This is a genomic window from Frateuria sp. YIM B11624 (assembly GCF_049727805.1).
Lineage (GTDB): Bacteria > Pseudomonadota > Gammaproteobacteria > Xanthomonadales > Rhodanobacteraceae > Frateuria_A.
The window spans coordinates 115,344-221,628 of the sequence record NZ_JBCNYA010000001.1; the positions used below are offsets into that span (position 1 = coordinate 115,344).

Below are 106,285 nucleotides of genomic sequence, written 5' to 3' on the forward strand. Positions count from 1 at the left end.
CGGTCATCGCCTCCCGCATGGAACGGGGCAACCAGCATCTGCCCGAACAGCTCAGCGCCGATACGCCCGCAGTGCAGGCCCTGCTCGCGCAGGCCGGCAAGGCTCTGCAGGCGGGCAAGCTGGTCGGCAGCGACGACAGCGCGGCGGTGCTGTACGCCAAGGCGTTGCACGACAAGCCGGACAGCCGCGCCGCCGCTCAGGGACTCAACCAGGTACGCGCGCAACTGGTGGCGCAGATCAGCCAAGACATCGCGGTGGGGGACGCCGACTCGGCGCAGGACCTACTCGGCAGCTTGCGTGAGCTGCCCGACAGCGCCGGTGACGCGGCGCAACTGGAGCAGGATTTGAAGACGCTGGCTTCGGTCCGCCCGATGCTGGCCCAGGCGGCTTCGCTGTTGCAGCAGGGTAAGGCCGACCAGCCGCAGGGCGGCAGCGCGCTGGACCTGTATCGCCAGGTGCAGGCGCTCGATCCACAGAACGCGATGGCCGAGCAGGGCATCTTCCAGGTGCAGCGGGCGGTGCTGGACCGCGCGCTGGCTGCGGTCGCGCAGAACGACTTCGTCGCGGCCGACAAGGCGCTGGCCGAGGCCGACACGATCCGACCGGGCTCGCGGCAACTGGTGGACGCACGCAACCGCGTCGACGGCATCCGCCAGCAACGCGCCGGCGGCCTGCTGGCGCAGGCACGCTCGGCGCTGGATGCAGGCAACCTCGACCTGGCGCAGCGGCTGGCCGGGCAGGCGCAGGCGCTGCAGCCCGGTCTGAAGGGCATCGACGAATTCGAGCAGCAACTGACCAACGCCCGCTTGTACGCCAGCTACAAGCCGGGGCAGGTCTTCAGCGACCGCTTCGTCGACCTGCCGGGCCAAACCCCGGCGATGGTGGTGATCCCCACCGGCAGCTTCCAGATGGGCGCCCCGGACGGGGAAGACGACCGCACGGAAGCGGAGACCCCGCGCCACGGGGTCACCATCGCCAAGGGCTTCGCCATGGCGCGCAGCGCCGTGACCGTGGGTCAGTTCCGCGAGTTCGTGCGTGCCGCGGGCTACCAGCCCGACTCGGTCGGGCTTGGCGGCGCGAGCGTCTACGACGAGCGCAGCGGTGCGCTTCGCGACGATCCCCGCGCCACCTGGCAGGACGACTACGCCGGCCGTCCGGCGCAGGACGACCTGCCGGTGGTCAACGTCTCCTGGCGCGATGCCAGGGCCTATGCGGACTGGCTCGGCCAACGCACCGGCAAGCGCTACCGGCTGCCGAGCGAGGCCGAGTTCGAGTATGCGCTGCGCGGCGGCACCCAGACCCGCTACTGGTGGGGCCAGCGCGCGCCCACCAGCAAGGTGGAAAACCTCACCGGCAGCGGCGATCGCTCGCCCAGCGGGCGGCGCTGGAGCAATGCCTTCCCCAGCTACCGTGACGGCTACTGGGGGCCGGCGCCGGTGATGAGCTTCGCGGCCAACCCGTTCGGGCTCTACGACATCGACGGCAACGTTTCCGAGTGGACCGCCGACTGCTGGCACGACAACTACGTGCGCGCGCCGGTCGACGGCAGCGCCTGGCTCAACCCCGGCTGCAGCGTGCACGTGGTGCGTGGCGGTTCGTGGGGCAGTTCACCGGAGCAGGTGCGCTCGGCCTACCGGCAGGGGGCCGACGGCAGCGTGCGCAGCGCACGCGTGGGCTTCCGCGTCGTTCGCGAACTGTAGACGTCAGCTTGACCAGCATTTGGCAGGAAGCCGGAACGAGGGCCAACAAGGCCTTGCCGCGGCCTATCCAAGCCCTGCGACATCTGCAAGACTGCCATTCCGGCCAGCGGAACACGCGGCCTGCCGTCAGCCCGGCAGGCTCAGCCATCCGAGGGAGGGACGCAATGAACCCGGAAACCGTACGCCTGTTCGTGCCCTTCAGCGCCGAGGCTCCCTGGATCGTGCGCGGCGAGGCTTCCAGGGTGGGTACCTATTCCACCCGCGATGAAGCGATTTCGGCAGCCGTACGGGTACGCGCCAAGCTGGCACGTGCCTGGGGGCTCCAGCACCCGCCGGTACGCGTGCAGGAGAGTGATGGCAGCTGGCGCGAACTGTCCGACCCGGATGCCACGACCCTGCAATAGGTAGCCTCATGGAAAAGACATCCGGCCCCTGGCGGATCCTGCTGGTCGAAGACGAGATGCTGGTGGCGATGTTGCTCGAAGACATGCTCGCCGAAGCGGGACACACCATCGTCGGACCCATGGCCCGCATCGACCAGGCCGTGGAAGCGGCGCGCAGCGAAGCGATCGACCTGGCGATCCTCGACGTCAACGTCGGCGGCGAGGAGGTCTACCCGGTGGCCGAGGCGCTGGCTGCGCGCGAAATCCCGTTCGCCTTCGCCACCGGCTATGGCGCCCATGGCCTGCGCGAGCCGTGGCAGGACCGGCCGACGCTGCAAAAACCCTTCCATCGCAACGACTTGTTCCGGATGGTGGCGGAACTGGCCTCCTCCTGTTCCTGCTGAGGCGCACCGCTTCACCCTCGGTGCTCATCGTTCGTCGCCGCCCGTCAGGGGCAGAAATGCGACGTGGGGCACGGCTCCTGCCGGGATGGCACGCGACGTCGGCCCAACTGCGCTAACATCCGGCCCAGGCCGTTGGTTTCATAGGCCTTTCACGCTTTGGTTTGTTGAGTATCGGGCCGACCTGCCGATACAGCGGCAAGCGGGCGACTCGGGATCAGCCAGGGGAAGGGAAGATGCCAAAAGGAACAAGGATAAATACGTGGCTGCGGCATGTCGCCGTAGCCCTCGGCTATGCGTTCGCGTTTTACCTCGTGCGGGAGGTGTCCTTTTCGCACTGGGTACTGCTGGCCGGATTCCGCTTCAGCGTCCTGTTGTTCGCGCCGTACAGGTACTGGCCTTCGCTGCTGATAGGCGAGGCAGGATCGTTGGCATACGCAGGCATTGCGTGTGCGGGCGACTACGGTTGGCTGTGGGCGACGTTTTTCTCGGTACCCCCGATGCTCTTCTCCATGCCGGTGATCCGCTGGTGCCGCGAGCAGGGCCGGCTTTTCCAGCCGAAGAACAAGACCCACGTCGGCGTTCTCCTGCTCGGAACCTTGATTGTTTCGCTGCTCTGGGCCGCGGTGAACACGGCGACCCTCGCAATGATGCGCATGGCCCCGGGCGAGACCATCGATTTCCAGGCCGCCGCGGCGCGGTACTTCATCGGTAACTACCTGGGCATCCTCACGCTGGTTCCGCTGGTTCTGCTGGTTCGCGAGGACTTGCTCGACCACGGTCTAAGGCGGCTCTGGATCCGGTTGCCGCAAAGTGCGCTGGCGAAGGACGTGGCGTTCGTGTTGCTGCCGTCACTGGTGCTTCTGGCCTGGCTGGCCTCGGGCGTGGCTGGCGCCGCCACCGAGGAATGTCGCATGGCGATGTTCCTGCCGGTTGCGTGGCTGTCGCTGCGCCATGGCTGGCGCGGTACTGCCGTCGGCGGCGCTGCCGCGAGCGTTGCCCTGGTGATTGCAATGCCGTATCACCGTGACAGCGCGACCCTTGATGCGCAGGTATTCGTGGCCTTCACGATTACAACCATGCTGATGCTTTCCGCACGTATCGCCATCCTTCACGAACGGGAGGAGCACGAGAGGGCGGGGGCGCGGCTGGCGCTGGCCATGGCGCAGCGCAACGTGTACCTGGGAGAACTGCAACTGCGGCAGACTTCCCATGCGCTGGAGGAGGTCAGTGGTGCCATCCAGGCCTCCTATACCCAACTGCTGGGTCGCCTGCGCTCGGTGCTGCCGGGGGTCGACGAGCGCAGTTACTACCGGCAGGCAGCTGTGACACAGCATCAGATGTACCGCCTGGCCGATTCGCTGTGTCCGCTGGTCTGGGGCGAGCGCGGCTTGCCGGCGGCCCTGCGCGAGGGCGCCGTACCCCGTGCACTGGATGAGGCTGGCATTGCCTACTGGTGTGATGTCCGCGGGCCAAAGGGCAGTGAGCTTTCGATTCACCTCCAGATGGCCATTTATCGCCTGATGGTCGAAGCGGTGGTCCTGGCCTGCGCCAAGCGCAACATCACACGCGTCCAAGTGCAGCTTCGGGAAGGCGAGTTCGCGGGGCGTCGTTGGGCAGTGCTGCGCATTGACAGTGGCGTTGATTACGGGCAACTGAGCCGGATCCGCTGGGATGATCTGTCCCTGGCACTGGGTGGCAGCGGACTGGGCCTCGGGGCGATCAAGGATCGAGCCATGGTGTTCGGGGGCAAGGTCCGCTTGCGGGCCCGGGGAGATGGGCAACGACTCAGTCTTATCCTGTGGGAGCCGGAAGTCGCCTGACAATAAAAAAAGCCGCCTTTCGGCGGCTTTTTCTTTTCGGCGGTTTTTTACTGCTGGTGCGTGTTGCAGTCTTCCTTGTTCGGATCGCAGGCCGGCGCGGCCAGCGTCGTGCTCAGGTGGGTGTTGCAGTCTTCCTTGTTCGGATCGCAGGCCGGCGCGGCCAGCGTCGTGCTCAGGTGCGTGTTGCAGTCTTCCTTGTTCGGATCACAGGCCGGCGCTGCCAGCGTCGTGCTCAGGTGTGTGTTGCAGTCTTCCTTGTTCGGATCGCAGGCCGGTGCCGCCAGCGTCGTGCTCAGGTGGGTGTTGCAGTCCTCCTTGTTCGGATCGCAGGCCGGTGCCGCCAGCGTCGTGCTCAGATGAGTGTTGCAGTCCTCCTTGTTCGGATCGCAGGCCGGCGCCGCCAGCGTCGCGCCTCGATGAGTATTGCAGTCTTCCTTGTTCGGATCGCAGGCCGGTGCGGCCAGCGTGTTGAGATGCGTATTGCAGTCTTCCTTGTTGGGATCGCAGGCAGGCGCAGCCTGCGCCGAAGCCGTGCCGCGCACGACCTGGAAAAGCGTAGTGCCATCACTCATCGGCACTGCCTGCAAGGTAATACCGCCGCCGCGATAGACCGTTTCCGTGTAGGAGCTCAGCGCCACCGCGGTGTCCGAAATCACCGCCGACTGCTGCGGGGTCGAGATATTGCTCGCATTGCGACCCATCGGCAGTACCAGGAACTGGCCGTTGGCAGCGGCAAAGGCCACGCGCACGTTGCCGTTGAGATCGTTTACCTGGATATAGCGGATTCCATTGTTTTTGAACGCGTAGACGTGCCAGTGCGGACTCGAGCTCACGTCCTGTGCATTCGGCCAGCTCTGGCCAAGGCCGTTGTCCATCGGCTGGGCCGCCATTGCGGTACCCGAAAGGCCCATGACAACCAGAACGGCGCAGAACGCGCGGTGCGAAAAAAATTTGATCATAACCGTGTCCCCATGTTTGGACCGCTCACTAATTGAGCAATGGCACTCTAGCAGCACGAAAAGTGACTATTTTGAGAAACATACGGAAGAACGGATATTCGTCGGTTTTTGCACCCGTCCGCCCATTTGCCTAGACAACCGCTGCAGGAAAACAACAAAAAGCCCGCTCGGAGGCGGGCTTCTCAGGGTGGGCGGGAACGACCGCCCGTCTTGTGGTACCGGTGATAGGACTCGAACCTACACTCTGTCGCCAGAAGCGGATTTTGAGTCCGCCGCGTCTACCATTCCGCCACACCGGCACAAGAGGGCGAATTATGCCCGGGTCAGTGCACCGGGTCGAGCCCCAGCTGGCGCTCGCAGCGTTCGTAGCCGTGGTCCTCGGGTAGCGGCTGGAACACGGCGCAGCGCGTCATGTTGCCCGAATAGATGTGCAGGCTGACCGCGATCGCATCGTCGCTGGGGTTGCGGATGGTGTGGTACTCGTGCGGCGGGATCAGGCTGCCGGCCGAGCCGGGGCCGGCCTGGATCGAGCCCACCGCCTGGAAGCGGCAGTGACCGTTCTCGTCGGCCAGGCGCTCGTACTGCACCACTTCGAGCGCGCCGCTCCAGACGCCCTCGACGCACCACATGCCGCAATGGTCGTGGATCGGCGTGCCCTGGCCTGGGCCCCAGGTCATCGCCACCACGCAGTAGCCGTGCTGCTCGCTGCGATACAGCTCGCGGCGGGCGTATCGGCCTTCGGCCGTCTCGAACACGCAATCGGGCAGTTTTACCGCGCCGTTGCGCATCAGCTTGCACAGGCTGTTGCGCAGGGTATCGGTGACGGCAAACGTGGTGTCCATGCCGACGGCGTGGTCGATCGCATCGATCAGCGCGCGGCAGCCGGGGAATTCCGTGGTGAGCATGGGGGTTCTCGCAGTACAGCTTCACGTCAAGTCTAACGCACCGGTGTTAGCCGGCCGAGACGGGCCCGTCAGGAATTCACAGGCCGGCCAGGAAACCGCCGATGGCGCGGCTGTAGTTGGGAATGTCGACCAGGAAGGCATCGTGGCCCTGCGGCGAGTCCAGCGCCACGAAATCGACGCGTGCGCCGGCGGCGGACAGTCCCGTGGCGATCTGTTCCTGCTGCTCCAACGGGAACAGGATATCGGTGCTCACGCCGATCACCAGGGCGCGCTCGACGCGGATGCGCTTGAGCCCCTGCATGATGTCGCCGCCGCCGTATTCGCCGATGTCGAACCAGTCGCTGGCGCGCGAGAGATAGAGGTAGCAATTCGGGTCGAAGCTGCGCACGAAGCGTTGCGCGTGGCCCTGCAGGTAGGACTCGACCTGGAACTCGAAGCCGAAGGGCTCGTCCTCGCGTTTCTCCGGATCCAGCCGGATACGCGCAAAGCGCCCGTTCCATTCCATCGCCGAGCGATAGGTGATCACGCCGAGCTTGCGCGCGATGCTCATGCCCATTTCGGGATAACGCACGCCATCGCCGTCATGGATGTCGTAGTCCCCGCCGTTCCATTGCGGGTCGAGCCGGATCGCCTCGCGCTGCAGCGAGCGGATGGCGATGGCGAACGGTTGCGCCTGCGGTGCGGTGTCCACGCTGATGTGCGCGCGCACGCTGTCCGGATGCAACACCATGTAGGCCAGCGCGCCCATGCCGCCCATCGAGCAGCCGATCAGGCAGGCCAGGCGTTCGATCCCGAGGCCGTGGCGAACCAGCTCGAAGGCGGCATTGGCCACGTCTTCCAGCGCCAGTTCCGGGAAGCCGAGGCGGTAGGGCCGGCCGGTGGCCGGGTCGATCGAGGCGGGGCAGGTCGAGCCCTTGTCGCTGCCCAGCGAGTTCACGCAGATCACAAACCAGCGGTCGGTGTCGATCGCCTTGCCGGGGCCGAGCATGCCCTCCCACCAGCCGGCGGTCGGGTCTTCGGAGTTCGAGGCCGCGTGCGCGCTGGGCGAGAGGCCGGTGAGGATCAGTACGGCGTTGTCGCGGGCCGGGTTGAGCTTCCCCCAGGTTTCGTAGGCCACCCACGCCCCGTGCAACTCGCCGCCGCGCTTCATTGCGAAGGGCGAGGGCAGGGCGTGGTAGCGGCGGGCGTCCGGGGCGTCCGTGCTCATGGATGAACCTTGTCGATGACGATCCGTATCGGGCCGGCATGATTCACCTCGACCACGCCGGCATCACCTTCCAAGTCGCCGGGTTGCGCGATCGCCTGGCCGCTGGCGCTGATGCGCGCACCGACGAAGACCTTGGCGGCGGAAGATAGCTTGAACTGCGGCGCCATCGCCATGGCGTCGGTGAGCGTGACCGTAGCCGGCAGCTGCGAGGCTTCCAGGCGCGCCACCGCCAGCGGCATCGGCGGCCCCTGTTCGGCACGCGCGTAGACGAACAGGGCGGCCCCGGGCTTGAGCTTGTCGCGCAGCGAGGGAGCGAGTTCGACCTGCACCGTCAGGCGCGGGCCCTGGGCATCGGCGGCCGCCGATGGGCTTGGCTTGCCGCCGGCCCGTGCCTCGGCGACGGCGATCTGCTCGGTCACTGCCTTGGCCACGTTGGAGCCAGGATCCAGCAGCGGCTGCAGGCGGCGCCATGTGGCCGCCGCGGCCGCGTAGTCGTCGTGCTGGAACCGGCTGATGCCGAGCAGCCACAGGCCGCGCTGGTTGGCCGGATCGGCCTGCACGGCCTGTTCGAGCAACTCTACCGCGCGGCCTTCGATGCGATGGTCGTCGCGCGCCATCGAGTCGGCTTCGGCCCAACCGACCATCGCCGTGCCGTTGCGGGGATCCAGCCGCAGCGCCTGGCCGTAGGCATCGCGCGCCTGCGCGTCCTGGTGCATCGCCGCCTCGGTCTGCGCGAGCAGCAGCCAGCCCTGCAGGTCGTCCGGCTGCTGTTTGAGATGATCGCGCAGCTCGGCCACGGCCTGGTCGATGTCCATGCTCGGCTGCGCCGTCACGCCATTGAGCGCCACCGGCGTGCCGACCAGCAGGTAGATCCCGCCGGCGGCCAGCGGAAGCACGAAGGCGACGACGAGGGCCAGCGCGAAGATGCCGGCGGAACGCCCCTCGCGACGGCCATGGCGTACCAGTGGCCAGAGCAGCAGGGCGAGCGCCGCCGCGATCATCGCGGCAGCGACCAGGTAGAACGCGAGCTTCACCAATCGTCCCCTTGTTCGATCGTGGCGTTGTCGACCAGCCGGCTGTCGATGCGCGTGGCGCGGCCGCGCCTGCGGATGGTGACCAGTACCACCGCGGCGCCCATCAGCAGGAACAGGCCCGGGCCGAACCACAGCAGCCAGGTGGCGGGCTTTACCGGCGGGTCGTACAGCACGAAATCCGAATAGCGATCGACCAGGTACTGCTTGATCTCGTCGTCGCTCTTGCCCTGCTGCATCAGTCCGAACACCTCGTGGCGCAGGTCGCGCGCCAGGTCGGCGTTGGAATCGGCGAGATTCTCGTTCTGGCAGACCAGGCAGCGCAGTTGCCGCGTGAGGTTCTGGAAGCGGACTTCCTGGGCGTGGTCCTTGAACGGCAGCGGGTCGATCGCCTGGGCGGCGACCGCGCCCGAAAGCACGACGAACACGGCCAGGAGCACTCGCAGGAGCGTCCGGTTCATGGCGCCTCCTGCTTCAGTTGCGCGATCAGCGGCCTGAGCTCGCGCTCGATGACCTCGGGCGTGAACGGACCGATGTGCTTGTAGCGGATCACGCCCTTGGCATCGATCAGGAAGCTTTCCGGGGCGCCGTACACGCCGAAGTCGATCGCGGTGCGGCCGGGCTGGTCGGCGATCACCATGTCGTACGGGTTGCCGTGGCGCGCGAGCCACGCCTTGGCGTCCTCGGGCGCATCCTTGTAGTCGTAGCCGACCAGCGGCACGCCCAGCGTGCGGCCTTCGGCCATCAGCACCGGATGCTCTTCACCGCAGGCGATGCACCAGCTGGCGAACACGTTGACCAGGTAGGGCTTGCCCAGCATGGAAGCCTTGCTGACCGTCCTGGCGGGATCGTCCAGCAGCGGCAGCACGAATTCAGGCGCCGGCTTGCCGATCAACGGCGAGGGGACCTCGCGCGGGTCGTGCCGGGTGTTCCACCAGATGCCGAAGCCAAACAGGCCGACCAGCAGCAGGAAGCCGATCAACGGCAGCGAACGGGTCATGCGCGGGATTCCTTCACCGGCAGTACCGGCTCGACCGCTTCCCTGGCGGGCGCACGCCTGGCGCGGAAGCGCCGGTCGGCCGCGGCCACGAAGCCGCCCAGCATCATGAACAGGCCGCCGCCCCAGATCCAGCGCACGAACGGCTTGGCGTAGAGACGCAGCGCCCAGGCGCCTTCGAGCCTGTTCGGGTCCATCGGCTCGCCGAGGGCCACGTAGAGGTCGCGGGTGACGCCGGGGTCGATCGCCGACTCGGTCTGCACCTGGCCGCGCGGATAAGTGCGTTTCTGCGGGTGCATCACATCGATGGTCTTGCCGTCCTTGAGCACGGTGACGGTGCCCTGTTCGGCATGCCAGTTGGGACCGCGCGTGGCTTTCACGCCGTCGAAGCGGAAGGTGTAGGCACCCACGGTCTGCGTGTCGCCGGGCGCCATGCGCACGTCGCGGGTGACGCTCAGCGATTCGGACAGCAGCACGCCGACCAGGAACACGCCCAGGCCGAAGTGCGCCAGCAGCATGCCGGCCATCTCGGCGGGGTAGCGCCGCCCGCGCGGCATTTCCCGCCAGCGCTTGTAGACGTAAAGCAGCGTGCCGATGCCGCACCACACCGCGGCGGCCACGCCGGCGATCGCCCGGGCCTGGCTCTGCACGAAGAACGCGGCCACGATCGCGCAGGCCACTGCGGCGATGGTCACGCGAACGAGGACACTCTTCAGCGGCGCCGGCTCGCTCTTGCCCCAGCGCAGGAACGGTCCGAACGGCAGCAGCAACACCACCGGCAGCATCAGCAGCGGGAACAGGAAGCCGAAGTAGGGCGGCCCAACGGAAATCTTGCCCAGATGCAGCGCATCGCCGATCAGCGGGAACAGCGTGCCCAGCAGCACCATCGCCGCGGCCACGGTGAACATCAGGTTGGCGACGAGGATCACCGTCTCGCGCGAGAGCAGACCGAATGCCTTGCCGCCGGCGACCTTCGGCGCGCGCACCGCGTACAGCAGCAGCGAGCCGCCGATCACGATCGCCAGGAACGCCAGAATGTAGAGACCGCGGCGCGGATCGGAGGCGAAGGCATGCACCGAGGTCAGCACGCCCGAGCGCACCAGGAAAGTACCCAGCAGCGAGAGCGAGAAGGCGAAGATCGACAAGAGGATGGTCCAGGCGCGCAGCGAGCCGCGTTTCTCCGTCACCGCCTGCGCGTGGATCAGCGCCACGCCCACCAGCCAGGGCATGAAGCTGGCGTTCTCCACCGGATCCCAGAACCACCAGCCGCCCCAGCCCAACTCCGCGTACGCCCACCAGCTGCCAGCGACGATGCCGCAGGTGAGGAAGGCCCAGGCCGCGTTGGTCCACGGCCGCGCCCAGCGCACCCAGCCCTGTTCCAGCGAGCCGCCCAGCAGCGCGGCGATGGAGAAGGCGAAGGCCACCGAGAAGCCCACGTAACCCATGTACAGCACGGGCGGGTGGAAGGTCATGCCCGGGTCCTGCAGCACCGGGTTGAGATCGCCGCCGTCGGGCGGCATCGGCAGCAGACGCATGAAGGGGTTCGAGGTGAAGATGATGAAGGCCAGGAAGCCCACCGCGACGATGCCCAGCACGCCCAGCACGCGGGCCAGGAAATCCTCCGGCAACTGCCGGCTGAAGGCGGCCAGCGCCACCGTCCAGACGTTGAGGATCAGCACCCACAAGAGCATCGAGCCCTCGTGCGCGCCCCACACCGCCGCGATGCGGTAGTACCAGGGCAGGGCCAGGTTCGAGTTGTCGGCCACGTATTGCACCGAGAAGTCGAAGCGCAGGAACGCCCACACGAGCAGGCCGAACGCCATCGCCACGAACACCGCCTGGCCTGCCGCCGCGGGGCGGGCGATGGCCATCAGCGCGCGGTTGCCGCGCCAGGCGCCGATGAGCGGCAGCACGCCCTGCGCCAGGGCGAGCAACATGGCGAGGATCAGTGCGAGCTGGCCCAGTTCCGGCGTCATTGCGGCGTCCCGCTGGCGGCCACGGCCTTGTTGCCGTGGTGCGCCTTCTCCATGGCGTCCTTCAGTTCCTTCGGCATGTAGGTTTCGTCGTGCTTGGCCAGCACCTCGGTGGCGACGAAGTGGTCGCCGGCCATGTGCCCGGTCGCGATCACCGACTGGTTGTCGCGGAACAGGTCCGGCAGGATGCCGGTGTACTCCACCGGCATCGCGCCATCGGCGTCGACCACGGTGAAGCCGACCTTGAGCGAATCGCCCGAGCGCTGGATCGAGCCGGCCTTGACCATGCCGCCGAGGCGGAAGGTCTTGTAGGCCTCGGCCTGGCCCGAACGCACCTGGCTGGGAGTGAACAGGTAGTTCATGTTCTGCTGCAGGGCGAACACGGTCAGGCCCACCGCCACCAGGGCGGCAGCGAGCACGAGCAGGACGATGATCAGGCGGCGTTTGCGGGTCGGGTTCATGGGTTCACGGCAGGCGGAGCGGCGCGGTGCTGGCGCGCGGTTTGTCGCGCCAGGCGGGCGCGAAGTTCATTCAGGTTGCGGCGGCGGCGCAGCAGCGGGGAAATGAAATCGGCGAGCAGCACGATGAAGAACACCGCATAAGCCGGCCACACGTACGCGGCATAGCCTCCCATGGCGAAGAACTGGGTCATGCCTGCTCTCCCGGAACCTGTTCCCCTGGAACACCGTTCCCGGCGGCGATGCGACGTACCCAGTCCTTGCCGCCTTCGAGCTCCAGCAGGTCGGCGCGCACGCGGCCGAACAGGCTGGCGACGTAGTAGAGCTTGGTGGCCACCATCATGGTCAGCAGGGGCCAGAGCATGCTGGCGCTGATCTTCGACGGGCCCAGGATGCGCACGGTCGAGCCCTGGTGCAGGGTGTTCCACCAGTTCACCGAGAAATGGACGATCGGCACGTTGATGATGCCGATGATGGCGAGGAACGCGGCGGCGCGCGCACCCTGGCGGCGATCCTCGAAGGCGTGGTACAGGCCGATCACGCCCAGGTACAGGAACAGCAGCACCAGTTCGGAGGTCAGCCGCGCGTCCCAGGTCCACCAGGTGCCCCACATCGGCTTGCCCCACAGCGAACCGGTGACCAGGGTGATGAAGGTGAAGGCCGCGCCGATCGGCGCCGACTCCATCGCCACCGCCTCGGCCAGCTTGATCCGCCAGACCAGCGCGATGAACGAGGCGACGGCCATCACGCCGTAGATGAACAGTCCCATCCAGGCGCTCGGCACGTGGATGAAGATGATGCGGTAGGCATCACCCTGCTGGTAATCGGCGGGCGCCAGCACCAGGCCGCCGTACAGGGCGACGGCGCCGGAGACCAGCGCCAGCGCCAGGAACCATGGCCGCAGCGTGCCGGCGAACCGATAGAAGATCGGCGGCGAGCCGAGCTTGTGCAGCCAGAGGGGAATCCACTTGGACATGATCTTAGGCGTCCAACGCAATACGAAGGGCGGCCGCGCAGGCGAGTGGCGCCAGCACCAGGGCCAGGGCGAGCGCCGCGCCGAGCCAGGCGATCGGGGACACCCACGGTAACCCCTGTTGGGCGGCCGCGACCGCGCCTGCGGCAAAGATGACCACCGGCACGCACAGCGGCAGCAACATCAGGGCGAGAAGCATACCAGAGCGCCGCGTCCCGGCCGTCAGCGCGACCAGCACGGCGCCCAGCAGGCTGAGCATCGGCGTGGCCAGCAGCAGCGCCAGCAGCAGCACGCCCATCACCGGCACGGGCAGGTGCAGCATGCCGGCCAGCAACGGCGCGATCACGATCAGCGGCAGCGCGGTGGTGAGCCAGTGCGCGAGGATCTTCATCGCCAGCATCAGCGCCAGCGGTTGCGGCGCGAGCACGAGTTGTTCCAGCGAACCGTCCTCGATGTCGCTGCGGAACATCGCATCGAGCGCCAGCAGCATGGCCAGCAGCACGGTGACCAGCACCACGCCGCCGGCGATCCGCTGCAACAGGGCATCTTCCGGGCCCAGCGCAAAGGGGAACAGCGTCGCCACGATCAGCGCATAGAGCACCGGCATGGCGATATCGCCGCGACGCCGCCAGGCCAGCGTGAGATCGCGCCGCAGCACCGCCACGCAGGCAGCCGGAAGGGGCGTCGGGCTCATGACGGCCGCTCCGGAGCCAGTATTGGGCGAAGGATCTCAGGCATGCATGCGGATCCGCTTCGGCTCGCCGCCGTGGAAGCTCACCGCTCCATGGCTGGTCACCAGCGCCGCGCCACCCTCGGCCACGTGCGCCTCCAACAGGCGGTTGACCAGCGCGATGCCCGCGCGGTCCAGGTTCGCGTACGGCTCGTCCAGCAGCCACAGCACCGCCGGCAGCAGCAGCAACCGCGCCAGCGCGGCGCGCTTCTTCTGGCCCGCGGACAGCCGGCGCACGGGTTCGTCCTCGTAGCCGGGCAGACCGACCTCGGCCAGCACGGACGCGGCGCTGCGTCCCTCGCGCGCGCCGTGCAGCCCGGCGGCGATGCGCAGGTTCTCGCGTGGGCTCATGTCCATCTTCAGGCCCAGTTGATGGCCCAGGAACAACACCTCGCCTGCGCAGGCGTCGCGCTGCCAGGGCTGGCCTCGCCATAGCAGCTCGCCCTCGCCGACGTGTAGCAGGCCGGCCAACTGGCGCAGCAGGGTGGTCTTGCCGCTGCCGTTGTCGCCCTCGACCAGGGCCAGCTCGCCCGCGTGCAGGGCGAAATCCAGCGGTCCGAACACCGGCTCGTCGGCGCGCAGGAAGGACAGGCCCCGCGCCTGCAGCAGCGGGATGGCATGGACGGAAGTCATCCGGGGGATTGTCCGCAATGCGCAAGCGGCTTGTCCATGCGGTGCGGCGGCGCACCTGCGGCAGGCCTCGCGCCAGGGCTGCCCTCAGCGCAACCGCAACTCCGCCGGTCCAGCCCCATGTCCGGACAGCCAGGCGTTCTGCCCGTACCGGTCGCCCAGCCGCTCCAGCGCATCTGCGTCGATACCCACGATCCAGAAGCTGGGCTCGCGCCAGCCATCCGTACCCTTGCCCAGCGCCGGGTGGATGCCGAGCGAGCCATCGCCCCGCAGATCGGCGAGCAGGCGCCGCTGGACCTCGCGGTTGGCCGAAGGCGGCTGCGGCCTGGAGCGTGGATTCCAGGCGGTGAAGAAACCCCAGTCGCGATCGCCGGCCAGCGGCCGCAACGCGACCGGCAACGGTTCACCGATGCGGATCGTGGCGGCACCGCCGGAACGCAGGCGCACGCGGTAGGCGCTGCGGCAATAAGCCTTCAGCAGTTCGTCATCCATGGCGCAGCGGCGGCAACGGCGGCAGCGTGGCCCTGAGCGTGGCCATCGCCGCGTCCAGGTCGACCGAAGCGGGGTCGTTCGAATCGCGCAGCAGTTGTTCCAGCAGCACGTCCTGCGCCCGCCCGCGTTCGAGCGCGTAGGCGTAGGGAAGGTGGCTGAAGGTGACCATGCGGTAGCGCGCCATGAAGTGCTCCGGCGCACGCGCTGCCAGGCGCGCACCGAGTTCCCGCTTGGCCAGGTAACGCGGGTCGGCGACCGAGTCGCGCATCTCGACGTAGTTTTCGATCGCCATGGCGGCGATCGCGTCGGCGTTGGGCTGGCGGATGCGCTGGAACTCGGCGAAGGCCTCGGCCGGGTCGCTGCCGTCCAGCAAGTCGGCCAACGCCACCGTGTCCTCGAATCCGCAGTTCATGCCCTGGCCGTGGAAAGGCACGATGGCGTGGGCGGCGTCGCCCACCAGCAATGCGCGGCCGTCGAGGTGCCAGCGTTCCAGATACAAAGTGGCCAGCGTACCGACCGGATGGGCGTCGTAGTCCTGGGCGAAGCTGGGCAGCAAGGGCAGCAGGTCGGCGAAGTCATCCTTGAAGAAAGCTTCGGCGGCGCGTGCGTCCGGCAGCGTGGCGAAGCTCGGATGCGGCCCCTGCGCGGGCAGGAACAGGGTGACGGTGAAGCTGCCCTCGGTGTTGGGCAGGGCGATGCACATATAGCCGCCGCGCGGCCAGATATGCAGTGCGTTGGGTTCGATCGCGAACTGGTCGTGACCGCCGCTGTCCCGCAGCAGCGCGGGCGGCAGCCGCGACGCCGGCGGAATCTCCAGCTCCTTGTAGCCGTGCCCCAGCCATTCGGTGCGCTCGCCCAGTGGACGATGGGCATTCATCGCGGCGCGCAGGGCCGAGCCTGCGCCGTCGGCGCCAACCAGGACCGGGGCGTCGAGTTCGTGTTCGATGCCCTCGGAATCGGCCACGCGCATGCGCCCGGCGTCGAAGTCGGCCGAGACCAGGCCCTGGCCGAAATGGAAGCGCACGCCGGCCGCTTCGGCTGCATCCAGCAACAGCATGTTGAGTCCGCCGCGCGAGACCGACCAGATCACCTCGCTGTCGTCCACGCCGTAGCGTTGCAGGCCGCTGCGGCCGTCGGCGGTGTGCACCATGCGTCCGCGCATCATCACGGCACGCCGCAGCACCTCGTCTGCAAGGCCCGCGCTGCGCAAGGCCTGCAGGCCACGCTCGGCCAACGCCAGGTTGATCGAGCGGCCACCGGCGAAGCCGGCCACGCGCGGATCGCGACGTTTCTCGAACACGTCCACGGCGAAGCCGCGTCGCGCCAGTTGCTGCGCCAGCAGTGCGCCGACCAGGCCGCCGCCGATCAGGGTAAGGGAGGGTTTGCTCATGGGCGATCCGTTGCGTCGTATCGCCGAACTGTTCCGCAAGCGGGCTGCGTGTGCAACGGGCACTCGCTGCAACGTGGGGTGAGCTTCAGCCCACCAGCTCCATCTGGTGCGCAAAGGCGAGGTGGGCTGAAGCCCACCCTACGGTCCTGCGTCGGAAATCAGCCCTTGCGGTTCTTGTTCGGCGGCGTCTGCGCCGCAGCGTCGAGGAAGCCACGCTGCATGGTCTTCCAGGCGTCCAGGTTGCGCTCGGTCAGCTCGTTGAGCATCGACCAGGGCGTCTGGCCCATCAGGCTGTTGAGCTGCGCGCGGAACTGCTGCTGCTGGTCGAGGAACACCTGCAGGCTGCGCTCCAGGTAAGGGCCCATGAAGCCCTGCAGCGAGTCGCCGTAGAAGCGGATGATCTGGCTCAGCAACTGGGGCGAGAGCATCGGCTGCCCCTTCTCCTCGTGTTCGGAGATGATCTGCAGCAGCACGGAGCGGGTGAGGTCCTCGCCGCTCTTGGCATCGCGGACCTCGAAGGTTTCGCCGTCCAGTACCAGCTGACGGACTTCTTCCAGCGTGATGTAGCTGGAGATCTCCGTGTCGTAGAGCCGGCGGTTCGGATACTTCTTGATGATGCGCAGTTTTTGTGCCATGCGGCACACGCTAGCAGAACGTATTGCGCTGCACCAGACATCCATGCTGCACCCCCGGGTGCAGCAATCCGCTCCGTGCCGCCCTGCGTCAATGCCCCATCGCGCCGCCTGCGCTGCCGAACGGCGGCCGGGCGAACCAGAGGATGGGAATCAACGCCAGGAACAGCACCGCACAGCCGAAGAACACGTCGTTCACCGCCAAAGTGAGCGCTTCGCGGCTGAGCAGACGGTCGACCAGCCCCAGCGACTGCGTGTGCGACAACCCCATGTGCGATACCTGGCCGATGAACTGCGTGGCCGCCGGGTGCGCCGGACTGACGTACTCGGTCAGCGTGGCGTGGTGGTACTCGCCGCGGTGCTGCCACAGGGTCACCGTCACCGCGGTGGAAATGCTCGAGCCCATCGTGCGGCAGAAGTTGGACAGGCCGGTGGCGCTGGCGATCTGCTCCGGCGGCAGGCCGGAGAGGTAGATCTGGTTGAGCGGAATGAAGAAGCAGGGGATGGCGATGCCCATCACGAAGCGTGGCAGCACCAGCGTGGAGAACGAGGCCGACGCGTCGAAGGTGGAGAACCACCAGGAGGTGATCGCGAACACGATGAAGGAGAACGTCACCACTCCACGCAGGTCCAGCTTGTCCATGTTGCGCCCGAGGATCGGCGACATCAGGAACGCCAGGATGCCGACCGGCGCGGTGGCCAGGCCGGCCCAGGTGGCGGTGTAGTCCAGCGTCACCTGCAGCCACAGCGGGAACACCACGTTGATGCCGAAGAAGGCGAACATGCCCAGCGTCAGCGCGATCACGCCCACGCTGAAGTTGCGCTGCTTGAACAGCGACAGGTCCACTACGGGGTGCTTGGCGTGCATCTCCCATACGACCAGGAAGGTCAGGCACACCAGCGCGATGATGCCTAGCGCCAGGATCAGCGGCGAGGCGAACCAGTCGCGGTCGTTGCCGTTGTCCAGCATGAACTGCAACGCGCCCACGCCGACCACCAGCAGCGTGAGGCCGACCGCGTCGATCGGGGTCTTGGCGGTCTTGGTCTCGCGCTTGTGCAGCAGGCCCCAGGTGATCACCGCCGCGGCCAGGCCCACCGGCAGGTTGATGTAGAAGATCCACGGCCAGGAGAAGTTGTCGGTCAGCCAGCCGCCCAGGATCGGGCCGAAGATCGGCGCTACCACCACGGTCATCGCCCACAACGCCAACGCGATGCCCTGCTTGGCCTTCGGGTAGCTCGACAGCAGCAGCGTGAGCGACAGCGCCACCATCGGGCCGGAGCCGGCGCCCTGCATCAGGCGCGCGATCACCAGCATCGGCATCGAGGTGGCCAGGCCGCACAACATCGAGAAGGTGACGAACAGCAGCACCGAGACGACGAAGCTGCGCACCTCGCCGAAGCGCCGCGCGATCCAGCCGGTGAGCGGCTGCATGATGGCGCTGGCCAGCGCGTAGGAGCTGATCGTCCAGGTGCCCTCGCTCGGGCTCACGCCCAGGCTGCCGGCGATGTGCGGCACGGCCACGTTGACGATGGTCATGTCCAGCACTTCCATGAAGGTGCTGAACGCGACGGCGATGGTGAGCAGCACCAGCGCACCGCCGTGCAACGGCGGCAGTGGCTTGGTGTCGTTGGGGGAGGCGGCCATGGGGAAGGGCCTTCGGTTACTTGGCCGCGCGCGGCAGGTTGGCCAGGATGATGCGCTGGGCCTCGTCGTCGGCCTTGCCCATCATGCGGTCGTAGACGCTCGTTTCGGCGACCGGCTGCTGCGCCGGCGCCTGGGCGAGCACGGGGCCGCGGTCATCGGTGATGTCGACGGTGACCGTGGTCGACAGGCCCACGCGCAGCGGATGCTTGTCCAGCTCCTTGTTGTCCAGCGCGACGCGAACAGGCACGCGCTGCACCACCTTGATCCAGTTGCCGGTGGCGTTCTGCGCCGGCAGCAGCGAGAACGCACTGCCGGTGCCGGCGCCGAGGCCGACCACCTTGCCGTGGTACTCGACGTCGCCGCCGTAGATGTCGGCTTCGACGGTGGCCGGCTGGCCGATGCGGATGTGCTGCAGCTGGCCTTCCTTGAAGTTGGCGTCGATCCACAGGTCATGCAGCGGCACCACGGTCATCAGTTGCTGGCCGGGCTGCACGCTGTTGCCCAACTGCACGCTGCGCTGCGCCACGTAACCGGACACCGGCGCGAGGATGGCGTTGCGCTGCGCGGCGATCCAGGCGGCACGGAAGTTGGCACGGGCCTGCAGCACGGACGGGTTCTCGGCCACGTCCGTGCCTTCGATCGCGGCGTGCGCGGCGGCAGCCTGTGCCTTCGCCGCCTCCAGCCCGGCGCGCGCCTGCGCCACGCCATCGCGCAGGTGCTGCACGATCTCGGGCGATTCGGCATGCGCCGCGAGCAGCGGCAGATGGCGCTTGAGGTCGGCCTCGAGCTTGTCCAGTTCCAGCTTGCGCGCCGTGACCTGGGCGTCGGCGCTGCTGGCCGAGCTGGTCTGCTGGCGCACGCCGCGCACCGCCTGCGCCAGCGCGCTGCGCGCCTGCGCCAGGCGCACCTGGGCATCGGTCGGATCGAGCCGGACCAGAACCTGGCCAGCCTCCACGCGCTGGGTGTCGTCGGCCATGATCGCGACCACCGTACCCGGCACCTGCGCCGAGATCGTCACCTGGTTGCCGCCGACGTAGGCGTTGTCGGTCTTCTCCCGGTGCGAGAACACGAACAGCCACAGCAGCACCCAGACCACTGCGATGAGGATGAACACCCCGGCCACGATGAACAGCGCGCGACGGCGCTTGCCCGGGTTCTTCGCGGCCAGGCCGCTGTCGTTGTCGGCGGGCTTGTCGGCTTCAGTGGCGCTCATGGGTAGCGGCTCCGGCAGGGGAAGGGGAGGAGGAGGCAACGGCGGGCGCGGGTTGGCTGCGGTAGCCACCGCCCAACGCCTTGATCAGGGCCAGGTCGGTGGCCAGCGCCTGCGCATGCAACTGGGTGGCGGCGTCGCGTTGCTGCAGCAACGCAAGTTCGGCTGCCAGGCTTTCGCGGGCATCGCGCACGCCTTGGCGCAGCCGCGCGTCGGCGTTGGCGACCAGGCGTTCGTCCGCGGCGAGCTGGACCTGCTGTTCCTTGCGTTGCGCAGCCAACTGCTCGGCGCCCAACGCCTGCGTGGCGACGTCGCGGGCCGCCTGCAGCACGGTGCCGCGGTACTGCGCCACGGCGCTGTCGAGCTGGGCGCGGCTCAGGCCGTAGTTGGCTTCCAGCGCGCCGCCTTCGAAGATCGGCAGGTGCAGCGCTGGGGTCACGGCGAAGACCCGGCTGCCGGCGGTGAACAGCTTGCCCATGTCGATACTGGACAGGCCGGCCAGGGCGGTAAGGCTCAGGTCGGGGAAGAACTGCGCGCGGGCCACGTCGGTCTGCTTCAGCGCGGCCTCGACCTGCCAGCGGCTCGCCGCGATGTCGGGACGACGCGCGATCAAGTCGAGGCTGGCGTTCTCGGGCAGGCCCGGTTGCACGTCCGGCAATGCACGTGCCTGGAGTTCGGGCAGGTCAGCCGGCGCCACGCCCAGCAACGAGGCCAGCACGACGCGGCGTACCTTGGCCGAGCCATCGAGAGCGGTGCGCATCTGCTTCAGTTCGGCCACCTGCGCCTGGGCCTGCTCGGCGGTGTCCGCCAGGTCCACGCCCTGGCGCACGCGCAGCCGGGCGATCTGCAGCAATTGCTCGCTCGCGGCCAGCGAGCGGTCGGCCAGCGCGAGTCGCGCCTGGTCGGCCTGCCAGTCGAAGTACGTGCTGGCGACGGCGTACTGCAACGCCAGCGCTGCGGCGCTGCGCTGTGCCTCGGCGGCGTGCGCCTGGTCCAGCGCAGCCTCGACCGTTGCGCGCTTCTTGCCCCACCAGTCGAAGTCATACTGCAACTGCACGCCGAGATCGGCCTGGCTGTACCAGGTGAAGCCGAGGAACTGCGCCGGGATCAGGCCGTGCTCGCTCATCCGCTGGCGCGAATACTGCGCGTTGCCGTTGACGCTCAGGCCCATCTGCGCCGCCGCCAGGCGCGCGGATTGCTCGGCGCCCTGCACGCGGCTCTCCGCCAGCGCCAGGTCCGGCGCCTGGCGCAGCGCGCGATCCATCAGGTCGTCCAGTTGCGGGTCGCCGTAGGCGCGCCACCACTGTGCGTCGGGCCAGCCGGCGCGGGTGGCGGTCTGCAGGCCGGCGAGCGGAACGTCGTAGCGCAGCTGCGGCGGCGGGAGTTTGGCCGGTGGCGTGGCACACGCGGCCAGCGCCAGCACGGTCGCAGCAGCCAGCGCGGTGCGCAGGCGGAGCGGGGCAGGTTTCATGGGGCGTCCTTGGGGGATGTGGGCTCGTCAAGGCGGTCGAGGTTGTCGGCAAGCTTGCGCAGCAGGCGGCTGAAACTGCGCTTGTCGGTGTCGCTGAAGCCGGTGAACGCCGCGCTGACGCGAGGAAACAGCGGCGGCAGCAGCTTCTGCACGAAGCGGCGCCCGGCCGGCGTGATGCGGATCACCACGCGGCGGCGGTCCTCCTCGCTGGGGCCGCGCGTGATCAGCCCGCGCTTGACCAGCGCGTTGGCGATGCGGGTCATGTTGGTGGCGCCCTGCGAGGTGTACTCGCACAGCTCGCCGGGCGTGGAGCTGCCGTCCGGACGGCTGTAGAGGATCATCAGTGCGAGGAAGTCGCTGTGGTTGATCTTGTGGGGGGCGAGCGACTCTTCCACGGCTTCGTCGAAGGCCCGGCCGACCATCAGCAGCAGGCGGGTCAGGCGCGCTTCGGTCGTGGGCATGCCCGGGATGACCTGGCTGACCCGGCCGATCCCCTCGTCCATCATCACAATGCAGTCGCCCAACCGTGCCATTTCACCAGCTCATATTTCACCAGTGAATTAATTTAGCGCGGATGTGCGAGACTGGCAAGTACCGATGTCGCCGTCCGAACGCATCCATGCGTCCGGACAGGAATCAATGCGGCTCCGGCAATCCGAACAAGCGGCGGGCGTTCGCCGTGGTGGTGGCTGCGACCGCTTCGCATGGTTCGCCGCGCAGCTCGGCGACGACCGTCAGGGTGTCCAGCATGCGCAACGGTTCGTTGCGTTCGCCCTGATGCCCGGCGTTGGGCTGGTCGGGCGCATCGGTTTCCAGCAACAGGTGTTCGATCGGCATCGTGGCGACGAGCTGGCGCAACCGCTTTGCACGCGGGTAGGTGACCGGGCCGCCGATGCCGAGCAGGAAGCCCATGTCATAGAGTCGCTCCGCCTGCTGACTGCTGCCGGCGAAGCTGTGCACGACGCCGCGGAGCCCGGGGAAACGGCGCAGGGTCAGCACCACTTCCTCCACGGCGCGTCGGGCGTGCACGATGACCGGCAGATCGAACTCCCTGGCCAGTGCCAGCTGCGCGTCGAAGTAGTAGTGCTGCAGCTCTTGGTCGAGCTCCTCCACGTAGAAGTCCAGCCCGATTTCGCCGAGTGCGACCGGATTCCGCTCGTGCAGCCACGTGCGCAGGGCGTCCAGGTGTTCCGGACGATGCTGCGCAAGGAACAGGGGGTGCAGGCCAAAGGCGGGCGCCAGCCCGGCATGCCGCTGGCACAATGCCGCTATGCGCGGCCAGCTCGCCGCATCGATGCCGGGAACGACCAGTTGCTGTACCCCGGCCCGGGCGGCGCGTTCCAGCACCTGCGCGCGGTCCTCGTCGAAGCTTGCGTCGTCGATGTGCGCATGGCTGTCCACCAGCCATGGGGGGGCGGGGGAGGCGGGCGTATCTGAGCTGTCCGTCACGCGTTCGTCACCTGCGCTGCGCATAGGGATGGAATGTCTAGGCCGTATTCAGTATGTCGAAGGTTCAATGTTCCCGCAGGTGAATGGTGGACGCATGGCGCGCCTGCCACGCCGCATGAAAAAACGAAGGAGAGGCAAGTCATGAACAGGTTGATGGTCAATGCGCTTCAGGTGGGGATCGCGGCAGCGTTCGCGATGGGCATTTCGGCTTGCAACCGCGACGCCAGCGCCGATGCGGGCCTGGCCAATGGATCGTCCAGCGCCGAGGCCGGCAATGCCGACGCCGGCGCCAAGTACGCTCGCGTGGTGAGCGTCGACCCAGTCCGCAAGACGGTGAACAACCCGCGCCAGGTCTGCCACGACGAAGTGGTCACGCACAGCGAGCCGCCGAAGGACCAGCACCAGATCGCCGGCACGGCGATCGGCGCGGTGGCCGGTGGCCTGCTCGGCCACCAGGTCGGCGGCGGCAAGGGCAAGACCCTGGCTACCGTGGCTGGCGCGGTCGCCGGCGGCTACGCCGGCAAGAAGATCCAGCAGAACCGCCAGCACCCCACGGAAACCAGCACCACCGAGCGCAAGTGCGAAACGGTCAACGACTCCAGCACCAAGGTGGTCGGCTACGACGTGCGCTACGAGTACAACGGGGTCACCCGCACCGTGCGGATGGACCACGACCCGGGTGACCGCGTCCAGGTGCAGGAGGGCGTCGTCGCCGTATCCGACGCGCACTGATGCGCTGACGTGATCTACGCGGTCCATGGACGGACCGCGCGCGATCATCCGCACACATCCACCGAGGAGTCGCGCCATGATGATCAACCGATCCCGCAACTTCGCCCTCGCCGCTGCGCTGGCGGGCAGCCTGGTTCTCGGCGGCTGCGCCACCGGTCCATACAACAACGGCGGCTACAACCGCGGCGGCTACCAGAGCTCCGGCTACGGCAGCACGCGCTGCCAGAACTGCGGTGTGGTGCAGGATGTCCAGCAGGTCTACGTGCAGGACAGCGGCCACGGCACGCTGGGTGCGGTGATCGGTGCCGTCGCCGGCGGCGTGCTGGGCAACCAGGTCGGCAAGGGCAACGGGCGCAAGGCAGCCACCGTCGCTGGCGCGGTTGCCGGTGGCGTGGTCGGCAACCAGGTCGGCAAGCGTACCGGCAACGGTGAGATCCCGGCCTGGCGTGTCACGGTACGGTTGGACAACGGCCAGTACGCCACGGTGACGCAGAAGGAAGATCCGGGACTTCGCGTCGGCGACTATGCGCAGGTTCGCGGCGACCATGTCTACGCCATGTAATATATGGACGTATAAACGTCCAAAAAGAAAGGCCCTCTCGCGAGGGCCTTTTTGCTGCCGGAAACCGGTTGTCAGTTGACCGCGTAGAAACGGTGTTCGCCGATGGTGGTGCTGGTGTGGTTGAGCGACCAGGTCGGCGCGATCGCCACGGTGGCGAAGTGATCGGCATGTGGCACCAGCAACTGGCGCTGCGCCAGCGGTAGGGCCCAGTTGTCCATCGAATAGCCGGCGACCTTCCAGGCCTTGGCGAAAGCCTTGAAGTTGGAGATGTCGTACGAACCGGGCGTCGCCGTGATGGCGAACTGGTGAGGCGCGGCCACCACTTTGCAGACGGTATCGCCCCAGCGGCCGCGTTCGCGGCGGCGCAGTGCGACTTCCGCCACCGCGAGCTGGCCGATGGTCGACTCGCTGCGCGCCTCCAGGTACACGGTCGTCGCCAGGCACGCCTGGTCGGCAACGGGCTGGGGCAGTACGGACGTCAGCCACAACAACATGGAAAGTTTCATTGTCTGCCTCCAGCTTGCTGTACGCGCGGGATGAAACTTCCATCACGTGCGCCGTTGCGGTGGACGGGCGGGCAGGCCGTTACCACCTGGATTGATCGCCACGACCGAAACGAGAGTCGTGACGCTTTGCCACGGGACTGTGGCGTTTGCCGGTAGGTTCCGAACCGGCGTGATCATGGCGCGCGCACTGCGAATCGCGACCGGATGCGGTCTGCCAGATTGCGGCTGCTGCTTTGATTGTTCCGCGTCTTGCGGTCGTTCCATCCGGCGGTGGGGCTGCCGGGTCGCGCCGATCCGGACCCCTCCGGTTCGTCGCGTGCAGATGCCCGTGAGCGATGGGCATCATCGAAAGTCGGCGGGAGCGTAGTGGCGCCGAGGCGTGCTGGCAAGTGCCGGGTAGGACGGATTTAGATTCGACTCACCTTCATCCACGGCGCATCGCCGAAGGGTGAATGTGCGAGCGCGCGAGACGATGCAAATCGGCAAACCGCGCGTGGATAGCGGTTCGATAGTCGCGTATCTGCATCGCACGTCCGTGAGCGCCGTGTGCACGCCGCGTGGTTGAACGGAAGTCGAACGTGCGACCGCTTGCCGCACTTTGCAGGAACGGTGCTACCGCTCGCGGCCGGATCTGCTGCGATCAACCGCAACCGTCGTCGGCCTTGGCATCTTTCGCGCAAGGCGGGCTCGTCCTGCGCGATTGCTGCTATGCGTTTGCATCGTGGAAGATCACGCCGAGCGTATGCCGATTGCCGCTGTGCAAGCGGCTCACGCCGTGGCGCATGTTCACGCGGTAGCAGCCCCGTGCGCCGCGCACGGGGCGCTGGTGCACGGCGAAGAGCACGGCGTCGCCTTGCGACAGCGGCACCACCTCGGCGCGCGACTGCATGCGCGGACGCTGTTCGGTCAGCACGAATTCGCCGCCGGTGAAATCGCTGCCGGGCGCGGACAGCAGAACGGCAAGCTGCAGCGGGAAGACGTGCTCGCCGTAGAGGTCCTGGTGCAGGCAGTTGTAGTCGCCCGCCTGGTAGCGGAGCAGCAACGGCGTGGGACGGGTCTGGCCGGCGACATGGCAGCGTTCGAGAAACGCTTTATGCGTCGGCGGGTAGCGCACGTCGATTCCCATGGCCTCGTTCCATCGGTTCGCCAAGGGCGCCAGTTGCGGATAGACGGCCGTGCGAATGGCTTCGACCGTCGCGGGCAGCGGGTAATCGAAATATTGGTACTCGCCGCGCCCGAAGCCGTGCCTGGCCATCACCACGCGGCTGCGGAAGTGCTCGCGTTGCGGGTAGAGCGCAGCCAGTGCGCGACAGGTTTGCGGCGCCAGCAGGGCAGGCAGCACGGCGTGGCCATCGGCATCGAGTCGGGCATGGACACCAGTCCAATCGATCGCGTGCAGTCTGGCCGTCAGGGAACTGGAGTCTTCGATCATCGCGCGAAGTTACGGTGCGCTGGAAATCTGCGCTCTCCGTTTCTTGCGCTTCAATGCTCCTCGGCCTCGTCGCCGCGGACCTGGGCATGGCTGATCAGCGCGAAGATGCAACTGCCGCCGACGACATTGCCGGCCAGCGTGGGCAGCGCGAAATGCGCGACGAATCCCGCAACGGAAAGTCCGCCGGCGAACATCAGGTAAAAGGTCTCCACCGAGCCGACGATGATGTGGGTGAAACCGCCCAGCGCGATCAGGTAGGTGGTGATGACGATGACGCTGATCCGGGCATGCTCCGCGGCCGGCAACAACCAGACCATGGTGGCGATCAGCCAGCCGGCGACGATGCCCTTGGTGAACATCTGCAGCGGCGTGTTGCCCATCACTTCGGTGCCGATGCCGCGCAGCGCCGACTGCGTCGCCTCGTCGAACAACTGCATGTGCAGGATGCCGTACGCGAACAGCGCCGTGCCGACCAGGTTGCCCGCGAACACCACCGACCACAGCCGCAGCAGCGAGCCGAGCTTGCGCAGGCTCGGATGCGTCATCAGCGGCAGCACCGCGGTCATGGTGTTCTCGGTGAACAGTTGCTGGCGCGCCAGGATCACAACCAGGAAACCGAACGGATAGCCCAGGCTCTCGATCAGGAACGCGCCGGGCATGCCTTCCAGGTAGCGGTGCAGCAGTCCGCGCGCCAGCATCGAGAAACCCATGGACAGACCCGCCGCCAGCGCCGACAGGCTCAACGCCAGAAGGCCACGGCTCAGCTCCTCTTCGCCTTCCAGGCGGATCGTTTCGTGCAGCACGGCGACCCGCGGCGGACGCTTCTGCTCGACCTCGCCCTGTTCCTTGCGCGAGAGCGAAAAGCCGTCGCGCGCGTCGGCCTCGTTCGGGTCGGGTGCGTCGGCGCCGCGTGGGCGCCCGGTCGGCGGTGGCATCGCAGGGCTCCTCATCCGGCGAGCCCTGCAAGCTACGTGGCGGCGCGTGTGCGCGCCGTGGCCTCAGGCCGGCACGTCGACCAGGACCAGTTCGGCATCCTCCAGTGCAGTGACGTGCAGGACCGGTTCGTCGCGGATGGCGGCGCCATCGCGTGCCTCCAGCCGCACACCATTGAGCTCGACCGCACCCTTGGCCGGAACCAGGTAGGCGTAGCGGCCAGCGGCCAGGGCGTAGCCCGCGCGTTCGCCGGCGCGCAAGGTGGCGCCCAGCACGCGGGCACGGGCGCGCAGGGGCAGGGCGTCGCCGTCCTCGGCAAAGCCGCTGGCCAGCGGCACGAAGCGGCCGGCGCGCTCGCCGGTCGGGAACGGCCGGGCGCCCCAGGCCGGCGCGCCGCCGGGCTGGTCGGGAATGATCCAGATCTGGAAGATGCGGGTGGTGCCCGGCTCCATGTTGTATTCGGCATGCGCGATACCGGTGCCTGCGCTCATCACCTGCACGTCGCCCGCGACGGTGCGGCCCTCGTTGCCGAGGTTGTCGCGGTGGCTGATCGCGCCTTCGCGCACGTAGGTGATGATCTCCATGTCCGCATGCGGGTGCGGCGGGAAGCCGCTGCGCGGCGCGATGGTGTCGTCGTTCCACACCCGCAGCGCGCCCCAGCCCATGCGCGCCTGGTCGTGGTAGCCGGCGAAGGAGAAGTGGTGCTTGGCGTCCAGCCAACCGTGGTTGGCGCCGCCCAGGGTGTCAAAAGGCCTGCGTTCGATCATTTGCGTGTTCTCCTGCCGGACGGGAAACCGGCCCAGACCACCAAGGTAAGGCCGCGCCGCCGGCACTCAAATGCGCGCCGGTTGAACGGATCGTTCGCCGGCTGGCACCCATTGACCGGGGCGCGGAGGCATGGGTTAGGCTAGCGCCGGGGATCCAGGGGAGGCGCGTCATGCGCTGGCGAGTGGTGGTGGCTTGGCTGCTGATCGGCGGCACGAGCCCGGTGTGGGCGGGCCAACTGGTGGTGCGGGTCAGTGACACGGGCGGGCATGCCGTGGGCGACGCCGTAGTGACGCTGACGCCCGCGACGCCGGTTCCCGCGTCGGCCGTCGCGCCGTTCACGCGCTACGTCGACCAGCGCGACGAGACGTTCATCCCCTACGTGCAGGTGGTTCGCCCGGGCGACCGCGTGGTGTTCCGCAACAGCGACGGCACCCGTCACCATGTCTATTCGTTTTCCGAGGCCAAGGCGTTCGAGTTCCTGCTGCGTCCGGGCGAGAGTTCGCCGCCGCTGACGCTGGACAAGCCCGGCCTGATCGCGGTCGGCTGCAACATCCACGACCACATGATCGCCTACCTGTTCGTGTCGTCCGAACCGTCGCAGGTGACGCCGTCGCAGGGCCAGGTGACGTTCGACCACCTGCCGCCGGGGAACTACACGGTGACGGTGTGGCATCCCCAACTGCGGCCGGGCCAGGCCCCGCCGCGGGAGATGCGCACGGTGGACGCGGGAGAGCAGGCGCAGCACGCCGACTTCGCCTTGTCGCTGATCCCCGACCCGCGCGGCTTTGCCGATCGCGAGCACCTGGACTACTGACCCCATGCGCGCCGCCGTCGGCTTCCGCCTCCGCCTCGCGCTCTTCTTCGTCGCCACGCTGGTGGTCGTGCAACTGCTCACCGCCGCGCTTGTCTACGGCGTGACTCGGCGCGCGCTGGTGGGCGAGGGCGAGCGCCAGCTGGCCGCCAACGCACAGACGTTCGTCGCGCAGATGGACGATCTCTCGGCCCGCGTGGCCGGCAATGTCGAGGTGATGGCGCTGGATTACGCTTTGCGCTCGGCGATCGCCGAACGCGACCACGGCACCGTGTTCTCCGTGCTGCGCAACCATGGGCGGCGCGTGGGCGCCTCCCGCATGCAACTGGTGGGCCTGGACGGCATGGTGGAGGTCGACACCGCCGACGCCCGCGCCAGCGGCCAGCGGTTCGCCTTCCCGGACCTGGCCGAGCATGCGTTCGACCGGCGCACGGCAGCGGTGGTGGCCATGCAGGCGAAGGCCTACTGGGTGGTGGTGGTGCCGATCTACGCGCCGCAGCCGGTCGGCCTGGTGGTGGTGTACGTGCCGCTGGACGACGCGTTGCTCGCCCACCTGCGCGAGCTTTCCGCGCTGCCGGGCGACATCGAGCTGGCGGTGCGGCCCGGCACCTCGGGCTGGGTTGCCGCGGCGCAGGGGCTGAAGCACACCGGGCTGGTCGCCAGCCTGGCCGGCCAGCAGTTGCCGACCCACCCGGCCGTGCGCCGCATCGGCGGCAACGAATACCTGGTGCTGGCGCAGCCGCTCAGCCAGGCGCGCGCCAGCGCACCGGTGGTGGCGGTGCTGGGCTACTCGCTGGGCGATGCCTTGCGCCCGTTCCGGGCGGTGGTGATCGCCTGGGCCGTCCTGCTCGGCCTGGGGCTCGTGGTCGGCCTGATCGGCGCCTGGTTGACCGCGCGCAGCGTATCGCGTCCGGTGGAAGCGCTCGCCGGCGCGGCACGCCGCATCGAAGCGGGCGACTATCGCGCACTGCCCAGGCTGGACCGGCGCGACGAGCTTGGCCAGCTCGCGGCCGCCTTCGGCACCATGGCCGAAGCGGTGCGACAGCGCGAGGAGCACATCCGCCAGCAGGCCCTGCACGACCAGGTGACCGACCTGCCCAACCGCCTGGCCGCCGAGGCCGCGATCGACCGTGCGCGCGATGCCGGCACCACCCACGGCGCATTGCTGATGGTCGGCCTCACGCGCGTGCCCGATATCGTCAAGACGATGGGCCACGGCCTGTGCGATCGGCTGATGCGCGAGGTGGGCGTGCGGCTGGGGCGGGTCGCCGCCACGGCCTACCTGGCACGTGCCACGGACACGCAGTTCGTCGCCTGGTTGCCGGGCGCCGACCGTACCGGGGCCGTTGCCGCGGGCCTGCGAATCCTGGATGCGCTCAATGCGCCGTACGCGGAGGCCGACGTCAGCGTCGACACCTTGCCGGCGATCGGCATCGCGATGTACCCGGAAGACGGCGCGCTGGCGTCGGTGCTGCTGCGCCACGGCGAGGTGGCCCAGTTCGCGGCGACCGGCTCGACCCGCGCGCTGGCGTTCTACGACGCGGCGACCGACCCGCACCGCACCGAGCGCCTGTCGCTGATGGGCGAGCTGCGCGAGGCGCTCGACCACGACCGGCTTACGCTTTACTACCAGCCCAAGCTGGCGCTGGCCAGCCGCCGCGTGGACGGCGTCGAGGCGCTGGTGCGCTGGCACCATCCGCGCCGCGGGATGGTGCCGCCGCAGGATTTCATCGGCATGGCCGAGGACACCGGCAACATCCAGCGGCTCACCCGCTGGGCACTCGCCGCCGGTATCGCGCAGGCCAGCCGCTGGCATGCGCGCGGGCTGGCGCTGAAGGTGGCGGTGAACCTGTCGGCGCGGGACCTCGGCGAGGCGGAGTTGCCGCTGCGCATCGGCCGCCTGCTGTCCATCCACGGCCTGCCGCCAGGTCAGCTCACCGTGGAGATCACCGAGCGCGCAGTGATCGGCGAGCCGGAAACCGCCATGCGCGTGCTCAAGGGGCTGGCGGACCTGGGCGTCGGCATCGCGGTGGACGATTTCGGCGTGGGCCAGTCCGCCTTCGCCTACCTGCGCCACCTGCCGGTGAACGAACTGAAGATCGACCAGACCTTCGTGCGGCATCTGGCCCGCGATGCCAACGACCAGACCATCGTGCGTTCCATCGTCGAACTGGGCCACCGGCTGGGCTTCGAGGTCACCGCCGAGGGCGTGGAGGACGAGGGCGCGCTGGAGCAACTGGCTGCGATCGGCTGCGACCATGCCCAGGGCTTCTTCATCGCGCAGCCGTTGCCGGCGTCGGAGCTGAGCGGTTTTCCCTTCGAGCGGGCCGGCGTCGCATGAGGCGCCTGTGCAGGACCGCCCTGGGGCTGGGCTTGCTGACTGCATGGCCCCTCGCAGGCCGGGCGCAGGACCTCAGCCTGCAGGGGTACCTCGACGGCCGCCTGGTGGCGGCGCCGGCCGAGCGCAGCTGGGTCGAGGGCGGGCTCGGCAAGACCCGCTACGGTGGCGGTGGCGCGCAATGGCGTTTCGGCGGCGCCGCGCTGGTCGGTACCGCGCAACTGACGCCCTCGCTGCTCGCCCTCGCAGGCGTGCAATTGCAGGACGGCGACCGCACCGGCATCGACGTGCTCGAGGCCTACCTCCGCTGGCGCCCGGTATCGACCACGCGCTGGCGCGGCTCGGTCCAGGCGGGCGCGTTCTTTCCGCCGGTGTCGCTGGAGAACGACGCGGTCGGCTGGACCAGTCCGTGGACGATCACGCCTTCGGCGATCAACAGCTGGGTGGGCGAGGAGTTGCGCGCGACCGGCGCCGAGGCGCGCATCGAGCGGCGCGGGCAGGTTTCAAGCTGGGAGCTGCGCGGCGCGCTGTTCCAGCGCAACGATCCGGCCGGCAACCTGCTGGCGATCCGCGGCTGGTCGCTCAGCGACCTGACCTACGGTCTCGGCAGTCGCCTGCGCGAGCCGGATGCCTACGTGCGTGACGACGGCGACGTGCCGCCGATGCGTTACGACCCCTTCCGCAACATCGGCAACGCCTGGGGCAACTATGTCCAGCTCGACTGGCGTGCGCGCGGCTGGGGCCGGCTGAGCCTGATGCACTACGACAACCACGCCGACCCCCAAGGCTGGGTTCCCTACGAAGGCGGGCACCGCCTGTACGCCTGGCGCACCCGCTTCTGGAGCCTGGGCGCCACCGCCGATACCGGCCCGATCACCTGGATCGCCCAGGCGATGGACGGCGACACCGTGATCGAGCCGGTACCCGACCTGGTATTCACCACGCGCTACCGCGCCGCCTTCCTGCTGGCCGGCTGGAACCGTGGGGCCTGGCGGCCGGCGCTGCGCTGGGACCACTTCAGCACGCGCGATCTCCCGCAGGCGCCGGGCACGCACGAAGGCGAGCACGGCAACGCGGTCACCGCCGCCCTCAACTGGCGCCCGCGCGATTGGCTGCGGCTGACCCTGGAGGCGCTGCACATCGACAGCATCCGCACGGTCCGTGCCGACTATGGCCTGCCCCCCCATACCCGCGGCACGCAAGTGCAGCTGAGCGCCCGGCTGTTCTACTGAACGGTTTTTTTTGCACGTTTCACGAGGAGCCCACGGTTCCTTCCCGGCACCTTGACCAATCCCCTGCGCCAATCGCATGAACCTGCGGCAACGACACGAAACACCGTCGTGACGGACTGCCGGGCAGAGGGGCTGCCGCATCACCGACGCGCCGCGACATGCGACGTCGCCAGGAGGAGGGGCACAGGGAGGCGATCATGAGTTGCACGATGAGCAATTGGGTCCTGCCGGACCAGCTGCGTACACCGGACTTCATCATCGGCGGGGCCATGAAATCCGGCACGTCCACGCTCCACTACATCCTCGGCCAGCACCCGCAGGTGTTCATTCCCGACCGGGAAGTGAACTTCTACGACATCGACAACCTGTTCCAGCACCCTGACTTCAATTACTTCGATGGCGCCAACTGGGTCAGCCAGCGGCTGGACGACGATCCCGAACGGTTCTGGAAGTGGTACGCAGCGCATTTCGAAGGGGCAGGGGAAGACCAACTGGTGGGCGAGGACTCGACCACCTATCTGTCCTCCGAAATCGCGGCCAAGCGCATCGCGATGCAGAACAAGCAGCTCAAGCTCATCATCCTGCTGCGCCATCCGACCGAACGCGCCTACTCGCAGTACTGGCACATGGTGCGTACTGGCCGCGCCGCCTACAGCTTCGAGGACACGCTGCGCTACGACCCGTTCTCGGTACTGCAACGCAGCCTGTATCTGGACCAGCTCAAGAAGTTCTTCCGGCACATAGCGCCTGAGCGGGTGAAAGTGGTGATCTTCGAAGAGTTCATGGCCGACAAGCAGGGCACCTTGCGCGACATCTGCGAACACATCGGCATCGACTACCGCCGGCTTCCTCCGGCGGCCGTCGAGGCGCACATGAATGGCTCGCTGCTCCCGCGCCATCCGCTTTTCGCACTGGCCAAGAACCGCTTCTTCCGCGCCGGCGGCAGCATCTCCTATCGCGCGCATCTGCCGATGCGCCCGACCATGGCAGGCGCACACCTGAGCCTCCCGCGGCTGGTCAACCTCGCCCATCGCAGCATCAATCCGCTGGTAAAAGCCAAGCCGCCGGGCATGAAGCCATCCACCCGGCGCCTGCTCGACGACTACTTCGAGCGGGAACTGGACGGGTTGGATGAACTGCTCGGACGGCCGGTGATGTCGCGCTGGTTCGGCCAGAGCGCCTAGCGATCCCATCCAGGCCTCTGCAAAAGGCGCCGCCGCGTATCCGTCCGCGGCGGCGCTTTGCTATCCTTCGCCGTTCCCGCCAGCGCCCGCCGGGCGCCACCACCACGGCCATACGTTTTCATGATCGAGACCAATCCGATCCTCGCGCAGATCGCGGACCTGACGGCCCGCGTCGAGTCGCTTAGGGGGTATCTTTGACTACGCCACCAAGCGTGAGCGCCTCGAAGAAGTAAGCCGCGAACTGGAAAGTCCCAACGTCTGGGACGACCCGCCGCGCGCGCAGGAACTGGGCCGCGAACGCGCCCGCCTGGACACCGTCGTCACCGGCATCGACGAGCTCACCGCCGGCCTGTCCGACGCGAAGGAACTGCTCGACATGGCTGCCGCCGACGGTGACGAGGACACCGCCCGCTCGGTCGCCGATGACGTGGAGAAGCTCGAGGCCCGCGTGGGCAAGCTCGAGTTCCAGCGCATGTTCTCCGGCAAGATGGATTCGAACAACGCCTTCGTCGACATCCAGGCCGGCGCCGGCGGCACCGAGGCGCAGGACTGGGCCGAGATGCTGCTGCGCATGTACCTGCGCTGGGCCGAGTCGCGCGGCTGGAAGGTCGAGCTGATGGAAGTCTCCGGTGGCGAAGTGGCGGGCATCAAGTCGGCCACCTTCCGCGTCGAGGGCGACTACGCCTACGGCTGGCTGAAGACCGAGATCGGCGTGCACCGCCTGGTGCGCAAGAGCCCGTTCGACTCGGACAACCGCCGCCATACCAGCTTCACCTCGGTGTTCGTCTCGCCCGAGGTGGACGACGACATCGACATCGAGATCAACCCTGCGGACCTGAAGACCGACGTCTACCGTTCGTCCGGCGCCGGCGGCCAGCACGTCAACAAGACCGAGTCCGCGGTGCGCATCACCCACGTCCCTAGCGGCGTGGTGGTGGCCTGCCAGACCGAACGGTCCCAGCACGCCAACCGCGACCGCGCCATGAAGATGCTCGCGGCCAAGCTGTACGAGTTGGAAGTGCAGAAGCGCAACGCCGAGAAGGACGCGCTGGAAGCGACCAAGTCCGACATCGGCTGGGGCAGCCAGATCCGCAACTACGTGCTCGACCAGAGCCGCATCAAGGACCTGCGCACGGGCGTGGAGCGCTCGGACACGCAGAAAGTGCTCGACGGCGACCTGGACGAGTTCATCGAGGCGAGCCTCAAGTCCGGCCTGGACGCCGGCGCCAAGCGCATCGACGCCTGATTCGATCACTGATGACCCGATCACTGACGAGGTGACCTGCATGAACGGCAAGAAGATCGTCACGCTCCTGTTCGCCTGCGCCGGGCTGGCCGTGTTCGGCGCGGCCGCGCAATCGCAGGACTCGAGCGCCGGCCCGTCCATCAAGCAGGACGCCAAGGCCGTCGGCCATGGCGTGGCCGACGGTGCGCGCGATATCGGCCATGCGACCAAGCATGTCGCCAAGAAGGTGGGCCACGGCGCGAAGGAAGCCGGCATCGGCATCGGCCACGGCGCGAAGAAGGCCGGCATCGCGGTCGGCCATGGCGCGCGCGAGGGCTGGGACGCCACCAAGCAGGCGGTAAAGCACGTGTTCGACTAGCGCGTCCGCGTCGGCGCAACGCCTCCCGTCACCCATACATGCCAGAGATATTCGCCGCCCGGTGCAAGCCGGCGGTCACGGAACCCTCCATGAGCGAAGCCACCGATAACCTGCCCGTCGACGAGAACAAGCTGATCGCCGAGCGCCGCGAAAAACTCAAGGCGTTGCGCGGGCAGGGCATCGCCTTCCCGAACGACTTCAAGGTCGACGCCTTCGCCGGCGACCTGCGCAGCGAGTTCGCCGATCACGACGCCGAGGCGATCGAGGCCGCCGCGCGCCGGGTCAAGGTGGCCGGCCGCATCGTGCTCAAGCGCATCCAGGGCAAGGTCAGCTTCGTGCAGATGCAGGATTTCACCGGCCGCATCCAGCTGTTCGTCCACCAGGGCACGGTGGGCGAGGAAACCTACGAGGCGTTCAAGGGCTGGGACGTGGGCGACATCGTCGGCGCCGAGGGCCAGTTGATGCGCACCAAGACGGGCGAGCTGTCGGTCAAGGTGGAGCACCTGCGCCTGCTGACCAAGAGCCTGCGCCCGCTGCCGGACAAGTTCCACGGCCTGGCCGACGTCGAGCAGCGCTACCGCCAGCGTTACGTCGACCTGATCGTGACCGAGGAGGCGCGCCGCACCTTCGCGCTGCGCTCGCGCATCATCGGCTACATGCGCAAGTGGCTGGAGGCCGAGCCGCGCCGCTTCATGGAGGTGGAGACGCCGATGATGCACGTCATCCCCGGCGGCGCCATGGCCAAGCCCTTCGTCACCCACCACAACGCGCTGGGCATGGACCTGTACCTGCGCGTGGCGCCGGAGCTGTACCTCAAGCGCCTGGTCGTGGGCGGCTTCGACCGCGTCTACGAGATCAACCGCAACTTCCGCAACGAGGGCGTGTCGACCCGGCACAATCCCGAGTTCACCATGCTGGAGCTCTACCAGGCCTACGCCACCTACCACGAGATCATGGACCTCACCGAGGCGGTGATCCGCGACACGGCGAAGCACGTGCTGGGCACCACCGAACTGACCTGGGAAGGCGCGCAGATCGACGTCGGCCCCGCCTTCCGCCGCTGGCGCATGGAAGACGCGGTGCTGGAGCACAACCCGGAGATCCGGCGCGAGGAGCTGCGCGACCGCGAGGCGCTGGCCGTGCATGCGGCGCGACTGCGCATCCAGGTCAAGCCCGGCTACGGCTGGGGCAAGCTGCTGCTGGAGATCTTCGAGAAGACCGTCGAGCACACCCTGGTCCAGCCCACCTTCATCACCGACCACCCGGTCGAGGTGTCGCCGCTGGCGCGCGAGAGCGACGCGGACCCGGGCATCACCGACCGCTTCGAGCTCTTCGTCAACGGCAAGGAACTGGCCAACGGCTTCTCCGAGCTCAACGACCCGGAAGACCAGGCGGCGCGTTTCAAGGCGCAGGTGGAAGCCAAGGACGCCGGCGACGACGAGGCCATGCACTTCGACGCCGACTACATCCGCGCGCTGGAAGTCGGCCTGCCGCCGACCGGCGGCCTCGGCATCGGCATCGACCGCCTGGTGATGCTGCTGACCGGCTCGGCCTCGATCCGCGACGTGCTGCTGTTCCCCTACATGCGCCCGGAAGCCTGACCACCGATCCCCAAAGAGCGGATGGGTGCGACCTGCCAGATGCAACGCCACGCGTAGGGTGGGCTTCAGCCCACCTTGGCCCTTCGCGATAAATGGGCATGGTGGGCTGAAGCCCACCCTACGGTCATCGCGGCGCGCGTTGGCGCACGCGCCGCCGCAGCAGCGCCATCTGCAACAGGTTCACGCCGCTCGATCCGGCCCAGTACAGCCCCAGCCCCGCGGCCAGGTGCCAGACCACCAGGAACGAAACCACCACCGGCAACCAGTGCAGCAGCGTGCGCGCCTGCCCGGACATCGCCGGGTTGAGCAGCAGCGCCGCGAAGCTCAGCAAGCCGACCACCAGCGCCAGCCATACATCCGGCCGCGCCAGTTTCGGTATCCACAGGAACGAACCTGCCCCAGCGATGCCTTGGCGGATGGCCGCATAGATGCCCGCGCCCAGCGGCGCCTGCACCAGTGCGACCCGCAGGCTGGCGTCCAGGCCTCCGCTGATGCCGTGCTCGCGATAAAGCGCCTGCACGGCCCGGGCCTGGGCGGCCGGGTCACCCGCATACCGTTCTCGCAGCCGCGCCAGCTTCGGCTTCAGTGCGAGCAACTGCTGCTGTCGCCACCAGCCTTGTTCGGCGGTCCTGAGCGTCATCGGCAGCATCGCCAGCCGCACCAGCACGGCAAGCACGATCACCGCCATGCCGTAACTGCCATCCATCCAGCTGGCCAACTGCGCCAGCAGCCCCGAAATGCCGTCCACGAAACTCGACCACATCCCCTTCAGCTCCCTGCTGTCGTGTGAATCGCAGAGGTGGGACCGGCGAGGGGACGCTTCAAGCGGCGCTGCGCATGACCGATGGCATGGCAGCACCGTGGTTTCCTTTGGAGGTTCAGCCGGGGTCGAGCAGAAACGCGCTGATCTCCTCGGGAAACTCCATCGTGCGCCCGCCGATCATCACGACGCGCGGTACTTCGTCCGGATCCGCATCGGCCAGGCGGAACGCGCGCGGCATGCCGTGAGCCACCAGCGCACGAGCGCAACCGAGCCAGTCGCCGGGGCCAGGCGGTTCGTTGCACGACGCCCAGGACAAGGTGCCGATCACGTCGCTGCCGTAGCCATGGCGCTCGCTCCAATGAGCGCCATGATCGAGCAGGAACCCGGCAAGCCGGGCGTTGCCGCGGAAAACGGCCCAGTTGATCGCCGAGCCGCGCATGGGTTCGTCGCCCCCGCGCGTCGCGACCGGCCAGCCGAGACTGACCATCAATCGCACGGCGGCGTCGCACGAGTTCATCGCGAGCTCGGGCAGCAGCGCCAGCCGTGCCGCACCGAGCCGGGCGACGAGGTCAGGCTGGCGCGCCAGCCGGTGACGCGCCTCGCCTTCGTCGCCGCGGGCGCACGCGGCAACGAACGCATCTTCGTCCGACAGGGCCGTGCTTTCGATCGTGCCCAGCACGGCCGCCAGCTCGGGGAGCCCCCGGGCGAGCGCGTACGCCTGCGCATCCCGGCCATCCGCGTCCCTGGCCTCTGGATCGGCGCCGGCGTCCAGCAAGGCTTGGACAAACGCCGGTGCGCGACGCGCGCGGATCGCAACGAACAGGGCAGGGATGCCGAACGGCGTGGGCTCGTTCGGGTCGGCGCCATGCCGCAACAACAACTGCAGCGTGGCCAGGCTGCCTTGGACCACCGCATGGGCGAGCGCGTTGGTGCCTGCCGTACGCGCGCCATGTTCGAGCAACAGGCGTGTGCACTCCGGGCTTCCGATCGAGTGGTAGAGCGATTCGCCATCGTTGGGATCGGCGCCTGCCTCCAGCAACATGCGCGTCAGCTCCGCGTCGCGTTGTTGTCCGGCCGCGCCGTACAGTGCGCCGAGTCGTTCGTCGCCGGGTTCGGCCAGCGAATGCGGCGGCCAGCGATTGCCGACCGACGGGTTCGGGCTCGCTCCCGCGTCCAGCAGTAATCGCGCGCACCGTCGCAGGCGATCGCCGTAGCCTTCGATGCGACCAAGCGACGAATGGGTTACCGCCATCAGCGGTGGCAGTTCGAGCGGGCCACCAGGGCGGTGCGCCCACGAGGCATCTGCGGCAATCGCTGTGCGGATCGGGCCCTCATCGCCCACGGCGCAGGCGACATGAGGGTCATGCCGCAACAACGCCGCCTGTTCCTCGTACAGGCGCAGGGCCAGCCGCGGCCGCGCGTTGAACAAGTTCCCGGTGATGTCGCCCGCGTATGCCAGTGGCAGCCATGCGCGCGCGGCCGCCGCGCGGTCGCCGCCGTGGACGCGCTGCCATGCCACGTAGTCGTTGAGTTCCCGCCAACTGGCGAAGCCGTATTCGCGCGCAACGCAGGATTGTGCATCGTGCAGTTGCAACCGCATGGCCTGCAGTTCGGCGGGCGGCTTGCCGCGCGCCGTGGGCAGGCCGGTGCGGATACGCTCGATCGCCGCCGCGTCGCCGGTGCGGAACTGGCGCAGCAGATCCTTGGCCTGCTTGCGCAGGTGCTCGGGATGGGCAAGCTCGGGAAGGGTATTCACGGAAAACCTCCATGCATGGAAACGCCGAAGGTCCGCAACGCCGGCTGCATAAAGGTTTCGTGGGTTTTGACCAACGGCAAGTGGGTTCGACCCTTCCCGCGGACCCGGGTGCGGCTTGCTCCGCGGGCGGATCATAACCCGGCGGCCGAGGCCGGGCGAGGTCCGCGGGGGAACATGGTCGGCTAAACTTGCGGTTTTCCCATTGGAGCAACGCACCATGTGGTTTGCGATCCTCGGCACCGATGTCCCCGGCTCGCTGGACAGGCGCAAGAGTGCGCGAGCGGAGCATCTGGCCCGCCTCGAGGCCTTGCAGGCGGAAGGTCGCCTGCTGCTGGCCGGCCCGTTCCCGGCGATCGAGTCGGAGGATCCGGGCCCGGCCGGCTTCACCGGCAGCCTGATCATTGCCGAGTTCCCCACGCAGGAGCATGCGCAGCGCTGGGCCGACGTCGATCCCTACGTGGCGGCCGGTGTCTACGCCGGCGTCGAGATCAAGCCGTTCCGCCAGACCCTGCCGTGAGCGAGGCGATGGTCGAGCAGATCCGCCAGCGCCTGGCCGAGAGGCTGGCGCCGGTCGAGCTGGACGTGCTCGACGAGGGCCACAAGCACGCCGGCCACGCCAACGCCGGCAAGGGCCACTTCCATGTGCGCATCGTCAGCCCGGCCTTTGCCGGCATGCCGCCGATCAAGCGCCACCGGATGGTGTATGCCGCGCTGGAGGGATTGATGGACCGCGGCATCCACGCGCTTTCGATCGATGCCAAGGCACCATAGCTTTCAGTTTCAACAAGTTGAATAATATTTCTGAAGTTTGTTGTCACGCCGGTTCGCATTGCGACCACGCCCGGCGTTTGGCACAGTGACCCGTCGCCCGATCCACCCGCGGGCCTACCGATTTGTTGAGCCCGCATGCGCCTGACCACGATCAAACTCGCCGGATTCAAGTCCTTCGTCGACCCCACCACGCTGCACCTGCCGACCAACATGACCGGCGTGGTCGGCCCGAACGGCTGCGGCAAGTCCAACATCATCGACGCGATCCGCTGGGTGATGGGCGAAAGTGCGGCCAGCCGCCTGCGCGGCGACTCGCTGACTGACGTGATCTTCTCCGGCTCCAACGCGCGCAAGCCGGTGGGGCAGGCGACCGTCGAGCTGATCTTCGACAACGCCGACGGCACCATCCAGGGCGAGTACGCGCAGTACGCGGAGATCTCGGTCAAGCGCCAGGTCACCCGCGACGGGCAGTCCTCGTACTTCCTCAACGGCGCGCGTTGCCGCCGCCGCGACATCACCGACTTATTTCTAGGCACCGGCCTGGGCCCGCGCAGCTACTCGATCATCGAGCAGGGCATGATCAGCCAGATCATCGAGGCGCACCCGGAAGAACTGCGCACGCACCTGGAGGAGGCCGCCGGCATCTCCAAGTACAAGGAGCGCCGCAAGGAAACCGAGAGCCGCATCAAGTCCACCCGCGAGAACCTCGACCGCGTCAAGGACGTGCGCGACGAGGTCGACAAGCAGCTCGAGCACCTGAACCGCCAGGCCCGCGCCGCCGAGCGCTGGAAGGCGCTGAAGGAAGAGCAGACGCGCAAGGAAGCCGAGCTGCGCGCGCTGGAATACCGCGCGCTGAAGGGCCAGCACGAAGGCGAGGGCCAAGGCCTTTCCGCCGCCGAGATCGAGATCGAGAAGCAGCTCGCCGGCCAGCGCCAGATCGAGGCGCAGCTCGAATCTGTGCGCGAGCGCCACACCGGCGCCACCGAACACCTCAACGAGGTGCAGGCGGAGGTCTACAAGGTCGGCTCGGAGATCGCCCGCGTCGAACAGCAGGTGCGTTTCAACAAGGAAACCGCCGAACGCCTGCAGCGTGCCCAGGGCGAGGCCGAGCGCGAGCACGCCGAACTATCGGCGCATATCGCCAACGACCGCGAACAGGTCGAAGCGCTGCGCCTGGCGCTGGCCGAGGGCGAACCCAAGCTCGAAGCCCTGCAGCAAATGCAGGATGACACCGCCGAGGCCGCGCGCAGCACCGAGTCCAAGCTCGCCGACTGGCAGCAGCGCTGGGACGCCTACACGCGCACCGCCGGCGAATCCAGCCGCGCCGCCGAAGTCGAGCGCACCAAGCTCAACTACCTCGACCGCCAGGCGATCGACCTGTCCAAGCGGCGCGAAGCGCTGGAGGCCGAGCAGAAGGCCACCGACGTCGCCGCACTGGACGCCGCCGCCGAACAACTGCACGTCGAGCACGACACCCAGCGTGAGCGCGTCGAATCGCTCGGCAGCCTGCTCGACCAGCACAAGCTCGCCCACGAGAAGGTGCTCGACGAGGAGCGCCAGGTGCAGTCCGCGCTCAACGAGGCGCGATCGCAATTGCAGACCGCGCGCGGTCGGCTGTCCTCGCTCGAAGCCCTGCAGCACGCCGCGCTGGGCCAGGAGGAAAGCGCCGCCAGCGGCTGGCTGGCCAGCCTCGGCCTGGACAAGGCGCGCCGCCTGGGCGAAGCGCTGCAGGTCGACGCCGGTTGGGAATCGGCCGTGGAGACCGTGCTGGCCGGCCTGCTCGACGGCGTGCTGGTCGACAACCCGCTGAACCTGGCCGGCGACTTCGGCACGCTGGGCGAGGCCGACCTCGCGCTGCTCGCCTCGGCCGAAGGCGGGCAGGGCGCCGAAGGCACGCTGGCTGCCAGGGTGCATGGCCCGGTCGCGGCCATGCACCTGCTCGCCCAGGTGCGCACCGCCGAGACGCTGGACGAGGCGCGCAACCGCGTCGGCTCGCTGGCCGAAGGCCAGTCCATCATCACCCGCGACGGCGAGTGGCTGGCGCCGCAGTGGGCACGCATCCGCCGCGCGCAGGGCAACCAGGTCGGCGTGCTGGCGCGCGAGCGCGACATCCGCCTGCTCACCGGGCAGATCGAAACGCTCGAAGCCCAACTGGAAGAATCGGCTGCGCGCCTGGACGAACTGCGCACCGCCAAGTTCGAGGCCGAGCGCGCCCGTGACGACGCCCAGCGCGAGCTCTACAACGCGCACCGCCGCCAGTCCGAACTGGCCGGCCAGTTGCAGAGCCACCGCGGCAAGGTGGAAACCGCCCGCGCCCGCGCCGAAAAGGTGGCCGGCGAGCTGTCCACGCTGATCGAGCAACTGGACGAGCTGCAGGTGCAGACCCGCGAAGCCCGCGCGCGCCTGGACGAATCGGTCAACCACATGGGCGACCTGGAAGACCAGCGCCGCGAACTGGAGAACGAACGCCGCGCGCTGCTCGAGGCCCGCGAGGAAGCCCGCATGAACGCCCGCGAGGCCGCCGACCAGGCGCACGCGCTGGCGCTCTCGATGGAATCCAAGCGCTCCTCGCTGGCCTCGCTGGAACAGGCGCTCGCGCGCCTGGACGCGCAACTGCGCCAGGTCGAGGCCCGCCGCACCGAGATTGCCGAACAACTGGCCGCCGGTTCCGATCCGATCGCGGAACTCGAAGCCGAGCGCCAGACCTACCTCGACCAGCGCCTGCTGGTCGACCGTCAACTGGTCGAGGCGCGCCGCGCGCTGGAAGACTGCGACATCGAATTCCGCAAGCTGGAACAGCAGCGCCACCTGGCCGAGCAAGGCCTGGCGAGCTTGCGCGAAAGCGTTTCGGAAAAGCGCCTCGCCGCGCAGGCGCTGCAGATGCGCGCCGACCAGCTCGCCGAAGCCATCACCGCCTCCGGCCTGGAGCTCGAGCCGCTGCTCGCCGAACTGCCCGAGCAGGCCGACGCCAACCAATGGCGCACGCAACTGGGTGACCTCGCGCAGAAGATCGTGCGGCTGGAACCGGTCAACCTGGCCGCGATCCAGGAACACGCAGAGCAGAGCGAGCGCAAGACGTATCTCGATAATCAACTTGCGGATCTGGCCAGCGCGATGGAGACGCTCGAGGGCGCGATCAAGAAGATCGACCGCGAGACCCGCCAGCGCTTCAAGGAAACCTTCGACAAGGTCAACGCCGGCGTGCAGGAGCTGTTCCCGCGCCTGTTCGGCGGCGGCCACGCCTACCTGGAACTGACCGGCGACGACCTGCTCAACACCGGCGTGTCGATCATGGCGCGCCCGCCGGGCAAGCGCCCGTCCAACATCTCGCTGCTCTCTGGCGGCGAGAAGGCGCTCACCGCGGTGGCGCTGGTGTTCTCGATCTTCGGCCTCAACCCGGCGCCGTTCTGCCTGCTCGACGAGGTCGACGCGCCGCTGGACGAAGCCAACGTCGGGCGCTTCTCCAACATGGTCAGGGAAATGAGCGAGAAGGTGCAGTTCATCTTCGTCAGCCACAACAAGGCGACGATGGAGGCGGCCAGCCAGCTCTGCGGCGTGACCATGCGCGAACCGGGCGTCTCGCGCCTGGTGCAGGTGGACCTGGCCGAAGCGGCTAAACTGGCCGGAGCTGCATGAGGAACCTTCCATGACCACCGTGCTCGCCTTTGCCTGGAACCCTGCCGTCGGCGTGCCGCTGGCGATCGCCGGCATCATCGTGCTGGCGCTGCTGTGGTTGTTCGGCCAGCCGAAGAAGGAGCAAGGCAGGCGACGCATGCCCGCCGGGCAGGGCGCCGGAGAGCGCCGCGAGCCGACCTTCGGCGAGAACGACGCGGACGACCTGATGCTGGACGATCCCGATCCGCGCATGCACCACGACGAGCCGATGCCGCAGCAGGGCGAACTGGAAATCGGCCTGCGCGAGGAACTGGAAAAGCTCGGCGCCACCCTGGCCGGCGAGCGCGGTGCGCCCGCGAAGCCTTCGGGTCGCGCGGCCTCGATCATCGACGCGCTGCGTGCGCCGTCGGGCGACGCGGAAGTCCCTGCCGCCCGCGCTCCCGCACCCACCCCCGCCCCGGCTCCAGCACCGGCGCCGGCATCCGCTCCGAAGGCGCCACCCGCGTCGGATCTCGGCCGCCGTCCGTCGCAGTTGCCGATGGAGCGCATCGTCACGCTGTTTGTGATGGCCCGCGACGGCGGCACGTTCAACGGCGCCGACCTGATCGTCGCCGCCGAAAAGGCCGGGCTGGAATACGGCCACCTGGGCATCTACCACCGCCTGGTCGACGGCAAGCGCGAACAGGGCCCGATCTTCAGCGTGGCCAACATGCTCAAGCCGGGCAATTTCGACCTGACCCGCCTCGACGCGCTGCGCACGCCGGGCCTGAGCTTCTTCATGACCCTGCCGGGCCCGCTGCCCGCGCTGGACGCCTGGGACGCCATGCTGCCCACCGCGCAACGCCTGGCCGAGCTGCTCGACGGCCAGGTCCTGGACGAGGAACGCAATGCGCTCGGCCGCCAGCGCATCGCGCACATCCGCGATGAGCTGCGCGGCTGGGATCGCGACCACGAAGGCAAGGAAATCATCTTCGGCCGGTGAGGTCGCCTGGCGGAACGCCACGCTCCCGTACAGGTAGTGCTGTTCGCGGAAGAGTCGGAGAACCGAGCATGTACATGCCATCCGCTTTCCGCGAAGAGCGTCTTCCGGAACTGCACGCGGCAATCGAGACGATTGCCTTCGCCAGTCTCGTCAGCACCACCTCCACGGGCCTTCAGGTAAGCCACATCCCTCTGCTGCTGGCGGCAGAGGAGGGGCCGTATGGCACGCTGTACGGCCACGTCGCACGCGCCAATGCACACGCCGCCTGCCATGGTGCGCCGTCGCTGGCGATGTTCCTGGGTCCGCACGCCTACATTTCGGCCGGCTGGTACCCGGGCAAGCAGACCCACGGCAAGGAAGTGCCCACCTGGAACTACATCGCCATCCACGCCCACGGCACCCTCGAAACCTTCGATGACGCGGTGGCGCTGCGCCAGCTCCTGGCCAGGCTCACGCATCGGCACGAACGTGCCATGCCCACACCCTGGCACCTGGACGACGCTCCGGCGGACTACATCGACCGCAACCTGAAAGCGATCACCGGCCTGCGCTTGCCGATCGACCGTCTGGAAGGCAAGTGGAAACTGAGCCAGAACCGCACCGACGCCGACCGCACCGGCGTCCTGGCCGGCCTGGAGGCCTTGGGCGACGAGGCCAGCCGGCGGATGGCAAGCGCCGTCCGTGACGCCAATGGCGAACCTAGTTCGCCTCCAACGAAGCGTTGAGCGCCGTAGCCAACGCCGCGTCGCCACTGACCAGATCTTTCCAGCGCAACGCCACGCCACGCCGGTGGCCTTTCTCGGTCAGCTTCAGGCCGTCCGGATCAAGCACCAGCGTGTACGCAACCTCGCCGATCATCAGTTCGCGCTTGAGCGGTTTGTCGAGCGGTGTCATGGCGGGCTCCTGTTGGACGGTGCAGCCCCAACCAGCACGGCAGGGGCGGAAGGTGTCGTAGTCCTTTTAACCGTGTCGTCCAGTGATCCGACGTCAAAAAAGGCGGTGCGGCCAGGGGTCTGTGCTTGAGAGCTATCGGTATGGGTGGCCAGCCCTTTCAGGCCTCCTGAGCGAGCACACCCCCACCGGACGGTATATATCAAACAGGCCGGAACCAAAGCTCGGTCACCGCGGCTTGCTTAAACCAGTGATGAGCCGCCTCGCCGGCTCACTCGCAGACGAAGTTTAGTTCGGAACAGCGCAACTTGTTCCCGACAAATTTCTGGGCCGGAACTGATCATCGACCTGTTTCTCGCACCCAACAAAGATAGGGGTCGGCCGAGAATTAAAAAAAGCGTCATATGGCTCGTAGTGCACCGTGCCAATCGAGGTCGTCCCCGACACCCAACAGACGTAATATTCGCCCGTTGCGCCAGCTCGGCAAGGGCGCTGATGCCAATTGGGGAATCCAGTGAATCGCGTATACCAACTCGTGTGGAACCGTGACCTGCGCGTCGTCCAGGTCGTGTCCGAGCTTTCGTCATCGAACCATGATCTTGCCGTGGGTGGCGAATCCACCGCGCCCCGACTTCGGCTCCTGTGGGGCGCCATGCTTGCCACGGGCCTCTGGGCTTTCGGCACGCCGGCCCTGGCCCAGGTGTGCCAGCCAACCGATACCCGGGCCTGCAGCGCACAAGGCGGCGCGCCGACAGCCGATTCTCGGGCCGGCGCGGGCGGCGCCGGCAACGGGCAGGGAGGAGGCGCGGTCGTCTTGTCCGGATTCGTGCCAATACCGGGCGGTTTACCGGCTAGTGGGACCGGTGGCGAAGGTGCGACGGGGCAGGACGGGACCGATGGCGGCGCGGGCGGCGGTGGCGGCGCGCCCGGCACGGGCAGCGGTAACGTGTGGGCGGGAGTTCGCGGCACCGACGGCGCGGATGCACCGCGTGCGCCGGGCGGCGGTGGCGGCGGTGGCTCGGGTATCTGGACGGCTGACGCGTCCCGCGATTTCGTTGCAGGCTCCGTCGTCACCGGCGGAGATGGCGGCAACGGCGGTAACCCGTCCGCCAGCAGCGCCGCCGGTGGTGGCGGTGGCGGCGGCGGCGGAGTCGGCCTGGCCGACACCGTGGATGGATTCACGGCCACGATCCAGTCTGGTGCTTCGATCGTTGGAGGTGCCGGTGGCGCGGGCGGCTCCCAGTCGGTCGGCCCGGCCATCGGTGGCGGCGGTGGTGGCGGTGGCGATGGCTTGCTGCTCTTCGGTGTCAACGCGAACATCGACAATTCGGGCACGATCCACGGCGGTGCCGGCGGTGCTGGGGGCACGAGCAGTATCAGCGGCAATGCCGGTGACGCCGGTGCCGGCATAAACGCATTGAACGCCGGTCTCATCGTGACCAACAACGCCGGCGGCACCATCCAGGGCGGTGCGGGCACCGGCAATGGCGCGGCGGGCACTGGCATCGTCACGCGTGGCGGTGCTTCGCTGACGAACGCCGGTACGATCGCCGGCGGCCTGGCCGCCGGTGGCGGAGGCGCACGTGCTTCCGCCGTACTGTTCAACGGTGCTGGAAACCAGTTGCACCTGCAGAGCGGATCGATCATCCAGGGCGCGCTCGAGGTGGCCGACGGCGGCGCGGCGGAGGTCATCTCGGCGGCCAGCAATTCCATCGATGCGGTGAAGCTCGATGGCGACACCCTCGGTGCGCAGATCATGTTCGAGCCGGATGCCGTCAGCCCGGGTGCGCTGGAGGTCAAATCGATCACCGGCACCGGCGACGTCAAGAGCCAGGGCAACAATGCGCCGTTCACGTTCGACCATATCGACATCGATGGCTCGGTGACCTTGAACCATGCGGGTGTCACGGGGCTCGGCGGATCGATCATCTCCACGGGGCCGCAGGCGTTCGTCGCCCGGCTCACATTGCTGACCGACAGCTCCCTGGAGAGCCAGTCGACCATCGGTGTCTCAAGCACGATCGACGGTGCGCACTCGCTTGTCGTCTCCACACCGGCCGCATTGACGTTGAATGGCAACATCGGTCTCACGGCGAGGCTGACGAGCCTGACGAGCAGTTCCGCCACGCTTGCCATCAAGGGTGTGCGCGCCGGCGCCATCGACCTGACGACGACCGGCGGCTCGATCACGCAAGGCGGCGCATTCGACATCACGGGAACGAGCAACTTCAACGCCGGCACCCACGACGTACTGCTGTCGAACGCGAACAGCTTCGGCGGAAACGTCACGGCGACGGGTAACAATATCGCCATCCACGCCGCGAGCGACCTGGCGATCGGAAGCATCGCCAGCGGGGCGGCAGGCAACATCAGCCTCACCAGCGACGGTGTCCTCACCCTGCCCATGAGCCTGACGACCACGGGGAACATCTCGCTCGCCTCGAACGGAGGGGTGCTCGCGCCGACCGCGCAACTCCAGGGTGGTTCGGTCACCCTTACCGGCGATGCCGGTGTCACCTTATCCAGCAGCGTCATCACGCCGGGCGCGCTGACGCTCGATACGGGGACCAGCGGCAACGTGCTCCAGGTCGGCAATGGCGTCAGCGCGGGCGAGCTTGTCGCGGATGTTTCCGGGACGCTGAGCCTCACCTCCGCCTCCAATGCGATCCAGACGCTGGGCGACATTTCGGCGAATGCCTTCGTGTTGTCCAATGCGATCGCCTCGACCGTGACGGGCGACGTATCCGCCCAGTCCATCCAGTTCAACGCACCGCTGGGCCTCACGGTGACCGGCTCGGTCGACGGCGGCGCGGGCACGGGCACGCTTCTCGGCGCTTCGACCTCGCTGACCGTGGGCAATGGCGGCACCGCCGGCAGCTTGAGCGGCAACGTGACGGACAATGGCATCCTGGCCTTCGACCGCTCGGACACGGTCAATTTCGCCGACACCCTCGCAGGTTCGGGGCAGCTGGTGCAGAAGGGCAGCGGCACGCTGCTGTTCGACGGCGACGGTTCGACGTTCGCCGGCAGCACGCAGGTGCAGGCAGGCACGCTGATCGTCGGTGGCACGGCGGGTAGCACCGCCACGCTTGCCGGGAACGTCGACGTGGCTGCCGACGCGGCCCTTGGCGGGCACGGCAGCATCGACGGCAACGTGAGCATGGCCAACGGTTCGGTGTTGTCGCCGGGCCACTCCGTCGGCACGCTCAGCGTGAATGGCGACCTCTCGATGGCGCAAGGCAGCTCGATGGACGTCGAGCTGGGCGCGGCCGGCGCAGGCGACAAGGTCGCCGTGGACGGAAACCTCGCTTTGAACGGCGTGACGGTCGACGTCAGCGACGTCGGCGGGATGGGGCCGGGCGTCTACACGATCTTCTCCTATACCGGCGCCTTGACCGAAACCAACGGCGGCCTGGCGTTCGGGGCGACACCCGCGGGGCATGCCCTGCAGCTGGTGACGCTACTCGGGAGCAAGCAGATCAATATCCTGGATGTCTCGAACACCACGCTGAACTTCTGGAACGCCAACGGTCTCGCCAGCGGCGCGCAGATGGGTGGCGGCGACGGCACCTGGTCCACCACCTCGCCGAACTGGACCGACGCGGCCGGCAGCATCACCGGCATGATGACGCCGCAGCCGGGTCTCGCGGTGTTCGGCGGCGCGCCGGGCACGGTGACGGTGGACGGCACCGACGGACAGGTCGCCGCGAACGGGCTGCAGTTCCTCACCGACGGCTATCACATGACGGGCGACTCGGTGGCGCTGACGTGGTCGAGTGGCACGCCGGTGATTCGCGTCGGCGACGGCAGCGAATCGACGGCGGGCTATGTCGCGACCATCGACAACGTGCTCACGGGCACGCAAGGCCTGGCGAAGAACGATGCCGGCACGCTGGTGCTCAATGGTGCCAACACCTACATGGGCGAGACCACGGTCAATGGCGGCACGCTGTCCGTCGGCGATGACGGCAATCTTGGCGCCGCGGCCAACGGCGTGATGCTGAACGGCGGCGCCCTGCGTGTCACGGGTACCGCTTATGACGCCACGACCCGCGCATTGACGCTCGCCAGCGGCGGGGCGGTGGATATCGCCGACGCGGCTAACGCGTTCGCCTGGAACGGCACCATTGCCGGCAGCGGCGCGCTGGAGAAGCGCGGTGCGGGCACACTGGCGCTCGACCATGCCAATGCGTACACCGGCGGCACCCTGGTCACGCAAGGAACGTTGCGCCTGGGTGACAGCGGCGCGATCGGTTCCGGCGCCCTGGCGCTGGCCAGTGGCACGACACTGGACCTCGCGACGGATGGCCTCGCGCTGTCCAATGCGGTGAGCGTGGCAGGTGCCTCGACCGTCCACGTGAACGCTTCCGGCGCGGCGACGCTGAGCGGTGTCGTGGCCGATGGAACATCGGTGGGAAGCCTCACCAAGAACGGCGCGGGCGAGCTGCGCCTGACCGGCAACAATACCTATACCGGCACGACGACGATCGCCGCGGGCACGCTGCACATCGGCGAGGGTGGTACGACAGGCTCGGTCACCGGCGATATCGTCGACCACGGTGCGCTGATCCTCGATCGCTCCGACGACGTGACCTATGCCGGTGTCCTGTCCGGCGAAGGGTCGTTCCGCAAACTCGGCGGCAGCGCCTTGCACCTGACCGGAGACAGCAGTGCCTTCACGGGCACGACCGAGGTGACGGCGGGCACGTTGCAACTGGACGGCAAGCTCGGCGGCGATCTTTCCATGGCCAGCGGCACCGTGCTTTCGGGCAGGGGCACGGGTGGCAACGCCGTGCTCCGATCAGGGGCGGAGGTATCGCCGGGCGGGCAGGGGACCACGGGAACGCTTGCGTTCACCGGCGACCTGACCATGGCTGCAGGCACGCGCTACACCGTTGACGTGACCGATGCGGGGAAGAGCGATCATCTCGACGTCGGTGGGCACGCCAGCCTGCAGGGTGGGTCGGTGGTGAGCCTGGGCACCGGTGGGAACTGGAACACCTCGACCACGTATACGATCCTCTCGGCAGCCAATGGCGTCACGGGCAGCTTCGGGCGTGTGTCCACGGATCTCGCCTTCCTTACGCCATCGCTGGCTTACACGGCCAATGCGGTGAACCTCACGCTCATCCGCAATGCGGTCGCGTTCCCGGACGTCGCGGTCACGCGCAACGAGCGCGCGACCGCGGGTGCGGTCGAGGCTTTGGGAGCGGGCGCGGCCGCCTACGATGCAATCCTGCGTCTCGACGCCGCGGACGCCCGTGTGGCCTTCGACAGCCTCTCCGGCGAGATCCACGCCAGCGTGCGCACGGCCATCGCCGACGACCAGCGCTACCAGCTCGAGGCGATCAACACCCATCTGCTGAGTACGGCTGCCGCAGGCGAAAGCGAAGGCGTATCCACCTGGGCCTCAGGCTGGGGCCATTGGGGCAACCACGATGGCGACGGCAACGCCGCGCGCATGAACGCCAACGGCGGTGGCTTGCTGGTAGGCGCGGATACCGTCGTGGGCCAGTCGACGCGAGTGGGCTTTGCGCTGGGCCGCGGCCAGATTTCGGCCTCGGTACCGGCGCGCGACGCGTCGGCCGACGTCCGCACGCATACGGCGGGGCTGTACGCCGGCGGCCGCGAAGGGGCCTTCCAGTGGCAGGCGGGCGCCCTGTACGGGCAGCAGGACATTCGCACGCATCGCGGCGTTTCCGTTGGCGATGTCGCCGCCCGCGTGGAAAGCGACGATGACGGCCACGCGGCACAGGGTTATGTCGAAGGCGCTTATGTGTTCGACGGCTCGCGCGGTTCCTGGGCACCGTTCGTCAACGTGGCGTACCAGCAGTTGCGTACGCCCACGATCCACGAGCATGGCTCGTTCGGCGCGCTGGATATCGACTCGGACCGTTCAAGCCAGACCTTCGGCACCCTGGGGTTGCGCGGCGAGATGAAGCTGGGCGATGCCGGTACGGCACTGTTCGGAAGCGTCGGCTGGCAGCATGCCTGGGGCGATGTGGATTCGGCAGCGCAGATGCACTTCGCCGGTGGCGGCGCCGCGTTCGCCATCCAGGGTGTGCCCATTGCCGACGACGCGGGAACGATCAGCGCGGGGCTACGGTTCCGGCCGTCTTCGGCGGTCACGATCGACGCGACGTATAGCGGGCAGTTTGCTTCGGACGCAAAGGACCAGGCGGCACGGATGAGTCTGAACTGGGTGTTCTGATCATCCGGGCGGAAAAGCGGGAGGCTCGAGAGCCTCCCGTATTGCATGAAGCAGCGAGTTTCATCCGGGCAGTCGGCTCGGGCGACGACAGGCGGCGTGAGCAAGCCGGGCCAGTCAATTGCGCATAATGTCTACAGAGGACGTTTGACCAGCCGTGAGGCTGACGTGATTGGGTGCCGCATGGACGTCTAGACGTCCAAACGAAACGGTTAGTGCAATTGCCGCAGCTGTCTGCGCAAGCCGAAGCCACACCTTGCGGGCCTCTGGCGTTCGTGCTCTTTCGGCCTCGATCAGCGGTAGCCAGTGCCTTAGCTGCTCACCTGTTTTCGTGCACATTTTTTCGACGCTGTCCGCGTCGGGATGCGCTTGCCCGTTCCGCCACTTGCTGACCGCTGCGCGGGTCACGTCGAGTGAGATTGCGCAGGCGTTGTCGGAAAGGATTGCGCACGCGGCCTTGTATTTGTCGAGCAGCTGAATCGTGGCATTCATGTAACACCCCAGTTGACAGACCTGTCACAGGGGAATATACATGCGCCCGACGTCACAGGGCCTGTGACGGACAGGGGCCAATTCATGCATGCGCTAGCCGCTCTCCCGTTCCTCGTAGCTGCCTTCTGGCTCGGAACCCTCGTTTCTCCCTTCCGTGATCTGGTTGCCCGTCAGCGGGCCACGCTGGAAGGGGTGCGCCGGTGAGTACCTGTCCCAACTGCGGCGGCGAAGAGCTGCAAGAGCTGGGCGATTCCAGCAACGCCTACTGCACCGACTGCGACGAGGTGGTTGAGCCCGTCGATGACGCGGAAGCGCTGGGCGAGTTCTGGTGTGACACCTGCGGCGACATGCGGCCCGTCGATGACGATCTGTGCTGCCTGCGCTGCGGTGACCACGTATGAACGCCGCGTTCGGCCTGCTGCTGCTCTACGTGTTCCTGCTCGGCACGCTTGAGCTGTTCCGGCGCGTGCGTTCGCTGCTGCGCTGGCTGTTCCGGCGGCATGCGTGATGGGCGCGCCGGTCCGCATCGCCTCGGAAACCTCGGCCGCGTTCGATGCGCGGCTGTCGGCGCACCTGGGCGCGTTGCAGCGCTGCGCGGCGCCGGCCGTCGAAGTGCCTGCTGCGCTGGTCTACGCGGAGGGCGTGACAGCGGGCTTGTCGCTGGCTATCGCCGCGTTGCAGCGGCGCGAGCGGATCATCGATCACCTGTCGCGCTGGGAGTCGCGCCTGCGTGGTGAGCGGGAGCGCTGCCATGGCTGACAGTGCACTGAGCGAGCTTGGCGGGCTCCTGGGCGATCTGGCCGACGTGCATGCCTGCGCGGGCCATCCCAACATCGAAGCAGCGCTGTTGCAGTGCCGCTTGATCCTTATCGAAGCCTGCGTGGACGACGGCGTGGAGCTGGATTTCTCGCAGCTCGGCGTCGAGTTCGGAGTGATCGATGACGGCGCCCACTGAGCCGCGCCGGCACGTCCGCGACTCTCTCGGGCATGTCGCCTTCGTGCCGCTCGACGGGGCGACGATCAAGCGCATTGAAGGGCAGGGGGCCGGCGTGCCGCCTGTCGATCTGTGTCCACCTGACGTACTGAACCGCGAGCTAGGTCCTGCGCCGCTCGCGATGCGCCGTTGGGAGTCGAGCGCGGCGCGTGCCCTGTGTGCGCTGCGCGCGTCCAGCCTGCGCGAGCGTGTGGCCCAGCAGGACGCGATGGATGCGCCGTTTAAGGATATGGCGCGCTCGCGTTTCTTCGTGGGCGCAGAGGGCTTTTCCGGCAGCGATGGCGCCGACGCGAGCGCAGCGAGCGGCGGCGGTGTCGCTGCCGGGCTTGCGGGGCTTGTCACTTCTAAAACAAGTTGCTCAACGGTCCGTGAAGAAGTCGAAATTGATCGGCTCCTTTCTCGGGTCCGTCGCCTGGGCAAAGCGGTGCGCAACAGCGCCCATGCGCTCGACTCCGCGGCGCATCTGTCCGGTGGTTTTCTCTGGCGCCGGTTGTTCGTCACGCTGACCTATCGCGACGTGGACGACTGGAAGCCGCTGCACCTGTCGGCCTTCGCCAAGCACGTGCGCAACTGGTTCAAGCGCAAGGCGCGTGTGCCCATGCGCATGGTGTGGGTGCTGGAGCTTCAGCAGCGCGGCGCGGTGCACTATCACTGCATGCTGTGGATTCCGGCGCGCTGCCGGTTTCCAGAGCCCGACAAGGCCGGGTGGTGGCGTCACGGCTCGACCAACGTCGCCGCGCCCAAGGGCGGGATTCAACGTCCGGTCTCCTACATGGCCAAGTACGCCAGCAAGGTCACGCCCGATCAGGCGGGCAGGGTGCCCAAGGGTGCGCGCATGCATGGCGCGTGCGGGCTCGACGTCGAGGGTAAGCGGTGGGTGCGCTACTGGCGCGCCCCGCTGTTCGCACGCGATGCGCTCGGCGGCGCGGCGGACATTCGCAAGGTCAACGGCGGCTACATGGACAAGCTTACGGGCGAGTTCGTCGCGTCGCCTTGGAAGGTAACGATAACGCCCGGTGGTCGGGTGATCGCATGGCGGCTGCTGCCGCAAATCACAGAGGGGAATACCCATGCAAATTGAAATCCTCAAGCGCGAGCCCGAGGCCGCGAAGTTCGAACGCGACGGTCAGGTGCGCCACTACTGGAAGCAGTGGGCGACGCTGACCGTCGATGGTCTGCCGACGTCGTTCGAGTTCTCGACCGACGAACCGTTGCCGCCGGGTCCGGCGGTGCTGTCGCCGAAGTCCTTCGGCGTGGCCAACGGTCGCCTCACGCTCTCGCGTGCGGTGCTGATTCCGCAGGCCGCTGCCGTGCGCACCGCGCCGGCCGCTGCGGCGTCCAAGTAAGGATTCGCGGCCGTGGCGCAGTGCATCTACCTCAACGCTGACGGGACGGTCACGGCGACCGCAGAGAGCCCGGACCAGTGCCAAGGGTATGTGCTGCTGTCGCGGCCGGAATACGCCTCGACACAAACCTTGCAGTCGTTCCTTGCAATGCCGACTCAGGAGCAAGTGATCGCGGCGTTCAACGCTGGTGTCGTCTGGCCCGTCTACTTCTACCTCGTGGCGTGGATGGTCGGGACGCTCGCCAATTTCTTCAATCGCAAGTAAAGGGGTCCAACAATGGAAGGCATCGATTTCTCCACCGTCCTGGCCGGTCTGGCGGCCACCACCGTCACCGCTGCGATCCTGTCGGCCGGTGCGATCAAGGCCGCGCCCAACTTCGTGAAGTGGGGTGTGAACAAGCTGGCCGGCTTCTTCGGCCGCTAAGCCTGGGCGCAGGTCAGGCAACTACGCGGGGGGCTTCGGCCCCCTGTGTTTTCTAGGGGGTCCGCATGCTGCTGCAAATCGTGATTTTCCTGTTCGGGATGCTGTGTTCCTTCAGCATCATCAAAGGCCTCTCGGAGGCGCAATGAAAGCCCGTGCGCTGCTGTTGCTGGTGGTGCTGGCGCTGTTGCCGTGGCCGGCGCTTGCGCTGGGGCAGGGGCCCGATCCGGGCTCCTATCCCAAGACGTACGAGGGTCAGCACGACTGGTGCGTTGCCTACCGGTCGTGGATGCAGCAAGCGGCGATCGAAATCGCGCCGTATTGGGCGCCCACCAGCGAGTGCCAACTGTCGGTGTACGCGGCGCCTTCTACGTACGTGTGGCGCGTTTCCCGCGAGAACACCAACTGGTTTTCTTCCTATCGTTTCGACATCAGCACCATGCCGCCGAATTGCACTGTTGACGGCGGGTGCGTGACGCCGCCGGGTGATATCTGCAAGGCGCGCCCGAGCTATCCGGGCATCCCCGGTTCGAATATCAACGTCTGTCTCGCCGGCTGCAGCTATAAGCCGACCAACCCAACGGACGGCACGGACGGATCGCTCAATACGTGCGTGAAGCTGGCCAACGGCACGCGGGTGTGTGGCGGCGCCGCCGTCTACAAGCCGACCGGCGACACGTGCGGTAGTGGTCCGGGTGGTGATACCACGCCGCCGCCTGCGCCGCCGCCGCCGCCGAAGCTCTGCGGTGGTGGCTCTTGCTACAACCCGACGACGGGCGATGCGTGCGCGCTCGACGCGAACGGCAATCAGGTGTGCCACAACATCAAGCCCGGCGCGCCGGGTGGCTGCATCAGCAGCGGTGAAACAACGCTCTGCACGGGCAACCCGCCGCCTATGCCGCCCACGGACAAGGTGCCCGATCCGCCGAGCGATATCGTCGGTTCGGATGACTACACGCAGCAACCCGTGCCGCCGGGCGGTGGTGCTGGCGGTACGGTCAATAACACCACGGTGAACAACTACAACAACGGCACCAGCGGTGGCGACGGCACGGCCAACAACGGCGGCGGTCCGGGCGACTCGGGCACGCCCACCGATGGCGGCGGCGATCCGGCGCCGGGTTCTTCGAGCGGTGGCCCGCCGGTGACGTCCAGCGGCGGCGGTACGTGCGGCACGCCGCCTATCGTGACCGGCGACGCGGCCGCGCAGCAGATCGCCTATCAGGCGTGGGCGACGCGCTGCGCCATTGAGGGGCAAAACAAGGGCCTGGGCACGGGGCAGGTGGGTGAGCTGGGCACGCTCTACACGCCCAGCACGGACACGGTTTCGTCGGTGGTGGGCAATTTCCAGACGTCGGTGCAAGAGACGCCCATTGGGAAGTCGATGACTAGCTTTTTCACGGTGACCGGCATGGGTGGCGCGTGCCCGGTGTGGACGCTGCCGGCGTCGGACTGGTTGCCGGAAATGACGTTCGATTTCTATTGCCGACCTGAGCTTGGCGATTTACTCGATTTGGCGCGCATTATCATTTTGATTACGTGTGCCTATGCCGCATTTCGCATTGCGCTGGGAGACTCCTAAATGGATTGGCTCACCGATCTAAAAAACTGGCTGCTGGGCATTATTCGGTCGTTGTGGGAAGCGTGGTCCGGCTTCTACCACGATATGTCGTTGCAGGTAATCAAGACCATTCTTTCGGCGGTGGGTGAGATTGCCAAAGTCATTCCCGTGCCGCAGTGGATGGCGGATTACAGCGTCGGGCGGCTGCTTGGTCAGCTCGACCCGTCGCTTGGCTATTTCGTGGACCGTATCGGCTTGGGCGCGGGCCTGACGCTTCTTGGGCTCGGCTACGCTTTCCGCGTGAGCCGGAAAATGCTGACCGCTTTCCAGTGGTGACGCGATGCTGATCTTCAACGAAGGTGTGCCGCGTGCCGGCAAATCGTATGACGCGGTGGTTACGCATATCCTGCCGGCGATCAAAAAGGGCCGTAAGGTGTTCGCGCGGCTCAACGGCCTCGACCATGAGAAAATCGCCGATTACCTGAAGATGGATGCGGGCGATGTGCGTAGCCTGCTGGTGCTGCTGTCCGAAGATGACATGCCCACGGTTCACAAAATCGTGGAGCCTGACTCGCTGGTGGTAATCGATGAATGCCACAAATATTACGTGCAGAGCTTGAAGGCGCTGCCGGCGGATATCGAAACGTTTTTTGCGGAACATGGTCAGGCGGGTATGGATATCCTCCTGATTTCGCAGTGGTACAAGCGCTTGCATGCGGCGATTCGTGCCCGTGTCGAGCGCAAAACCATTTTCCAGAAACTAACGGCTGTGGGTATGCAAGGGAGTTATCTTGCGACCTATTACCATACGACCGGGCCGGATAAGTTCGAAAAGGTCGGCAAGGCTAAAAAGAAATACGATCCGGCGATTTTTCCGCTGTATCACGGTTATAAACCGGATGCGACGAATACGGATGTTTATGAGGAAGGTTCGATTACCGTCTGGAAAACGGTTATGCCGTGGTTCGTCCTAGCCGGTGTTCTCGCGGTAGTCGGCGGCTTCTTCTACATTCGATTTTTCACTGCCAAGCCAAAGGGGGCCGAGAAGCCTGTTGCGGTGGCTGGCAAGGGTCCGTCGCTGGCGCCACCCGCAGCGGTTGCGGCGCGGCCTATGTCGGCGGTGCCGCCGGTTCGTCCGCCTTCGGAGGTGAAGCCGAAGCACGCGGAAATGCCGCCTGAAGTCGCTTACGTGTGGTCGCTGAGCGATCAGGGCAGGGCGCGGCTCGTGGCGGATATGGTGTACCCGGATGGTCGTTTCGATGGCTTGGTGCAATGGCTCGCCTCGGACCAAAACCGGGTAATCGACTCGCTGACCATTGGCCAGCTTCGTGCCCTGGGCGTCACGGTGGCGCACCGGCCGTACGGGGTGCGGCTTACGTGGGGCAAGGGCAAAGAGTTGCAAACGATCATCGTCACGGCGTGGCCGGTCGATCCGGGGCAGCGTTACTCGCAGGAGACTGTGCGCCAGATCCGGGAAAATGGGCCTGTCGTGGCGTCCGCGCTGCCGGGTGCATCGGTGGGCCTGGGCGATGGCTCGGCGGCGCCGTCGAAGCCGCGTGCGACGGCTACGGTCTACGTGCCGCCGGAGTATGGCCAGTGGAACCCTGATGCGTTCGGGGGCGGCAAATAAACGTGACGTCACGTAAAATGAACCGTCGATAAATGCGTGACGTCACGGATATTGCTATTTTCCGTGACGTCACGTAAAATGCTCACATGGCCGGCATGGTGGCTGGCGTTTCGGAGCGATTCGATGATCTTCCTTCCTCTCATTGCGCTGCCGCTGGTGCTGTGGTTGGCCAGTGATGTGCCGGCATGGCAGTCGGCCAATGCGTTCCTGCTATACGGCGTGGCGTGGGGTTGGTGGGTCGGCTACTGCCGGCGACGGTTGCTGCGGGGCGTGGTATGAAAGACGCACGCGATCCCGGAACGGCTGAAATGTCCCTTGCCCTTCAGCGGGGCCGTGGTCGTCCACGCAAGGCGGATGCCTTGACGCCTGCCCAGCGTGCCGCCCGGTATCGCGCAAAGCGGGTGCTGGTGCCGTTGGATCGCCTGGGCGTGTCGGATGCTCAGCACGATGATGTGGTGCGCGAGCGTGACGATCTTCTCGCCGTTAATGCCGAGTTGCGAGCCGAGCTGGTCAAGCTGCAGGCGCAGTTCGCTGCGCTGGCCAGCAAGCGTGACGTGACGAAAAAGTCCCGTTCCTGAGGGCGAAGCCGAGCGCGGGACGCGCGTCCACTAGGGCGGCACGTAATTCCGTCTCGGAGCCTGAGACTCGACCGCCCGCATCTGCTGGACTTCGTTCGAAGTCCGACGTCATCCCGCAAACCCTGCTTTTCTGTACTCCTGCAGCTCGATCGCGTTCACTAATTCCGGGAAGCCTTGTCGCGTAAGGCTTCTCGGCTATCCTGTTCCTGCAGTAAACAGGGAGCAGGGACTATGCGGTGGGCAGGGATGTTGATCGTTAGCGGCGTCATCGCGGTCGCGTTGGCGCTGCACTACCGGTTCGTAACTGAGGCGCCGGCGCCGGCCGAGCCTGCGTATGACTTGGGTGCACCTCGGGCGCCATCCACGGCGCCGCTGCCTGCGCTGTCCGCCAAGGTCTATTACCGGATCAAAGAGAAGCTGCCGGATGGCTACCAGTGTGCCGGGGCGGGCGGCCTGGTCTACCGTACTTTCAAGATGCCGGACGGCTCAACCGGCCTTGACCCGCTGGTGCGGGATGGCCAGTACGTCCGCTGCGCGGGGGATGCTCGGTCGTTCTACTGCCAGAGTGGCCGGGACTGCCCACCTCAGAAACGCCGCTAGGTTGTGCGGCTTCAGGTGCGGTCCGCGGATCGTGCTTCTCGGCGGGATCAGTGCGGCGCCGCGGATGCGCCAGCCGGCCCACGGTCCCTCTAGGTCGATGTGGCATTCGGCCTTGGCGTGGAGCATGCCGGCGATCTCGTGAAGGGAGATGCGCCGGCCGCTGGGGGTTAGGAATTCTTGTTTGTCGTCGTCGTAATGCCAGTTCAAGCGCCGCTTGGGCATGCCATCAATCCTTTGCGCATAAGGGATTGAAGGGCGCCAAAGGTCGCGTGAACGGCGTGGGCAAGCCGCGTCAGCCAATTGCGCATAATGTCTATTATGTAAAATCAAAGATGCTCGTCCACCACGCGCAGCTACGCCAGCGTCCTGCGCTACTCGGCCGGCCGGCACGCGGCACGCTGCGGTGTCGAGCTTGCGCTCCCGATGCCGGAAGCCACCGTGTTTCAGTTTGTGGTCGATCCCGCGGAGCGCCGGTCGGCCGAAGGCGAATTGGTGTGGGAACTGCCGCCGGCGGGCGCTGGTGGCCGCCAGGTTCAAGGCCAAGCCGGGTCTGTGGACCCTGGCCACGGGGTCGCCGTACTATCGACGGCTCATCGACTGAAGCAATTGCCAAATCCCTGCGAGCAACCAGCGATCCGCACGGCTCAGCGCGCCGCCCGGCGCAGTGAAGCGCGGGCGGGCGGTCGCGCAAGAAGACCGCGGTCATCTTGGCCGAGCTTGAGGCCGCCCAGGCACTAGAAGGCTGGTTCAATGCGTCCGGCATCACCGAGGGGCGAACTTCAGCGGCTGTGGAAGGACCGCGTCGGCCCTCCCCTCTCCCCAGCGGCCGTACGCGAGCTGGTGCAGCGGCGGGCCCGGCTCGCGGGACTGGAGAGGGCGACTTTGGGAGACATAGCCTGCGCTTCGGCTTCGTGACCGAGGCCAGCCGCCAGGGGCGCACCTGCCGGCGATCATAGCGATGACCAAGCATCGCGCAGTGTCCGGCGTGATGGGGTATTTTCAGACGGGCGGAGCGACATTGAATCCGGCAGCTCTTGGAGGAGTCGGAAGGTGAGGCCCGCAACTTCCTAAGAGACCTTAAATCTCTCGGGAGCTTTTCATGCAGGTGCGATTCCGACCATCAATCCAGGCTCGCGATTGAGAAGATGGGCAGTATCGCCGCCATGATGATTGAGGATACCCTAGCGTCCATTTCCAACGGGTATTCGATGCATTTGGCATCTCTCTTGCCGGCTGTTCAAAGGTTAATTGGAAGGATCCGAGGCGGGCCATGATAAAGAGCGTCACCATCCAGGGTCACAAGAGCTTCTCCCCCGCCACACCCACCACCATCGATTTCGTCACGACCAAGCGGGTCGCCCTCCTTTACGGACTCAATGGCGCTGGCAAATCCGCCATCGGCGAAGTCATACACCACAACGGCAACAACCAAGAGCCCTTCGCCCAATGCTCGGTGGACACAACGCACAACGTGCCCTACCAGTTTTTAGTCTACAACGAAGAGTTCATCGAATCGACGTTCCGCAATCGGAGCGACATGCCTGGCATTTTCACCATCGGCAAACCCGAAGCTGCCGCCTTGGAACAAGCAGAGGCTTTAGAAAAGCAAGCGAGGCAATGGCGCATCCGAATTGATCAAATCACCGAGCAACTGGTGGAGCGTGAACAGGAAGCCGAGCGAAACCACACGGCCATTCTCGATGCTGTGTGGTCGGTTTATACGGACCACAAAAACGGCCCGCTGAAGGAATGGCTGATGGGCTTTGGCGGCGCTAAACAGAGAGTGTTTGACCAGCTGAGCGCTACTCCATTCGATCTAAGCGAAACACCGCTAACGGTTGAAGAACTCATCATTCGAACGAACGATGTCTCCGATCGAACTGCCGTCACGCGTTCCGAAGTTTCGGTGGACGTTACGGGGTTTGATGGCATCGAGGGAGATGCCTTATGGGGTCAGGCCATTGTGGGGTCTGGGGACAGCACCCTTGCGGCTCAAATACAGGCGCTCGGGAACATGGACTGGGTACGACAGGGGCGGTCATTCTTAGGGCACGACAGTCATTGCCCATTCTGCCAACAGAACCTTCCTCACAACTTTTCGAACGAACTGGCGAGACTATTTGACACTTCGTTTGAAACCCGGGTCCAAGAGGTCCAGCAGCGAACCGAGCTATACCGGAGCAAGGTGACAATATTGAGCCGGGCCGTGGAGAACGTTCTGGAACACGAGCCATTTGCCAAAGGGCATTCCAACTTAGAGCGGGTCTGGGCGCAAACGCAGCTAACTCTCTCTGAAAACGTGAGTTCTATGGAGAGAAAATGCTCATCACCTGGTCACACGATCTCACTCAAACCCTCTAGAGAAGATTTGGAGGCTCTTCGCGTCGCGGTAGCGCAAGTCAATGATCGAGTAATCGAGTTCAACGTCCGTGTTAGGGATCGGAGCAACGAACTCATCCGGATCAAGAATGGATTTTGGGCGCGTATGCGACACGACCATTCACCGGCCATCAATGTCTACAAGACTTCCGTCGATGCGATTAGGCAAGCGGTCGATAGTATGACTCAAGAGCTCGATGGGATGAAAAGATGTGTGGCCGACGCCGAGCGTCAACTCGTCGAGCTCCGTAGAAATACTGCGGGAACCGACAAGGCAGTGGAGGCTATCAATGGGCGCCTGGCCTCACTCGGTGTCGATGCCTTCAAGATTATGAAGGCCAATGCAAATCAGTACCGCTTGACGCGTAGCGGCGGTGCCGCGGACAACTACCGATCGCTGAGTGAGGGTGAGAAAACCCTGATCACGTTCCTCTATTTTGTGGAACTGATCAATGGTTCAGCAGTTGCGGATACCACGACCCCTCTCGACCGAAAAATCGTTGTGATCGACGATCCGATTTCCAGCCTGTCTCATAACTACGTGTATGACATTGCATCGATCATTGCGCACGACATCATCGATTTAGAGGATGAGGACGGCAAGCAGCTGAAGCAGGTGATTGTGTTGACTCATAGCCTGTTCTTTCACCACGAACTGATCCATGTGGGTCCAAGTCACAAGCAGATTGATTTCAAACGAGTGGTCAAACATGACCATTCGTCTGTTGTTCCGATGTTGCACACGGATCTTCTCAACGACTATGAAGCCTATTGGCAGGTCATCAAGGACGCCAAAACGGGGCACGCAACGCCTATCATGGTCGCCAACGCGATGCGCGGTATCTGTGAGCGCTTTTTCTACTTCACTCGTCGCCAAAATGATTTCAAAGAGGCTCTCAAGCGAATAGGTCAACAGGATTATCGCTTCAGCGCGCTGGCTCGCTATCTCAATCGCCAATCACACGCAGACGCAGAGAACCTGACCGACTTCGGCGACTACGACGTGACCTATTACTTAAATAAATTTCGATTGGTTTTTGATCAGACCCAGCATATGGATCACTACCGGGCGATGTTGGGCGAAAATGATGAGCCAGGCCAGGCGGAAGGAGAGCAAGTTGTTGCAGCATGATCCATGATGCTGCCGAGGTGCATCTATCTACAGAGCAACGTCTACTTAGAGCGATTAGCTGCAAAACGTGGCACTCTTCCAACTTGGGCTTACTAAGGACCCAGCGGCCACCCCTTACCGATCCGATTGCCATCGCTCTCGCAAGGCTCTTTGCCGACCAAATAGAGCGGCGATGCCCCAGCACTGGAGATCGAGCAAAAGATCAACCAGGCCAAGCTCGGTTCGGCCGATCCCGGCCAGCAGTCCGAAAAGCCCGTTGGTAAATTCAAGCCAGCCACCTTGAGTTGGGCGACATCTGGCGACATGAAGGCTGGTCAGGCGCTGGTGGAATCACTAATCACGTTGGTGCGCGGTTCGGGCGGCTTCCGTCCGAAGTCCACGAATTATTGTGGCGCAGATTCCATTAATAACCTTATCGCCGCGTTCGACAGGGGTGCTCCGCCCCAAGATGTTGGGCAATTTGGCTGGCGTGCAACTCACGATGGCCTTACGCAGCTACGCCCGACGCGCCCGTCAGGGCGCCTTGGACAACCCGTTACTGATGGGGACCGCCAAGGATTTTCTGGAAGCTGCCGCGAAACACGTTCTCCTCGAAAAGACCGGCCAAGAGCCAAAGTTCGACAATTTTCCCTATTTGCTTGCACAAGCGTTCATGGCCATCGGATTTGCGGTACCTAATGTGCCAACATCCCGCGTTTGCGAGATTCAACGAGTGGAGGAAACCGCCTACGAGCTAGCTTGCGCACTCAATGGGCTGCGCAACAAACAAGGTACGGGATACGGACGCCCGTGGGTAAGTACGGTGACTGACGATCAGGCATGCTTCGCCATTGAGAGCATGGGCAATATTGCTTCGATGATGCTGGCTGTGCTTCCTTGAATTTGGTAGCCGCATCCAACTCCATCGATGTCCGTAAACCGGCGGCACAGGTCATGACAAGAGCACGCCACACTCCTGGATTTGCAAGCACTGGGGTATACTGAGGTCGACGACGTAGTGAAATTGGTATCACGCCCGCCGATTAAAGGCCAACCACATTGAAAGCGGGAATTATGGGTTCGAGTCCTAGCGTCGTCACATCAATAGGCTCGGGAATACACGATGGCGGAAACACAGAGCGAAGTTCGATCGACCTCAACTGATTGCGCCAAGATGGTGCCCGACACGACAAAGCCTGCGATCACCTTCGGCACTCAGGCATTGGCAGACTTTCTCCAGGTCGTAGGAAATGGTGTGGCCGACTTGAACACCATTGCCGTAGGGTTGGCAGCGATTGGGCAACATCACGAGAAGCCCGAAGGGTTGAACATCAACTGGGCTCCAAAGGAGCCGTTGGTTGCAGCGCGCAAAGCTCGAAAGGCAGCTGTGCACGCAGCGATGGTTGTGACGGTGGAAGCGCTGGCCCAGTACATGCGTGCGATTACGAAGCTGCCGAGATTTGCGAATCTGACTGCGGAATGGAGCGCAAGAAAACCAAACCCTTCAGTAGCCGAACGGTTCTCTGAGCTAGCAAGTCTACTCTTCGTTCCAATTTGCCCCGTGGAGGACGCATCAGGATACGAAACCCGGTTTCGAACCTGCTGCGTGATGCTTCTAATCCATTGGCGTAATCGCCATGTGCACTCCGACTCCAACGCAGGCCTGACGCATCAAGAAAAGTCGCAGATTCACAAGAACGAAGAGCGCATACGGACCTCGTACGCGGGGCTTGACGTCGACCGGCTTTTGGGTGATTTCCAGCTCAATCGCCCAACCTTGAAGGAGGCTACGACGCTCATTGCAATGGCCATCCAAGAGATTAGGGCTATGGACGCGGCCGTATACGCGTGCCGCGACGTAGCTGACTTACGGGCGTGGCTCGACCTCTACAAGCTCACCGACCGGATCGACCAGATCCAACGCGAATGCTCTCCCGGAAAGCAGCGTGCTTCAATACTTCGCATGCTCCATACGCACGCGCCCTATCTGAAACCTTGGTACGAGAAATTCGTTCCTGATACGGATGTGGCCAAGCCGTAGTTTGAACGTACTAACCATTTCGAAGGTCAGGGTGAGCCCGAGCCAGACCAGCCTGATCACCACGAGCCCGGTCGTGGGATTTGGCGCCCAGCCACGGCAGCGACACGGAGGATGCCGGCCCAGATGGCGATTGCCTTGTAGAGCATCGCTCCCCTGCCCGGCCGAGCGCCCGCGAGGGGCGTTGCCGTCGACGCTACGGCGCCGGACCAGCCCACGCCATGACGTCCATCAATACAGTTTGATATACAGGCGGGCGATCCCTGTGATCGGCGCGCGGGTCGTCATGGCCTTGCCGCGAACCTGCATCCATCAAAAGAGGAAGCCGTGCCGGCCATCGATTCCAGCAACCCGAGCGCGGCACCCCAGCAGACGCACCTGCTGGTGGTGGATGACGACGCCGAGATCGCGGCCCTGCTCAAGCGCTATCTCTCCGCCCAGGGGTTCCTGGTCACCACGGTCGGCAACGGCCGCGACATGCTGGCGCAACTGGCCGCCGGCACGGTGCACCTGGTGCTGCTCGATCTGGGCCTGCCCGGCGAGGACGGGCTGGAGCTGACGCGCCACCTGCACGAGCACTGGCGCGGGCCGGTGATCATCGTGACCGGGCGCAGCGACGCGGTCGACCGCATCGTGGGGCTGGAGGTCGGCGCGGACGATTACGTGACCAAGCCGTTCGACCTGCGCGAGTTGCTGGCGCGCATCCGCAGCGTACTGCGGCGCTCGGGAGAACGCGGTCGTGCGGATCCGGCGAAGGCCGGCGCGGCTTTCGCTTTCGCCGGCTTTCGCCTGGACCTCGATGCGCGCGAGCTCACCGGTCCGGCGGGCGCTCTGGTGGCGCTGACGAGCGGCGAGTTCGAACTGCTGAAGGTTTTCGTGAACCACGCCAACCGCGTGCTTTCCCGCGACCACCTGATGAACCTGCTCTACGGGCGCGACGCCGGGCCGTTCGACCGCGCCGTCGACGTGCAGATCGGGCGCCTGCGCCGCAAGATCGAAGCTGACCCGGCTGCGCCGGTGTTGCTGAAGTCGGTGCGTGGCGCGGGCTACATCTTCAGCGTGCCGGTACGGCGGGAGTGAACGCGATGACGCCTTCCGGCACCGCGGGCAACGAGGAACTCTTCCGCACACTGTTCGAGACCGCGCCCGACGCCATGGTCGCGATCAACCGCGCCGGCGACATCGTGCTGGCCAACCCGCAGGCGCACCGGCTGTTCGGCTATCCGGACGCGACGCTGCTCGGCCTGCGTGTCGAGAACCTGCTGCCCGAGGCCGTGCGCGAGGCGCACATCGCGCACCGTTCCAGCTACATGGTGCAGCCGCGCGTGCGGCCGATGGGCGCCGGCTACGAGCTGACCGGGGTGCGGCGCAACGGCGAGGCGTTCCCCGTGGAGATCGCGTTGAGCCCGATCGGCAGCGACCTGTTCGCCGCGTCGATCCGCGACATCTCCGAGACCAAGCGCGCGCGCCAGGCGCTGCAGCGCGCACGCTTCGATACCTACCTGGCGCGGCTGGGCAAGCTGGTGCTTGAGTCGGGTGGGGACGAATCCGCCCGCTCGGCCGTCCCTGCCCTGCTGGCCGAAGCGCTCGCGACCGATGCCGTGGCGGTGGCATCCGGCAACCATGGCGGCGCCTTGCGCGCAGCCAGCGGGCTTCCGGCTGACTTGACCGACGCGCTGGCGCGCGCCCTGGCGAGCGACAACCTGCTCGGCTGGCTCGCCGCGCGGGAGCGCGACGCATGGACGCTCGCCCAGGCCGGCGCAGACGATCTGCCGGGACTGCGCGCAACGCTCGCCGCGCACGGTTTCGGCGACGTCGCCATCGTGCCCCTGCTCGACCGCCACGAACCGGCCGGCGCCGTGCTCGCGCTGTCGCGCGAGGCGGCCGCCTACGACAGCGACCAACTGCACTTCCTGCAACTGGCGGCGAACATGCTCGCCGCGTCGATCCAGCGCAGCCGCAGCGAGGAGCAGCTTTCCCACGCGCAGCGCCTGGACGCGCTCGGCCAGCTCACCGGCGGCATCGCGCACGACTTCAACAACCTGCTGACCATCGTCTCGGGCAACCTGCAGATCCTAGATGCCGAATACGGTGACCAGGGCGACGCGCGGGAGCTGATCGACAGCGCCTCGCGCGCGGTCGACCGCTGCATCAACCTGACCCGCAAGCTGCTCGGTTTCGCGCGCCGCCGCTCGCTCAGCCCGCGGCCGATCCGCCCGCAGCAGACCTTCGACGAACTGGCGGACATGCTCATGCGCACCCTCGGCGCGCGCATCCGGGTGACGCTGGATTGCCCCGCCTCGGTGCCCGCCGTGCACGCCGATGCCGGCGAACTGGAAGCCGCGCTGGTCAACCTCGCCCTGAACGCGCGCGACGCCATGCCCGAGGGCGGCCACCTGCGCATCACCGCGCGCGAGCGCCCGATCGGGCCGGGTGCGGCCGTTGCGCCCGGCAACTACGTGTCGTTCGTGGTCGAGGACGACGGCTGCGGCATGCCGCGTGGCGTGCTCGCGCGCGCATTGGAGCCGTTCTTCACCACCAAGGAAGCCGGCAAGGGCAGCGGCCTGGGCTTGAGCATGGTGTACGGCTTCGCCCGGCAATCGGGCGGCCTGGTGAACATCGACAGCCGGCCCGGCCAGGGCACCCGCGTGGAAGTGCTGCTGCCGGCCGCGGCGGCTCCGGAAGAAGCGGCCGAAGGCGGCGCCACGCCGATGCCACGAGCCGGCGGCGCGCTGGTGCTGGTGGTGGAGGACGAACCCGGCGTGCGTGCCGTCGCCGTACGCTTCCTGCGCTCGCTCGGCTACCAGGCGGTCGAAGCGGAGGATGCGCGGCAGGCGCTGGAGCTGCTGCAGGCAGAACCGCGGATCGGGCTGCTGTTCTCCGACGTGGTGCTCGGTAGCGGGCAGACCGGTTTCGAACTGGTGGGCGAGGCGCGACGCATCCGGCCGGCGTTGCCTGCCCTGCTCACCTCGGGCTACGAGCGTTCGGCGATCGGCATGGACGCGGCGCTGGACAGCGGCGTGGAACTGCTGCGCAAGCCGTACCGGATCGAGCAACTGGGCGAAGCGCTCGGGCGCGCGCTGGGGCACGCGACGGGCTGAGCCACGCCGGCTCGCCTCAGTGTGCGCGCACGCCCTGCCCGGCCGTGCAGCGTAGGCCGTCGAGATCGAGCACGCGCACGTCGCGCCGCTGCACCGCGATGTACTCGAGTTTCTCCAGCCGCGACAGCGCGCGCGTCACCGTCTCGTGCTTGAGCGCGAGGAAGCTGGCGATGTCTGTGCGCCCCATGCGCAGCAGGAAATGCCGCGGGCTGAAGCCCAGGCGCACGTGGCGGTCGGCCATGTCGAGCAGGAACGCGGCCACGCGCTGGTCGGCGGTGAGCGTGCCCAGCGCGAGCATCCAGGCGCGGTCGTTGCGGATCTCCTCGGCCAGCGCGGCGGTCAGCCGGCCATGCAGCTCCGGCATCTGCAGGCAGGCCTGCAGCACGGCCGGGTACGGCAGCTCCCACACCTCGCTGTCGTCCAGCGCGATCACGTCGCAGGAATAGCTGCCCAGCCCGATCGACTCGACCCCGAGCAGATCGCCGCGCATGCGGAAGCCGGTGACGCGGTCGCGCCCGTCCTCGGCCAGCTCGCAGGTTTTCAGGAAGCCGGCGTGCACCAGGTGGATCGCATGGAACGGCTGGCCCACGTGGTAGACGTGCTGCCCCGCCGCCAGCTTGCGCCGCAGCACCGGCACGTGGCGGCCCAGCTCCTCGACGTCGATCGGGCCGGAGGCGACCAGGCCCTGCGGCACGCGGGCGTGGAGCGGAGAAAGCGGCAGGGAGGCGATGGCGTTCATGGCGTCGGTGTCCGGGTCGGCTGGGAGACGCGATCAGGCTAGCCGGCGGGTGTCACCGCTCGACGACGCTTCGACAACGCTTTGTAACAGTCGGTAACGACGGCTCGTGCATCGAGCCCGCGGGTGATGCCGCGCGGCTCAAGGCACCAGTACGGCGGCCCCGCTCAGGCGGCCCCGGCGCAGGTCGTCCAGCGCGTGGTTGGCGCTCTCCAGCGGATAGGTCCGGGTGGTGGCGTGCACGCCTGCACGCGCCGCGACCGCGAAGAACTCGCGCGCATCGGTGCGGGTCAGGTTGGCGACCGAGGCCAGTTCCCGCTCCTCCCACAGCAGGCGATACGGAAACGACGGCACGTCGGACATATGGATGCCGCCGCAGACCACCCGCCCGCCCTTGCGCACCGCGCGCAGCGCCAGCGGCACCAGCTCGCCGGCGGGCGCGAAGATGATCGCCGCGTCCAGCGGCACCGGCGCCGGCGCATCGGCGTCGCCCGCCCAGCAGGCGCCCTGCGCACGCGCGAAGGCTTGGGCGTCCCGGTCGCCCGCGCGTGTGAAGGCGTAGACCCGCCGCCCCTGGTGGACCGCCACCTGGGTGAGCAGATGGGCGGCCGCGCCGAAGCCGTACAGCCCGAGATCCGCTCCGTCGCCCGCCTTCACCAGCGCGCGCCAGCCGATCAAGCCGGCGCAGAGCAACGGCGCGGTCGCGACGGCGTCGACGTCCGTGGCAAAGGGCACGCAGAACGCCGCGCGCGCCACGATGTGGCTGGCGAAGCCGCCGGGGCGGGTGTAGCCGGTGAACTGCGGAAAGTCGCAGAGGTTTTCCTGTCCCCTGCGGCAGTAGCCGCAGCGACCGCAGGCCGAGCCGAGCCAGGGCACGCCGGCGCGCTGGCCGACGACGAGGCCGGAGGCCTGTGCGCCCACGCGCTCGACCACGCCGACCACTTCGTGGCCCGGAACCACCGGCGGCCGCACGTGCGGCAGCTCGCCATCGACCACGTGCAGGTCGGTGCGGCACACGCCGCAGGCCTCGACCTTGAGGCGTACTTCGTCCGGGCCGGGTTCCGGATCGTCGAACTGCTCCAGCGTCAGCGGCCGGCCGATCGTGTGCAGGACCATCGCGCGCATGAGGGTGTGTCCAGGCTGTGCATCAGTGGCGGAACAGCACCGGCAGGCGCGCGTTCCACAGCACGTGCCGGGTGGCGCCGCCGAGCGCCCATTCGCTGAAGCGGCTGCGGCCGTAGGCGCCCATCACCAGCAGGTCCGCATCGAAGCGCTCGGCCTGCGCCAGCAGGATGTCGCCGGCCTCGTCCGGCGCGCAGGCGACCTCTTGCGAGCGCACGCGGATGCCGTGGCGGCCGAGGTAGGCGTCGATGTCGAACGGCGGCTTCCACGACACCTCCTGGCAGACGTCCTTCGGCTCGCCGCGCAGCAGCAGCACCTCGTTGGCCTGTTGCAGCAGCGGCAACGCCGAGTGCACGGCCCGGATCGCTTCGGTCGAGCCGTTCCAGGCGATCGCCACGCGCGCCAGCGTGGCCGTCCTCACCGGCTCGGGCGGCACCACGATGCACGGCACGCCGACCGCCAGGATCAGCGCGGCCAGGTCTCCCGGCGAGGCCCAGGTCCACTCCGGGTGGCGCTCGAGCACCAGCAGGTCGTGCCAGGTGGCGATCTGCACCAGCGCATGGCTCAACTGGCCCTGCCCGACCACCCAACTGGCCTGCGCCACGCCCATGCCGTTGGCCCATGCCTCGAACGGCTGCCGCGCGGCGAGCGCGCTCGCTTCCAGCGCACGCGCGGTATCGATCACCGCCTCGATCAGCTCCGGCGTGCTGAAGCTCGGCGTGGCGTAGAGCGGCGAGGGATAGATGTAGGCGCCGGTGAGCGAGCCCTGCATCTGCGCGGCGAGCTGGGCGCCGTAGTGCGCACCCCTGGGCCAGGTTTCGAAATTGATCGCGTTGACCAGGACGTCGTACATGGCGGGCCTCCGGTTCTGCGCACGCTGGGTAAGGTGCGCACACGCTAGGGTTTTTCCGCGCTGCGCAGATGACGCAGGTCAACCGATGCGCGCTGGCGCGGACCGCGCCGATGCGCGGATGACCTGGATCAAATGGCGAGGCGCCCGCGACCCTCACGCTTCGGGCATGGCGGCGGGAAACCCACGCCGCCGCCGATCCATCCACGAGGCACCCGGTGCGCGACATCGCCGTTCATTGCACGACATTCCACGACTGGTCCCCGGGCGTCCGCTACGCCGTCCAACTCGCCGCCGACGCGCAGGCCGCGCTCACCGGCCTGTACATCGGCGACCGCAGCGCCCGTCCGCCGGGACCACCGCTGCTCGTCGAGGAGATGGCCGCCTACGCGCAGGACGAATTGCAGCAGGCGATGCTGGCAGGCCGCGCGTTTGCCGACTGGGCCGGCCGGTTCGGCCTGCACGACGCCCGCTGGCAGGTGGCGATCGGCGATGCCGGCGCCGCGCTGGGCATGGCGGGCGACTGCAACGACCTGCTGGTCATGGAACTGGCCGGCGCGCCCCGCCAACGGGCGACCCTGCTGCTCGCCGAGGCGCTGGTCTCGGGCGCGACCTGTCTGGCGCTGCCGGAGAACTGCATGGCACCCGGCCGCGTGATGCGCGCGGCAGTCGCGTGGAACGGTACCCTCGCTTCGAGCCGCGCGGTGCATGCGGCACTCCCGCTGCTGAAGCGCGCGCAGTCCGTGGTGCTGCTGCAACCGCCGTCGGTGGATGGCGGCGGGCCGGCACACCGCTGGCCACTGGGCAGAACCGCCGCGCAGCACCTGGCCGCCCACGAGGTGCCGATGGTGGCGACGGAATACGTCGAGGGCGAAGGCGGCATCGCGGCCGAACGCCTGCTGGCCGCGGCGCTGGCGCACCGCGCCGACCTGCTGGTCATGGGCGCCAGCGTCGAGCGGCGGCGCGGCGAGCACCGCTTCGGCCGCACCACGGCAGGCCTCCTGCAGCGAAGCCCGCTTCCGCTCCTGCTCCGGCACTGAAGGCGCGTATCGCCGGCCGGCTCAGGCGAGCTGCCGGCTGTCGTGCACCACGGTGCCGCTCGGATCACGCACGGTCACATCGACGGGCACGCCCTGGCGCACGCTCTCGGTGACCACGCAGAAGTCCTCGAACTGCTGCAGCAACCGCTCGGCGAAGGCGTAGTCGGCGACCGGCTCGGGCAGCTCGATGGCCACGCCGATGTGCGCCACGCGCAGGCGGTTGTGTTCGTTGCGCTCGAGCCGGGCCGTGGCGCGGGTCACCAGCGTGCCCGGATGGTTCTTGAACTTGCGCAGCGAGAACAACAGGCTGGCGCTGAGGCAGTTGGCGACCGCCGCGACCAGCAGGCGCGAAGGATTGGGGCCGCGGCTTTCGCCCAGCGGCGGTGGTTCGTCGGTATGCAAATCGGGGATGGCGGTGTCGTCGAACGCGATGCGGAAGACGAAGTCCGCTTCCTGCGTCAGCGTGAGGCTGAATTCCTGGGTCTCGCTCATGCGGTTTTCCTGTGCAGTGATCGATGGCCGCGCGCGCCGGCGACGCAGGTTCGCAGCCTCCCGGGGCGCCGGAACTCAGCGGCTTCGCCGCGGCAGCATGCGCAGCAGCGTAGTGTCGCGGATGACGTAGTGGTGGAACAGCGCCGCGGCCGCGTGCAGGCCGATCAGGTAGTAGCCGATCGTGCCGATGGTCTCGTGGATCTCTTCCAGCTGGTGGGCCAGCGCCTTGTCCGGCCCGAGCAGCGCAGGCAACCGCATGCCGAAGAACGGCACCGGCTTGTCGGCGGCGCTCAGCACCAGCCAGCCCAGCAGCGGCATCACGATCAGGAAGGCATAGATCGCCAGGTGGCCCAGCCCAGCCAGGCGTTGCTGCCATCGCGGCGGCGTCGGCACGATCGGCGGCGTGTGCCCTGCCACGCGCAGTGCAATGCGCACGAACACCAGCGCGAACACCGACAGGCCCAGCATGAAATGCCATGCCTTCATCGCCTCGCGCAGGTCGCTGCCCTTCGGGAAGATGCCGCGCAGCTCGATGCAGGCATACACCGCCACCAGCAGCGCCAGCATGAGCCAGTGCATGCCGATCGACAGTGCGCCGTAGCGTTGGGTGGTCGCTTTCATGGCCATGGGTGTTCCCTGCGGATCGTGGGTTTCGAGACACTTTGGGGTGCGTGCGGATGCCAGGCGTCGCCGAGGTCGCGGTCGATGTCGATCATGCATGGCGCGAAGGCGTGCCCCTCTGACTTTGGTCAAACGGCTGCAGCGCTGTGTTCCCGCCGAACGCGGGGGAAGCACCAACCGCAAACCGGCACTCCGAGCCTTCCCCCGCGAACGCGGGGGAAGCACTAACCGCAAACCGGCACTCCGAGCCTTCCCCCGCCGAACGCGGGGGAAGGTGCCGACAGGCGGATGGGGGCGCTCTTGGGCGCGATGCCTGGGCGAGTGTTTCGCAAGGCCTCCCCCATCCGCCCTGCGGGCACCTTCCCCCGTGAACGGGGGAAGGATCAGAAAGGCTCCCGCGTGCACGGTCTAGTGCACCAGGAATACCGGCGTCTGCGCATGGTGGAGTACGTGACGGGTCGCCCCGCCCAGCACGCGTTCGCGCAGGCGCGAATGGCCGAAGGCGCCCATCACCAGCAGATCGGCCCGCGCGCCCGTGCATCGGGCCAACAGGCCGGCGCCGGCTTCGTCGGGGGCAAGGTCGACGCAGACCGGATCGGCCTCGACGTGATGGCGTGCCAGGAACAGGAACGGCTCGAACGGCGGCGCGTAGGCGCCCTGCTCGCCCGCGTTACGCCGGCCGCCGTCGAGCAGGATCACCTTGTCGGCATCCAGCAGAAACGGCAGCGCCGCATGGATCGCCCGCACCGCTTCGAGGCTGCCGTCCCACCCGACCAGTACGCGGGAGAACCGCGGCGTGCGGTTCCATTGCGGCGGCAACACCAGCGTCGGCAATCGGCAGGTGAGCAGCGCCTCGCCCAGCAGTTCGATCAGCGCATCTTCCTCCACCATGTCGCGTTCGAGCACCGCCAGGTCGTGCCAGGCGCCGAGCTGCCGCAGGGTGCGGGCCAGGCCGCTGCGTGCGACGACCCATGAGGCGTGCGGCACACCCCGGTGCCGCGCGAACTGGCGGAATGCATCGGCGCTCTCGATGTCCCGCGCGGGCGTGTCCAGCAGCAGGCTCATCACCGAAGGCTCGGACTCCGGTCCGTTGAGGCCGGCGAGCGACGGGGCGATGGAACAGCCGGTCAGCAGGCTCCCCCAGCGCGATGCCAGCTCGGCGCCGACCTGCACCGCCGGACTCCAGGGCGCGGCCGAGGTGGCGAGCGCAAGCACGTCCGTGGGCTGGCCGCCGGCCGGAGAGATGGTGGTGGGGCCATCGGGCTTCATCCCGGTTTTCGTCATGCTCATGGCGTGTCCCTCCGTGTGCGTCAGAGCGCCAGGGTGTGGATCGCCAGGGACGCGTCGCCGGCATCGATGGTCCGCCTGAAGCCCAGGTAATGGGCCAGCTCCCGCATCGGTTCGTTGTCCGCCGAATCGATCGAGAACATCTGGCGGAAGCCGTGCTGGCGCGCCACGTCGATCAGGTGGCGCATGAGCAGGACGGCCAGCCCCCGGTGGTGCCAGCCCTCGGCGACGGTGACGGTGCACTCGCAGCGGCTGCGGTCGGCGCAGGCGCTGTAGCGGCTCACGCCGACTTCGCGCAACTGGCCGTCTTCGTGGGCAAGCGCGACGAAGGCCATGCGCTGGTCGCCGTCGACGTCCATCAACTGGTCGATCAGCTCGGGGCTGGCTTCCTTGAACGTGCACATGAAGCGGAACCGGCGCGCACCGGGCGACAGCGCGCGCACGAAGTCTTCCTCGCGCTGGCGGTCCTCCGGCCGCAGCGGCCGGATCAGCACCGGCGTGTGGTCGCGCAGGTGGTCGATCCAGTGCGTGCCTTCCAGCGCGGCGACGGGAAAGTCGTGCGCGCCGTCCGTGGTTGCGTGGTGGGTCGTGGTGGCGGGCATGACGGTAGCCTCCGGTCGGATGTCCCCTGCACGGCCATTGGCTCACCGCCCCGGGCGCTCCGGCTTGATCTTGGTCAACTCGGCGGTGGCCTGCGGCAACCTGCCCGCCCGCGGGTTGATCCGCATCAAGCCGGCCCGTTGCGGACACGGCCACGCTGCGCCGTGACAACCTTGCAGGCCTGTTCCATGAACATCCGACGGCGCCGCGGCACGCAGCCCGCGTCCGATCGCACGCCGCTGCGCGCAACGCTCGGCGCCGGCCTGGTCACGGGCGCGGCCGACGACGACCCGAGCGGCATCGCCACCTACTCGCAGGCGGGTGCGCAGTTCGGGCTGGCCACGCTGTGGACGGTGTGGTTCACCTTGCCGTTGATGGTCGGCATCCAGGCGGTGTGCGCGCACGTCGGACGGGTGACCGGCCGCGGCCTGGCCGCCAACATGGGCCGGGTGTTCCCGCGTCCGCTGACGGCGGCCGTGGTGGTCCTGCTGCTGGTGGCCAACGTGTTCAACCTGGCCGCCGACATCGGCGCGATGGGCAAAGCCGCCGGCATGCTGCTGGGCGGCAACGGGGCCTCATACGCGCTGGCCCTGGCCGGGCTGTCGGTGGCGCTGGAGGTGGCGGTGCCGTTCGCCCGCTATGCACGCGTGCTCAAGCTGATGACCATCAGCCTGTTCGCCTACGTGCTGACCGCCGCCGTGGTCCGCGTGCCTTGGGCGTCCGCGCTGCGCCACCTGGCGCTGCCGACGCTGCGGCTGGACCGCGCCTACCTGGTCACCGTCGTGGCGATGTTCGGCACCACGATCAGCCCCTACATGTTCTTCTGGCAGGCGGCGCAGGAAGTGGAGGAGGAAGAGCAGGCGCAGGAGGAGCCCCTGCTTCTGCAGCCGGGCGAGGCGCCGCGCAGCTTCCACCGCATTGACCTGGACACGGCGATCGGCATGGCCTTCTCCAACCTGGTCGGCTTCTTCGTCGTGCTGGTGGCGGCGGTGGTGCTGCACGGGCACGGGGTCGATAGTGTCCGCAGCGCCGCCGACGCGGCCCAAGCGCTGCGTCCGCTGGCCGGGCCGCTCGCCGGCGCCGTGTTCGCCACGGGCATCGTCGGCACCGGCCTGCTCGCCATACCCGTGCTTGCCGGATCAGGCGCCTATGCGCTGGCGGAAGTCGGCCGCTGGAGCTACGGCCTGGACCACCGCTTCGGCGAGGCGAAGCTGTTCTACCTGATCATCGCGCTGGCGACCGCGGCCGGGACGCTGCTGAGCCTCTCGCCCGTCGAACCGATGCGCATGCTGTTCTGGGCGGCGGTGCTCAACGGCGTGGTGTCGGTGCCGCTGATGGCGGCGACCATGGTTCTGGCCACGCGCACCCGGGTGATGGGCACGCTGGTGGTCAAGGGCTGGCTGCGCGCGGCCGGCTGGCTGGCCACCGCCGCGATGGCCGTCGTGGTGGTCGCGATGTTCCTGGGCTGAGCTCCGCGCGGCCCGCGTCGCGCTTGACCATGGTCAACACGCACCGGCGGCCGTGGCCGGAGCATTGCCGGGACCACCGCGGCACGGAATACGCCGCCTCCACGCCCGGAGGTTCTTATGTTCGAACGCGCCTCATTGCCCGCCAACGACACGGAGCCCGACATGCCACCGCTGTCCGCGGAATTGCTCGATCGCATGCATGCCTACTGGCGTGCCGCCAACTACCTGACGGTGGGCCAGATCTACCTGCAGGACAACCCGCTGCTGGACGTTCCGCTGGAGCGCCGGCACATCAAGCCGCGCCTGCTGGGCCACTGGGGCACGACCACCGGGCTGAACCTGATCTACGTGCACCTGAACCGGCTGATCACGCAGCACGACCTGGACATGATCTACGTGATCGGCCCGGGCCACGGCGGTCCCGGGCTGGTCGCGCACGCTTACCTGGAGGGCTCGTACACCGAGACCTATCCCGACATCGAGCGCGACCGCGCCGGCATGCGCCGGCTGTTCCGCCAGTTCTCGTGGCCCTACGGCATCCCCAGCCACGTGGCGCCGGAAACGCCGGGCTCGATCCACGAGGGCGGCGAACTCGGCTACTCGCTCGCGCACGCCTACGGCGCGGCGTTCGACAACCCGGACCTGATCGTCGCCTGCGTGGTCGGCGACGGCGAGGCGGAAACCGGAGCGCTGGCCACGAGTTGGCATTCGAACAAGTTCCTCGACCCGGCCCGCGACGGCGCGGTGCTGCCGATCCTGCACCTCAATGGCTACAAGATCGCCAACCCGACCGTGCTCGCGCGCATCAGCGATCAGGAACTGCGCGAACTGATGCGTGGCTACGGCTACGACCCGCTGGTGGTCGCCGGCGACGATCCTGCCCAGGTCCACCAGCAACTCGCCGGCGCGCTGGACACTGCGCTCGCGCAGATCCGCGCGATCCAGCAGGACGCCCGCGGGTCGGACCGCCCGCCCACGCGCCCGCGCTGGCCGATGATCGTGCTGCGCACGCCCAAGGGCTGGACCGGCCCCAAGGCCGTCGACGGCCTGCCGGTGGAAGGCACCTGGCGCGCGCACCAGGTGCCGCTGAAGGATTTCGACGATCCTGCGCACGTGAAGCTGCTGGAAGACTGGCTGCTGAGCTACCGGCCGCGCGAGCTGTTCGACGAGGAAGGCCGCTTCCGTGCCGAGCTGGCCGAACTCGCGCCGACCGGGCGCCGCCGCATGGGCAGCAACCCGCACGCCAACGGCGGCACCCTGCTGCAGCCGCTCACCCTGCCCCACTTCCGCGACCACGCGCTCGATGTGCCGTCGCCGGGCGCGGTGGAGGCCGAGTCCACGCGCGTGCTCGGCGGCTACCTGCGCGAGGTCATGCGGCTCAATCTCGACTCGCGCAATTTCCGCCTGTTCGGCCCGGACGAGACGGCCTCGAACCGCCTGCAGGACGTGTTCGACGTCACCGCCAAGGCATGGATGGCGAAGATCGAGCCCGTGGACGTGGACCTCGCCGCGGACGGCCGCGTGATGGAGGTGCTGAGCGAGCACCTCTGCCAGGGCTGGCTGGAGGGCTACCTGCTGACCGGCCGCCACGGCCTGTTCTCCTGCTACGAGGCCTTCATCCACATCGTCGATTCGATGTTCAACCAGCACGCCAAGTGGCTCAAGACCACCCGGCACATTCCCTGGCGCGCGCCGATCGCCTCGCTCAACTACCTGCTCAGCTCGCATGTGTGGCGGCAGGACCACAACGGCTTCTCGCACCAGGATCCTGGTTTCCTCGATCACGTCGCCAACAAGAAGGCCGACGTGGTGCGCATCTACCTGCCGCCGGACGCCAACTGCCTGCTGTCGGTCGCCGACCACTGCCTGCGCAGCCGCAACTACGTCAACGTGATCGTGGCCGGCAAGCAGCCGGCCTGGCAATGGCTGGACATCGACGCGGCCGCGCGCCACTGCAGCGTGGGTGCCGGCATCTGGGAGTGGGCCAGCACCGACCAGGGCCGCGACCCCGACGTGGTGATGGCCTGCGCCGGCGACGTGCCGACGCTGGAAACCCTCGCCGCGGTGACCCTGTTGCGCGAGTACGCGCCGGACCTGCGCGTGCGCGTGGTCAACGTGGTCGACCTGATGGTGCTGCAGCCGCCCGGCGAGCACCCGCACGCGCTGAGCGACCACGACTTCGACGAACTGTTCACCCGCGACAGGCCGGTGATCTTCGCCTTCCACGGCTACCCCGGGCTGATCCACCGCCTGGCCTACCGCCGCCACAACCACGACAACTTCCACGTGCGCGGCTACAAGGAGGAAGGCACCACCACCACGCCGTTCGACATGACGGTGATGAACAACCTGGATCGCTACCAGCTCGCGCTGGACGCGATCCTGCGCGTGAAGCGGCTGGCGGCGCTCGCCTCGGACGCGACGGACCGCTACTGGGCCACGATGGAACGCCACCGCCTCTACATCAGCGAGCACGGCGAGGACCTGCCGGAGGTGGCGCAGTGGCGCTGGACGCCACCCACGGCGGGGACATGACACCACGTCGCTTGCACGTGCTGGCGATCAACGGCGGCTCGTCCTCGCTGAAGTTCGGCCTGTTCCAGGTGCACGGGCGCGAAGCGAGCCCGCACGTCACCGGCGAGGCACAGGCGATCGGCAGTTCCGCCGGCCTGCTGCGCGTGCGCGCGGGACACGACGGCAGCACACTGCACGAGGAGACCGTCGCCGTCGCCGACAACGTGCAGGCCTTCGCGCGCATCGCGCGTTTGCTGGCGGGCATGGACGTACCGCGGCCCGATGCCATCGGGCACCGCATCGTCCATGGCGGACCGCACCTGCTGGCGCATGCGCGCATCGACGCGGCCGTGATGGCGCGACTGGAAACGGCCAGCGCCTTCGCGCCATTGCACGTGCCGGCGGCGCTGGCGGTGGTCCGCGCCGCCCAGGCCCGCTTTCCCGACGTCCCGCAGGTGGCCTGCCTGGACACCGCATTCCACGCCGGCCTGCCGGAGGAAACGCGCACGTTGCCGGTGGACCGCGCGCTGCTCGTCGACGGCGTGCGGCGCTACGGCTTCCACGGGCTCTCCTGCGCCTCGATCCTGGCGCAATGGCCGCAGGCCCCGCCGCGGCTGGTGATCGCCCATCTGGGCAGCGGCGCCAGCATCACCGCGGTGCGCGCCGGGCGCTCGGTCGACACCAGCATGGGCATGACGCCCAGCGGCGGCGTGATGATGGCCACGCGCTGCGGCGACCTGGACCCGGGCGTGCTCGCCTGGCTGTCGCGCGAGAGGGGCATGGATGCACGCACGCTCGAGCGCCTGGTCGACCACCGCTCCGGCCTGCTCGGCGTCTCGGGCATCAGCGGCGACCTGCGCCGGCTGCGCCAGCTGGAACGCAAGGAGCCGGCCGCGAAGCTGGCGATCGGCATGTTCGTGCTGTCGGTGCGCAAGCAGATCGCCGCCATGGCGGCGGTGCTCCACGGTATCGATGCATTGGTGTTCACCGGCGGCATCGGCGAGCACGACGCGCAGGCGCGCGCCGACATCTGCGAGGGACTGGCGTGGGCCGGCATCCGCCTGGACCCGGCACGCAACCGCAGCGGTGCGCAGCGGATCGACGACGGCGATGCCGCTTGCGAGGTTCGTGTCATGCCCACGGAGGAAGAGCGGCAGATCTGTCGCGACGTGCACGCGCTGCTCGTCGGCACGGGCGACATCGGCGGGTCCGGGGCTGGCTAGCAGGCGCGCTTCCGGCGAGCGGCCGGCGACAGGACGGACCGTATCCCCGCAAGGAAGCACTCGACGCACTCCGTCCGCGTCGACGCCAGGAGCCGGGTTCATGCCTTGCGACAAATTGTCCGCACGGCGGCGTCGCTGCGGCCTGATCTGCATCAAGACCGCTGCCCTGCCCAACGCCAAAGATGCGCGCGTCCTCAAGGGAGACGCGCAATGAGTACCACCCGAAAACTCTGGCTGGGGCTGGCGGCCTTGCTGCTGGCCTCGTTCGCCGTCCTGCTGTGGGTCGGCAAGGAAGTCCATCAGCAGGCGCCGCCGCTGCCCACGGCCGTGGTCACCACGGACGGCCACACGCTCTACACCCGCGCCGACATCGAACAGGGCCGGCAGGTATGGCAGAGCATCGGCGGCCAGCAGCTCGGTTCCATCTGGGGCCACGGCGCGCTGGTCGCGCCGGACTGGAGCGCCGACTGGCTGCACCGCGAAGCGACCACCATGCTGGAACTGCTCGCCCGCGACGAAGGCGCCGCCTCGTTCGCCTCGCTCGATGCCGGCCGCCAGGCCGCGCTGAAGGCGCGCGTGCAGTCCGAGGAGCGCACCAACACCTACGACGCGGCCACCGGCACGATCGCCGTGTCGCCGCTGCGCGCGCAGGCGATGGAGGTGGTCGCGCTGCACTACGACAGCCTGTTCAGCAACGACCCGGCCACGCACAAGCTGCGCGAGGGTTATGCGATGCGCGAGAACACCATCGCCGAGATGGAGCATCGCCGCGTCGTCACAGCCTTCTTCTTCTGGACCAGTTGGGCCGCCGCGGCCGAGCGTCCCGGGCACAGCGTGAGCTACACGCAGAACTGGCCGTTCGATCCGCTGGTCGGCAACCAGCCCAGCGGCACCACCTTCATCTGGTCGATCTTCAGTATCCTGTTCCTGATCCTGGGGATAGGCCTACTCGGCTGGCACCACGCGGTGCAGAGCCACAAGGAAAGTCCGGCCGTGCCGCCGGCGCGCGACCCGCTGGCCGACTTCAAGCCCACGCCCTCGATGAAGGCGACGGCCAAGTATTTCTGGACGGTGATGGGCCTGTTCCTCACCCAGATCCTGCTCGGTGCCACCACCGCGCATTACCAGGTGGAGGGCCAGCAGGCCTACGGCTTCGCGCTGGCCAATATCCTGCCCTATGCGCTGACGCGCACCTGGCACACGGAACTCGCCGTGCTGTGGATCGCCACCGCGTGGCTCGCCACGGGCCTGTACATCGCGCCGGTGATCGGCGGGCACGAGCCGAAGTTCCAGCGCCTGGGCGTCAACTTCCTGTGGGTCTGCCTGATCCTGATCGTGGTCGGCTCCTTCGCCGGCCAGTGGTTCGCGGTGATGGACAAGATGGGCCTGAAGTACAACTTCTGGTTCGGCCACCAGGGCTGGGAGTACACCGACCTCGGGCGCTTCTGGCAGATCTTCCTGTTCGTCGGGCTGATGCTGTGGCTGTTCCTGGTCGGCCGCGCGTTGTGGCCGGCGATCAGGCGACGCGACGAAACCTCCAACATCGTGGGCCTTTTGTTCCTCTCCACCATCGCGATCGGCCTACTCTACGGCGCCGGCCTGATGTGGGGTGAGCACACGCACATCGCGATGGTCGAATACTGGCGCTGGTGGGTGGTGCACCTGTGGGTGGAAGGCTTCTTCGAGGTGTTCGCCACCGCGGTGATCAGCTACCTGTTCGTGCGCCTTGGCCTGCTGCGCGTGCACAGCGCAACCGTGAACGTGCTCTTCGCCACCATCGTGTTCATGGCCGGCGGCGTGCTCGGCACCCTGCACCACCTGTACTTCACCGGTACGACGACCGCGGTGATCGCGCTGGGCGCGAGCTTCTCGGCGCTGGAAGTGGTGCCGCTGGCGCTCATTGGCCTGGAGGCCTACGACAACTGGAAGAAGCAGCACGCCGCGCCGTGGATGGCCCGCTACCGCTGGCCGATCATCTTCTTCGTGGCGGTGAGCTTCTGGAACCTGATCGGCGCGGGCCTGTTCGGCTTCCTCGTCAACACGCCGATCGCGCTGTACTACATGCAGGGCCTGAACCTCACCGCCACGCATGGCCACACCGCGCTGATGGGCGTGTACGGCATGCTCGGCCTGGGGCTGATGCTGTTCTGCCTGCGCGGCATCAAGCCGGAGGCGCAGTGGCGCGAAGGCTGGCTGAAGGGCGCGTTCTGGTCGCTCAACATCGGCCTGTCGATGATGGCCGCGCTGACCCTGCTGCCGCTGGGCATCCTGCAACTGGACGCCGTGCTCGACCACGGCTACTGGTTCGCCCGCTCGGAGCACTTCATGGACCGTCCGCTGATCCACCTGCTGGTGTGGATGCGCGTGCCGGGCGACACGCTGTTCGCAGTGGGAGCGCTGCTGACTTCGGTGTTCGTGGCCTCGCTGTGGCTCGGCGGCAAGCGCCAGCCAAAGGCGGTGCCGCTGCCGCAGGCGGCGCGCGAGAACGCCTGATCGTCCACGGGGCGCGCCAGCCGGCGCGCCCCGACCTTTTTCACGGGACATCGCCCAAGCCATGTTCGAGTTCTACCCCCAGATCAAGGCCGTGCACATCGCCTGCGTCCTGCTCAGCGGTGCGCTGTTCGCGCTGCGCGGGCTGCTGGTGCAGGTCGGCCGTGCCGGCGCGGCGCACTGGGCGCCGCTGCGCTATCTCAGCTACACGATCGACACCACGCTGCTCACCGCGGCGCTGATGCTGCTCACCCTCCTACCCGGCGCCTACTTCGCAAACGGCTGGCTGACGGTGAAGCTGGTGCTGGTGGTGGGCTACGTCGTCCTCGGCAGCCTCGCGCTCAAGCGTGCGCGCACGCCCGGGGCGCGACGGATCTTCCTGGCCGCCGCGCTGGCGGTCTACGTGTTCATCCTGGGGATCGCGCGCATGCACCATCCGCTGGGCTGGCTGCACGGATGGCTGGCATGAGCGCCGCCTTCGACCTGCCGCCGGACGCCTCGCGCGATCCCATGCCGACATCCGCCATGGATCATCCAATCCCTCTGCAGCCGCACCGCACCAGCCAGGATCGCGCGTGGGTGCACGACGCCCTCGCCGCGCTGGCGCAGGAGGCGGCGCGTTCGGCCGACACGCACCTGCTCAAGCTCGCCATGCCCGGTTTCCGTGGCATCGACTTCTACTTCAAGGACGAGGCGGCCCATCCCAGCGGCAGCCTCAAGCACCGCCTGGCCCGCTCGCTCTACCTCTACGCGCTGTGCAACGGGCGGCTGCACGAGGGCCAGCGCGTGGTCGATGCCTCTTCCGGCAGCACCGCGATCGCCGAGGCCTGGTTCGCGCGCCTGCTCGGCCTGCCCTTCACCGCGGTGATGCCCGCCTGTACCGCACCGCGCAAGATCCGCGACGTGCAGGCGCTCGGCGGCAGTTGCGACCTGGTCGAGGACCCCGCGCAGGTGCATGCGCGCGCCGCCGAACACGCCGCGCGCGGCGCCTGCCACCTGGACCAGTTCGGCCTGGCCGAGCGCGCCACCGACTGGCGCGGCAACAACAACATCGCCGAGTCGATCATCCAGCAGATGGCGCGCGAGGGTTATCCGGTGCCTGCGTGGATCGTCTGCGGCGCCGGCACCGGCGGCACCTCCGCCACCATCGGCCGCTACCTGCGCTACCGCCGCCTGGACACCCGCCTGTGCGTGGCCGAGCCCACCGGCAGCGGCTTCGTGCAGGGCTGGCGCACGCGCGACCGCAACGCGGTGGCCCGGCGCCCCACGCTGATCGAAGGCATCGGCCGGCCGCGGGTGGAACCGGGCTTTCTGTTCGAGGTGGTCGACCACGTGGTCGAAGTGCCCGACGCCGCTTCGATCGCCGCGGCGTGGCTGCTGGAGGAACTGCTCGGCCGCCGCTACGGCGGCTCCTCCGGCACCAACCTGGTCGCCTGCCTGCAACTGGCCGCGGGCATGCGCGCGCGTGGCGAGCGCGGCAGCATCGTGAGCCTGCTGTGCGACCACGGCGAGCGGTACGCGGAGACGCTGTTCGACCCGGCGTGGCTGGCCGCGCGCGGCGTGGATATCGCACCGGCGCGCGCCGTGCTGGAACGCTGCGTGGCGACGGGCGCATGGGTGTCCCTGCCCGTTTCGCCCCTGGCGGGCTGAGGCAAGGCTTCCCCCATCCGCCCTGCGGGCACCTTCCCCCGCAAGCGGGGGAAGGATCGTGTGTGTGTGTGTTCTCTCCTGAGCGAGCTTTCCCCCGTTCACGGGGGAAGGTGCCGACAGGCGGATGGGGGCGTCCATGCCGCACGCCCACCTGACCCGCATCAAGGCAACCCGCTCGACGGCCGGCGAGCCTAGCCCGACCTCCACGCCCACGGTCCCCCATGAGCCACCACGACCTGCGCTCCTTCCTCGCCCAGCTCGAACGCCAGCAGCAGCTCGCCCGCGTGCAGGCGCCGGTCGATCCGCACCTGGAGACCACCGCGCTGTGCCACCGCGCGCTGCGCGAGGGCGGGCCGGCGTTGCTGATGGAGCGCCCGGTGGGTTCGCACCACGCCTTCCTCGGCAACCTGTTCGGCCACCGCCGACGGATCGAGCTGGCCCTCGCCGGGCGACCGATCGCCAGCTTGCGCGAACTGGGCCAGTTGCTCGCCTCGATCAAGGAGCCGCGCTGGCCGGCCAGCCTGCGCCAGGCGCTCGCCATCTGGCCGGAGCTGGCGCAACTGGCGCACGTCGCGCCGCGGCACGTGGACGAGGCGGCGTTCCTCCACGAGACAGTCGAAGGCGGCGACATCGACCTCGCCCGCCTGCCGATCCAGCACTGCTGGCCGGGCGACGCCGGACGACTGGTCACGCTCGGCCTGGTGATCACGCGCGGCACCGCCAAGCGCCGCCAGAACGTGGCGATCTACCGCCAGCAGGTGATCGGCCGCAACCGCGTGATCATGCGCTGGCTGCCGCACCGCGGCGGTGCGCTGGACTACGCGGACTGGCGCCTCGACCGCCCGCGCGATCCATTCCCCGTGCTGGTGGCGATCGGCGCCGATCCGGCCACGCTGCTCGCCGCGGTGGCGCCGGTGCCGGACACGCTCTCCGAATACGAATTCGCCGGCCTGCTGCGCGCCGAACGCACGCGCCTGTGGCGCAGCGCCCTGACCGGACTGGACGCTCCGGCAGGCGCGGAGATCCTGCTGGAAGGCTTCATCCACCCCGACGACACCGCGCTGGAAGGCCCGTTCGGCGACCACACCGGCTACTACAACGCGCAGCAGCACTTCCCCGTGCTCACCATCGAGCGCATGCACCTGCGCCAGGGCGCGATCTACCACGGCAGCTACATGGGCCGCGCGCCATTCGACGAGCCTTCGGTGCTGGCGATGGCGTTGAACGAAGTGTTCGTGCCGATCCTGCAGAAGGTGTTTCCCGAGATCGTGGACTTCCACCTGCCGCCGGAGGCGTGCTCCTACCGCATCGCCGTGGTCGCCATCCGCAAGCAGTACGCCGGCCACGCGCGGCGCGTGATGATGGGCGTGTGGTCCTACCTGCGCCAGTTCACCTACACCAAGTTCGTGATCGTCACCGACGCCGACATCGACGTGCGCGACTGGTCATCCGTGGTCTGGGCGATCGCCACGCGCGTGGATCCCGCGCGCGACACGATGCTGGTGGAGAACACCCCGATCGACTACCTCGACTTCGCCAGCCCGGCGGCGGGGCTGGGTTCCAAGCTCGGCATCGATGCGACCAACAAATGGCCGGACGAGACCAGCCGCGCCTGGGGTGTGCCGATCGCGCCCGATGCGGTGGTGGAGGAACGCGTAGACCGGTTGTGGCGGGAGTTGAAGGCCGGCAGCGCGGAACGCTGACGCCCCTCACCCGGTCCGCCCCCGCGATCAGCCGGCCAGGCGCACCGCGCGAGGAATCGCGACCGGTTCGCCGGCCGTGCTGTGCGCCGCCGGCTCCGGCGCGGCAGCCAGCAGCGCGAGCGCTTCGCGCAGTTGCGCCTGCAGCGCGTTCCACGAGCTTTCCCACTGGCCCTCGCGCGGCCGGGCCTGTCCGAACCGCAGCAGCATGGCGTGAGCGCGCTCCAGTTGGGCACGCAACGCCTGGTTCTCGGCAAGCACACGCTCGTGCTCGTCCTTGCCGACCATGAAGACCTTCTTGTCCTTGCACACGCCGATGCACGGCTGCGGCGCTTCGATCCTGCCGCAGCCGATGCATTGCCAGACCTGGGTGTAATCGGTCATTGCACATCAGTCTCCTGCTTCGCTGCGGCCATCGTGGAGCGCGGCGCGGCGCCCGCACTTGATCCGCATCAGGCGAACGAGGCTGCGCGCGCGACGCGATGTCGCAGCGATCCCTCCCGAGTGAGCCTTCCCCCGTTCACGGGGGAAGGTGCCGACAGGCGGATGGGGGGTGACCGGAGCGCGTGGCAGCGGTTTGCGCAACCCGCTTTCAGGAACGGAAGTTTCCCGCAAGGCTTCCCCCATCCGCCCTGCGGGCACCTTCCCCCGCACGCGGGGGAAGGCTCAGACGCGAGCGTTGCGCGATGAACAATGTGCGTCAGTGGGCGTGGGCCGCCGGTGCGGCCCAGCCGGGATCGCCGAAGTAGCGCGGGTAGTCGGCGACCGTCTTGCGCATGGCCTGCACCTGCGCCATGTCCTGCGGATCGGCCTTGAGCTTCTGCGCGGCGCCGAGCAGCGGCACCAGCATGCCGTGCAGCACGGCGTCCTGTTCCGGCGCGAGCTTGCACCTGGCGAAGATGTCGGTGGCCGCCTGTTCGATCAGGCCGACCCGGTCGAGCGCCATGGTCGCGTCCATGTGGCCCATCTCGTAGTGGCGCAGTTCCTCCAGCGCGGTGTGGATGCGGCCCATGCCGTCGCGCAGCACGGCGTCGGCGGCCCAGCGTTCCGAGGGAGGCGGCACCGGCTGCGCGACGTGCGCGTGCGCGGCGTGGTCGTGCTGCGCGCGGACTGCGCCCGGCGCCAGCGCGGCGGCGAGCGTGGCGAACAACGCCGCGGCGATCTTGATTGAGGACATGCGGATGGTTCCTGCTTGCGGCGGATGCCGCGCCTGCCATCGATGGTAGTGCCGCCTCCAACGGCCGACTTGATCCACGACAACTGATCCACGTCAACGCCGGCGGCGCAGGCAGCGCCCACGATGCGCCACTTCCAAGGCCTTCGAGAGGTGAGCGCATGCAACTGGTCTGTCCCGCCGGCAACCTGCCGGCCCTGCAGGCGGCGATCGATGCAGGAGCCGATGCCGTCTACGCCGGCCTGCGCGACGAAACCAACGCGCGCGCCTTCCCCGGCCTCAATTTCTCCGACGCGGAGCTGCACCAGGGCATCGACCATGCGCACGCACGCGGACGCAAGGTCTACCTGGCGCTCAACACCTATCCGGACAGCGCACGCCTGAAGCAGTGGCACGCGGCGGTCGACAAGGCGGCCGCGCTGGGCTGCGACGCGATCATCGCGGCGGAACTCTCGGTGCTGGACTACGCCACGCGCACGTACCCGGCGATGGCGCGGCACCTGTCCGTGCAGGGCTCGGCCACCACCGCGCCGGCGCTGCGCTACATGCACGAGCGTTTCGGCATCAGCCGGGCGGTGTTGCCGCGGGTGCTCTCGATCCAGCAGGTCGAGCGGCTGTGCGAAACCAGCCCGGTGCCGCTGGAAGTGTTCGCCTTCGGCAGCCTGTGCATCATGGTCGAAGGGCGCTGCCAGCTTTCCAGCTACGTCACCGGCGCCTCGCCCAACCGCCACGGCGTGTGCTCGCCGGCGAAGTTCGTGCGCTGGGGCGAACACGACGACGGCCGCCGCAGCGTGCGCCTGAACGACGTGCTGATCGACCGCTTCGAGCCGGCCGAACCGGCCGGCTACCCGACCGTGTGCAAGGGCCGCTTCGACGTGCGCGGCGAGACCTTCCACGCGTTGGAGGAACCGACCAGCCTCAACACGCTCGAACTGCTGCCGCGCCTCGCCCAGTCCGGCGTGGCGGCGCTGAAGATCGAGGGCCGCCAGCGCGGCGTGGCCTACGTCGCCTCCGTCACCCGCACCTGGCGCGACGCGCTGGATCGCTACCGCGCCTCGCCCGCGGACTGGACGGTTCGTCCGGCCTGGCAATCGAGCCTGACGAAACACGCCGAAGGCCACCAGACCACCCTCGGCCCCTACCACCGCCGCTGGCACTGACACCGGAGCACGGCATGAAACTCAGCCTCGGACCGCTGCAGTACTTCTGGCCGCGCGAGCGCACCCTCGCCTTCTACCGCGAGGCGGCGCGCTGGCCGGTCGACGTGATCTACCTGGGCGAGACGGTGTGCAGCAAGCGCCGCGAGCTGTCCACCCGCGACTGGATCGAACTGGCCGCGGAACTGGCGCAAGGCGGCAAGCAGGTGGTGCTCTCCTCGCTGGCGCTGATCGAGGCCGAATCGGAACTGGGCGTGCTCAAGCGCCTGGTCGCCGAAGGTGGCGGCTGGATCGAGGCGAACGACCTCTCCGCCGTGCAACTCTGCCGCGAGCGTGGCGTGCCTTTCGTCGCCGGCCCCACGCTCAACGTATACAACCACCAGGCGCTCAGGCTGCTGATGGACGACGGCCTGCGCCGCTGGGTGCCCGGCGTCGAACAGGGCCATGTGCTCATCAGGGAACTGCGCGAGGCGATGCTGGCCGACGGCGGCACCCTGCCGGAACTGGAAGTGATCGCCTTCGGCCGCCTGCCGCTGTCGTTCTCGGCGCGCTGCTTCACCGCGCGGGCGCTGGACGTGCCCAAGGACCAGTGCGGCTTCCGCTGCATCGACTACCCGGACGGCCTGCCGCTCGCCACGCGCGAGGGCAAGCCCTTCCTGCGCATCAACGGCATCCAGATCCAGGGCGAGGAGATCACCGACCTCGGCCCGGAACTGCCGATGCTGCGCGAGCTGGGCGTGGACGTGCTCAGGCTCTATCCGCAGGCCGAAGGGATGGCCGAGGTGGTAGCGCACTTCCATCTCGCCCGCCGTTCGCCGCAACCGCCGCCGCGGATCGGCGCGCGCAATGGGTACTGGTTTGGTGAGCCGGGGATGCGGGCGGCGGGATAGCACGCGCTCCGGTCGCCCCCATCCGACTGTCGGCACCTTCCCCCGCCGAGCGGGGGGAAGGCTCGGTAGCTGTATCGCGTGCGCTGTTCCTTCCCCCGCTTGCGGGGGAAGGTGCCCGAAGGGCGGATGGGGGCGGCCTTGCCGGAAACTACACTCTTGCAAACACCAGGCTCGCGTTGGTGCCGCCGAAGCCGAAGCTGTTGGACATCACCATGGACAGCCGCGCCGGCCGGCTGTCGCGCAGGATGGGAAAGCCCTCGGCCCGCGGGTCGAGCGCATCGATGTTGGCCGAGCCGGCGACGAAGCCGCCGCGCATCATCAGCAGGCTGTAGATCGCCTCGTGCACGCTGGCGGCGCCGAGCGAGTGGCCGGTCAGCGCCTTGGTCGAAGACAGCGGCGGCATCGCCTCGCCGAACACCTCGCGCACCGCCTCGAGCTCGACGATGTCGCCCAGCGGCGTGGCGGTGCCGTGGGTGTTGAGGTAGTCGACCGGGCGCTCGACGCCAGCCAGCGCCATGCGCATGCAGCGCACCGCGCCCTCCCCGCTCGGCGCCACCATGTCGGCGCCGTCGGAGGTGACACCGTAGCCCACCAGCTCCGCATGGATGTGCGCGCCGCGTGCGCGGGCGTGGTCGAAGTCCTCCAGTACCAGCATGCCGCCACCACCGGCGATGACGAAGCCGTCGCGGCCCGCGTCGTACGGACGTGAGGCGGTCGCGGGCGCGTCGTTGCGACCGCTGGCGAGCGCACCCATCGCGTCGAACTGCGTGGTCATGCCCCAGTGTTCCTCCTCGCCACCGCCGGCGAACACGATGTCCTGCGCGCCGTGGCGGATCAGGTCGGCCGCCGCGCCGATGCAATGTGCGGAGGTCGCGCAGGCGGCGGCGATCGAGTAGCTCAGACCCAGGATGCCGAACGCCGTGGCCAGCGTGGCCGACACGGTGGAGCACATCGTGCGCGGCACCATGTACGGGCCGACGCGGCGCACGCCTTTCTCGCGCAGCAGGTCGGCGGTCCCGATCTGCCACTGCGCCGAGCCGCCGCCGGAGCCGGCGACCACGCCGGTGCGCGGGTGGCTGACGTGCTCGTGCGACAGGCCGGCGTCGGCGATGGCCGCGCGCATCGCCACGTAGGCGTAGGCCGCGGCATCGCCCATGAAGCGGCGCAGTTTGCGGTCGATCGCCGCCTCCAGGTCGATGTGCGGCACGCCGGCGACCTGGCTGCGCAGGCCGCGCTCGGCATACTCGGGCATCGCGCGGATGCCGCTCTTCATGTCCCGCAAGGCGCGCGCGACGGTATCGGCGACGTTGCCCAGGCAGGAGACGATCCCGAAACCGGTGACGACCACGCGGCGCATCAGAAGCTCTCCGTCGACTGGAACAGGCCCACGCGCATGTCGGTGGCCACGTAGATCAGGCGGTCGTCGACGAAGGTCTTGCCGTCGCTGACCACCAGGTTGAGCTTGCCGCGCATCACGCGGCGGACGTCGATCTCGTAGCGCACCAACTTCGCGCTCGGCAGCACCTGGCCGGTGAACTTGACCTGGCCCACGCCCAGTGCACGGCCACGGCCAGGCTCGCCCAGCCACGGCAGGAAGAAGCCGGAGAGCTGCCACATCGCATCCAGTCCCAGGCAGCCGGGCATCACCGGGTCGCCGGCAAAGTGGCAGCCGAAGAACCACAGGTCGGGATGGATGTCGAGCTCGGCGCGCAGCACGCCCTTGCCGTGCGCCCCGCCGTGGTCATCGACGTGCGTGATGCGGTCGAACATGAGCATCGGCGGCGACGGCAGGCGGGCGTTGCCGGGCCCGAACAATTCGCCGCGGGCGCAGGCCAGGAGCTGTTCGCGGTCGAACGAGGAAGGACGTGTCATGGGGAGTTCGTCAGTGGAGGTGCGGCGAGTCTGGATAGCCGTCCGGACGGCAGCCTTGATGCGGGTCAAGCGCGCATGGGGTGTGCGGATGCGTCGCACCCGCGCGACTTCGTGCCTGCGCATGCGGCTCGCATGTATCGGGCCGTGCTCAGGCCTGGTGTCGGTGCGCGTCACGCGCGGCGCGGGCCAGCCGCGCGCCGCGGTTGAGCGCGATGCGCAGGCCCAGCGGCACGGATTCCCACTGCAGGCGATCGAGCAGGTTGCGCGCGGTGAGGCCGAGCTCGGTGTCGCCGGTGAGCACCAGCGTGCGCTGGAAGAACAGCGTGTCGGCGTCCTCCAGGCGGCTGGCGAGCAGCAGCAGGTCGGTGGCGCTGCCCCGCACGCTGGCCTCGGGGGCGTCGTCGACGACCGCCAAGCGTCCTTCGTGCAGGGTCAGCACCCAGCGCAGTCCCAGGTCGGTCACCTCGATGGCGAGCCGGCGGCCGGCCATGAAGTCGAGCGCGTGCTCGTCCAGCGGCGCGGCCAGTACGCGCGCCATGGCGCGTTCCAGCAGTGTGTGCTGCCAGCGCGCCGGCACCACGCGCAGCAAGGGGGCGAGGCGCCGCGGCGGCGGCAGCAGGCGCAGCATCGGCGTGGCGCGGGAAAGATCAGGCGGTGGGCTCATGTCCACGAGCATGGCGGCGGCATCGCCGCGCCCGCCCTGACGCAGGTCAATCGTGACGCCCTGCTGCGCGCAGGCATCGGCAATGGCCAGGTCGAGCAGACGCGCGGCGGTGGACGGAGGCACGCCCAACCGGCGCGCCATGGCTTCGGCACGGCGGTGGACGTCCCGCTCGCGCTGCGGATCGCGCGACGGAAGGCCGGTGCTCCGCTTGAGCCCTGCCACCACAGCCACCAGCCGCCGGCGCGCCGCAAGCAGCACGAGCAAGCCGTCGTCCACCGCATCGATGGCGCCTCGGACGCGTGCCAGGACGAACGGCTTCAGAGCCCCCCGTAGGGCGGGCTTCAGCCCACCTTCCACACGCGGAGGTCCCAGGGATAGGTCGCGAGTCACGGGCATGCGGCGTGCTCCTCGACGCGGTGAAGGAAAGTACGAGCGGTGTGCAGCGCACTCGCCAGCGCGGAGCCGTGGACGACCCAGGCAACGAGTTGTGCCAGCGCCGCAAGCCGCGCCAGCCACGGCTGCGGCCACAGCACGGCGGCGACCAGCAACGGCGCGGCGGCACCCTGCGCGAGCAGCGCGCGGCGCTTGCTCGCATCGGCCAGCAGGCGTTGCACGCCGGGCAACTGCACGCCGCGCGGCACGCGCCGGCGCAGCGCGATCCATCCGATGAACGGCACGATCTCCAGCGCCATGCCACCGACCAGCAACGGCAGGCCGATGCCCAGTGCGAGTGCACCGGCAAGCAGGCCCCGCCCGGCAACGAGTGCCATGGCGGCCAGTACCAGCGCCAGCAGGCCCGCGCGCCAATGCAGGTAGAGCGCGTTCTGCCGGCTGCGTGGCACCCGCCACTGCAGCCATAGCGCGGCGATGGCGAAGCTGGCACCGCCCGCGGCAACGGTGGCCGGCAGCACACGGTCGCCCTCGTGCGCCAAGTGCCACGCCGAGGCGGCCGGCAAGGCGAGCGCCAGCACGACGAGCCAGGAACCCTGCGCAAACGTCGGGACGCGCCCCGTGCCCTGGAACATCGGCATGGTCACGCGCGCCACGGCCGCCAGCAGCACCACCATCCAGCCGAGCACGCCGAAGGCCGCGTGCACGTCCACGGCTGCCAGCGGCCAAGGGATGCGCAGGCCGAGCAGCAGCGCCAGCGCGCCGCCGGCCAGCGCGGCCAGCAGGCCGAAGCCGAGCGATGTGCCGATGCCCGCGCGCAGCAGTCGTTCGCCAGCGGTTGCCAGCAGGCCCGGCAGCGTCATCGCCGCCAGCCACGCGAAGCTCGTCGGCAGCAGGATGCCCGCCGCCAGCGACGGGCCGCGCGCCTGCGCGTGCAGGCCGATCACCAGCAGCAACACGCCGAGATTGAACACGACATGCAGCCAGGGGGCGCCGCGCCCACCATGCAACGGCGCGCCGACGGCGGCCGGCAGGAACTGCAGCAGGCTGCCGAACATCGCGTTGCCGAGCACGCCCAGCGTCCACACGTGCACCAGCGCCAGCGTGGCCGGATGCCAGCGTGTCAGCCACGCAGCGTCGCCGTCGACCAGCAACAGCACGGCGCCCGCCACGCCCCAACATGGCGTGGCGAACAGGAAACGCAGCGGCAACGTCGCCGGCGGCGCCTGGTCAAGACGCAGTTTCGGCATCGTCCGGGCGGCGGATCTGCACGCGCACGCTGCCGTCGGGCTGCGGCTCGCCGGGGTCGGCCTCGAAGCCGCGTTGGGCAAGTTCCATCAGCAGCGGGCGCGGGAGCATCGGGGCGATGACGGTGAGCAGCTCGCCGGGCGCCAGGGTGTCGGCGGCATCGAGCGCGCGCAGCATGGGCTGCGGCGGCGGGAGGTAGCGCAGGTCGAGTTCGATGGGTGGGGTCATGCCGTGATTGGACGCGTGCGGATCAGGACGTGCGCTGATGCAGGTCAACCGGGCGCGCTCCTGCTCCCTCTCCCCGGAGGGGAGAGGGCTGGGGTGAGGGGGCGCCCTTGCGGCCATCTGTCCGTTGGCCGACGCACTACTTGCCCTCCCCGCGAGCCCCGGCCCCTCACCCAAACCCTCTCCCCGGAGGGGAGAGGGCTTCAAGCCGTGGCGGGCTTCAGCGCAGGGCCTGCACGCCCTTCCATTCGACCTGCAGCCACAGCTTGGTGTCGTCGCGGCCGAAGCCTTCGGCATGGTAGTTGGCGAGCTTGAGCAGGCCGTTCAACGCCGGGCTGAAGGCATAGCCCAGCGAGCCGTCCCACTCGCTGCCGTAGCGGCCGCCGCGGTCGGCGTGGAAGTCGTGCCAGGCAAGCGTCCAGCCGAGGCGTGCCTGCGGACCGAACGTGCCGTTGAGCGCGGCATAGCGGTCGTCCAGGCCGCCGGCGGGCGTAACCGTGAACGCATCGTCCCAGCCGTTGAAGGCGTGCAGCGTGGCGAGCGGCGTCTGCAGCGCGTGGCGGCCGTTGCCGCCGAGGTGTTCCCAGCCGAGCCTGCCGGTGATGCCGTGCAGCGTCCACGCGGGTTCGATCAGCCAGTAGGCGTGCGAGAAGCGGTCGGGATTGTTGGCGTAGTCGGCCTGGTGCGCCGCTTCCAGCGTCCAGCCGAAACCGTCGGCCGCGGGCTTGCCGCTCCAGCGCAACCCGTAGGTGGCGCTGGAGGCGGAGGCGACGTCGCGGTCCTCGTGCAGGTAGGCGTAGCCGCTCCACTGCTGCATGCCGTGCTTGAACCCGGCGTTGAACAGATGCGTGTCGAGCTTGCGCTCGCGCGCCGCGGGCACCAGCGCATCGCGGCCGGCCACGCGATGCACGCGGTCGAGCCAGGCGTAGCGCACGGTCCAGTCGGCCGCAGGCTGCCACTGCAGCGCCACGGCGTCGAAGGTCTGCTCGTGCTGGCGCCAGCCGACGTTGCCGACCCAGCGCTGGTTGTCGAACAGCAGGCGTTGGCGTCCGGCGATGACGCCGAACGTGCTGCCCTGCCCGGCGAGGTAGGCCTGGTTGAGTTCGCTGCCCTTCGGATCGGTGATGGCCGGATATTGCGTGTGGCCGTTGGCGCCACTGTTGTAGTGCCCGCCGGAAGCGACCACGCCGGCGCCTTCGAGGTAGCCGCTGAAACCGGCGCCGAACTGGGCGCGGACACCCAGCCGCAGGCGCAGGGTGTCCGCGCGGGCGTCGCGCGCGAAGGCGTCGTTGTCGACCTGCTCGTGGCGGACGCGGGCATCCCATTCCAGTTGCAGCGGGGCGGGCGTGTCGGCGGGCCAGGCCGGGGCGCTGGCGAGGGCCAGCAGGCAGGCGGTGGCGAGGCGCGTGTACATGGGTGTCGCTCCTTGGGGAATGCGCGCAGTGTCGGCAGCGCGCTGGCGCGACGGGTTGACGGGCGTCAAGCGGACGGGGCGGTGCGGCAACCCGCCGCGGACGTCTGGGCGTCCATTTGATCCGAGGCTGCCCCGCATGCGCGCGGCAAAAAAAGAGGCGGGCCACTGGCCCACCTCCAAACGGACCGGCGGCAGGTTCGCCTGCCGCCGGCCGGATCAGGCGACGTGCGTGCCGCTCAATGCTCCGCGGCCGGTGCCGCGGCCGGCTGAGCACGTACCTTGGCCACCTCCTCCTTGGTCACCTGCCCGCCCGGGTTGCCCCAGCTGTTGAGCACGTAGGTGAGCAGGTTGGCGACCTCGTCGTCGGTGAGCTGCGACATCGGCGGCATCACCGAATCGTATTCCTTGCCGTTGACCGTGACCTTGCCGGTCAGGCCGTGCAGCGGGATCGAGATCAGGTGGTTCCTGTCCTGCTTGGCGAGATAATCGGACTTGGCCAGCGGCGGGAACACGCCCGGCAAGCCTTCGCCATTGGCCTGGTGGCAGACCGAGCAGGTGCCGGTGAACAACTGCTTGCCCGCCGCGACCTGGTCTTCCTTGCTGAGCGTGCCGGCGGCGTTGGCCTTGGCCGCGGTGCTCACGGCGTGCAGGTTCGGCTCGGCGCGATCACCCAGGTAGACCGAATCGACCTCCTTGCCCGAATAGATCGCCTTGTTCTCCGGCCCGTCGACCTTGAGGATGCCCATCGCACCCTTGTTGAAGGCGCGGAAGATCGAGTGGTCGACCAGCACGTAACTGCCCGGCACGTCGGTGTGGAACTCGACGATCGCGGCGCCGCCGGCGGGGATCAGCGTGGTCTGCACGTTCTCCTGCGGATGCAGGCCGCCCTCCTGCTGCACGCGGTCGAAGATCTCGCCGATCACATGGAAGCTGGAGACCAGGTTCGGGCCGCCGTTGCCGACGAACAGGCGCACCGATTCGCCGACCTTGGCGGTCAGCGCCTTGTCGCCGGTGAGCGAACCTTCGTGGCCGTTGAACAGCACGTAGGTCGGTCGCTCGTCGATGGCCTTGTCCATGTCGAACGGCTGGTGGCCTTTCTCGCGGTACTTGCCGGTGGTGTAGAAGTCGCCCTGCATCACGTAGTACTCGTGGTCGACCTTGGGCAGGCCCTGCGGCGGCTCGACCAGGATCAGGCCGTACATGCCGTTGGCGATGTGCATGCCGACCGGCGCGGTGGCGCAGTGGTAGACGTAGATGCCGGCGTTGAGCGCCTTGAAGGTGAACTGCGACTCGTGCCCCGGCGCGGTGAAGCTCGAGGCCGCACCGCCGCCCGGACCGGTCACGCCGTGCAGGTCGATGTTGTGCGGCATCTTGCTGTTGGGTGCGTTCTTCAGGTGGAACTCCACCGTGTCGCCCTGGCGCACGCGGATGAAGCTGCCCGGCACGGTGCCGCCGAAGGTCCAGTAGGTGTAGGTGACGCCCTCGGAGATCTGCATCTCCTTCTCGATCACCTCCAGTTCCACGATCACCTTCGCCGGATAGTTGCGATGGATCGGCGGCGGCACGTTCGGCGGGCTGGTGAGCACGGCGTGGATCGGCTCGCCCTGCGGCGGGCCGAGGTCGGTCGGCGCGGCCAGCGGCGCGGGGGCGGCGTAGGCGCTGGGGCTGGCGGACAAGGCGGCGTCGGCCGCCTGCTTTCCGGAGCAGGCGGCCAGGGCCAGCATGCTGGCGGCCGCAAGCACGGTGGACAGCATTCGTGACATGGGGTGTCTCCTGTGGTTCCCGAGGCCAGCGTAGGTTTCGGCTTCCTCCCGCGCTTGACCTGCGTCATGCCCGCCACAGGAAAGCGGCTGCTGCGTCAGCCTGCCACACCAGCCGTTGCGCCTAGTCGCGCTTGTCCGCTTCCGGCGGCTTGGCGACCGGCAGGCGCCAGCCATAGCGGATGGCCATGAAGCGCAGCCCGAAGCAGAGCCCTGCCCCGACCAGCGTGGTGGCCGTGGGCGGCATGTGCAGCAGGTCGCCCAGCACGACCACGGCGGCGCCGGCCAGTGCGGCCACCGCGTAGAGTTCGGCGCGCAGCACCGTCGGGATGTCCGAGACCAGCACGTCGCGCAGCATGCCGCCGCCGATCCCGGTGAGCATGCCCAATAGCGCGGCCATGCCGGGCGGCAGGTCGTAGGCAAGCGCCTTCTGCGCGCCCGCCACGGCGAACAGCGCCAGGCCGGCGGCGTCGGACAACTGCATCGGATTGCGCATCCGCTCGATGTCGGCATGCCGGAAGAAGGTCAGCAGGCCGGCCAGCAGGGACACGCCCAGATAACGCCAGTCCTGCAACGCGGCCGGCGGCGTGGCGCCGATCAGCAGGTCGCGCGTGATGCCGCCGGCACTGCTCGCCGCAAACGACAGCACCAGCACGCCGAACAGATCCAGCCCCCGTCGCACGGCCACCAGCGCACCGCTGAGCGCGAACACGAAGGTGCCGAACAGGTCGAGCACCAGCAGCAGGGTGTGGAGGGCTCGCGTCGCGTCGATCATCTGCCTGCCCGCCTTCGTCGATGCATCCGCCCGGCAGCTTAAAGCAGGCATGCAGGCCCGTCCTCCCGCGTGGTCACGGGACGGGGACGGCGGTCGCGCGAACATCGGTGCCCTTCCCGCCTTCGAGGAGCCGCCCCATGACGCTGTCCGCTTCCGTCCAGAGCTGTATCCAGGATTGCCTGCACTGCTACCAGACGTGCCAATCGAACGCGGCGGGCATGTGCCTGGAACGGGGCGGCGCGCACGTGGCGCCGGAGCACATGCGCCTGATGCTGAGCTGTGCGGAGGTCTGCCGCACGGCCGCCGCGGTGATGCTGAACCAGTCGCCGCAGCACCCGGCCGTGTGCCGCGCCTGTGCGGAGTTCTGCACCGCATGCGCGGACAGTTGCGCCCGTGTCGGCGACATGGACGAGTGCGTGCAGGCCTGCCGGACCTGCGCGGAAAGCTGCCGGAAGATGGCCGCCTGAGGCATCGTCCGCGGCTCGCATGTCGCATGGAGCCCACTTCACGGTTGAGGCCCTGCACCATGCTGGCTACGCTGCGCGCATGGTCGTTTTCCTGCGCTCCCGTGGCCGTCTGCGTTGCCTGCTGGCGATCGCGCTGCTCGCCTGGCTGATGCTGGCGGTGGCGCCGTTCGGCGCGTGGGCGCACGCGGCTTCGACGGCACCGGCCTCAATGGCAGGCCACGCAGCGGACGCATCGATGCACATGGGCGCGTCCGGTTGTTGCGATGACCAGCCAGGGCAGCCCCACTCGAATACCACGCACTCCTGTCACTGCGCGCTGTTGTGTGCGGGTGTGCTGCCTTCTGCACAAGCCGGCCTTGCTGCCACGCCGATGATGGCGAACCGCTATGCACCGCCCCGCCCCATCGAGGCGCCGCTCACCGGTTTCGCGCCGCCCCTGCGCCCACCCCTGGCCTGACGCCCTGCCTGTACCGAGGGCCGCGCCCTGCGGGGCGGCGGCGTGCGTCCCTGCGCATCCGGCAAGACGCGCCTGACCGAGTGACTTCATGAAACCGCTTTCCCTTTCTTCGCCGACCGCTGTTCCGGCGATCGATCTGTCGCGCCGCCGCTTCGTGCAAGGTCTCGCCGTGGGCGGCGCGGCCGCCGGGCTCGGGCTGGTGCGCCCGGCCCGTGCCCAGGCCGGCGTCCGCCCGCCGGGCGTGCTCGCCGGCACCGAATTCCATCTCGACGTCGGCCAGACCATGGTCGACTACACCGGCCGCGTGCGCCCGGCCACCACTGTCAACGGCAGCCTGCCCGGTCCGCTCCTGCGCTGGAAGGAAGGTACGACAGTCACGCTGCACGTCACCAACCATCTGCGCGAGGCCACGTCGATCCACTGGCACGGCATCGTGCTGCCGTTCGACATGGATGGCGTGCCGGGCCTGAGCTTCGACGGCATCGCACCGGGCGAGACGTTCACCTACCGCTTCGACGTGCGCCAGGCCGGCACCTACTGGTACCACGCGCACTCGCATTTCCAGGAGCAGACCGGCCTGTTCGGCGCCCTGGTGATCGACCCGGCGGGGCCCGAACGCCACGCGGCCGATCGCGACTACGTGGTAATGCTCAACGACTGGACCGACGAGGATCCCGCGCGCATCTACGCGCGCCTGAAGCAGCGCAGCGACTACTACAACCTCCACCAGCCCACCGCGGCGGATTTCCTGCGCGACGTGCGCGAGCGCGGGTTGGGCGAGGCGCTGTCCATGCGGCGCATGTGGAACCGGATGCGCATGAACCCGACCGACCTGGCCGACGTCGGCGGCTGCGCCTACACCTACCTGATGAACGGCACCGCACCCGCCGGCAACTGGACGGGGCTGTTCCGGGCGGGCGAGAAACTGCGGCTGCGCTTCATCAATGGCTCGGCCTCGACGATCTTCGACGTGCGCATTCCCGGATTGAAGATGACCGTGGTCGCCGCCGATGGCCAGGACGTCGCGCCGGTGCCGGTGGACGAGTTCCGCATCTCGGTGGCCGAGACCTACGACGTGATCGTGGAACCGACCGAGGCGCGCGCCTACACGCTGTTCGCCCAGTCGATCGACCGCGGCGGCTATGCCCGCGGCACGCTGGCGCCACGCGAGGGCATGCAGGCCGAGGTGCCGGCGATGGACGCACGGGTGTGGCTGGGCATGCAGGACATGATGGGGGCGATGGGCGGCCACGCTTCGGTTTCCCATCAGGCGGGAGGCCAGGCGGAACACGCGGCCCACGCCGCCGGACCTTCGCACCACGGACATGCCCCGACGGCCGCAGCAAGCAAGGCGGTACGTCATGCGCGCACGGAGTACGGCCCCACGGTCGACATGCGCGTGGACATGCCGCGCACCAACCTCGACGATCCCGGCATCGGCCTGCGCGACAACGGCCGGCGCGTGCTGACCTACGCCGACCTGCGCTCGCTCGATCCGCCGCCCGATCCGCGCGACCCCGAACGCGAGATCGAACTGCACCTCACCGGCAACATGGAACGCTTCCTGTGGTCGTTCGACGGCCTGCCCTTCTCCGAGGCCCGGCCGATCCACTTCCGCCGGGGCGAGCGCCTGCGCATCGTGCTGGTCAACGACACGATGATGAACCACCCGATCCACCTGCACGGCATGTTCAGCGACCTCGAGGACGCGGACGGCCACGTGATCGTGCGCAAGCACACCATCAACGTGCAGCCGGCGCAGCGCATCAGCTACCGCGTCACCGCCGACAACCCCGGGCGCTGGGCCTACCACTGCCATCTGCTCTACCACATGGAGGCGGGCATGTTCCGCGAGGTGGTGGTGTCATGAGGCGCCTCCCTGCCTTCGCCATCCTGGCGCTTGCCCTAGCCGCCGGCCTGTCCTTCGCCCATGCCCAGGACCTTCCCGCTTCCGCCAGCAGCTCCGCGGACATGGGCACGATGCCCGGCATGGACCATGACAGCATGGACCACGACGGTATGGATCATGGCGCGATGCCGGGCATGGACATGCCCGCGCACGCCGCCGGCGCGCATGCCCACGGCTCGGCGCAAAGCGCACCCATGCCGGACCGCCACGCGATGCCCATGTCCGCACCGATGCCCATGCAGCATCCACACGAGCCGGCGGTGCGACGCAACCGCACGGGCGCGACGGGCGACCACGCGATGGGTCCGATGCAAGGCGGAGCTCCGCCGCCGGACGCACGCGATCCCGACTACTCCGACGGCATCCCGCCTGCTCCCATGCATGGCGTCGACATGGGCATGCAGGACGACGCCAGGCGGTTCTCGCTCCGCGTCGACCAGTTGGAGGCTTTCCACGGTGGCGGAGTCAGCGGCCAGCAATGGGACGTCGAAGGCGGCTACGGCAACAACCGCGACCGCCTGTGGTTGCGCAGCGAAGGCGAACGCACCCACGGCCAACCCGGCACGGCCGACCTCGAAGCGCTCTGGCAGCACGCCGTCACCGCGTTCTGGGACACGCAACTGGGCGTGCGCACGGACATGGGCGACGGCCCGGCCCGGCACTGGGTCGCGTTCGGGCTGCAGGGCCTGGCGCCGTACTGGTTCGAACTGGAGGCGACCGGCTACGCGGGTCCCGCCGGTCGCACCGCGGCGCGCCTGCGGGCGGACTACGAGCTGCTGCTGACCCAGCGCCTGGTGCTGCAGCCGGAGCTGGAGCTCAATGCCTACGGCAAGGCCGACCCGGCACGCGGCCTGGGCAGCGGCCTGTCCGATGCCTCGCTGGGCCTGCGCCTGCGCTACGAGTTCCGCCGCGAAGTGGCGCCCTACGTCGGATGGGAATGGACGCGTCGCTTCGGCGGCACGGCCGCGCTTGGCCGCGACAGCGGAGAAGGTCCGTCCGAACGGCGCTGGGTGGCCGGCGTGCGTATCTGGTTCTGACGACGTCGCGCATCGTGGCGACCGGACGCCCGATGTCGCGGCATCCGGTGCCATCATCTGGCCAGCGGCGGCTTGCATGGCGAGCCGCCGCGTCCTTGGATTCCCGCCAGGCTGCGAGCAACCGATGACCCGACCCGCCCCCTCCGGACTGCTCGGCGACACCGCCGCCCGCGATTACGCGTGGAAGCTGCGGCTGTTCAACGCCTATGCCGAACCGGAGCTGCGCCAGGCCATCGCCAGCCTGCACCTGCAGCCGGGCCTGCGCGTGCTGGATGCCGGCTGCGGCACCGGCGAGGCGCTGGGCTGGCTCGCTGACGCGGTCGGCCGCGACGGGCTGGTCCTCGGTGCCGACCTGGCGCGTGCCCACACGATGGCCGCCCGCGCCGTGGCGCCGGCGGATGCGCTGGTGATCCAGGCGAACCTGGCGCAACTGCCGCTGGCCCGCGCCAGCATCGACCTCGTCTGGTCGGTCAACACGATCAACCATCTGCACGATCCGGTGGCCGGCCTGCAGGGCCTGGCCGCCCTGCTGCGGCCCGGTGGGCGCATCGCGCTGGGCCAGAGCTCGCTGCTGCCGGACATGTACTTCGCCTGGGACGCACGGCTCGAGCGCCTGGTCAACGAGGCCGTGCGGCAGTACTACCGCGACCGCTACCAGGTGAGCGAGCGTGGCCTGGCCGACGTGCGCGCCCTGGCCGGCCGGCTGCGCCAGGCCGGGTTGCGCAACGTCACCGCGCGCACCTTCATGATCGAGCGGCTGGCGCCCCTGGCCCGCGCGGACGAGGACTACCTGCTCGAGGTCATCTTCCGCGGTACCTGGGGCGAGCGGCTGCGGCCCTACCTGCCGACCGACGACTACGAGGAGCTGGCGCGGCTGTGCGATCCGGACCAGCCGGGTTACGCGCTGCGCCGGCCCGATTTCCATTTCCTGCAGAGCTTCACCCTGGTGGTGGGCGGGATCTAGGCAAGCGGCGCCACCCGCGCGCGGGAATGGCGATCGCTCGTTAAAGCGGCAGCAGCTTTCTCTTCGCGCCCTGTAGACGGCGGGAAAAAGAAACTACATCCAGTTGTTTTGGAAAGCCTTTCGCCCCATGAACATGAACGCCCGCAGCCCCTCGACCCTCCGCCGCCACCCCGGTTTCATCCGCGACCACGACTGGACGATCAACGGACCGGCGATCGGCCCGGAACAGACCCCACGCTGGCCCACCGACCAGGACGCGCCGCTGGACCGGCGCCACAGCGACATCGAATGGCCGGTCGAGGACCGCCGCACGCCACGCGTGCCGGTGCCGACGCCAACGCAGGATGAAGACGACGACTTCCCCTGGATCTCGCCCACCCAGCCGGCCACCTGCTGGCTGATCTGAAATTCCGGAAAAGACACCCCATGACGGGCGCGGTCGATCGACCGCGCCCTTTCGTTTGCGCCCGCGCCGTCAGCGCGCGCCGGCCACGGCCACCAGCGCCAACACGGCGATGACGATGGCGAACGCCAGGTGCGCCACGAACGGCCCGGTGCCCGCCTCCAGGCAACCGATGCCGATCACCGGCAGCGAGTTGCCCAGGTAGCAGGCCACCAGGTAACTGGACACGACCTCGCCGCGCTGCCGCTCGGGCGCCAGTGCGTTGATCGCCTGCAGGCTGCCGCGGTAGCCGAGCGCGGCAGCGATGCCGGACACCAGCGTGGCCAGCGCCAGCAGCGCCATCGCCTGCCAGGCCTCCGCCGCCACCAGCAGGGCCAGCGCCGGCAGCATGAGCGCCAGCCCGCCGCGCATCGCGGCCAGCCCGCCCAGCCCGCGAGCGAGCAAGGTCGTGAGCGTGGCGACCAGGAACAGGCCGGCCACCACCAGTCCGGCGGTCAGCGGCCCGCGCTGGTGCAGGCTGCCGGCCAGCAGTCCGGGCACCAGTGCGGCGTAGAAGCCCAGCAGCGCGAAGGTGGCAAAGGCGGCGAACGCCGGGGCCAGGAAGCGCAGGCGCAAACCCCTGGGCACGCCCAGCCTCGGGCGCCACGCCACTGCCCCGCTCCCGTGCACCGTCACCGTCTCGCGCGCCCGCCACACGGTGGCCATGCCCACCAGCAGCAAGGCCGCATAGACCAGGTAGGGCAACCGCAACGGCCAGGGTGCGTACTGCGCCAGCACGCCGGCGAGCAACGGCCCCAGCGTGAGGCCGGCCAGGTTGGCCGCCGAGGCGAACGTCGCTGCCAGCGCGTCGCCGGCGCTCAGGTCGGTGATCCAGGCCGTGGTGGCGCCGGCGGCCAGGCCGGTGGCGAAACCGCTCAGCACGCGCGCCATGAACAGCCAGCCCGTGCCGACGGCCGCCGCGAACACCAGCGTGCCGAGCAGGCCCACCAGCGCCGCCGGCAACGCCGTGCGACGGCGCCCCAACTGGTCCGACAGGCGACCGCAAAGCAGCAAGGCGGCCAGGTTGCCCAGCACGTAGATCGCGTACACCAGGGTCAGTGTGAACGTGCCGAAGCCGAACGCCTGGCGGTACAGCGGATAGAGCGGCGTGGGCAGCGTCGCGCCCACGTACATGATCGTCAGCAGGGCGGCCACGCGGGCGATGGCGGCGCGGGCGCCGGTTGTCGCTTGCATCGTTCCTCCTTCGCACGGTGCGCTGGAATGCTCAGATCCGCTCGAGCACGGCGATCGGCAGCGGCGACAGCCAGTCCCGCGGGTCGATCGCTTCGTTCACGGCCTGCTCCTGTCCGCCCAGCACGTTGCGGTAGCGGCCCGCCGCCATGCCATGTACGCGGCAGCGCCCTGCCAGCGTGACCGTAGCCTGCGCGTCCCAGCGGGGCACCGCGGCGTCGAGCAGCACGCTGGCGTGGTGGCGGGCGGCCAGCACGACCACCGACTCGCCGTCGAGCCGCCGCTCGAAGGCGAGCAGGCGCTCGCATGGCTGGCCTTCGGCCTCGACCGCGAGCGGTCGGTAGGCGCCCCGCGCGAACAGTGCCGGGCGGCGCATGCGCAGTTGCAGCAGCTCGCGCAGGACGCGCTGCTTGAGCGGGCCGCGACGCCAGTCTTGCAGCAGTGCGTCCCAGGATGTTTCGGCCGCGAGCGAAGCGCGCCGCGCATCGAAGTCGACCGGCCGCCGGTTGTCCGGATCGACCAGGCTGAAGTCCCAGAACTCGGTGCCCTGGTACGTGTCGGGCACGCCCGGCGAGGCCAGGCGCAGCGTCGCCTGCAGCAGACCGTTGGCGGCCCCGGCGGCGGCGATGCGCTGCACGAAGGCGTGCAGCCCGGTGGCGAAGTCGTTGCCGGGTGCGAGCAGCGTGGCGAGGAATCGTTCGCAGGCCTCCTCGTAGGGCTCGTTCGGGCGGCTCCAGCGCGAGCGGCGCTTGGCCTCGCGCAGCGCCTTGCGTTGCCATTGCGCGACGCGTTCGAGGAAGGCGTCCAGGACGCGCGCGTCGTCCGGCGCGAGCTGCAACGGCCAGGCGCCAACCAGCGTCTGGTAAAGCATGTACTCGTCCGCCGCGGAAGGCGCGGGCGCGTCATCGACCGACAGGCGCAGGGATGCGTTGCGCGTGCGCCACTGCCCGACCGTGCCGGCCCAGTGCGGTGCCACGGCCGCCTGCGAGAGCACCGCCAGGCGGGCGCGTGCGTCCTCGCCGCGCTTGTGGTCGTGGGTGGCGGTGGCCAGCAGGTTGTGCGGGTATTCGCGCGCGCGCTCTTCGCACAGCGCGTGGAAGCTTGGAATGTCGAGCGCCAGGTGGCCGGGATCGGCGCCGACCTCGTTGCGCGACAGCAGCCGTCCATAGCGATAGCAGGCGGTGTCCTCCACCGCCTTGGCGGCCATCGGCGAGGTGGCCTGCTGGAAGATCCGCATCGCCCGCTCGCGTGCCTGCCGCACGCGGCCCGGCGGCAGGCCGCGTGGCGCCTGGCCGCCGAGCCAGGCGGCCACGTCGGCGAGCAGTTCGCGGTCCTCGATGCGCACATGGCGGCGCGCCCGTGCGTAGGCCTGCTGGAACACCGCCTCGTCGACCGCGTCGCGGCCCAGGCCGCCGGCGTAGGTGCGGTACACCGGGAAATGCACCAGCAGCTCGACCAGCACGCGACGGATCGCCGGCAGGCTCACGTCGCGGGTGGCGACGTCGGCACGCGCGGCGTCGAACAGCGCGCGTGCCGTGCGATCGAGCTCGGCCTCGAAGCTGTCGACCAGGATCTGCCGGCGCGCCACGCGCGCCACCGTGGCGAAATCCGCGCGCTCGCCGCTGACCGCCTGCCACAGTTCCGTCAGCATCCCTTCGCCGGCGCCTTCGTGCAGCAAGGCGCCGACCTGGTCCATGAACTCGTAGCCGGTGGTGCCGTCCATGCGCCAGGCCGGGCGCAGGCGCTCGCCTTCGGCCAAGATCTTCTCCACCACGACGTAGGCCGGGCCGCGCGGCGCGCCGGCGGGACGCTGGCGCTGCAGGCGGCGCAGGCGATGGCGCAATTGGCGGCAGTAGCGGTGGGGATCGGCCAGGCCGTCGACGTGGTCAATGCGCACGCCATCGATCAGGCCCTCGGCGTAGAGCCGGAAGACCAGCACATGGCTGTCTTCGAACACGCGCGTGCGGTCCATGCGCAGGCCGGCCAGTTCGTTGATGTCGAAGAAGCGGCGGTAGTCGACCGTATCGTTGGCGAGTTTCCACAGCGCCAGGCGGTAGTGCTGCTGCTCCAGCAGCGCATGCAGCGCGCTGAAGCCGGATTCACGGGTGGCGTCGTGCGCGGCCAGCACGGCGGACGGATCCCCTGCCCCGCCCAGCGATTCGATCGTGGACGGCGCGAGCGGCAGCGGGACGTCGTGCACCCGCAGAGCGTAATCCCGAGCTTCCCGCACCAGCCGCACGTCGCCGTCGCGCAACGCCTGCGCGTAGGGCTTGCCGAGGATGGGCAGCAGCACGTGGCCGCGCACGAGCGGATCGGGACTTCTCCAGTCGATGTCGAAGTAGCCGGCGTAGTGACTGGCGCGGCCGTGGCGCAGGACGTCGGTCCACCACGCGTTGCCGGGACCGGCGAACATGTGGTTCGGCACGATGTCGAGCACCAGCCCCATGCCATGCGTGCGTAGGCGCTCGACCAGGCGTCGCAGCGCCGGTTCGCCGCCGAGTTCGGGGTTGATGCGGTGGTAGTCGATCACGTCGTAGCCGTGGCGGGAGCCGGGCCGCGCGGCGAACAGCGGCGAGGCGTAGAGGTGGCTCACGCCGAGGTTGGCGTAGTAGTCGACCTGGTCGGCGGCATCGTCGAGAGTGAAGCTGGCATGCAGTTGCAGGCGCGCCAGGGCACGTGGCGGGCCGGGTGTCGGTGTGCTCATGGTGGGCCCCGTTGGTTTCGCTTAGTCAGGCTCGGGGCGAACGGACATTCCGCCGCCGCGGCATTCGTCAAAGCCGCCGCGATCCGAAGCCCTCTCCCCTCCGGGGAGAGGGTTGGGTGAGGGGCCGGGGCTCGCGGGGATGCCCGTTGGGGTGGTGCGTTGTCTGTCGCTCTTGCGGGGAGCCTCCGCGACTGGGCTCGCCTGCGGCGGGCTTCCGATCGCCTGTCGGCGCTCGGGTCACTTTTCTTTGCTGGCCCACGCCCGCGCCGGGAGCGCGGGCGAACAGCGAAGCTGGCCCGAAGGGCGGAGGGCAGGATGCCCGGAGTAAAGAAAAGTAACCAAAAGAAACGGCC

100 protein-coding genes and 2 tRNA genes (1 of these 102 running past the window's edge) are annotated in these 106,285 nt (G+C 68.2%); 53 read left to right on the forward strand and 49 right to left on the reverse strand.

Annotated elements, in window-relative coordinates:
- The 4 genes from AAIL17_RS00500 to AAIL17_RS00515 form a co-directional block, all read left to right on the forward strand.
- Window positions 1-1,700, forward strand: the 3' portion of a protein-coding gene (locus AAIL17_RS00500) for an SUMF1/EgtB/PvdO family nonheme iron enzyme (protein ID WP_424680838.1). The gene continues 241 nt to the left of window position 1, outside the view; the window shows 1,700 of its 1,941 coding nt (coding positions 242-1,941); its start codon lies off the left edge, out of view; it ends in the stop codon at window positions 1,698-1,700.
- 164 nt (window positions 1,701-1,864) lie between these two features.
- On the forward strand, window positions 1,865-2,104 hold the full coding sequence (locus AAIL17_RS00505; RefSeq protein WP_424680839.1) for a DUF2188 domain-containing protein: 240 nt from the start codon (window positions 1,865-1,867) through the stop codon (window positions 2,102-2,104).
- 8 nt (window positions 2,105-2,112) lie between these two features.
- A complete protein-coding gene (locus AAIL17_RS00510) occupies window positions 2,113-2,487 on the forward strand; it encodes a response regulator (RefSeq protein WP_424680840.1) in 375 nt (124 codons plus the stop codon).
- Window positions 2,488-2,720: 233 nt separating this feature from the next.
- Complete coding sequence (locus tag AAIL17_RS00515; RefSeq protein ID WP_424680841.1) at window positions 2,721-4,307, forward strand: MASE1 domain-containing protein; 1,587 nt, start codon at window positions 2,721-2,723, stop codon at window positions 4,305-4,307.
- Window positions 4,308-4,354: 47 nt separating this feature from the next.
- On the opposite strand, the gene AAIL17_RS00520 is transcribed toward AAIL17_RS00515, so the two are convergent.
- The 21 genes from AAIL17_RS00520 to AAIL17_RS00620 form a co-directional block, all read right to left on the reverse strand.
- Window positions 4,355-5,266: a hypothetical protein gene (locus AAIL17_RS00520; protein WP_424680842.1), complete on the reverse strand. Its 912-nt coding sequence runs from the start codon at window positions 5,264-5,266 to the stop codon at window positions 4,355-4,357.
- Window positions 5,267-5,479: 213 nt separating this feature from the next.
- Window positions 5,480-5,565 (reverse strand) — tRNA-Leu (locus AAIL17_RS00525).
- Between the two features lie 24 nt (window positions 5,566-5,589).
- Complete coding sequence (locus AAIL17_RS00530; RefSeq protein ID WP_424680843.1) at window positions 5,590-6,171, reverse strand: cysteine dioxygenase; 582 nt, start codon at window positions 6,169-6,171, stop codon at window positions 5,590-5,592.
- A 76-nt stretch (window positions 6,172-6,247) separates the two neighbouring features.
- The gene (gene metX / locus AAIL17_RS00535; protein WP_424680844.1) at window positions 6,248-7,378 is read right to left on the reverse strand and encodes a homoserine O-acetyltransferase MetX; all 1,131 of its coding nucleotides are present in this window, start codon (window positions 7,376-7,378) and stop codon (window positions 6,248-6,250) included.
- A complete protein-coding gene (locus AAIL17_RS00540; protein WP_424680845.1) occupies window positions 7,375-8,412 on the reverse strand; it encodes a tetratricopeptide repeat protein in 1,038 nt (345 codons plus the stop codon). Before AAIL17_RS00540 ends, metX begins: the two co-directional genes overlap by 4 nt.
- Complete coding sequence (locus AAIL17_RS00545; protein ID WP_424680846.1) at window positions 8,409-8,870, reverse strand: cytochrome c-type biogenesis protein; 462 nt, start codon at window positions 8,868-8,870, stop codon at window positions 8,409-8,411. Before AAIL17_RS00545 ends, AAIL17_RS00540 begins: the two co-directional genes overlap by 4 nt.
- Window positions 8,867-9,409 (reverse strand): DsbE family thiol:disulfide interchange protein, encoded by a 543-nt coding sequence (locus tag AAIL17_RS00550; protein ID WP_424680847.1) that lies wholly within the window; start codon window positions 9,407-9,409, stop codon window positions 8,867-8,869. The genes AAIL17_RS00545 and AAIL17_RS00550 overlap by 4 nt, the downstream gene beginning before the upstream one ends.
- Entirely contained in the window at window positions 9,406-11,382 is a 1,977-nt protein-coding gene (locus tag AAIL17_RS00555; RefSeq protein ID WP_424680848.1) for a heme lyase CcmF/NrfE family subunit, read from the reverse strand. The genes AAIL17_RS00550 and AAIL17_RS00555 overlap by 4 nt, the downstream gene beginning before the upstream one ends.
- Window positions 11,379-11,840, reverse strand: a complete 462-nt coding sequence (gene ccmE / locus AAIL17_RS00560; protein ID WP_424680849.1) for a cytochrome c maturation protein CcmE — start codon at window positions 11,838-11,840, stop codon at window positions 11,379-11,381. The genes AAIL17_RS00555 and ccmE overlap by 4 nt, the downstream gene beginning before the upstream one ends.
- The gene (ccmD, locus tag AAIL17_RS00565; protein ID WP_424680850.1) at window positions 11,837-12,031 is read right to left on the reverse strand and encodes a heme exporter protein CcmD; all 195 of its coding nucleotides are present in this window, start codon (window positions 12,029-12,031) and stop codon (window positions 11,837-11,839) included. The genes ccmE and ccmD overlap by 4 nt, the downstream gene beginning before the upstream one ends.
- Entirely contained in the window at window positions 12,028-12,813 is a 786-nt protein-coding gene (locus tag AAIL17_RS00570) for a heme ABC transporter permease (RefSeq protein ID WP_424680851.1), read from the reverse strand. The genes ccmD and AAIL17_RS00570 overlap by 4 nt, the downstream gene beginning before the upstream one ends.
- 4 nt (window positions 12,814-12,817) lie before the next feature.
- Window positions 12,818-13,504 carry a heme exporter protein CcmB gene (ccmB, locus tag AAIL17_RS00575; RefSeq protein ID WP_424680852.1) on the reverse strand — a complete coding sequence of 229 codons (687 nt, stop codon included), beginning with the start codon at window positions 13,502-13,504 and terminating at the stop codon, window positions 12,818-12,820.
- Between the two features lie 36 nt (window positions 13,505-13,540).
- Complete coding sequence (gene ccmA / locus AAIL17_RS00580) at window positions 13,541-14,173, reverse strand: cytochrome c biogenesis heme-transporting ATPase CcmA (RefSeq protein ID WP_424680853.1); 633 nt, start codon at window positions 14,171-14,173, stop codon at window positions 13,541-13,543.
- Between the two features lie 84 nt (window positions 14,174-14,257).
- Window positions 14,258-14,662, reverse strand: coding sequence for a DUF3293 domain-containing protein (locus tag AAIL17_RS00585; protein ID WP_424680854.1), 405 nt, complete (start codon window positions 14,660-14,662; stop codon window positions 14,258-14,260).
- Window positions 14,655-16,052 (reverse strand): FAD-dependent oxidoreductase, encoded by a 1,398-nt coding sequence (locus AAIL17_RS00590; protein WP_424680855.1) that lies wholly within the window; start codon window positions 16,050-16,052, stop codon window positions 14,655-14,657. The genes AAIL17_RS00585 and AAIL17_RS00590 overlap by 8 nt, the downstream gene beginning before the upstream one ends.
- Window positions 16,053-16,210: 158 nt before the next feature.
- Window positions 16,211-16,687 carry a polyhydroxyalkanoate synthesis repressor PhaR gene (gene phaR / locus AAIL17_RS00595; RefSeq protein WP_091336148.1) on the reverse strand — a complete coding sequence of 159 codons (477 nt, stop codon included), beginning with the start codon at window positions 16,685-16,687 and terminating at the stop codon, window positions 16,211-16,213.
- An 88-nt stretch (window positions 16,688-16,775) separates the two neighbouring features.
- Window positions 16,776-18,329: a DHA2 family efflux MFS transporter permease subunit gene (locus AAIL17_RS00600; RefSeq protein WP_424680856.1), complete on the reverse strand. Its 1,554-nt coding sequence runs from the start codon at window positions 18,327-18,329 to the stop codon at window positions 16,776-16,778.
- A 16-nt stretch (window positions 18,330-18,345) separates the two neighbouring features.
- Entirely contained in the window at window positions 18,346-19,542 is a 1,197-nt protein-coding gene (locus tag AAIL17_RS00605) for an HlyD family efflux transporter periplasmic adaptor subunit (RefSeq protein WP_424680857.1), read from the reverse strand.
- Window positions 19,529-21,010 carry an efflux transporter outer membrane subunit gene (locus AAIL17_RS00610; RefSeq protein WP_424680858.1) on the reverse strand — a complete coding sequence of 494 codons (1,482 nt, stop codon included), beginning with the start codon at window positions 21,008-21,010 and terminating at the stop codon, window positions 19,529-19,531. The genes AAIL17_RS00605 and AAIL17_RS00610 overlap by 14 nt, the downstream gene beginning before the upstream one ends.
- A complete protein-coding gene (locus AAIL17_RS00615; protein ID WP_424680859.1) occupies window positions 21,007-21,543 on the reverse strand; it encodes a MarR family winged helix-turn-helix transcriptional regulator in 537 nt (178 codons plus the stop codon). The genes AAIL17_RS00610 and AAIL17_RS00615 overlap by 4 nt, the downstream gene beginning before the upstream one ends.
- A gap of 103 nt (window positions 21,544-21,646) precedes the next feature.
- Entirely contained in the window at window positions 21,647-22,411 is a 765-nt protein-coding gene (locus tag AAIL17_RS00620) for a TatD family hydrolase (protein WP_424680860.1), read from the reverse strand.
- 189 nt (window positions 22,412-22,600) lie between these two features.
- On the opposite strand from AAIL17_RS00620, the gene AAIL17_RS00625 reads away from it, so the two are divergent.
- Together AAIL17_RS00625 and AAIL17_RS00630 are read left to right on the forward strand one after the other, a co-directional pair.
- Window positions 22,601-23,191: a glycine zipper 2TM domain-containing protein gene (locus AAIL17_RS00625; RefSeq protein ID WP_424680861.1), complete on the forward strand. Its 591-nt coding sequence runs from the start codon at window positions 22,601-22,603 to the stop codon at window positions 23,189-23,191.
- Window positions 23,192-23,270: 79 nt separating this feature from the next.
- Window positions 23,271-23,753, forward strand: coding sequence for a glycine zipper 2TM domain-containing protein (locus tag AAIL17_RS00630; RefSeq protein WP_424680938.1), 483 nt, complete (start codon window positions 23,271-23,273; stop codon window positions 23,751-23,753).
- A gap of 71 nt (window positions 23,754-23,824) precedes the next feature.
- On the opposite strand, the gene AAIL17_RS00635 is transcribed toward AAIL17_RS00630, so the two are convergent.
- The 4 genes from AAIL17_RS00635 to AAIL17_RS00650 form a co-directional block, all read right to left on the reverse strand.
- Complete coding sequence (locus tag AAIL17_RS00635; RefSeq protein WP_424680862.1) at window positions 23,825-24,259, reverse strand: cell wall hydrolase; 435 nt, start codon at window positions 24,257-24,259, stop codon at window positions 23,825-23,827.
- A 706-nt stretch (window positions 24,260-24,965) separates the two neighbouring features.
- Window positions 24,966-25,601 (reverse strand): 2OG-Fe(II) oxygenase, encoded by a 636-nt coding sequence (locus tag AAIL17_RS00640; protein WP_424680863.1) that lies wholly within the window; start codon window positions 25,599-25,601, stop codon window positions 24,966-24,968.
- Window positions 25,602-25,741: 140 nt separating this feature from the next.
- Window positions 25,742-26,626 carry a formate/nitrite transporter family protein gene (locus AAIL17_RS00645; RefSeq protein WP_424680864.1) on the reverse strand — a complete coding sequence of 295 codons (885 nt, stop codon included), beginning with the start codon at window positions 26,624-26,626 and terminating at the stop codon, window positions 25,742-25,744.
- 63 nt (window positions 26,627-26,689) lie between these two features.
- On the reverse strand, window positions 26,690-27,391 hold the full coding sequence (locus AAIL17_RS00650; RefSeq protein ID WP_424680865.1) for a pirin family protein: 702 nt from the start codon (window positions 27,389-27,391) through the stop codon (window positions 26,690-26,692).
- Window positions 27,392-27,561: 170 nt separating this feature from the next.
- On the opposite strand from AAIL17_RS00650, the gene AAIL17_RS00655 reads away from it, so the two are divergent.
- The 7 genes from AAIL17_RS00655 (at window position 27,562) to lysS (ending at window position 36,162) form a co-directional block, all read left to right on the forward strand.
- Window positions 27,562-28,206 carry a methylamine utilization protein gene (locus tag AAIL17_RS00655; protein WP_424680866.1) on the forward strand — a complete coding sequence of 215 codons (645 nt, stop codon included), beginning with the start codon at window positions 27,562-27,564 and terminating at the stop codon, window positions 28,204-28,206.
- Window positions 28,207-28,210: 4 nt separating this feature from the next.
- Window positions 28,211-30,544, forward strand: coding sequence for a putative bifunctional diguanylate cyclase/phosphodiesterase (locus AAIL17_RS00660; protein WP_424680867.1), 2,334 nt, complete (start codon window positions 28,211-28,213; stop codon window positions 30,542-30,544).
- 32 nt (window positions 30,545-30,576) lie between these two features.
- A complete protein-coding gene (locus AAIL17_RS00665) occupies window positions 30,577-31,773 on the forward strand; it encodes a hypothetical protein (protein ID WP_424680868.1) in 1,197 nt (398 codons plus the stop codon).
- Between the two features lie 209 nt (window positions 31,774-31,982).
- Window positions 31,983-32,957 carry a sulfotransferase family protein gene (locus AAIL17_RS00670; RefSeq protein WP_424680869.1) on the forward strand — a complete coding sequence of 325 codons (975 nt, stop codon included), beginning with the start codon at window positions 31,983-31,985 and terminating at the stop codon, window positions 32,955-32,957.
- A 120-nt stretch (window positions 32,958-33,077) separates the two neighbouring features.
- Window positions 33,078-34,203, forward strand: a protein-coding gene (gene prfB, locus AAIL17_RS00675; RefSeq protein ID WP_424680870.1) for a peptide chain release factor 2 whose coding sequence is annotated in 2 segments (ribosomal slippage) — window positions 33,078-33,152 and window positions 33,154-34,203 — 1,125 coding nt in all. Because the reading frame shifts where the segments join, the coding sequence is not laid out codon by codon here.
- Between the two features lie 40 nt (window positions 34,204-34,243).
- Complete coding sequence (locus AAIL17_RS00680; RefSeq protein ID WP_424680871.1) at window positions 34,244-34,561, forward strand: hypothetical protein; 318 nt, start codon at window positions 34,244-34,246, stop codon at window positions 34,559-34,561.
- An 89-nt stretch (window positions 34,562-34,650) separates the two neighbouring features.
- Window positions 34,651-36,162, forward strand: a complete 1,512-nt coding sequence (gene lysS, locus AAIL17_RS00685; RefSeq protein WP_424680872.1) for a lysine--tRNA ligase — start codon at window positions 34,651-34,653, stop codon at window positions 36,160-36,162.
- Window positions 36,163-36,286: 124 nt separating this feature from the next.
- On the opposite strand, the gene AAIL17_RS00690 is transcribed toward lysS, so the two are convergent.
- Together AAIL17_RS00690 and AAIL17_RS00695 are read right to left on the reverse strand one after the other, a co-directional pair.
- Complete coding sequence (locus AAIL17_RS00690; protein WP_424680873.1) at window positions 36,287-36,925, reverse strand: YidC/Oxa1 family membrane protein insertase; 639 nt, start codon at window positions 36,923-36,925, stop codon at window positions 36,287-36,289.
- A gap of 115 nt (window positions 36,926-37,040) precedes the next feature.
- Window positions 37,041-38,681 carry an ankyrin repeat domain-containing protein gene (locus AAIL17_RS00695; RefSeq protein ID WP_424680874.1) on the reverse strand — a complete coding sequence of 547 codons (1,641 nt, stop codon included), beginning with the start codon at window positions 38,679-38,681 and terminating at the stop codon, window positions 37,041-37,043.
- A 217-nt stretch (window positions 38,682-38,898) separates the two neighbouring features.
- Between AAIL17_RS00695 and AAIL17_RS00700 the strand changes: the two genes are divergently transcribed.
- From AAIL17_RS00700 to AAIL17_RS00720, 5 genes are all read left to right on the forward strand, one after another.
- Entirely contained in the window at window positions 38,899-39,198 is a 300-nt protein-coding gene (locus AAIL17_RS00700) for a YciI family protein (protein WP_424680875.1), read from the forward strand.
- Between the two features lie 8 nt (window positions 39,199-39,206).
- Window positions 39,207-39,452 (forward strand): BolA family protein, encoded by a 246-nt coding sequence (locus AAIL17_RS00705; RefSeq protein WP_424680939.1) that lies wholly within the window; start codon window positions 39,207-39,209, stop codon window positions 39,450-39,452.
- A 135-nt stretch (window positions 39,453-39,587) separates the two neighbouring features.
- Entirely contained in the window at window positions 39,588-43,088 is a 3,501-nt protein-coding gene (gene smc, locus AAIL17_RS00710) for a chromosome segregation protein SMC (protein WP_424680876.1), read from the forward strand.
- Window positions 43,089-43,098: 10 nt separating this feature from the next.
- Entirely contained in the window at window positions 43,099-44,049 is a 951-nt protein-coding gene (zipA, locus tag AAIL17_RS00715; RefSeq protein ID WP_424680877.1) for a cell division protein ZipA, read from the forward strand.
- 74 nt (window positions 44,050-44,123) lie between these two features.
- Window positions 44,124-44,774, forward strand: a complete 651-nt coding sequence (locus AAIL17_RS00720) for an FMN-binding negative transcriptional regulator (protein WP_424680878.1) — start codon at window positions 44,124-44,126, stop codon at window positions 44,772-44,774.
- Here AAIL17_RS00720 and AAIL17_RS00725 read toward each other — a convergent pair.
- The gene (locus AAIL17_RS00725) at window positions 44,749-44,943 is read right to left on the reverse strand and encodes a hypothetical protein (protein WP_424680879.1); all 195 of its coding nucleotides are present in this window, start codon (window positions 44,941-44,943) and stop codon (window positions 44,749-44,751) included. The two genes, AAIL17_RS00720 and AAIL17_RS00725, sit on opposite strands and share 26 nt — an antisense overlap.
- A gap of 511 nt (window positions 44,944-45,454) precedes the next feature.
- Here AAIL17_RS00725 and AAIL17_RS00730 point away from each other — a divergent pair.
- Entirely contained in the window at window positions 45,455-51,151 is a 5,697-nt protein-coding gene (locus AAIL17_RS00730) for an autotransporter domain-containing protein (RefSeq protein ID WP_424680880.1), read from the forward strand.
- Window positions 51,152-51,265: 114 nt separating this feature from the next.
- On the opposite strand, the gene AAIL17_RS00735 is transcribed toward AAIL17_RS00730, so the two are convergent.
- The gene (locus tag AAIL17_RS00735) at window positions 51,266-51,640 is read right to left on the reverse strand and encodes a DUF3693 domain-containing protein (protein WP_424680881.1); all 375 of its coding nucleotides are present in this window, start codon (window positions 51,638-51,640) and stop codon (window positions 51,266-51,268) included.
- 200 nt (window positions 51,641-51,840) lie between these two features.
- Here AAIL17_RS00735 and AAIL17_RS00740 point away from each other — a divergent pair, with 200 nt between their 5' ends.
- From AAIL17_RS00740 to AAIL17_RS00795, 12 genes are all read left to right on the forward strand, one after another.
- Complete coding sequence (locus AAIL17_RS00740; RefSeq protein WP_424680882.1) at window positions 51,841-52,041, forward strand: hypothetical protein; 201 nt, start codon at window positions 51,841-51,843, stop codon at window positions 52,039-52,041.
- 106 nt (window positions 52,042-52,147) lie between these two features.
- Entirely contained in the window at window positions 52,148-52,399 is a 252-nt protein-coding gene (locus tag AAIL17_RS00745; protein WP_424680883.1) for a hypothetical protein, read from the forward strand.
- On the forward strand, window positions 52,392-52,595 hold the full coding sequence (locus AAIL17_RS00750; RefSeq protein ID WP_424680884.1) for a hypothetical protein: 204 nt from the start codon (window positions 52,392-52,394) through the stop codon (window positions 52,593-52,595). Before AAIL17_RS00745 ends, AAIL17_RS00750 begins: the two co-directional genes overlap by 8 nt.
- Window positions 52,579-53,715, forward strand: coding sequence for a rolling circle replication-associated protein (locus tag AAIL17_RS00755; protein ID WP_424680885.1), 1,137 nt, complete (start codon window positions 52,579-52,581; stop codon window positions 53,713-53,715). Before AAIL17_RS00750 ends, AAIL17_RS00755 begins: the two co-directional genes overlap by 17 nt.
- Entirely contained in the window at window positions 53,705-53,980 is a 276-nt protein-coding gene (locus AAIL17_RS00760) for a hypothetical protein (RefSeq protein WP_424680886.1), read from the forward strand. The genes AAIL17_RS00755 and AAIL17_RS00760 overlap by 11 nt, the downstream gene beginning before the upstream one ends.
- A 12-nt stretch (window positions 53,981-53,992) precedes the next feature.
- Window positions 53,993-54,244, forward strand: a complete 252-nt coding sequence (locus AAIL17_RS00765; RefSeq protein WP_424680887.1) for a hypothetical protein — start codon at window positions 53,993-53,995, stop codon at window positions 54,242-54,244.
- A gap of 12 nt (window positions 54,245-54,256) precedes the next feature.
- A complete protein-coding gene (locus tag AAIL17_RS00770) occupies window positions 54,257-54,403 on the forward strand; it encodes a capsid protein (protein WP_424680888.1) in 147 nt (48 codons plus the stop codon).
- Window positions 54,404-54,545: 142 nt separating this feature from the next.
- Window positions 54,546-55,982 (forward strand): hypothetical protein, encoded by a 1,437-nt coding sequence (locus tag AAIL17_RS00775; RefSeq protein ID WP_424680889.1) that lies wholly within the window; start codon window positions 54,546-54,548, stop codon window positions 55,980-55,982.
- Window positions 55,983-56,297, forward strand: a complete 315-nt coding sequence (locus AAIL17_RS00780) for a hypothetical protein (RefSeq protein ID WP_424680890.1) — start codon at window positions 55,983-55,985, stop codon at window positions 56,295-56,297. It begins immediately after the preceding gene.
- Between the two features lie 4 nt (window positions 56,298-56,301).
- On the forward strand, window positions 56,302-57,591 hold the full coding sequence (locus AAIL17_RS00785) for a zonular occludens toxin domain-containing protein (RefSeq protein WP_424680891.1): 1,290 nt from the start codon (window positions 56,302-56,304) through the stop codon (window positions 57,589-57,591).
- Window positions 57,592-57,714: 123 nt separating this feature from the next.
- Complete coding sequence (locus AAIL17_RS00790) at window positions 57,715-57,870, forward strand: hypothetical protein (protein ID WP_424680892.1); 156 nt, start codon at window positions 57,715-57,717, stop codon at window positions 57,868-57,870.
- Window positions 57,867-58,169 (forward strand): hypothetical protein, encoded by a 303-nt coding sequence (locus tag AAIL17_RS00795; protein WP_424680893.1) that lies wholly within the window; start codon window positions 57,867-57,869, stop codon window positions 58,167-58,169. The genes AAIL17_RS00790 and AAIL17_RS00795 overlap by 4 nt, the downstream gene beginning before the upstream one ends.
- A gap of 486 nt (window positions 58,170-58,655) precedes the next feature.
- Here AAIL17_RS00795 and AAIL17_RS00800 read toward each other — a convergent pair whose 3' ends face one another.
- On the reverse strand, window positions 58,656-58,991 hold the full coding sequence (locus AAIL17_RS00800) for a hypothetical protein (RefSeq protein ID WP_424680894.1): 336 nt from the start codon (window positions 58,989-58,991) through the stop codon (window positions 58,656-58,658).
- Window positions 58,992-60,039: 1,048 nt separating this feature from the next.
- Between AAIL17_RS00800 and AAIL17_RS00805 the strand changes: the two genes are divergently transcribed.
- From AAIL17_RS00805 to AAIL17_RS00830, 6 genes are all read left to right on the forward strand, one after another.
- Complete coding sequence (locus AAIL17_RS00805) at window positions 60,040-62,280, forward strand: AAA family ATPase (RefSeq protein ID WP_424680895.1); 2,241 nt, start codon at window positions 60,040-60,042, stop codon at window positions 62,278-62,280.
- 388 nt (window positions 62,281-62,668) lie between these two features.
- On the forward strand, window positions 62,669-63,160 hold the full coding sequence (locus AAIL17_RS00810) for an abortive infection family protein (protein ID WP_424680896.1): 492 nt from the start codon (window positions 62,669-62,671) through the stop codon (window positions 63,158-63,160).
- A gap of 108 nt (window positions 63,161-63,268) precedes the next feature.
- Window positions 63,269-63,358 (forward strand) — tRNA-OTHER (locus tag AAIL17_RS00815).
- Between the two features lie 24 nt (window positions 63,359-63,382).
- Window positions 63,383-64,300 carry a hypothetical protein gene (locus AAIL17_RS00820; protein ID WP_424680897.1) on the forward strand — a complete coding sequence of 306 codons (918 nt, stop codon included), beginning with the start codon at window positions 63,383-63,385 and terminating at the stop codon, window positions 64,298-64,300.
- Window positions 64,301-64,624: 324 nt separating this feature from the next.
- The gene (locus tag AAIL17_RS00825) at window positions 64,625-65,377 is read left to right on the forward strand and encodes a response regulator (protein ID WP_424680898.1); all 753 of its coding nucleotides are present in this window, start codon (window positions 64,625-64,627) and stop codon (window positions 65,375-65,377) included.
- 5 nt (window positions 65,378-65,382) lie between these two features.
- Window positions 65,383-67,398: an ATP-binding protein gene (locus AAIL17_RS00830; RefSeq protein ID WP_424680899.1), complete on the forward strand. Its 2,016-nt coding sequence runs from the start codon at window positions 65,383-65,385 to the stop codon at window positions 67,396-67,398.
- 16 nt (window positions 67,399-67,414) lie between these two features.
- Here AAIL17_RS00830 and AAIL17_RS00835 read toward each other — a convergent pair whose 3' ends face one another.
- The 3 genes from AAIL17_RS00835 to AAIL17_RS00845 all read right to left on the reverse strand — a co-directional run bounded on the left by AAIL17_RS00835 (window position 67,415) and on the right by AAIL17_RS00845 (window position 70,109).
- Window positions 67,415-68,137: a Crp/Fnr family transcriptional regulator gene (locus AAIL17_RS00835; RefSeq protein ID WP_424680900.1), complete on the reverse strand. Its 723-nt coding sequence runs from the start codon at window positions 68,135-68,137 to the stop codon at window positions 67,415-67,417.
- Window positions 68,138-68,275: 138 nt separating this feature from the next.
- Window positions 68,276-69,259 carry a zinc-dependent alcohol dehydrogenase family protein gene (locus AAIL17_RS00840; protein ID WP_424680901.1) on the reverse strand — a complete coding sequence of 328 codons (984 nt, stop codon included), beginning with the start codon at window positions 69,257-69,259 and terminating at the stop codon, window positions 68,276-68,278.
- Between the two features lie 22 nt (window positions 69,260-69,281).
- Window positions 69,282-70,109, reverse strand: coding sequence for a universal stress protein (locus AAIL17_RS00845; protein ID WP_424680902.1), 828 nt, complete (start codon window positions 70,107-70,109; stop codon window positions 69,282-69,284).
- A 215-nt stretch (window positions 70,110-70,324) separates the two neighbouring features.
- Here AAIL17_RS00845 and AAIL17_RS00850 point away from each other — a divergent pair, with 215 nt between their 5' ends.
- Entirely contained in the window at window positions 70,325-71,146 is an 822-nt protein-coding gene (locus AAIL17_RS00850; protein WP_424680903.1) for a universal stress protein, read from the forward strand.
- A gap of 21 nt (window positions 71,147-71,167) precedes the next feature.
- Here the strand turns inward: AAIL17_RS00850 and AAIL17_RS00855 are convergent, their stop codons facing one another.
- The 4 genes from AAIL17_RS00855 to AAIL17_RS00870 all read right to left on the reverse strand — a co-directional run bounded on the left by AAIL17_RS00855 (window position 71,168) and on the right by AAIL17_RS00870 (window position 74,148).
- On the reverse strand, window positions 71,168-71,638 hold the full coding sequence (locus AAIL17_RS00855; RefSeq protein ID WP_424680904.1) for an OsmC family protein: 471 nt from the start codon (window positions 71,636-71,638) through the stop codon (window positions 71,168-71,170).
- A gap of 75 nt (window positions 71,639-71,713) precedes the next feature.
- Entirely contained in the window at window positions 71,714-72,265 is a 552-nt protein-coding gene (locus AAIL17_RS00860; RefSeq protein ID WP_424680905.1) for a cytochrome b, read from the reverse strand.
- 402 nt (window positions 72,266-72,667) lie between these two features.
- Window positions 72,668-73,549, reverse strand: a complete 882-nt coding sequence (locus AAIL17_RS00865; protein ID WP_424680906.1) for a universal stress protein — start codon at window positions 73,547-73,549, stop codon at window positions 72,668-72,670.
- A gap of 20 nt (window positions 73,550-73,569) precedes the next feature.
- Window positions 73,570-74,148, reverse strand: coding sequence for an N-acetyltransferase family protein (locus AAIL17_RS00870; RefSeq protein WP_424680907.1), 579 nt, complete (start codon window positions 74,146-74,148; stop codon window positions 73,570-73,572).
- A 186-nt stretch (window positions 74,149-74,334) separates the two neighbouring features.
- Here AAIL17_RS00870 and AAIL17_RS00875 point away from each other — a divergent pair, with 186 nt between their 5' ends.
- The 7 genes from AAIL17_RS00875 to AAIL17_RS00905 all read left to right on the forward strand — a co-directional run bounded on the left by AAIL17_RS00875 (window position 74,335) and on the right by AAIL17_RS00905 (window position 85,195).
- On the forward strand, window positions 74,335-75,615 hold the full coding sequence (locus tag AAIL17_RS00875; RefSeq protein WP_424680908.1) for an NRAMP family divalent metal transporter: 1,281 nt from the start codon (window positions 74,335-74,337) through the stop codon (window positions 75,613-75,615).
- 162 nt (window positions 75,616-75,777) lie between these two features.
- Window positions 75,778-78,150, forward strand: coding sequence for a phosphoketolase family protein (locus AAIL17_RS00880; protein WP_424680909.1), 2,373 nt, complete (start codon window positions 75,778-75,780; stop codon window positions 78,148-78,150).
- Window positions 78,147-79,352 (forward strand): acetate/propionate family kinase, encoded by a 1,206-nt coding sequence (locus AAIL17_RS00885; RefSeq protein ID WP_424680910.1) that lies wholly within the window; start codon window positions 78,147-78,149, stop codon window positions 79,350-79,352. Before AAIL17_RS00880 ends, AAIL17_RS00885 begins: the two co-directional genes overlap by 4 nt.
- 210 nt (window positions 79,353-79,562) lie before the next feature.
- Window positions 79,563-81,845, forward strand: a complete 2,283-nt coding sequence (locus AAIL17_RS00890; RefSeq protein WP_424680911.1) for a nitric-oxide reductase large subunit — start codon at window positions 79,563-79,565, stop codon at window positions 81,843-81,845.
- A gap of 61 nt (window positions 81,846-81,906) precedes the next feature.
- Window positions 81,907-82,311 carry a SirB2 family protein gene (locus AAIL17_RS00895; RefSeq protein WP_424680912.1) on the forward strand — a complete coding sequence of 135 codons (405 nt, stop codon included), beginning with the start codon at window positions 81,907-81,909 and terminating at the stop codon, window positions 82,309-82,311.
- A 56-nt stretch (window positions 82,312-82,367) separates the two neighbouring features.
- On the forward strand, window positions 82,368-83,492 hold the full coding sequence (locus AAIL17_RS00900) for a PLP-dependent cysteine synthase family protein (RefSeq protein WP_424680940.1): 1,125 nt from the start codon (window positions 82,368-82,370) through the stop codon (window positions 83,490-83,492).
- 221 nt (window positions 83,493-83,713) lie between these two features.
- Window positions 83,714-85,195: a UbiD family decarboxylase gene (locus tag AAIL17_RS00905; RefSeq protein WP_424680913.1), complete on the forward strand. Its 1,482-nt coding sequence runs from the start codon at window positions 83,714-83,716 to the stop codon at window positions 85,193-85,195.
- Window positions 85,196-85,222: 27 nt separating this feature from the next.
- Here AAIL17_RS00905 and AAIL17_RS00910 read toward each other — a convergent pair whose 3' ends face one another.
- Both AAIL17_RS00910 and AAIL17_RS00915 read right to left on the reverse strand, forming a co-directional pair.
- Window positions 85,223-85,576, reverse strand: a complete 354-nt coding sequence (locus AAIL17_RS00910; RefSeq protein ID WP_424680914.1) for a hypothetical protein — start codon at window positions 85,574-85,576, stop codon at window positions 85,223-85,225.
- 316 nt (window positions 85,577-85,892) lie between these two features.
- Complete coding sequence (locus AAIL17_RS00915; RefSeq protein ID WP_424680915.1) at window positions 85,893-86,369, reverse strand: DnrO protein; 477 nt, start codon at window positions 86,367-86,369, stop codon at window positions 85,893-85,895.
- Window positions 86,370-86,527: 158 nt separating this feature from the next.
- Between AAIL17_RS00915 and ubiU the strand changes: the two genes are divergently transcribed.
- Both ubiU and AAIL17_RS00925 read left to right on the forward strand, forming a co-directional pair.
- Complete coding sequence (gene ubiU / locus AAIL17_RS00920; RefSeq protein ID WP_424680916.1) at window positions 86,528-87,526, forward strand: ubiquinone anaerobic biosynthesis protein UbiU; 999 nt, start codon at window positions 86,528-86,530, stop codon at window positions 87,524-87,526.
- A 14-nt stretch (window positions 87,527-87,540) separates the two neighbouring features.
- Entirely contained in the window at window positions 87,541-88,413 is an 873-nt protein-coding gene (locus tag AAIL17_RS00925; RefSeq protein ID WP_424680917.1) for a U32 family peptidase, read from the forward strand.
- A gap of 148 nt (window positions 88,414-88,561) precedes the next feature.
- Here AAIL17_RS00925 and fabB read toward each other — a convergent pair whose 3' ends face one another.
- From fabB to AAIL17_RS00965, 8 genes are all read right to left on the reverse strand, one after another.
- Window positions 88,562-89,770 (reverse strand): beta-ketoacyl-ACP synthase I, encoded by a 1,209-nt coding sequence (gene fabB, locus AAIL17_RS00930; protein ID WP_424680918.1) that lies wholly within the window; start codon window positions 89,768-89,770, stop codon window positions 88,562-88,564.
- Window positions 89,770-90,285: a 3-hydroxyacyl-[acyl-carrier-protein] dehydratase FabA gene (gene fabA / locus AAIL17_RS00935; RefSeq protein WP_424680919.1), complete on the reverse strand. Its 516-nt coding sequence runs from the start codon at window positions 90,283-90,285 to the stop codon at window positions 89,770-89,772. Before fabA ends, fabB begins: the two co-directional genes overlap by 1 nt.
- A 148-nt stretch (window positions 90,286-90,433) precedes the next feature.
- On the reverse strand, window positions 90,434-91,207 hold the full coding sequence (gene ubiT / locus AAIL17_RS00940) for a ubiquinone anaerobic biosynthesis accessory factor UbiT (RefSeq protein ID WP_424680941.1): 774 nt from the start codon (window positions 91,205-91,207) through the stop codon (window positions 90,434-90,436).
- 128 nt (window positions 91,208-91,335) lie between these two features.
- A complete protein-coding gene (locus AAIL17_RS00945) occupies window positions 91,336-92,589 on the reverse strand; it encodes a hypothetical protein (RefSeq protein WP_424680920.1) in 1,254 nt (417 codons plus the stop codon).
- Window positions 92,570-92,815, reverse strand: a complete 246-nt coding sequence (locus tag AAIL17_RS00950) for a DUF2249 domain-containing protein (protein WP_424680921.1) — start codon at window positions 92,813-92,815, stop codon at window positions 92,570-92,572. Before AAIL17_RS00950 ends, AAIL17_RS00945 begins: the two co-directional genes overlap by 20 nt.
- Window positions 92,816-93,032: 217 nt before the next feature.
- A complete protein-coding gene (locus tag AAIL17_RS00955; protein WP_424680922.1) occupies window positions 93,033-94,226 on the reverse strand; it encodes an alginate export family protein in 1,194 nt (397 codons plus the stop codon).
- A gap of 236 nt (window positions 94,227-94,462) precedes the next feature.
- Window positions 94,463-95,989, reverse strand: a complete 1,527-nt coding sequence (gene nirK / locus AAIL17_RS00960) for a copper-containing nitrite reductase (RefSeq protein ID WP_424680923.1) — start codon at window positions 95,987-95,989, stop codon at window positions 94,463-94,465.
- A gap of 121 nt (window positions 95,990-96,110) precedes the next feature.
- On the reverse strand, window positions 96,111-96,761 hold the full coding sequence (locus tag AAIL17_RS00965; RefSeq protein WP_424680924.1) for a trimeric intracellular cation channel family protein: 651 nt from the start codon (window positions 96,759-96,761) through the stop codon (window positions 96,111-96,113).
- A gap of 137 nt (window positions 96,762-96,898) precedes the next feature.
- Here AAIL17_RS00965 and AAIL17_RS00970 point away from each other — a divergent pair, with 137 nt between their 5' ends.
- From AAIL17_RS00970 to AAIL17_RS00995, 6 genes are all read left to right on the forward strand, one after another.
- Window positions 96,899-97,228, forward strand: coding sequence for a four-helix bundle copper-binding protein (locus AAIL17_RS00970; RefSeq protein ID WP_424680925.1), 330 nt, complete (start codon window positions 96,899-96,901; stop codon window positions 97,226-97,228).
- Window positions 97,229-97,307: 79 nt separating this feature from the next.
- Complete coding sequence (locus AAIL17_RS00975; protein ID WP_424680926.1) at window positions 97,308-97,685, forward strand: hypothetical protein; 378 nt, start codon at window positions 97,308-97,310, stop codon at window positions 97,683-97,685.
- Between the two features lie 88 nt (window positions 97,686-97,773).
- Window positions 97,774-99,555 (forward strand): copper resistance system multicopper oxidase, encoded by a 1,782-nt coding sequence (locus AAIL17_RS00980; protein WP_424680927.1) that lies wholly within the window; start codon window positions 97,774-97,776, stop codon window positions 99,553-99,555.
- Window positions 99,552-100,631: a copper resistance protein B gene (locus tag AAIL17_RS00985; RefSeq protein WP_424680928.1), complete on the forward strand. Its 1,080-nt coding sequence runs from the start codon at window positions 99,552-99,554 to the stop codon at window positions 100,629-100,631. The genes AAIL17_RS00980 and AAIL17_RS00985 overlap by 4 nt, the downstream gene beginning before the upstream one ends.
- Before the next feature lie 124 nt (window positions 100,632-100,755).
- Window positions 100,756-101,595 carry a class I SAM-dependent methyltransferase gene (locus AAIL17_RS00990; RefSeq protein WP_424680929.1) on the forward strand — a complete coding sequence of 280 codons (840 nt, stop codon included), beginning with the start codon at window positions 100,756-100,758 and terminating at the stop codon, window positions 101,593-101,595.
- Window positions 101,596-101,722: 127 nt separating this feature from the next.
- Window positions 101,723-102,001: a hypothetical protein gene (locus tag AAIL17_RS00995; RefSeq protein WP_424680930.1), complete on the forward strand. Its 279-nt coding sequence runs from the start codon at window positions 101,723-101,725 to the stop codon at window positions 101,999-102,001.
- Window positions 102,002-102,070: 69 nt separating this feature from the next.
- On the opposite strand, the gene AAIL17_RS01000 is transcribed toward AAIL17_RS00995, so the two are convergent.
- Both AAIL17_RS01000 and treY read right to left on the reverse strand, forming a co-directional pair.
- The gene (locus tag AAIL17_RS01000; RefSeq protein WP_424680931.1) at window positions 102,071-103,231 is read right to left on the reverse strand and encodes an MFS transporter; all 1,161 of its coding nucleotides are present in this window, start codon (window positions 103,229-103,231) and stop codon (window positions 102,071-102,073) included.
- A 31-nt stretch (window positions 103,232-103,262) separates the two neighbouring features.
- A complete protein-coding gene (gene treY, locus AAIL17_RS01005) occupies window positions 103,263-105,932 on the reverse strand; it encodes a malto-oligosyltrehalose synthase (RefSeq protein WP_424680932.1) in 2,670 nt (889 codons plus the stop codon).
- Window positions 105,933-106,285 lie beyond the last annotated feature (353 nt).

Bases quoted from the DNA above. Each gene is read 5' to 3' on its own strand.
- metX (WP_424680844.1), bottom strand. From the start codon at position 7,378: ATGAGCACGGACGCCCCGGACGCCCGCCGCTACCACGCCCTGCCCTCG.
- AAIL17_RS00985 (WP_424680928.1), top strand. From the start codon at position 99,552: ATGAGGCGCCTCCCTGCCTTCGCCATCCTGGCGCTTGCCCTAGCCGCC.
- smc (WP_424680876.1), top strand. From the start codon at position 39,588: ATGCGCCTGACCACGATCAAACTCGCCGGATTCAAGTCCTTCGTCGAC.
- AAIL17_RS00895 (WP_424680912.1), top strand. From the start codon at position 81,907: ATGTTCGAGTTCTACCCCCAGATCAAGGCCGTGCACATCGCCTGCGTC.
- AAIL17_RS00880 (WP_424680909.1), top strand. From the start codon at position 75,778: ATGCCACCGCTGTCCGCGGAATTGCTCGATCGCATGCATGCCTACTGG.
- AAIL17_RS00760 (WP_424680886.1), top strand. From the start codon at position 53,705: ATGCAAATTGAAATCCTCAAGCGCGAGCCCGAGGCCGCGAAGTTCGAA.
- AAIL17_RS00905 (WP_424680913.1), top strand. From the start codon at position 83,714: ATGAGCCACCACGACCTGCGCTCCTTCCTCGCCCAGCTCGAACGCCAG.
- AAIL17_RS00780 (WP_424680890.1), top strand. From the start codon at position 55,983: ATGGATTGGCTCACCGATCTAAAAAACTGGCTGCTGGGCATTATTCGG.
- AAIL17_RS00735 (WP_424680881.1), bottom strand. From the start codon at position 51,640: ATGAATGCCACGATTCAGCTGCTCGACAAATACAAGGCCGCGTGCGCA.
- AAIL17_RS00910 (WP_424680914.1), bottom strand. From the start codon at position 85,576: ATGACCGATTACACCCAGGTCTGGCAATGCATCGGCTGCGGCAGGATC.
- AAIL17_RS00975 (WP_424680926.1), top strand. From the start codon at position 97,308: ATGGTCGTTTTCCTGCGCTCCCGTGGCCGTCTGCGTTGCCTGCTGGCG.
- AAIL17_RS00950 (WP_424680921.1), bottom strand. From the start codon at position 92,815: ATGACCCCACCCATCGAACTCGACCTGCGCTACCTCCCGCCGCCGCAG.
- AAIL17_RS00585 (WP_424680854.1), bottom strand. From the start codon at position 14,662: ATGGATGACGAACTGCTGAAGGCTTATTGCCGCAGCGCCTACCGCGTG.
- ccmA (WP_424680853.1), bottom strand. From the start codon at position 14,173: ATGACTTCCGTCCATGCCATCCCGCTGCTGCAGGCGCGGGGCCTGTCC.
- AAIL17_RS00835 (WP_424680900.1), bottom strand. From the start codon at position 68,137: ATGAACGCCATCGCCTCCCTGCCGCTTTCTCCGCTCCACGCCCGCGTG.
- AAIL17_RS00990 (WP_424680929.1), top strand. From the start codon at position 100,756: ATGACCCGACCCGCCCCCTCCGGACTGCTCGGCGACACCGCCGCCCGC.
- AAIL17_RS00745 (WP_424680883.1), top strand. From the start codon at position 52,148: ATGGGCGCGCCGGTCCGCATCGCCTCGGAAACCTCGGCCGCGTTCGAT.
- AAIL17_RS00605 (WP_424680857.1), bottom strand. From the start codon at position 19,542: ATGAGCGCCACTGAAGCCGACAAGCCCGCCGACAACGACAGCGGCCTG.
- AAIL17_RS00900 (WP_424680940.1), top strand. From the start codon at position 82,368: ATGGATCATCCAATCCCTCTGCAGCCGCACCGCACCAGCCAGGATCGC.
- AAIL17_RS00890 (WP_424680911.1), top strand. From the start codon at position 79,563: ATGAGTACCACCCGAAAACTCTGGCTGGGGCTGGCGGCCTTGCTGCTG.
- AAIL17_RS00770 (WP_424680888.1), top strand. From the start codon at position 54,257: ATGGAAGGCATCGATTTCTCCACCGTCCTGGCCGGTCTGGCGGCCACC.
- AAIL17_RS00570 (WP_424680851.1), bottom strand. From the start codon at position 12,813: ATGTCCAAGTGGATTCCCCTCTGGCTGCACAAGCTCGGCTCGCCGCCG.
- AAIL17_RS00600 (WP_424680856.1), bottom strand. From the start codon at position 18,329: ATGGCCGCCTCCCCCAACGACACCAAGCCACTGCCGCCGTTGCACGGC.
- AAIL17_RS00520 (WP_424680842.1), bottom strand. From the start codon at position 5,266: ATGATCAAATTTTTTTCGCACCGCGCGTTCTGCGCCGTTCTGGTTGTC.
- AAIL17_RS00860 (WP_424680905.1), bottom strand. From the start codon at position 72,265: ATGGCCATGAAAGCGACCACCCAACGCTACGGCGCACTGTCGATCGGC.
- lysS (WP_424680872.1), top strand. From the start codon at position 34,651: ATGAGCGAAGCCACCGATAACCTGCCCGTCGACGAGAACAAGCTGATC.
- AAIL17_RS00625 (WP_424680861.1), top strand. From the start codon at position 22,601: ATGAACAGGTTGATGGTCAATGCGCTTCAGGTGGGGATCGCGGCAGCG.
- AAIL17_RS00845 (WP_424680902.1), bottom strand. From the start codon at position 70,109: ATGTACGACGTCCTGGTCAACGCGATCAATTTCGAAACCTGGCCCAGG.
- AAIL17_RS00915 (WP_424680915.1), bottom strand. From the start codon at position 86,369: ATGTCCTCAATCAAGATCGCCGCGGCGTTGTTCGCCACGCTCGCCGCC.
- AAIL17_RS00820 (WP_424680897.1), top strand. From the start codon at position 63,383: ATGGCGGAAACACAGAGCGAAGTTCGATCGACCTCAACTGATTGCGCC.
- AAIL17_RS00510 (WP_424680840.1), top strand. From the start codon at position 2,113: ATGGAAAAGACATCCGGCCCCTGGCGGATCCTGCTGGTCGAAGACGAG.
- AAIL17_RS00775 (WP_424680889.1), top strand. From the start codon at position 54,546: ATGAAAGCCCGTGCGCTGCTGTTGCTGGTGGTGCTGGCGCTGTTGCCG.
- fabA (WP_424680919.1), bottom strand. From the start codon at position 90,285: ATGACACGTCCTTCCTCGTTCGACCGCGAACAGCTCCTGGCCTGCGCC.
- AAIL17_RS00855 (WP_424680904.1), bottom strand. From the start codon at position 71,638: ATGAGCGAGACCCAGGAATTCAGCCTCACGCTGACGCAGGAAGCGGAC.
- AAIL17_RS00615 (WP_424680859.1), bottom strand. From the start codon at position 21,543: ATGGCACGGTTGGGCGACTGCATTGTGATGATGGACGAGGGGATCGGC.
- AAIL17_RS00980 (WP_424680927.1), top strand. From the start codon at position 97,774: ATGAAACCGCTTTCCCTTTCTTCGCCGACCGCTGTTCCGGCGATCGAT.
- AAIL17_RS00590 (WP_424680855.1), bottom strand. From the start codon at position 16,052: ATGAGCAAACCCTCCCTTACCCTGATCGGCGGCGGCCTGGTCGGCGCA.
- AAIL17_RS00795 (WP_424680893.1), top strand. From the start codon at position 57,867: ATGAAAGACGCACGCGATCCCGGAACGGCTGAAATGTCCCTTGCCCTT.
- AAIL17_RS00530 (WP_424680843.1), bottom strand. From the start codon at position 6,171: ATGCTCACCACGGAATTCCCCGGCTGCCGCGCGCTGATCGATGCGATC.
- AAIL17_RS00655 (WP_424680866.1), top strand. From the start codon at position 27,562: ATGCGCTGGCGAGTGGTGGTGGCTTGGCTGCTGATCGGCGGCACGAGC.
- phaR (WP_091336148.1), bottom strand. From the start codon at position 16,687: ATGGCACAAAAACTGCGCATCATCAAGAAGTATCCGAACCGCCGGCTC.
- nirK (WP_424680923.1), bottom strand. From the start codon at position 95,989: ATGTCACGAATGCTGTCCACCGTGCTTGCGGCCGCCAGCATGCTGGCC.
- AAIL17_RS00630 (WP_424680938.1), top strand. From the start codon at position 23,271: ATGATCAACCGATCCCGCAACTTCGCCCTCGCCGCTGCGCTGGCGGGC.
- AAIL17_RS00705 (WP_424680939.1), top strand. From the start codon at position 39,207: ATGGTCGAGCAGATCCGCCAGCGCCTGGCCGAGAGGCTGGCGCCGGTC.
- AAIL17_RS00840 (WP_424680901.1), bottom strand. From the start codon at position 69,259: ATGCGCGCGATGGTCCTGCACACGATCGGCCGGCCGCTGACGCTGGAG.
- AAIL17_RS00645 (WP_424680864.1), bottom strand. From the start codon at position 26,626: ATGCCACCGCCGACCGGGCGCCCACGCGGCGCCGACGCACCCGACCCG.
- AAIL17_RS00720 (WP_424680878.1), top strand. From the start codon at position 44,124: ATGCCATCCGCTTTCCGCGAAGAGCGTCTTCCGGAACTGCACGCGGCA.
- AAIL17_RS00790 (WP_424680892.1), top strand. From the start codon at position 57,715: ATGATCTTCCTTCCTCTCATTGCGCTGCCGCTGGTGCTGTGGTTGGCC.
- AAIL17_RS00545 (WP_424680846.1), bottom strand. From the start codon at position 8,870: ATGAACCGGACGCTCCTGCGAGTGCTCCTGGCCGTGTTCGTCGTGCTT.
- AAIL17_RS00995 (WP_424680930.1), top strand. From the start codon at position 101,723: ATGAACATGAACGCCCGCAGCCCCTCGACCCTCCGCCGCCACCCCGGT.
- AAIL17_RS00870 (WP_424680907.1), bottom strand. From the start codon at position 74,148: ATGCCCGCCACCACGACCCACCACGCAACCACGGACGGCGCGCACGAC.
- AAIL17_RS00610 (WP_424680858.1), bottom strand. From the start codon at position 21,010: ATGAAACCTGCCCCGCTCCGCCTGCGCACCGCGCTGGCTGCTGCGACC.
- AAIL17_RS00670 (WP_424680869.1), top strand. From the start codon at position 31,983: ATGAGCAATTGGGTCCTGCCGGACCAGCTGCGTACACCGGACTTCATC.
- AAIL17_RS00945 (WP_424680920.1), bottom strand. From the start codon at position 92,589: ATGCCGAAACTGCGTCTTGACCAGGCGCCGCCGGCGACGTTGCCGCTG.
- AAIL17_RS00650 (WP_424680865.1), bottom strand. From the start codon at position 27,391: ATGATCGAACGCAGGCCTTTTGACACCCTGGGCGGCGCCAACCACGGT.
- AAIL17_RS00700 (WP_424680875.1), top strand. From the start codon at position 38,899: ATGTGGTTTGCGATCCTCGGCACCGATGTCCCCGGCTCGCTGGACAGG.
- AAIL17_RS00635 (WP_424680862.1), bottom strand. From the start codon at position 24,259: ATGAAACTTTCCATGTTGTTGTGGCTGACGTCCGTACTGCCCCAGCCC.
- AAIL17_RS00755 (WP_424680885.1), top strand. From the start codon at position 52,579: ATGACGGCGCCCACTGAGCCGCGCCGGCACGTCCGCGACTCTCTCGGG.
- AAIL17_RS00785 (WP_424680891.1), top strand. From the start codon at position 56,302: ATGCTGATCTTCAACGAAGGTGTGCCGCGTGCCGGCAAATCGTATGAC.
- AAIL17_RS00965 (WP_424680924.1), bottom strand. From the start codon at position 96,761: ATGATCGACGCGACGCGAGCCCTCCACACCCTGCTGCTGGTGCTCGAC.
- AAIL17_RS00875 (WP_424680908.1), top strand. From the start codon at position 74,335: ATGAACATCCGACGGCGCCGCGGCACGCAGCCCGCGTCCGATCGCACG.
- ubiU (WP_424680916.1), top strand. From the start codon at position 86,528: ATGCAACTGGTCTGTCCCGCCGGCAACCTGCCGGCCCTGCAGGCGGCG.
- AAIL17_RS00830 (WP_424680899.1), top strand. From the start codon at position 65,383: ATGACGCCTTCCGGCACCGCGGGCAACGAGGAACTCTTCCGCACACTG.
- AAIL17_RS00955 (WP_424680922.1), bottom strand. From the start codon at position 94,226: ATGTACACGCGCCTCGCCACCGCCTGCCTGCTGGCCCTCGCCAGCGCC.
- AAIL17_RS00550 (WP_424680847.1), bottom strand. From the start codon at position 9,409: ATGACCCGTTCGCTGCCGTTGATCGGCTTCCTGCTGCTGGTCGGCCTG.
- AAIL17_RS00885 (WP_424680910.1), top strand. From the start codon at position 78,147: ATGACACCACGTCGCTTGCACGTGCTGGCGATCAACGGCGGCTCGTCC.
- fabB (WP_424680918.1), bottom strand. From the start codon at position 89,770: ATGCGCCGCGTGGTCGTCACCGGTTTCGGGATCGTCTCCTGCCTGGGC.
- ccmD (WP_424680850.1), bottom strand. From the start codon at position 12,031: ATGACCCAGTTCTTCGCCATGGGAGGCTATGCCGCGTACGTGTGGCCG.
- ccmE (WP_424680849.1), bottom strand. From the start codon at position 11,840: ATGAACCCGACCCGCAAACGCCGCCTGATCATCGTCCTGCTCGTGCTC.
- AAIL17_RS01000 (WP_424680931.1), bottom strand. From the start codon at position 103,231: ATGCAAGCGACAACCGGCGCCCGCGCCGCCATCGCCCGCGTGGCCGCC.
- AAIL17_RS00865 (WP_424680906.1), bottom strand. From the start codon at position 73,549: ATGAGCATGACGAAAACCGGGATGAAGCCCGATGGCCCCACCACCATC.
- AAIL17_RS00805 (WP_424680895.1), top strand. From the start codon at position 60,040: ATGATAAAGAGCGTCACCATCCAGGGTCACAAGAGCTTCTCCCCCGCC.
- ccmB (WP_424680852.1), bottom strand. From the start codon at position 13,504: ATGAGCCCGACGCCCCTTCCGGCTGCCTGCGTGGCGGTGCTGCGGCGC.
- AAIL17_RS00690 (WP_424680873.1), bottom strand. From the start codon at position 36,925: ATGTGGTCGAGTTTCGTGGACGGCATTTCGGGGCTGCTGGCGCAGTTG.
- AAIL17_RS00515 (WP_424680841.1), top strand. From the start codon at position 2,721: ATGCCAAAAGGAACAAGGATAAATACGTGGCTGCGGCATGTCGCCGTA.
- AAIL17_RS00505 (WP_424680839.1), top strand. From the start codon at position 1,865: ATGAACCCGGAAACCGTACGCCTGTTCGTGCCCTTCAGCGCCGAGGCT.
- AAIL17_RS00800 (WP_424680894.1), bottom strand. From the start codon at position 58,991: ATGCCCAAGCGGCGCTTGAACTGGCATTACGACGACGACAAACAAGAA.
- AAIL17_RS00555 (WP_424680848.1), bottom strand. From the start codon at position 11,382: ATGACGCCGGAACTGGGCCAGCTCGCACTGATCCTCGCCATGTTGCTC.
- AAIL17_RS00680 (WP_424680871.1), top strand. From the start codon at position 34,244: ATGAACGGCAAGAAGATCGTCACGCTCCTGTTCGCCTGCGCCGGGCTG.
- AAIL17_RS00970 (WP_424680925.1), top strand. From the start codon at position 96,899: ATGACGCTGTCCGCTTCCGTCCAGAGCTGTATCCAGGATTGCCTGCAC.
- treY (WP_424680932.1), bottom strand. From the start codon at position 105,932: ATGAGCACACCGACACCCGGCCCGCCACGTGCCCTGGCGCGCCTGCAA.
- AAIL17_RS00660 (WP_424680867.1), top strand. From the start codon at position 28,211: ATGCGCGCCGCCGTCGGCTTCCGCCTCCGCCTCGCGCTCTTCTTCGTC.
- AAIL17_RS00750 (WP_424680884.1), top strand. From the start codon at position 52,392: ATGGCTGACAGTGCACTGAGCGAGCTTGGCGGGCTCCTGGGCGATCTG.
- AAIL17_RS00725 (WP_424680879.1), bottom strand. From the start codon at position 44,943: ATGACACCGCTCGACAAACCGCTCAAGCGCGAACTGATGATCGGCGAG.
- AAIL17_RS00925 (WP_424680917.1), top strand. From the start codon at position 87,541: ATGAAACTCAGCCTCGGACCGCTGCAGTACTTCTGGCCGCGCGAGCGC.
- zipA (WP_424680877.1), top strand. From the start codon at position 43,099: ATGACCACCGTGCTCGCCTTTGCCTGGAACCCTGCCGTCGGCGTGCCG.